This is a genomic window from Paraburkholderia atlantica (genome assembly GCF_009362785.1).
Classification (GTDB): domain Bacteria; phylum Pseudomonadota; class Gammaproteobacteria; order Burkholderiales; family Burkholderiaceae; genus Paraburkholderia; species Paraburkholderia atlantica.
In genome coordinates this window covers 1-113188 of sequence record NZ_WHNQ01000016.1, presented here as the reverse complement: position 1 = coordinate 113188, position 113188 = coordinate 1, and the positions used below count along the sequence as shown (strand labels likewise).

The window sequence follows — 113188 nt, the reverse complement described above, 5'->3', positions numbered from 1 at the left end:
CATCAGCGTCTGACGCCCAGCAACTGCGACGAACTCCTGTTCGATGACGTCATCTGGCTGAGCCAGGCCAAACGAGACCATTTCGACTTCGTCTCGAAGATGCGCGAGCGCGACGTCGATGTGCTGGAAATGCACAACCTGCTAACCGAAACGGTACGTGATCCGGAAGCACTGAAGTGGATTCTGGATCGCAAGATTCGTCAGGATACCGTTGGTGTCGGCCTCGCCGGCGAGGTTCGGTCCTGGATCGAAGGTCTCGAGCCTCGCCAACAGGCTGAATTTCTGATCGGCGGGGTCGTCGCGGAGGACATTCCCGATACCGAAGAGACCCATACCCTCAAGATGTTCCGCGAGTATCTCGGCCATTCCAGTTTCGTACTGCCGCCGCTGCCGAATACGCTGTTCACCCGCGATACCACCTGCTGGATCTACGGCGGCGTCAGCCTGAATCCGATGTACTGGCCGGCCCGCCGCCAGGAAACCTTGCTGGCCGCGGCGATCTACAGATTCCATCCTGACTTCGAAACGCAGCAGTTCGAAGTCTGGTACGGCGACCCCGACCGCGATCATGGCTTCGCCACCCTCGAAGGAGGCGACGTGATGCCCATCGGCAACGGCGTGTTGCTGATCGGCATGGGCGAACGCACTTCGAGGCAGGCTATCGGCGAGTTGGCTCAAAGCCTTTTCGCCAAAGGCGCAGTCGAGCGCATCATCGTTGCTGGTATGCCGAAGTCGCGCGCGGCGATGCATCTCGACACGGTCTTCACGTTCTGCGACCGGGACCTCGTCACGGTATTCCCGGAGGTCGTCAAGGAAATCGTCGCATTCTCACTGCGACCCGACGACTCCACGGCGATGAAACTGAACATCCGGCGCGAGGACAAGCCGTTTGTGGAGGTCGTGGGCGAGGCACTGCGCCTGCCGAAACTGCGTGTCGTGGAAACGGGCGGCAACAGCTTCGCTGCCGAGCGCGAGCAGTGGGACGACGGCAACAACCTCGTCTGCATCGAGCCCGGGGTGGTCGTAGGCTATGACCGGAACACCTACACGAACACGCTGCTACGCAAGGCGGGCGTCGAAGTCATCACGATCACCGCGAGCGAGCTGGGGCGCGGGCGCGGCGGCGGCCATTGCATGACCTGCCCGATCGTGCGCGATCCCATCGAGTATTGATTTGCAACCGCGGCCGCCGCAGGCGCGCCGTCGTCGAACCGAACGAGACGGAGAAAACCATGGCTTTCAATCTGCGCAACCGAAGCCTCCTGAGCCTGATGCATCACACCAATCGCGAGCTTCGTTACCTGCTCGACCTGTCGCGGGATCTGAAGCGTGCGAAGTACACAGGGACTGAACAGCAGCATCTCAAAGGCGTCAACATTGCTCTGATCTTCGAGAAGACGTCGACCCGCACGCGCTGCGCATTCGAAGTCGCGGCATACGATCAGGGCGCCAACGTCACGTATATCGATCCCCATTCCTCACAGATAGGGCACAAGGAAAGCATGAAAGACACGGCGCGCGTGCTGGGACGCATGTACGACGCGATCGAGTACCGGGGCTTTCATCAGGAAATCGTCGAGGAACTGGCGAAATTCGCGGGCGTCCCCGTCTTCAACGGCTTGACCGACGAATACCACCCGACCCAGATGCTCGCCGATGTGTTGACCATGCGCGAGTACAGCGACAAGCCTCTGACCGAAATCCGCTATGCGTATCTCGGCGATGCTCGCAACAACATGGGCAACTCGCTGCTTCTTATCGGCGCAAAGCTCGGCATGGACGTGCGGATCGGCGCACCGAAGTCGCTGTGGCCGAGCGCGGAATACATCGAGACGTGCCAGCGGATTGGCGCCGAAACCGGTGCGCGGATCGTGCTGACCGAAGACCCGAAAGCAGCCGTCGACGGCGTCGACTTCGTGCATACGGACGTGTGGGTCTCGATGGGCGAACCGGTGGAAGCCTGGGTCGAGCGCATTCAACAGCTTCTGCCGTATCAGGTCAACAAGGACTTGATGAATGCCACGCACAACAAGAACGCCAAGTTCATGCACTGCCTGCCCGCGTTTCATAACAGCGAAACGGTGGTCGGTAAGCAGATCGCCGAGAAATATCCGGCGCTTGCGAATGGAATCGAAGTGACCGACGAAGTTTTCGAGTCGCCTTTGTGTATTGCATTCGAGCAGGCGGAAAATCGTATGCACACGATCAAGGCGATCCTCGTCTCGACTCTTGCCGACATCTGAGTAGTGAGGCGTAGGCGGCCGCGGCGCCGGTGCGACCGGGTACAGCCCGGGTCCGACGCCGGCGCCACCTTTCATCTGACGTGCATCGGGAGATAAGCACCATGCGTATCGTCATTGCGTTGGGCGGTAATGCGCTGCTGCGTCGCGGTCAGCCCATGACGGCAGAATGCCAGCGTGAAAACGTCCGGCTCGCCGTTGCCCAGATCGCGCTGATCGTGCCGGGCAATGAAATTGTGATTGCGCACGGCAATGGTCCACAGGTCGGGCTGCTGGCGCTCCAGAGCGCGGCCTACAAAGAAGTCGAGGCCTATCCGCTCGATGTGCTCGGTGCGCAGACGGAAGGCATGATTGGCTATCTGATCGAGCAGGAACTCGGCAACCTGTTGCCTTTCGAAGTCCCGTTCGCAACGATTCTGACCCAGGTCGAGGTCGATCCACACGACCCCGCTTTCGCGCGGCCCAGCAAACCGATCGGTCCGGTGTATTCCAAGGAAGAGGCCGAGCGTCTCGCCAAAGAGCGAGGCTGGAGCATCGCGCCCGACGGCGAGCATTTCCGGCGGGTCGTCGCAAGCCCGCGGCCTGGCCGCATCTTTGAAATCCGTCCTATCCGGTGGCTGCTCGAACACGGCACGATCGTCATCTGCGCGGGCGGCGGTGGCATTCCCACCTCCTACGACGAGAATCGGAAGCTGAGCGGCATCGAAGCGGTCATCGACAAGGATCTGTGCTCGGCTCTGCTTGCGTGGGAACTGGGTGCGGACCTGTTGATCGTGGCGACCGATGTCGATGCGGCGTATGTCAATTGGGGAAAGCCGGACCAGAAAGCCATCGCACAGGCTCATCCGGATGAGTTGGAAAAGCTTGGCTTCGCCAGCGGCTCCATGGGTCCCAAAGTCCAGGCGGCAATCGAATTCGCGCGTGAAACGGGCAAGGATGCCGTCATCGGCTCGCTCGCCGACATCCAGGCCATTGCAGAGCACCGGGGTGGCACCTGCGTGAGCATGTCGGCGCCTGGCATCCGCTACCGCTAGCCGCTTGCCGGTAACGTCTCGCTGTCTGTGTCTCGCTGCGTGTGTCTTTCTTCTCTTCTCTTTCTTCGATCTCGTGACGCACGAGCAGTGCGTTGTCTATACCGATGCGTGGAAGGAGGAGGGTGCCCATGTGTGCTGTCAGGGCCATTCCCTCCTCCACTTGCCTCGCGTCAATCTGGCAACGCGCTAAGGCGGAAGAAGTTGCGTGTCTCCGCGTCGGGCTCGCCAAACCACTTCGTGTACATGGCGGAGAACTCTGCTGATGAAAAGAGCCGGCTCAACGTTCGATCGGCGAGCAGCCGCATATCGTCGTCTCCGCGCGGGACGCCGATTGCGACGGGCAAATAGGTGAAGCGGCGATCCAGCACCGTCAGCTTGCCCGACGCAGGGCTGCTGCTTGCGACTGCGAGCAGCAGCGAGCGTTCGGCGAACAGAACGTTCGACTGCCGGTCGAGAACCTTGCGCAAGCCTGACTCGACATCGGCGACGGGGACCACGGCAGCCGCGATCTGCAACTGGCCGAGCTTGTCGCCGAGCCAGCGTTGTGCGGGCGAATCCGCGACCACGGAGATGGTTTGCCGCGACAGCAGTTGCGCGGGCGCCGCACGCCAGATCGGGTGCGATGGGCTTACCCCTGAGAGGACCTCCTTGAGTCCGGCCGGCGCGTCCGAGCGCAGCATCGCGCCAATACCACCGGGATAGACAGGAATCGAGAACGACATCGCCTGCCTGGCCGTGAGCGTTTCGGCGTTGCCGCACAGCAGGTCGATCCGGTGCTCCTGCATCGCGCGCATCCGCTCCTCGAAGGAAATCGCTACCCAGTTGACGCGCAGCGCGGCGAGCCCGAGATCGGTCTTGATCTCGTCGGCGATCTTCTGGCATAGGGCGATGGTGTAGCCAGTAACCTGGCCATTCGCGTCCTTGTACGAAAACGGCTGCGCGTCGTTGAAATAGCCCACATTGATCGCGCCGGACTGTTTGATTCTGGCCAGCGAACCGGTGGGCGTGGGCTCATCCGCGTGGGCGGGCGGCGGCAGCAGACCCGCGAGCACCATCAACGCGAGCGCCAGCACAGCCGCCGCGGAGGCCGCGGCCGTGCGCCCAGCGGAAGTCACCGCGGCAAACCGGAAGGCCATGAAACCGTAGATCACGTAGCCGATCGCCATGACCAGCATGCCGCCGAGCACGGCGTCCTTGCCGGAAGCGTAGATCGCGTAGACGGAGTAAGCCAGCGCGACGACGGTGACGGCCGCATTGACGCGGTATTTCGCGGGCGGCGTACCGGCGTTTCGCATCATTACGAACAGCGCAGACAGCGAAATGATGTACGGCAGTACATTGGTGACTACCGCCAGATTGACGAGCGCGGCGAATTGCTCACTCAGGTTCGGCGAGATCGTCGACATCGCCATCAGCGATTGCACGATGCCCATGATGACCATGCCCGCGATCGGCGCGCCCATCCGGTTCGCCTTGCCGAAAATGCCCGGGAACATCCTTGTGTCGGCGGCATCCTTGGCTGTCTGCGCCAAGGTGAACTGCCAGCCAAGCAGCGAACCCACGCAGGCCAGCGCCGCCAGCGCCATCACGATCGAACCGATCGTCGGGTTGAACATCCGCGCAAACGCCAGACCAAACGGCCCCGTCGATGCGGCGAGGTCGGCATTGGGCACGATGCCCTGGATCGCCGCGGTGGACAAGATATAGATCACTGCGGCACCCAGCGTACCGAACATGCAGGCGAGCGGGACGTCGCGCTTCGGATTCTCTACGGCCGACGAGTTCTGGACGGCCGATTCCATCCCGAGAAACGCCCACAGCGTAAGCGAAATGCTCGAGCCCATGCCCTCGGCGAGGCTGATTCCCTTGGGGTTCCAGGCAGCGGCAAAGGTTCCGCCGTGAAACCAGAACCAGCCCGCGATCGAGATGAAGCCGACGGGCAGGATCACCCCCCAAACGGTGACGCTGCCGATGCGCCCCGTCACTTTCGGGCCGCCGAAGTTGGCGACGGTAGTGAGCCACAGCAGCGCTATCACGCCGCTACAGGTCGCGATCGGCGATGACGTGAGCACAGGAAAGAACGCCGCGAGATAGCCGAGCGCCGAACTCGCCACCGCCACATTCGCGATCGCAATCGACAGAAAATACAGAAAGAACACCTGGAAGTATCCATCCTTGCCGTAACCATCTTCGGCATAGGCGGCCATGCCGCCCGGGCGCTGATTGAGCAGCCCCGCTTCCGCGAAACCGTAAGCGATCGCCAGCGATCCGACTGCCGTTATCAGCCACGACAGCAGGGAGATCGCCCCCACCTTTGCCATATTGGTCGGTAGCATGATGATGCCCGAGCCCATCATGTTGACCGTCACGATGAACGTCAGTTGGACGACATTCATCTTCCTCGGTTGATCCGCCATGATCTCCTCCCCTACGGTGGACCGTTCACGTCCGCTTACTCGCGGACTACGTACGTGTAAAAGCGAGTACGGCCGTTTTCCCGCTCCTGGAAAACGCCCTGTACTTCATAGTTGAACCCCGGGAAACGATTGAACGATTCCTGGAAAGCCATGAAATAGTCCAGCATCGGTTGCGCGCGTTCATCCCACCGTTCACCGGGCAGCACGACACCGATACCCGGTGGATAGATCAGCGCGTGCGTGGCGGAGATGCGGCCACGCGCCTGATCGAGCGGCACATACTCGACGTCGTTCGCGACCAGAGACTCGTAAGCGGCCTCAGGCGGCATCGCCAGTTCGGGGAAACTCGACGCGCGAAAGCAGAGCCGCTGCAGTTCCTTCACGTTGGCTTCACGGTAAAAGCCGTGCATTTCGTTGCATACCTGGCGCAGCGAGTAGTCGGCATAGCGCGCGCCGTGCGCCGAGCACAAGGACGGCAGCACTTCGGCCAGCGGGGCATCGCGGTCCCAAAGATTCTTGAACCTGACGAGTCTCGCGATCAGCGAATTCAGCTTGCTTTCGTCCTCCGCCGGCGTCATCAGGAACAGCACGCTGTTCAGGTCGCATTTCTCCGGAACGATGCCTTCCTCGCGCAGATAGTTCGCAACCACGGCCGCCGGTACGCCGAAGTCGAGATACTCTCCCGTCGTCCGGTCGATGCCCGGCGTCAGCAGCGTGAGCTTGTTCGGGTCGACCATCGCATAGCCATCGGCATAGCCTGCATAGCCGTGCCATCGCGCTTCGGGGTGGAACGCCCAGCATTGCTGCTCGCGCGTGATCACGTCGGTCGGCAACGACTCCCATGCAGCGTTCTCGACGTCCGTCGTAAAACGCGAATTGCGAATCGTGACGGCATCGGGCACGAAAGGATCGAAGAACCACTGCTCTTCCTTGCTCTTGCCGGTTGCCGCATAGTAATGAACGAACTCACGAATCTTCTTGCGAGCCTCGATCCCCAGTGCGATGCAACCGTCCCACAGCATCTCTCCCGCCTTCCCTTCATGGACCTTCGCATTGACATCGATGGAGGCAAACAGCGGATAGAACGGAGAAGTACTGGCGTGAATCAGGAATGACTCATTGAACCGCCTGTGCTCGATGAAGCGCTTCTGGCCGCGAATATGTTCGTCGCGCTTGTGAATCTGCGACGCTTGTGAAAAGCCAGCGCCTTGCTTGTGCACGGATTGCGTCGAGAACAGTCCCGGCATCTGCGGTGTCAGTTGCTTGATCCGCATCGGGCTGTGATCTTCGAACAGCGGGTGAAATGCGTTGTAGCCGATCCATGCCTCGTCCCACAGCACGTAGTCGCACAGGTGGCCAATTTTGTCCAGCACCTTTTGCACGTTGTAGATCGTGCCGTCATAGGTCGCGAGCTGGATACAGGCGAGACGGAACGGCCGCTCCGCCCTGCTGCGCTCGGGATCCTTCACGAGCGGGTTTGAGCGGATCTGTCTGCGCAGCCAGTCTTCGTCCCATGCTTCCCAGTCCACGGCGCCGATCATCCCGAACGGATTGCGCGCGGTCGGCAGAAACACCGGAATGGCGCCCGCCTGCAGAAGCGCGCCCTGATGCACCGACTTGTGGTTGTTCCGGTCGAACAGCACGAGGTCGCCCCGCCGAAGCACCGCACCGGTGACGATCTTGTTCGAGGTGCTGGTGCCGTTGAGAACGAAATAGGTCTGGTCCGCGCCGAACACTTCGGCTGCGTGGCGCTCGGCATCGGCCGCCGGGCCTTCGTGAATCAGCAGGTCGCCGAGATCCACATCGGCGTTGCACAGGTCGTTACGGAAGATGCTTTCGCCGAAATACTTGAAGAATAGCTGTCCCGCGGGCGACTTCCGATAAAACTGTCCACCCTGGTGTCCCGGGCAGTCGAATGCGATATTGGCTTCGCCATCGTAGGCGACGAGTCCACCGAAGAAAGGCGGCAGAAGGCTCATGCCGTACTTGACGAAGCTGGCCACGACCTGCTTCGCGTAAAAGGCCGGGGTCTGCTGGCCGAGGTAAATATAGCCGTCGACTTCGCCGAGGCCGCCGGCAACGACAAGGTCGGAGACGCGATGCTTGTTGGCCAGCGCCCACAGCGGGGTATGAAAGCCTAGCGAGCGAACGCCAACCGCGAGATTGCGCGCGTCCTCCATTTGCTTCCCATCAACGCCGACGATATACGCGCCAACGTCGGCATCCTCGTTCAGATCGCGAACCGGATTGTCCGTCATTTCGACATGGATGCCCGCGCGGGCGATGTGATCGAGCAGTTCTTTCGTTGCCTCGTTACCCGGATCAACGACCGCGACCACCTTCAGCATCTTATGAAACGGAATCGGTACGGTCGGAGCCTTCACGGAACGCGGGATCATGATCAGTCTCCTCTACGCAATTTGATTAAAGCATCAGAAGGCAAGCTCCGATTGATGCAGATCAATTGCATCCCGGACGTATTGGCGTGCCGCCGGCAGACATCGCCGCGGCATCGTCATCCGACTTTTCAGGTGGACGTGCCCGCAGCGGAGAAACGTCCCAGTGCCGTCGCGCTCGAACTCACGGCGCCCGGCTCGGCTTCATGCAAGAACGCCTCGATCACGTCATCGACGCCGACGTGGCGTCCCAATTCGCCGACCTGCTGCTCCAGTCCCTCCGCGCGCAGAATGTCCCGCGCACTGCCGTGGGCGGCGAGAATCCGCAGGCGCATCCCGCGTTTGGCCAGATCGGCGTGCATCGTCGCCAGCATGCGCGCGCCGGCGATATCCACTGCGGGAGAACTCGACAGGTCGCATATCACGAGTCTGATCGGCGCCGTACTCGAGCGGATCCTGTCCCACACCGATGCGCGCACATGTTCACTGTTGAAGTAAAGCAGCGACGCTTCGACACGGAAGATCAGCACACCCGGCACGGCTTCGTTCTCAGGATGACGCTCGATATCCGAGTACCGGGTCGTGCCCGGGATGCGTCCGAGCATGGCCACGTGCGGATGCGCGGCGCGTCTGATCAGCAGCAACATCGACGCGAGCACCGCGAAAATCACCCCCTTGAGGATGCCCAGCATCAACACAGCGGCAAACGCGACCATCGACACCGGGAACTCGTAACGACTCACGCGCCACACATGCCGCAATTCGCGAATGTCGATAAGGCCCTTGACCGCCACGAGCACGATGGCGGCCAGTACGACGTTGGGCAGGTTGGTGAGCAGGCCAGTCAGGAACATCAGGCACAGGCCGATCGCAATTGATGCGAACACCAGCGCAAGCGGCGTTTTCGCGCCGGCCTTGTCGTTCACCGACGACTGCGACAACCCGCCCGCCACCGGATAACCGCGAAACAGGCCTGCGGCGAGGTTGGCCGCGCCGATACCCAACAGCTCCTGGCGCGCATCGATTTCATAGCCGTTCTTCTGCGCGATGGCCCGCGCCGCCGATACGCTTTCCACATACGAGAGCAGCAAACAGGCGAACGCCAGCGGCACGATTCCGTCCACATCGCGCACCCGCAGCGGAGGAAACTGAAAGTCTGGCAATCCACGCGGCAATGCGCCAACGACCTTGAAGCCCATCTGGCCGAGTGGTGTCAGCGAAAGCAGGACGATCGACAACACTACGACGAACAGTGCGACCGGCCGACCTGGCAAGAACTCCTCGCCCAGGACCAGCAGGGCCAGTGCGCCGACGCCAAAGGCAAGCACGACGAGATGCGTGTCGGGCAGTTGCCCGGCAAGAACCGCGATCCGCTCGAAAAACTGTTCGCCGCCTCCCTTGACGCCGAACAGTTTGGGCAGTTGCGTAAGTGCGATGGTGAGCGCGGCGCCGGCCTTGAAACCCAGCAGGATCGTCTCGCTGATGAAGTTGACGAGCGAGCTTAGCCGCAGAAGCCACGCGATCACGCACATCAGCGCGATCAGTATTGCGGTCAACGCCGCGATCGATGCGAACCGGACGGGGTCGCCTCCGGCCATGTCCGCGACCGTCACCCCAACCAGCATCGAAATGGCCGATGTCGGACCAATGGCCAACTGACGCGACGAGCCGAACAGCGCGTAGAAGAAGCCGCCCACCAGATAGCAATAGATACCGTACTGCGGTGGCAAGCCGGCCAGCGTCGCATAGGCGAGAGATACCGGGATACCATACGCCGCCAGCGTCACGCCCGCGACGACGTCCGAAGAAAGCCACTGCAACTGATAGGCGGGCAGCCACTGCGCCGGTGGAAAAAGCGCGCGCCAGCCTCGGCTGGACGCCCTGTCGTCGACTTCGACGATGGAAACCTGTTCATCCGCCATCGCCCTCTCCTTGTTCGGCAGTGGTGAAACACATCGGCCCCAGGCCCGCGGCGATCTCACATCGAGCGGATCCAACGCCACCGTGCGTAGGTCTTCAAGGTAGTGCCGGGCTTGCCCGTCCGCCCCCCGAAGGAAGCGGCGTCATGGCCGGATTTGTCCCGTCAGGGCTCGCGAGTGATGCCGCGTCTGTATTCACGATGGCCGGCATCAGAATGAAGTCCCGTTCCGGCTCGGGCATTCTTTCGATCGCGTGCAGCGTCACCCTCGTGGTCCAGCACACGTCGGACGGGGTGGACGACTCCGGGTGCGCCGAATACGACTGATACCGGTCGAGATTGACTGGATCGGCATCCAGCTCAATGACGATCTCGCTCGACAGTACGTCGACTGCCGCCGAATATTGTTGCGGGGTTGGCAACCTCACCGGCACGCCAGACGCACTACTCACGAGAACCTGATAAACAAGCCGCAGATAGAGTTCCGCATCCGCGTCCGACATCTGGGCAAGCGTGATCCGATTCATCGCAGCATTGATATCGACGAGGCCAAAGCAGTTGACCGGAACGAATTCGTCGAGCAGGTGGGTGAACAATTGCAGGTAGGTCAGCCGGTCTTCAGGTGTCAAACGCGCGAGCCCGCTCGACATCACCGCTTCACGTTTGCCCTCGTCGACAAACATCTGTTCGAGCGCATGGACGCCACCGGGGATGCGCCGTTCAATGACTGGGTCGTTCTCGACCTTCTGCAGCCATGCAGCAACGATGCGCGCTTTCGCCGAGCCACGCGCACTTCCGTATTGGTCCAGCGCGTCGCTTAGATCCGGGCCGCCCAACCATGATGGAGCGAACACGGTTGGCGCATCGTCTGGCAACGGATTATCAAGATTCTGATGAATGGCCGCGCCCGCGGCCAGCGAAACAAGCAGCGCAAGCGATCCTGAGAACCGCAGCGCGTTCCTCTGCGCGGCTCGGAAGTATCTACGGATCACTTCGATTCTCCAACAAAAGATACGGCGACCCAGCCCGCGCAACTCGCGAGCAAAGTTGTTTCCGCACCGCGTTCAACGACGACGCAGAGCCGCCAACGCCAATCGGCGTGACGCATGCGTCGCTGGGGCGTCTATTCCTGGGTCGTCGCCTGTATGCGGCCCTCGCGAATCGCGCGAACGAAATCGCGATAGTCCTGCCTGTTCTGCGAGCTGTAATCCGTCGCGAACTCGGTGATTGCATCGTCGAAGGTCTGTCCCGAGCCCATGTAGCCGGCGATCATCGCCGCGTCACCGGAACGCGCGTGCGCGCGCGCCAGCGCGTGTGCGCACATGCGCGCGTACTGCCGGAGCATGCCCGGATCGAGCGCTTCGATCAGCACGGAAATTTTCATGTCGCGAAGCTGACGGACATAAAAATCGCGGCCGTTCTGCCCACGAGTCCAGCCGAGAAAGACATCGCTGGCGGACTGCATAATGCGCTGTCCGGCAATCACGCGCTGACCGTGATTAGGGTGTAGGCTCTTGCCAGCATAGGGCTCGAGCACCGACGCTTTGGCTTCCTTCACCTGCAGGAACAACGGATCGTTGTCGCTCGCCATGAACAACCCGACGCCGCACATCGTGCCGACACTGCCGACCCCGACCACCTTGATTGCCATATCGACGAAATGAAACCGCTCGAACACGACGCGCACATGTTCGGCGAGACTCTCGCGGTATGACGCGATCGCTTCCGAATACCCCTTCGCGAGACCGGGAGCCATTTCTTCGGTTGGATGAAAGATCAGCGGCGGCTCATCCTTGATCCGGGGCTGAGCGCCCTCCTCCGAGACCAGCTTCGGATACAGATGATCGGGAACGGTCTTGCGCCGCTCCACTTCGATTCTCTGCTCGATCCGCTTGCGCGCGGCTTCGACGACGGCGGGATCGCCCGATCGATCCTGATACTTTTGCAAATCGATTTTGTCGTACCAGACATCGAGAACCCGCATGAACGCGTAGTCATGCATCCGCTCCCGGTATTCGCGCACGAGATCGACGACGATGCGCGCCGTTTCGCTGTGCGGCAATTCCAGATGCTCCGCCGCAATCACGACGCTTCCCGCGAGCCGTTTCAGATCCCATTCGAATGGGGCCGGCAGCGTCTCGTCCAGGTCGTTGATGTCGAAGATGACGTTACGCTCCGGCGTCGCAAAGCCGCCGAAGTTCATCAGGTGTGCGTCGCCACATGCCTGCACGCGCAGACCGCTGGTGGGCGTCGTCGCCAGATCCGCCGCCATCACGGCGGCTGCACCACGATAGAACGCAAACGGCGATGCCGCCATTCGACCGAAGCGAAGCGGGATCAAGTTCGGCAGGCGGCCCTCATTGGAGATCTCCAGCAGCTCGACTGGATCCCTGCGTTGCTCAGGTGATTTCCAGCCGGCCTGGGACGATCGGGAAATCGAATCGCGTATCGCCCGGCCTTGCGCGGACCTCTGTTCCGGCGTTAGATACCCAGCCGCCGGTGCGCGTTTTCCGTTTGCTGATTTGCGTGACACGGCTTTATCCATGATCTCTCCGGAAAGACGCGATGCGCCCTTATACCGCTGGGACCTCAAGCTCAAGATACGCATATGACCGGCCACGAATTTGATGCAGGTCAACGTTGTGTGGTCACGCGCTTTGTGGACTGATTCGGCGGAGTGATCCCGTGCAGCTGATACGCATTCGATCTCGTTGAATTTCGTCATTTCGCTTCGCTCATAAACGCGCGAAACTGGTCCTCGACCGCGACGATCGCGTTCGCACAGGTCCAATACATCACGCTCGCGTTGCCGTCGATGCGGTACATGCCGCGGCACATCGCTTTCAGCTGAATCAGCGCGTGATCTTCGTCGAGCCGTCCCTTCAGCGCCGCGAGATACACGAAGCCGAACGAATGAGGCAACGCGGTTTCGATCAGCGTATCGTCAGCGCGGACGATGCGGCTCGCGGAATGCGTGGCGACGAACGCGCGCGTGCGTACCCATGCCGACTCGCAATCGACCGTCGGTTCGCAACGCACAGAGGCCTGTTGACGCGCCTCGAACAGCGCGACTTCCTCGCGGCGGAAGGCCGCCTCGCGCGCGGTGCTCGCGCATCCGGCAACGAGCACCAGACATAGGATCGACACCAAGATCCAGCACGCGGCGCGCTTCATGACCGCGCCGGTGTCGGTGTGGCCGCCGAACCAATGCATTTATCGATCTCTCTGAGTTTGCTGCTCATCGGGTTTCCAGTCTTTGTCGCGTCTGAACCCGGCCAACCGCAACTCGTGTGCAGCGAACTCGACATCGACGACCGCGTCGCGTCCCGTGACGATCGCTTCCCGGGTGTCTCCAAACATAGCGGGTCGTCGCGCATGAAGACTGATCCTGATCAAACATGCCATTGACGGCGATCAAGCGATGCCACTACCACGCGTCTACGCTTGCGATGAATACGGCCCCGGCCACATCCACACTACCCGGCGAGGACGACCTTGAGACCCGCCCTGATCGTTTCGATTCTGTTCGCGCTGCTCTGCATGTCAGGATGCGGGGGCGACATGGTGCCGGCTGCCGATCGCGAAGTCGCTGTGGCCTTTGCCGACGTGCTGGATCTCTACAACGAACGACTCGAACTGACGGAGCAAGCCGTCTTGCTCGCGCGCAAGCATCTGTCGCCGGATGCGCCGGCGCTCGCGCAGATAGGTAGGTCGCGCACGGCGGTCGCGGATCTGCATGCGTCGTCAGCCCTGCTCGACTCGCCCGCTTCGTTCGAACGCTTCGATGTCGCGCAACGCGATCTGACCGACGCGTTCTCGCAACTGCTGATCGCATGCGAGGGCATCCGCCGTCTGAAAGCGAGCCCGGCGTTCCGCGCGCTGCAGTCGCGGCTCGCCTCGTCCGCGGGGCGGATCGCCTTCGCGCGCGAGCGCTACGATGAAGCGGCCCGGCGCTACAACGCAGCGCGTCACCGTTTTCCGTTCGCCCTCGCGGACATGCTTCATCCCACCCAGGATAGGCCCGCTTTCGCGGCTCCGGACGGAACGCCTGTGCATCGTCATCCGCGCACCGACTTCGACGCGTTGCGCGGGTCGCTGCGCGTCGAGTCGCAACGCTTTCGACCGCGAGCCTGAACTCCGTGCTACACCAGCCACTCCATCTCGCGGCGCGCCGCCATTCTCGATCTGATCTTCTGCGCGAACGCGTCGCGCTTGACGCCGTCTTTGCATCGATACAGGTCGCTGCCGGTAAACACGCAGGTCGCAAGCGGCACCTTGCCCGCCGCCTCAGACATCTGCTTCAGCGCCTCTTTGCCGCCGAACGCGCCCTCGCAGCAAAACAGCGCGAGCCGGCGAACCTGCGGGCCGTGCAATTCCAGCCACGCCCGAGCTGGCGCGCACGCGCCGCGTGCCCAGACGGGCGCGCCAACGACGACGAGGTCATACGCTGCGACGTCGAGCAACGCCGGCATGACCTCGGCGTGTCGATGACACAGCGCATCCATCAACGATCTGACGAAACCGCGTGCACCGTTACGCGGCTGCGGACCGCCGCGTTCGCGGATCGGTTCGATGTCGGCGTCCAGCCCGGACGCGAGCAGCTCGGCATCACGCCGCGTTGTGCCGGTTCGCGAGTAATAGACGATGAGAATCCTGCAACGCTCGGACATATGCTTTCTCCGACAGCGGACATTGGGCACCTCATCCGCCAATTGAGCGTCATGCGCTGCGAACGTGCCGGCTCGCGATGCGATGACGCTCGATCAAGATTCGACTTGCGGGCGGTGGTGTCAGAGTAATTGAGCTCGGCCGGCAGCGATTGACCCACGTCAACTGGCGTGCGGCATCCGCGTGCTTGATCTGAGTCAACAGTCGCGCCGGGCTGGACCATAGACTAAATATCACCACGGGTTGCGCCCGTTTCCACACGGTCTGTCAGGGAGCCTTGACGATGAGCTACAAAAGCATTCTCGTTCACCTCGACACGAGCGTTCGCGCGCATCCGCGTCTCGAGATCGCATTGCAGCTGGCACACCGGTTTCACGCGCGGCTGATCGGTCTGTTTTCGACCTATGTGCCACCGCGCCACGCGTTCTTCGTCATGGCCGGCACTGCCGAGTACTACGCGGAGCACGAGCGCCAGCGCCACGAAAGGGCTGGCTCGCTCGAGCGGCTCTTTCATGCCGAGCTCGCGCGCGCAAAGGTCGAAGGTCAGTGGATCACCGCAGACGGCTATGCGAACGACATTGTGCCGCCATACGCCCGTCTCGCCGACCTGATCGTACTCGGACAGACTGATCCGGTCGACCCCGAGGCGTTCGTCGCAGAACAGTTCGTCGAGCACGTCGTGCTGTCGACGGGACGGCCGGTATTGCTGGTGCCGTCGAGCGGGCGCGTCACGCCGCCGGGTCGGCACGTGCTGATCGCGTGGGACGGCAGCCGTGAAGCCACCCGCGCGATCCACGACGCGCTGCCTTTCCTCACGCATGCCGCGAAGGTGTCGCTGCTGACGGTCCATTCGCCCAGCGATCAACCGCCGCGCGATCGGATTCCCGGCGCGAACATCGGGCTGACCATTGCGCGTCACGGCGTGAAGATCGACGTGCGAGAGCTGACCATCGAAAACGACACGCCGGTCGGCGATGCTTTGCTGTCGCAGGCGTCGGAGCTCGGCTGCGACCTCATCGTGATGGGCGCGTACGCACACTCCCGCCTGCACGAGGTCGTGCTGGGAGGCACAACGCGCACGATGCTCGAGTCGATGACCGTGCCAGTGCTGTTGTCGCACTGAAGATCGCGCTTCTGGAGACCATTATGTTTCACCGCCTACTGGTCGCGCTCGACGGCAGCGATACCGCCTCTCGAGCCTTCGATGCCGCATTGACCCTCGCCGCCGAGTCCGACGCCGAACTGATGCCGCTGTATGTGATCGATATGCCCATCATGGCGTACGAAACGCCCGGTTTCGATCCGTCCGTGATCGAGGACGCCTTCATCGAAGAAGGCCAGCGGATCGCGACCGACGCGAAGAGCAGGCTGGCAGCGCACGGCGTCAAGGGCACGCCACGCACCGTGGAAGCCTCGATCCGCGGCGAAGACGTCGCGAAGCGCATCGTCGCGGCGGCGCTCGAGTGGAACGCCGATGCCATCGTGATGGGCACGCACGGCCGCCGCGGCTTTCGGCGCGTCATGCTCGGCAGCGTCGCCGAGCGCGTGCTGCGCAGCGCCCGCTGCCCGGTCCTGTTGATTCAGGCCCGTGCGGTCGTTGAACCCGACGATCAGTCCGTCACCGCGTCCGCCGAAAAGGAGCTGACATGAGCTACAAGACCCTGCTCGTTCATATCGACGACAGCCGTCGCTGCGACGCGCGCGTCGCGCTCGCGCTCGATCTTGCGCAGCGTTGGGACGCACACCTGATCGGTTTGTATGTCGTGTGCGAGGACTTCGCGAAACCGCTGTTCGGCAACGACGATGGTTTCGTCGCCCAGCTCGCCGCACTGTCGGCCGATCGCCGTGAGACGGCTCAGCAGGCATTTCTAGCCGCGGCCGAGCGCGCCGGCCGCACAGCGGAATGGCGCACGCCGGATGGCTCGCCGGTCGATGTGACCACACTTCATGCGCGGCACGCCGACCTGCTGGTGCTCGGCCAACCCGACCCGCACGATCCCGCGACTTACGTCGATCGGCATTTCGTCGGCGAGGTCGTGCTGGGCGCGGGGCGACCCGCGCTCGTGATCCCGCACGCGGGTGCGGTGCCGACGCTTGGCGAGAACGTGTTGATCGCGTGGGACGGCAGCCGCGAAGCCTCACGAGCGATCGCCGACGCGATGCCGCTACTTCAACGCGCGCGCTTTGTCAGCGTCGACGTCGTCGGGCCCACGCATGACCGTGAAAGCGGACCCAGCGCGATCGACGTCGCAGCATGGCTCGAAGCGCACGGCGTGCGCGCGTCGTTCTCGACGACGCCGCGCCTTGGCGTCGCGGGCACGGGCGCGACGCTGCTCAACCGGGTCTCGGACCTGCACGCCGATCTGCTGGTGATGGGTGCGTATGGCCATTCGCGTGCGCGTGAACGCGTGTGGGGCGGCGTCACGCGGACGATGCTCGAATCGATGACGGTGCCGGTGTTGATGGCGCATTGAGCGGCGCCTGAGCTAAATGAGCGCTGCGGGACGGCGCAGGTGTGGAGGATAAAGGGCAACCGGGCCAATGCGGGCGCCGTCCCCGCGAACCGCTTACTACGGATTATTCACGGCATGGGGCGATGGCGCGAGGCCACGTCCTTCAGGAGACGCTGAATAACACTGCGCGCCCTGCGATGGCGAGCACGCTTGGACCGACGCCGTGCACAAATGGCGCGTACTGCTTGCTGTGGAAGGCGGATAATAGTCGTGTTCCCAATCGGTAGACAGTCGAAGGCAACGGCGGATATGTTTCCCTTGCAATCGATGCAACAGAAAGAGATCGCCTCATGATCAAAGTGTTGCTAGCCGACGACCACACGCTCGTGCGCGAGGGGCTGCGCCATATCCTCCAGCAGGCAAACGGCTTTGAAGTAGCCGGCGAAGCGTGCGACAGCGCCACGACGATCGCGCTGATCCGCGCGACGCATGCGCACGTGCTCGTGCTCGATCTGTCGATGCCCGGGCGCAATGGCATCGAACTGATCAAGCAGATCAAGGAGGAAAAACCCGATCTGCGGATTCTGGTACTGACGATGCACGCCGAGCAGCAATACGCGGTGCGCGCGTTCAAGGCGGGCGCGTCCGGCTATGTGACCAAGGAAAGCGCGAGCGCGGAACTGGTCGGCGCGGTGACGAAAGCTGCGTCAGGGGGCGTCTATGTGAGTCTCGCGATGGCCGAACGCTTCGCGCAGAATCTGAACGAGCCTGTCGACACGCTGCCGCACCAGCGGTTGTCCGATCGCGAATTTGACGTGTTCCGGCGCCTCGTCGAAGGCCAGAGCATCAGCGAGATCGCCAACGAACTCTGCGTCAGCGTTAAGACGATCAGCACACACAAGACGCGCATCCTCGAAAAAATGCAGATGCCGAACGAGAACGGGCTGGTTCGCTATGCGATCCGCCATAAGCTGTTCGACGACGGAACCGACCTGTAGCAACCTTACTCCTACGTGCTCACAGAGCGACCTCCTGTCATCAGGAATATTCCAACACCGACTACCTCGATTCCTGGTCTCGCTTAAAGCGCCGCTGATACATATTTGCGATAACGTCGCCAATACAGGTTGATGTGGACACCGCCACGTTAGCCACCTCCTCGAACTATTTCTCAGACATCGGAGTTCGAGTTCGCCTCTCCCGACCCGAAGCGCGCATTCGCCTCGCAAGGTCAAATGGCCCAATCCCGCTTCTCAAGAGTCAATGCGCACGTCCATGCCGAGCTTGGCGCCCACGAGCAAGAGCGAGTGCCCATGTTGTTGCGGGCATCGCCGAGATACGCGTAGCTGATCTGCCTGAGCGGCTTGTCGGAATGCTCGCGCATGGTGAGCACGTCGGCGAGCATCTGCGTGGGGTGGTATTCGTCGGTCAGGCCGTTGAACACGGGCACGCCCTCGAATCTAGCCAGCTCTTCGACGATCTCCTGACTGAAGCCGCTATATTCGATCGCGTCGTACATGCGGCCCAGCACGCGCGCCGTGTCCTTCATGCTCTCCTGGCGCCCGATCTGTGAAGAGTGCGGATCGATAGCCTCGCCAAAGTCTAGCGAATGCTACGGGATTGTTCGGGTTCGCTCCTCTATTACAGCGAGACGCCGAGCGAAATCGTCCAGCGCGGCAATTTCAGCGTATCGGAATCAAGCCCACTTCTGGATTTAGCAAGCTACACACGAAAGCATTGGCACGTGCAAACCTATCGAGCGTTAGACATAACGAGGACGTTCGAGAGAAGCCCCCTGCGGAAAAACCGGGTCCGTTCAAAAACAATCAGTTCCTGTCGTAAACGACATCAATTGATGAGCTCCACATAGGCACTGCTGTGGAGAAACTCATTTCGTTTCCGGAAAATTAATCAAATAGCTCTGCTTTGGTTGGATTCCAAAGTGAAAATAACGCCTCGGCGCCGGCCCGAACGTTGCCAAAATCAACGAAGGGCGGCTCGGTCCAAACGCGCACGTGGTCGCCATCGACCCCACCACACATCACTCGTATTTCCCGCTGAAAAACGTTGACGGACACCCGGTGTTGCGCGTAATGGCATCCGGATGAGGTCTTTTGGAGATGCGAAGAGACAGGCGTGGCTGACTCGCAAAGATCCGCGTCGACCGATGATGCCCGCGCATGACCACGAATACCGCGCGACTATTGCGCCCCGGCGCGGGGAGGACAACTTGAAGGTGCGTTTATCTCCGGCGAAGCCAGCGCTGCCCGTCGTCCTCGCATATCGTGGGCAACGCAAGGCCGCTCAAGCCGGCCACGAGGTCGACACGCTGTGGGCACTCGCCAGGCAGATCGCTGAACTCAAGGGCACGACGCTTGCTGGCGAGTTCAATACGGATGAAGCATATCCCGCGCATCGCTACCTGGTTCCGGACGATACGCTGACGCTGGCGGAAGCGCGCAAGCTCGGCGTGCGATCCGAGCGCGATCTGTTCGGCGGCGTCGTGCCGTTTCCGTTCGTCGCGACGAAGCTGATCGCACACGCGGTGCCCGACGACGCAGAGGCTTCGCCCCCTGGCTGGTCGCGCCTCTTCGGCAAGCGCACTGCTTCGCTGGTTCTGCCGGGTTATTCCGCGTTTTCACGCGACACTGCCTGCAGCGCGGCGCGCATGCTCTGGCCGGAGGGCCGTGTGCGGATCAAGCGCCCTTACGGAATCGGCGGAGCGGGACAGGCACTGGTCGCCGATATGGACGAACTGGAAGCGGAACTCGACGCGCTGGGCGACGCGGCGCTGCGAGCTGAAGGCATCGTCGTGGAACGGCATCTGGACAGCATTGAAACGTTGAGCGTCGGTCAGGTGACGCTCGACGATCTGGTAGCGAGTTACTATGGCGTGCAGCATCTGACTGTCAACAACCATGGCCACCACGTCTACGGCGGCACAGACCTGGTCGTCGTGCATGGCGGGTTCGAAATGCTTGCGGGGCTTGATGTGACAAGCGATATCCATGAGGCGATCATCAAGGCGCGCGCATTCGATGCCGCCGTGCAAAACGACTATGCCGGGTTTTTCGCATCGAGACGCAATTATGACGTCGCCTGGGGCATCGATGCGCAAGGGGTGCGGCATTGCGGTGTGCTCGAGCAGTCGTGGCGGGTCGGCGGCGCAACGGGCGCCGAGATTGGCGCGTTGCGCATGTTCAGGGCGGACCCTCAGGTGTATGCGGTGCGCGCCTCGACACGTGAGTTTTACGGAGACGACGTGCAGGTGCCGGAAGGCGCGTGCCTCATCTATCGGGGTGTCGATGCGCAGGCGGGCGCCATCACGAAGTACTACACGGTGGATCGCCATACCTTGAAACGGAGCAGTGGCATATGACGGCTGAGCGTTATGGTGTGCAGATCAAGGTCGAGCACGGCTACCTCGACGGGACCCTGCTCGCACCGAAGACAACGGTGCCGGGCGTTCTTTTCGTGCACGGCTGGGGCGGCAATCAGGAGCAGTATCTCGAACGCGCCCGGCAGGCGTCGGCATTCGGCTGCGTCTGCCTGACCTTCGATCTGACGGGACATGGGCGCACGGCGGACGAACAGCGAAACGTGACCCGGGAAACCAATCTGCAGGACCTGCTTGCCGCATACGACGCGCTCGTTGCGCATCCATTGATCGACCGCGATGCGGTTGCCGTGATTGGCAGCAGCTACGGAGGCTATCTCGCGGCGATCCTGACGGAACTGCGCCCCGTGCGCTGGCTGGGTCTGCGCGTGCCGGCACTTTACCTCGATGAAGGCTGGCATACGCCGAAGCGCGCCCTGCATGTCGAACATGATCTCGTCACGTATCGCAAACGCATCGTGCCATCGTCGGATAACCGCGCGTTGCGCGCGGCTGCCCGCTTTGGCGGCGATGTTCTGCTCGTCGAATCGGAACATGACGAGATCGTGCCGCACCCCGCGATCGCCAGCTATCTGCAGGCCTTTCTGTGCGCGCACTCGCTTACGTACCGGATCATCGAGGGCGCGGATCATGGGCTATCGGACGATTCCAGCCAACGGGCGTATACGACGCTCGTCGTGAACTGGTTATCGGAGATGATCGCGGGCCGGCGCGCAGGCGACTGCGGGGCCGCGCCCGAACAGATGAGAACATAGCCCCAACCCCGTCGATAACCAGAATCAGCTTTGCAACGCGCTTTAACGAGTGCGACAGCGGCGGTCTGAGGCAAGGATTCCGCTCAATCCAGTGCATTCGCGTGGTCGGCTGCATGATCGCGAAGTGACAAATTTGCCGTCGCAACTGTGATACTTTCAATGCGTTCTACGTCTCGTGCGGGCCAGGAAGCCGACGTTCGCAGATCCCACCCGAGTGACCGGACCTGGCCGACTGCCGCCCGATGGGGTCGGCTACAGCCGACCCCATCGGGCGGCAGTAGCGGTCTCGCGAAAGCGGTCGTTCGCCAGGTCGTTCCGGAGTGTGTCGCGAGCAGTCGAACAAACTTGCTCCGGAACGGTCATTCAGAGGTGACGGCGCGGCGTTGGAACGTGGCCGCGCATACGTAGCTGCACTGCTCCTACGCGGCGCGAACGTAGAGCCCCAGCGCTATAAACCACCCGATGGGTGGCAGCGCCAGGAGCCAACGGAAATCCGACTGCAACGCAAAATTCACGGCGCTCATCAATACCAACGTGAGTGCGCCGGTCAGCGCGAGCGCAGCTGTCATCCCCCGGGTACGCAGAGGCATCACCTTCCATCCCAGGTAGGCGATGAGCACTCCCGTACCGGCCATGAAGCCGCCCATGACGGTGAAGACCTTGGCAAGCCATGCCGCCAGTCGGGGCGCCGCCCCATACAGAACCTGCGCATCGACTCCCATGTAGCGCAGGTCCTCTGGCAGCAGTGCCGGACGGACGAAGATGAAGTACAGGCCCAAGCCAATGTGCCACAGACCGCACGAAACGACGAGCCATTCGGCCAGACGGCGACGGACAAGCCTTGACATCAATCCACCTTTACCGCCCGCAAACGCAGCGCGTTCGTAATGACGCTCACCGACGAGAGCGCCATCGCTGCCGCGGCGACGACCGGCGACAGCAGCAAACCGAAGAACGGGTAGAGCACGCCGGCCGCCAGCGGGATGCCGGCTACGTTGTAGGCAAAGGACAGGAACAGGTTCTGGCGGATGTTCCGCATCGTTGCCAGGGAGAGCGTCCTCGCGCGCACAATGCCCATCAGGTCGCCCTTGAGCAGCGTGATACCAGCGCTCTCCATCGCGACATCCGTTCCCGTGCCCATCGCGACGCCGACCGTGGCCTGCGCCAGGGCCGGTGCATCGTTCACCCCGTCGCCGGCCATCGCGACGATTCGGCCCTCGGACTGCAGGCGCTTGACGACGGCCGCCTTGTCTTCGGGGAATACCTCCGCCACCACCTCATCGATGCCGAGCTGACGTCCAACGGCCTCCGCCGTGGTCTTGCCGTCACCCGTCAGCATCACCACGCGGACGCCAGCACTCTGCAGGGCCTTCAGCGCCTGCGGCGTCGTCGCCTTGATGGGGTCGGCAATGGCCACGAATCCAGCCAATTGCCCGCTCACGCCGACGAAGATGACGGTCGCCGCCCGCTGGCGCTGGGCCTCGGCGGATGCAGCGAGGCTTGAAGTCTCGATGCCCTGCTCTGACAGGAATTTGGCGCTGCCCGAGACGACCTCTCGACCGTCCACCACGCCGATGACGCCCTTGCCGACGGGCGAATCGAAGTCAGTCACCAGCGACAGAGGAAGCTTGCGTTCCTGGGCGTCCATCACAATGGCCATTGCCAACGGATGCTCGCTGGCACGCTCGACGCTCGCCAGCTTCTGGAGCACATCGTCCGCGACGAACCCGCCGGCCGGCTCCACGTGAACCACCTTGGGCCGGCCTTCGGTCAAGGTCCCCGTCTTGTCGACCACCAGCGTGTCGATCTTCTCCATCTTCTCCAGCGCTTCGGCGTCGCGAATGAGAACGCCGTGTTGCGCCCCTTTGCCGACGGCAACCATGATGGACATCGGCGTCGCCAGACCGAGCGCACACGGGCACGCGATGATGAGGACCGCCACCGCGGTGATGAGCGCGTAGCTGAACGCTGGGGATGGCCCCCAGACGAGCCACGCTGCAAATGTGAGAAGCGCCACCAGGATGACGACCGGCACGAACCAGCCGGCCACGTGGTCGGCCGTCCGCTGAATGGGCGCCCGGCTGCGCTGCGCCGCAGCCACCATGTACACGATTTGCGACAGCAGCGTGTCGGCGCCGACCTTTTCTGCACGCATGACGAAGCTGCCGGTCTGGTTCAGCGTGCCGGCCGTCACCGTGGACCCGACCGTCTTGGCGATCGGAATCGGCTCGCCCGTCACCATCGATTCGTCGAGATTGGTCTTGCCGTCCGTCAGTTGGCCGTCGACCGGCACCTTCTCGCCGGGCCGCACGCGCAGCAAGTCTCCGACCTGGATGGCTTCGACCTCGACGGTCGCGTCGCTGCCGTCGGCATTCACCTTCACGGCTGTCTTGGGTGCGAGTCCAAGCAGGGCCTTGATGGCCCCGGAAGTCTTCTCGCGCGCCCTGAGTTCCAGAACCTGCCCCACAAGTACCAGCACCGTGATGACGGCGGCGGCTTCGAAGTACACCGCGACGGCGCCGTCTTCGCTCCGCAGCGCCGCAGGAAACTGTCCAGGCGCCAGCGTCGCGACGATGCTGTAGAGCCACGCCGTGCCGGTGCCCAGCGCGATGAGGGTGAACATGTTGAGGCTGCGGTTCCTCACGGAGGCGACCGCGCGAGTGAAGAACGGCCAGCCTGCCCAGAGGACGACCGGTGTTCCGAGCAGCAATTGGACCCAGTTCGACGTTTGCTGCGCAATGAGATGGTGGATATTGAAAAGGTGCCCGCCCATCTCGAGCGCGAAGACTGGCAGCGTCAGTGTTGTGCCAATCCAGAATCGGCGCGTCATATCGCGCAGTTCGGGGCTCTCACCCGTCTCTGCCGTAGCCAGCACCGGCTCCAGCGCCATGCCGCAGATGGGGCAGTTGCCAGGTCCCATCTGCCGCACCTGCGGATGCATCGGGCACGTGTACTCGACCTGGCTTTGGTCGCCCGCAGGCGCCGGCTTCATCGACGCCAGCGCCTGCGCATGGTGCTCGTGATGCGCGTGTCCTGCACCCTGCATCACCGTGCCGTCCGGCATCACGTGGGTAGCATGCGCCGAGTGTTCGAGATGTGCCGTGGAAATCTTTGCTCTTGGGTTGGTGCCAGCCACGGAGGTCGGGCGGGCGTGCTCGTGCCCCGAATGGTTGTGGCGCTCCGAGCTCGATGAGGGCATGAGGGACTCCTATTCCTGTTCGCAGTTTCGCATTCCCCGACGCATGGGAAGGTCAAGTGCACTCAATTTTAGTGGGTGCTGATGACAGAGGCGCAATCCGGAAGCCTAGTCCGACCAGGCAAGCCCAGCAGGCCCAGAACAATGCCCGCTCCCACCAAAGCGGTGGCCCATCTCGACTCTCAAGCCTGTAGTTCAGGCTCATGCCGAAGCCATTGACGATGAGGCCGACAGCCAGAAGCGGCACCGCGTATTCGCCCAGCCATGGAGGCAATATCAACGCCAGGCCGGCACCCAGGACGATGGCGCCAACGCCGGAAGTCAGTTCCGCCGCCTTGGCTACGCCGGTCTCGCGACCACCCCGGCGCATCTCAACCCTGCTTGTCTTTCTCGCCGGCCTGCTGGTGACTGTCGTGCCCGCCGCCATGACTGCCGTCACCGCCATGGTGATGACCGAACAGATGCATCAGCGGGCATGCCAGAAGAATGAGGTACGGAATCGCTTGGCCGACGTGCGTAAGGTGCTCGGTGAGCAGGTAGTAGATGCCGATGGCACCCGGCGCGAGCATGAAGATGCCGAGCGGCGAGCGCCAGCGCGATGGAGGGGGGGGTTCTGGTTCATGGTCTGAGCCGGTTTGCAAATCAGTGACTGTTGACGGGACGGGCACCATTCCGGCCGAACTTGGGAGTGAACCGTGGTGTCACGGCAGCATAGTCGAGCCAGGCTTGCCCGAATGCCTGCTCGGATTCACGTTCCTCCGTGATGGACAGACGCACGTACATCGCGACCAGCACCGGAAAAATCGCCAGCGTGAGCAGTGTCGGCCACTGCAGCAGGAAGCCGAACATGATGGCGACGAAGCCAATGTATTGCGGATGACGAACCCATCGGTAGGGGCCCGCCGTCGCAAGGTGATGACGCCGCTGAGCGTGGTAGAGGACGTGCCAAGACTTCGATAGCAGCGTGAAGCCTGCGAAGATGAATACGAAGCTCAGCAGGTGCAGGACACCGAAGTGCGGGTTGCCCTGACGGCCGGTCAACAGCCACCAGAGGTGTCCAGCCTCGTGACCGAAGAGGTTCACGCCGGGGAACTTCGAACCCAACCAGCCGGACAACAGGTAGATCGTGAGCGGGAATCCGTACATCTCGGCGAACAGCGCCACGATGAAGGCGCTGTAGGCGCCGAAACTGCGCCAGTCGCGGAGGTTCACCGGCTTGAAGAAGCTATAGGCGAACCCAATGAAAATCAGCGAATTGACGACGACGAGACCCCAGAGCCCGTAGTCATTGCCGGCGTTGTTCATCGTTGCTACTCCTCGTCGAGCCGTGATGATGGCCGCCGCCGCGATGCATGAACACATGCATCAACGGGCAGGCAAGGACGAGCATGAACGGCAGCGCGCCCAGCAAGTGCGCCGTGTGCTCGGTCAGCAGGTAGAAGCCGATAACGGCGCAAGCGACCAGCAGCGCCAGTCCAGCGCGTGAACGCCAGAACGATGGCGTCTCGTGATGATCGTGGTCCATGACATCCGCCCTTGTGTCACTTCGCGGGGGAGGACCGGGCCACTTCGCGGTCCATCATCATCTGCATCATCATTTCCATCATGTCCATGCGTTTGCTCATGGCGTCCGGGCCCATGGTGCCCTTGCCGCCGTGCATCTGGCCCATCATGGACATGCCCTCCTGCATAGTCTTCATGTGTTCGGTCATCAGGGCTTGGCGCTCCTCTGGAGTCTTGGCAGCCATCATCTTGTCGTGCATCTCCTGCATCGACTTCAGCATGGCGTCCGTTTGAGCCGTGGACGGCGCACTGGCCGCCTTGGAGCTCTTCGAAGCTGCCTTCGGGCCAGCTTTCGTCGGTGGCGTCGACGGCGCAGAGGCGGAAGCGCCTGCAGGGTGGTGTGCTGCGTGGTCCTGGTCGGCTGGAGCGGTCTGGGCGAGCGCACTGGCGCTGAGAAGGGCGGCAGTGGCGATTGCAAGAAGGGTACGCATGGTCTTTCTGAATTGAAATGAGTAATGGAGTCGAGCCAGTCAACGCGTCAGCCGCAGCAGCCACAGCACCCGCCGCGGCGAGTGGCTGGCCCACTTGTCGGCGCTGCGTCAGCCGCAACCTGCACGGGGGTGTAGCCCGCTTCGGTGATGACGTTCAGCAGTTCATCGGCCGCGACCCCGGCCGGCTCGATTCGAACAAGGTGTTGTGACAGGTCCACGTCCACCTTCGCGCCGGAATCAACCGAGCGAACGGCCTTCGTGATTGTGCTGGCCCAGTGGCCGCAGGTCATGTCTTCGACTCGATAGGTGAGCATTGCGAGTTCCTTTCGCTATGGATGGATGCCTCAACTCTGAACCCTCCCCCCATTGGAAGGTCAACGCATTTGCATGCCGGCTATTGATGCAAATCAACTGCAACGCCAGCTTCATTGGGACCTCCAAGCTATGCAAGGTTCAGCATGACTCTGCGAGGCCGCCAAGGGATTGATTCATATCAAGGTGCGCGCAGACAAGGCGACTAAATTGTTGTCATGGCAGTTGAGGATTGAAGGGAGACTGCGATGAGCACGCTCGGAAGCGCTTCTCGGAATCCGGATTTAACACACCCGGCCTTACGCACTGGCATTGCGCTCGCGGTCACGGTGGCATTGTTCTACGCCCTGTGCACTCTCGTCTGGCTTGCTGCACCCGGACCCTTCGTAGGGTTCATGAACAGCCTGTTCCATGGCATGAACTTCTCGCCGCTCCTGCGGCCAGCATCATTCTCATGGGGCGGCTTCATAGAGGCGCTGCTGGTCATGTCAGTCTGGGCGTTCTTCGCGGGCGCTTTCTTTGGGTGGGTGCGCCAACGCCTTGGCGCTTGAGGGAGCCGCTATCAGTGGAGGTGGCCGCGATTGAACGCGGTCGGGGGGGGCACGGATGGCGTCCTTGGTCCGTAGGCGCTATTTACGCGCGCGATTCGAGATTTGGTTCGTAGCGGCCTTGACCGGCACCACCGAGGCTAAGCCCGCCGTTATGCGCACGACTCAGCAGCCGAGAGGGTGCAATAACTGCGGTGAGACGAGCGTGTTTCCACCCGCCGGAATTCGCCTAAGGCCGAACGGAGTGCTGGAGATTGGTTTTTGCCGGTTCTACTCACGCCGTGAACGTCCGCAATCCAGAGAATTGAGCGCCGTCGGCGAACGACGGCTTGTGGCCGCACACGGACAAAGCCTCGCGATACGGACACGTATTGGCAACTACGAATGCGACTGGCTAGCTCAAGCCCCGAGGACAACATTCCTCCCCCGCACCCCCTCCTTTCTCGGGAGATATATTATTCAACCCCGGACAGACAAAACCAACAACACATAAGCATAAATCGGGCTGAGAGACCCACGTGGCCCCGGAAAACGAGGCGAGTTCCACGAATTGCTCCATCGTCCAAGGATAGACGCCAGCGATGCCGCGCTGTCGGCCTTTCGATTGAAAGAGCCGCATAGCGGTAAATCCCGCGCTATCCAGCGCGAAATCGATCTCCGTGAGGTCCGTCGCTTCAGGGATGCGAAAGCGACCGGTTTTTGGATTCCAGAAGGCAGAAGCGGAAACCATCCCGCGTAGCCTTGGTTAAACGCGTGGTATGCGAGTCGGCCACCGCTGTGCGGGATGCCGACACGGACAAGCAAGCCTCCGTCTACATTGGCGTTGCGCTGGCGAACCGGCATGCCGGGTTCAGCTGCTTCAAGGTACATAAGCTACTCCAGATGGATGCGCGGAGCAGCCCCTTGCGAGGGCGTGCCCCGCAAGGGTGAATGAGATGAGACCGCTACGCGGCCATCGAGAAGAGATCGAGCTGTTGCACTTCCTTTACCGCATTGCTGATCAGGTACTGATCCATTTTCGCCGGCGTGAGGTTCAGACGCTCGGCGAGGCGCGCGAAATACTGCCCGCGCACTTCCATCTCCTGATATCGCTGGGACTTCCCGGTAGGCAGTGTCAGGATCGTTTCGTTGAGCCAGAAACGCGCCGATTCGATCCCTGCATGGGCCTGCACGCGCGCATACCAGTCGTAGTCAAACGAACAGGTTACGAACTCACAGGCTCTTTCGGCATCGACGTCGAGGTGGTCGCTTTGTTCGAAATACACGACGCGTTCGCCAGCAGTCGTTTGCGCATAGGTGGACACGCGACCCGGATGTCGGTACCGATTCCACTGCTCGGCGCCAAAATCCCGAAGACCTTCGGCCGGCGCCTCCGCGTCGAACTGTCCGACGCGGAACCATCCGTGATTCGTGATGGGTACGTTCGGAAACGTGTCGACTTTCGGGATGCGGTATCGGCGCCCCAGTCTGTGGACTTCGTACCAGGCTGATACCGCTGGAAACGCATGCGGTGCGTAGTGGTGCATGGACAGCATGAAGTCGATCGCGACCAGTTGTGAGGGCGTGATCATCTCGAACTGCACGTCGCAGAGATCACGATTTTCTGGTGTGTCAGGAATGAGACCAGCCGCGAGATCGGCGTCGTGCTGCTCGGCGCGCTCAATTTCGAGCGCGTCGAGCGTGAGCAGGTAGCGCAACAGGTTCATGCGCTCCCAATACGACAGCACATCGGGCTGCACACGCACATATCCGGCAGAGCTCAGCGACCGACCCACCAGCTCGCGACGCTTCAGATCCCACTGCGTCGCGAGGAGGTAATTGCGAAAATCATTGAGGCCCGCCATGTACGCATGCTCCGGCTCACGGATCATCGATTCGAGCGACTTGTCCCGATCGCCAACGACACAGCAGAACACGCATCCGAATCGCGAACCGCAGGCCGAACGCTGCCCACTTTCGCCGAGGACGACCCCGCACATGCCGTCGTTGCCGGCGCGGTACAGGTCTGACAGACGTTCGATCGACCGCACTGAAAAGGCGCAGGGAAACGGACGCTTCGCTTCGTCGGCGAACAGCGTCAGCATCAGCATCAGCCAGACATCATCCACCGACCAGTCCCGCAGGGGTGAGATAGCGAGCGCGTTATTCGCGTCACGCGTAGGCGCAATCGCGCTTTCCGCCCGCACCAGCATCGCAACGCCGCGCGAAGCGCTTTCGGCGATGCGATTGCCGAGAACTGTAACGATCTCGCGATCGCCACGGGCCGTCGCATCGCGCTCGAGCGCCGCGCGCAACCGCCCCTGAGGGATGAGCTTCCAGTCAGTCGCGCATGCCCTGATGCGTTTGCCGGCATGCACGCCGTTTTCGACGGTGCGCACCAGTGTGCCGCGGCCGATGGTGGAAACGACAAACTGCATCGCCAGCGACGGCGTGGCAATGTGTGTCGTCACGCCGAGCCCAAGTGCGGCCGCGTGATCGTCGACCTCCTCCAGCATGGTCTCGATATGCCGCGCAAGACTGCTGTTTTCGATCGTTGTATTGGCCGAAGAGATGTAGTGCGCGGGTTGCACGTGGCCTTCTCCCGCGACGCGGCGCACGGCTTCTAGCATGAGAATCGTCGCGCACGTCGAATCCTTGCCGCTGGCCGTGCCGCACAACGGATGGCCGGCACGGATCAGGCCCATGAGGACGCCGATTGCCGCCTCCATCTTTTGAAGAATCTCGTCAAACATGATTGCTCCGGGTTAATGGAGCCCGCCCCCTACGGGAGCGGCTCCCACAGGGGTCAATGAGTTGAAAGGTCAGTGAGGCAGTGCAGACATCTCGTCGATCATCTGACGGTAGGTGATGAGGCCTTCCTGATGCTTCTGCATGAGCGCTGCGCGGCGTACGCCCCGTGCCCATCGGTCGGTCGCTCCGACGCGATCGAGTGCTCCGGGATCGGTCACCCAGTAGCCCATGCGGAGCATTTCTTCGATCGCCTCGTTGAGGGAGTCGAAGCAGAGATGACCGATGAACCCGTCCAGGTCGAACTGCTGAATGCGCCAGGCCTTTGAGCCTGATGCATCCGGAAGCACGAATGCCCAGGACTCGCGATCTTCCATACGGCACTCGATTCCGGCCGGATGACCGTCATACGAGAACATGAGACGTTGGTAGGCGATCTGCAGCGGGCGGGCGATGTCACGCAAGTGACGCCCGAAATCCGCAGGAACCCGGGTGGATGCTGTGCAGACCCGCTCCCAGGAAGCAGAACGGTAACGATTGGCGCTGCGTTGAGTGCTTTTCATGAAGGCTCCAGTAGGACGGGAGCCTTCCCCTGTGGGAGAAGCTCCCAAGGGGAAAAAGAAGCCCGCGAGGCGGGCCGGTCGATGCGCCAGTCGCGCAGAAGATTCACAAAGGGTAAGTCCAGTGCGCGGGCGTGGCCACGGGGAAAGATGCGGAAATAGTGGTCTCTTTCGACCGAAGACGAGCCGCTAATCCGGCGCCGACTGCGCGAGCACCAAAAAAAATGCCGTCGGGCGACCCCGGGAAGGGGACGCTCGACGGGCGGTTTCATGGTAGTACCGGTTAGCTGGTCCGGTATCCGAACCTCTCCAGATCGGGAAGACCGCCAATGGAATGGATGAACGCTTCAGCATCCACACCATTTTTCGTAGCCATGCCCCGGAATTCGTTAATCCTTTTCATTGCGTGCCTGATCGCCTCTTCCCTGTCCTTCAGTTCCAGTGCCAGGATGTGGCCATTCCCACGTGCCAGCTGAACCTAGTGAAGCGCGGCTTCATGTTCACGTAACCGGTTCAGCGCCCATTTCACCTGGTCCCGGACATGATGAGGAACCGCGTTGTTCATGTCCGACGAGTGAGGACCGCATGGATTGCGCAACAGCTCGGCAAACTTCTGCAGCATGGCTTCCTGCATCGGCACCGTGAACCTGCCATTCATCTGCACGGCGGCAACCCAGTCCTCGCCGTCCAGAAGATGATATAAATTCGCGTCGCCGTCCGCTCTAACCCGGATGGTCGGAACAGGCTGCGCACTGACCGGGGTCGACTGGCGATTCGCGATCCATTCGATCAGCGAAAGCTGATCGCGTTTCCAGTCAATCTCATCGTGAGGGTACTCGAAGCGCTCGCAAAGCAGCCGGTGGAAGTTTTTGAACTCATGGTCCGGCGATCGACAATCTCCGCTTTCCAGCACTCTGCGGCTCTCCAGCAGAGCGGTAGCCCCAAAGCGAGTGTCGATCTCATGCCCTTCCTTCCGGATATGCTTCATCCATTCGGCGGCCGACGGCAGTTGAGATACGAGTTCGACGATGCGACCGTCGATGCCTGCGTGCGCATCGACAGAGGTATCGTTGAGAATCGCCGCCTGCAGATCGAACAGGAAGACCAGCGCGTCGACACCGTGGGCCTCAGCGACCGCTCCTAACGTTTCCACTGCGTTCAGCAGCTCGCGCATGAAGCGTGCGAACAGGCCTGCACGATGCATCGCCACGATTGCCGCGGTCGCAACGTCTGCGGCTTTGCCGGGATCATCGGCAGGAATTTCGGCCTCTGTGATCGCCTGTGAATGGACGAGACTGCGCATTACCAAAAGCGCGGAAAGCCCCGTCGTTCACGGCGGGGATGGAAAGCGCGGACGCCGCAGGCGTCCTTGACAACGTCAGCATGCTGATATCCTGTGCATATGCAACGACTTCAAGCCTTCAAATTCGAACTGATGCCGACCGGTGAACAGGTGCGCAAGATGTGCCAGTTCGCGGGCGCGTGCCGGTTCGTCTTCAACAGGGCGCTGGCGTTGCAGGTTGAGCGCTACAAAGGCGGCGAGAAGAAGCTCGGATACTCCGGGCTGTGCAAACAGCTCACCGAATGGCGCAACAGCACAGATACGCCGTGGCTGGCCGACCTGCATTCGCAAGTCGGCCAGCAGGCGCTCAAGGATCTGGAGCGCGCCTATACCAACTTCTTCGATGGTCGCGCCAGTTTTCCGCGCTTCAGGCGCAAGGGAGAACGCGATAGCTTCCGGTTTCCGCAGCGTGTCGAGGTCGATTGTGCGAACGGCTGCGTCAGGCTTCCGAAACTCGGCTGGCTGCGCTATCGCAATAGCCGTGCGGTGCCTGGCGAGGTCCGCAGCGCAACCGTGTCGCTGCACGCCGGCAAGTGGTACGTCTCTATCCTCACGACGCGTGAAGTCGAGGCGTCTGTGCCTCACGGTCCGGCCGTCGGGATTGATGTCGGCATCACGCGCTTCGCCACGCTGAGCGACAGCACGTTCATCGCACCGCTCAACAGTTTCAGAAAGCACGAACAGCGTCTCGCAAAGTACCAGCGCCGCATGGGGCGCAAGGTCAAGGGTTCGGCCAACTGGAAGAAAGCGAAGGCCCGTATCCAGCGCATCCACGCGCGTATCGCCAATGTCCGTTCGGACTTCCTGCACAAGGCCTCGGCCACGATCAGCAAAAACCACGCGATGATCGCCGTCGAAGACCTGAAAGTGCGCAACATGTCGAAGTCCGCATCGGGAACGCTCGAAGCACCGGGACGCAACGTGCGTGCAAAGTCGGGACTCAACAAGGCGATTCTCGATCAGGGTTGGGGAGAGTTTCGTCGGCAACTGGAGTACAAGACGGCGTGGTGCGGCGGATTCTTTGTTGTGGTACACCCGCGCAACACGAGCAGAACCTGCCCGTGCTGCGGCCACGTCTCGGCTGAGAACCGCACGTCTCAGGCGAAGTTTCTGTGCGCCGCGTGCGGATACGAAAATCATGCCGACGTGGTCGGTGCAATCAACATTCTTTCCCGCGGATCGGCTGCATTGCGGGACGAAGGGCAGGACACGGGCGACGCTTCGCCCGGGTGCGCATGCACAGCCCGGATCGCCTGTGGAGAGCCGGTGCAGTCGGGCCGCTCTGTGAAGCAGGAACCCGCCGAAGTGACTATGCATACAGTTTCTCATGCGTAGCGCCGTAGGAATCCTCCCCCTTCCCGCGAAAGCGGCGACCGAAGGTCGAGGGGGAGGAGGATGTCAAATCATCTAGAAAATCACTGCATGAGAAGGTCAATTTCGGCTCCTTGAGGGGATGCCGGGCAGAGCTCCCCAACCGGGAGGTCTGCCCGGTCGGGGTAAAGAAAATTTGATTGCGGCAGTCAGGCGCGACGAAGTTGCCGGTCGAATGGCGACAGACTATTGGCTGGTACGCGCGTCGGATGTCTGTGAAGCGCAGCAAACGACTGCTGTTCCCAGAGCAGGCATACAAGTGCAAGCATTGCCCCGATCACAGTTGCGGCTGCGATCTGCTTCTTCATGGTCACCTCCATGTTTGCGCACGAAGCCCCGACGCTCTTTCGAGGCCGGGGCTTCGCGCGATCAGGAACAGGTTTGCGGATGCGCGGCCGGGAAGACCAGGACGCGACCATCCTTGCAGAGAACAAAGTCGCCCGGCTCGCCTCGCGGCTTGCGGACAACGATCGTCGGTGCTGGCCTGGCCGGCTCAACGTGTGCCACAGGTTGAGCCGTGCACGCGCACAGCGACGAACTGCTCGCTGCGATGAGCAGCAACAACAGGTTTTGCATGGGATTCCTCGTTGTAAAAAAGACGAGGGAACGCCCCTATGGGGACGTTCCCCACAGGGTGAAGAAATGAAAGGAAATGACAGCTCTCAGGCAGCGAGCGCCTCGACGTCAATGACTGCATCCGCTTCCGCAACCAGATCAGGTGTCTGCGAGATGAAAAACTCCCGCTCGTACCCGCCTTGTCGCAGCACTTCCCGCTTCATCCGCATGAACTGCAGCTTGCGCTGCGGATCGAGCGGACCATCGGACTCGTCGCTGAACAGGGTCTGGTAGGGCTGGCCAGCATTGCTTGCCAGATACAGGGCGATGCCGCGCGTCAGGCACTCGTTGATCCAGACCTTCTGGCCGCCGGACATCACCGTGACTGCCTTGGTGCTGTCGTGATCGGCGTCATGCACGAGGATTTCAAACCCCTCGCGCAGTTCACCGCTCGCCAGCGCCCGCTGCGTCTGGATCTCGACCGTGAAGCGCATGCCGTAGCATGCGAGCAACAGGTCGTTCACCATCTTCGTGAGGGCGGGGCCCGCATCGTCGATCGTCAATGCAATCACGCCTTCGTTGCCGAGGCCTCTCGCGAGCAGCTTCCACTGGGCAATCTCATCGGAGATGCGGTTCGCACGCGACTGTGTCGCGTCGAATCCCGCAAGCTCCTTTGCGATCGCCTGTCGCTCGACCTCACGCGTCGTCTGCGAGCGGATCAGTGATTCGATCCGGGCATCGGCCGCGGTGATGGCTTCACGGCACTGCGTTAGCTGCCGGTCGATATCGGCGATGGCACCGGTCACGTCGTCGACGCCGAGGCGTGCGACTTCCGCGTCCAGTTCCTTCGCTTCCTCCGACAGACGGGCCTGCTGCGCCTCGCGGCGTGCACGCAGCGTGGCTTCCTCGGTCTCGAGCGCGGCCAGTTCTTCACTGGCTTTGCCTAGACCCCCGGTTGCGGCATCGAGCAGCGGCTTGCGTGCGGCGAGATCGACAGCTTTCTGAAGGTCACGGCGCGCGGCCGCGATCGCATCATTGACCGCCTTCAGCTCCGCCCGCCTGCCCTCAAGATGCTGCACCTGAGGCGTCAGCAGCGCGACCTCATCGCGTTTGGCACGAAACGTCGCACGCAGATTCGTGAGCGAAATGCGGTGCTCCTGAACCTGTACGTCCGCCTGACGGGCCTGCGCAAGCAAGGGACAGGTGTTGTGCATCTCATGACCGGCACAGGGCACGGTACTGATCACACTCGCCTGCTGTTCCAGCGACTTCAGAAGCGTCATCTTCGACGTGCCTTCCGACTCCAGACCGTTCAGACGGGAAGTTGCCACGGTCAGCGCAAGCTGCTTCTCCTCGAGGGCAGAAATCTCCCTCTGGATCGGCTCGACACGCGCCTCCTCGCTCGCGATACGTGCCTGGGCGGTATCACGTGCCGCGGCGGCACCCAGAATCGCGTCACGTTGCGAAATCACTGCGTTGTGTTCCGCGATGGACGTGCGCAACGAAGCGCGCCGCTGGTTCAGGCGCCGTTCGTCGGCGCTCGCGTCTGTCACAAGGACCTGCATGGCCGACGAAATCTGGCTTCGCCGCGTACCGAGTTCCCGCAGGCGGGCCTGCGCACCGGCATTGGCAGTCTGCCTTGCAGCAAGAACGGCGCGCTGGTCGGTCAGGGTTGCTACCTTTGCATTCAGCGTCTCCCGGCTCTCGCGAGTTGCGGTGACGGACTGTGCATCGGAAGCGATGGCCTGATCGATCTGGGCGACGCGATCGCGCTTCGATCCAAGCGCAACGAGTTGCTGTTGCGTAGTGTCAAGCGCGCGACCGAGCACCTTGGCGACATCGGCGGCTTTCGCCGACAGCGTGCGCAGGTCATCGATATGCAGCAGTTCCGCGAGCAGTGCCTTGATCTCGGTCGCGCCATAGGAGGCGAGCGGACGCCGGTTCTGCGCAGAAAAGACGCTGGTAAAGAACGACTCCAGCGAGCCACACACCGACTCGACACACAGGTCATAGGTCTCCGCCTTGCCGTCAGAGACAGTACCGTCACCTGTCTGCATGGGCTGCCAGTTTCCGTCCGCGTTGCGCCAGGCCAGGTAGTACTCAGCCTTGCCCGTCTTGCCGGGCTTGCGGAATGCGAATGACGAGCGGTACCGCACACCGCCATGCTCCCATTCGAACTCCTTGAGCGCGTGCGCGCCGTAGACGTGGTCCCAGTAAGAGAACGCATCCACCGACACCTTCGCGGCGCGCGACGGCATGATCCGGTACGGATGCAGATTGTCCATAATCGTGGACTTTCCCGCACCGTTCGGGCCGGTCAACGCGATGAGGCCTGCCGGAAGCGATTCGAGATCGAGCGTGACGGTGTCGCGCTTCATGCCGTCACGAACACCAATAAAGCCCGTCAGCGTCAGTTTCAGTGGGCGCATGTCTGAACCTCCTGAAGCGGCGCATCGTACAGATAGTCCGATGGCAACCACGGCGCATCATCGTCGTTGGACAACATCCTTCCCACGATCGGATCAGGCACGTGGGCAGGCGGTTGAGCAGCGTTCGCAGCGGCCTGAGCGGCCACTCGAGCGACCTCTTCCGCCGCCTTCTTTTCCAGCGACCCGTCGATGACTTCGCCAACGGTCCTGCAGACGGCGGCATAGGCCGCGCTGGTACGCCGGATCAGCGCGTCCCAGTTGTCGACACCGGTGAGCGCGAGCAGCTCGCGTGAGCCCCACTGGTTTGCATAGCCCGTGTTGAACGACCACAGCAGGTTCTGCAGCTGCACGTCGGGCACAACAGCCAGATCCGCCGTTGCCGCATTGACGGCGGCAGTCAGGATCAGGAAGCGGTCCGACTGGGCGATCACCGCGCCGCGATGTTCACCAAAGGGAAGATGAAAGATGCTCGCGCGATAGCCCGCGTGGTCGGTGAGGACCTTCTGGATCTCGCGTGGCGAGCGGTTTGCAGTGAAATGCCGGACCCATTGGGAGCCGGCGGGATAAAGACCAAACATGATGACACTCCACAGCAGATGGGCGGAGTGCATCCCTGAGGGGATGAATCCCCGCCAGGGTTAATAGACAAAGATGGATGCAGCAGACTGCGATCGATGCGTCAGGGACGCGGGTGAACCTTGTTCCGGAAGCCCGCGGTCCTCTGGTAGAGAGCGGGCTTCCGGAACACGGCTGTGTTCCGCGTGAGAGTGCCGTACCGGCCACTCTCACCATGGCGGCTAGGCCGCAAACAGATCGTCGTTGAGCCAGTCGAGCGACGCGGGTGTAGCGGTCGCCTTCATATCAGTCCCGACCGGAGCGGCGGTGACTTCGTCCGTCGTCTCCAGCGATGCGGCGGGATGCGTGAGCACCTTGGCGAGCGCCGTCACTTCAGGCGGCGATGCAGGCTGCGATTCGGGCTGCAATCCAGGCCCGGAAGCAAGACTGGCGAGCACACCGGCCGCGACCGCTTCCACGTCGCCGGAGGCGAGCAGTTGCAACCGGTCCTGAAGCGGGCTGGCGTCAACGCTGGCCAGTTCGCACCAGCGTGCGAGCTTCCCCTCGACGGTCGTCTCCAGACTGATACCCTGGGCACGGCTGCGAACCACCGGCAGTACGCGCGACTCGACCTTCAGACCCGCAGCGCCAGAAAACAGCGCCTTGATCGCTTCCCGATCGACTACCTGACGATGCTCCTCGTCGACCTGCCAGCGCACACGCACGAACTTGTCGGCCGCGTCCGCAGCGAGCTCCCGAAGCTTTGCCATGTCCGGCGGCCCGTCGAAGTCCATGCAGATCATCTGTCGTGAAGGCGTTGCGACGAGCGTTGCTGACGCACTGCCCGGTTCAACGTCCCACGATAGATAGCCCTTCTCGCCCTCTTCTCCATAATGGAAGCGGCCAATTGAGCCCGGATACGCGACCAGCCTGCCGTCACGTTCCCACTGCTGCTCCTTGTGAATATGGCCCAGCATGAAGCCATCGCATTCGGCTTCGAACAACGCCGTGAGCGAGAACTCGTGATCGAATCCCGCCATCGTTACGCCGTGCTCTGTCGTGCAGCCGTTGACCGTACCGTGCGAGACACCGACCGTGCGAATCCCCGCTGCGCGAAGCTGCCTGTTCACCCGGCCCGCCGCCGCCAGATATGCGGCGAGCACATCGCCCAGTCCCGTACCGGCCTCGAGCGCGCCAACGCTCGCAGCCAGTTGGCCCTTGTTGACCGTGGGCAGGCAGGTGAACACTACTTCGGGCATGACGCCGCTGAACTGACGCAGTTCGTCTTCCGAGAAGACTGGTCCCTTCGATGCCCAGAAACGCCCATCGACGAGCGCGACCTGAGACACGCGATCCGCAACATGGATCTGATGAACGCCGCCCATGAGGGCGAAGTTATCTAGCGTGCCAGGTGGCTCATGCGAGAACGTGCCCTGCAACAAGAGCACAGGCATCGCGTTGGCAAGCCGGTGAATCTGGGTCGCGAGCGCGTGCAACGACGGCGCATGCGCATCGAGCCGGTGATCGGTCGAGTCGCCGGAAATCACGCCAACCTGAGCGCCGCTGTGGATCGCGTTGGCAACAGCAAAACTGAAGCAACGATCGGACTCGGCCAGATTGTCGGGCGCGTAATGCAGATCAGAAAAATGTGCGAATTTCACTTTCGCCTCCAGAAATGAAAACGGCCGCCCCAGGGCAGCCATTGTTGGAATACGCGCCCGGGAGGACGCAGGAACAGGAAGGGAAAAAGCCAGCCCCGAAGGGCTGATGGAAAGTGTTGACCGGTCAGTCGAAGAATTTCGTCTGCCTGGTCGCCGCGATCTCGCGATCGAGTGCTGCGGGATCAGTCAGTGCCGTCTCCAGACGCTCGTTCATGCTGTCGACATCCTGTGGCCGCTCGACCCATCCGCGTCCATAGGTGGTGTGCGCAAAGAGCCGGAAATCATCCTTCCGGTTTTGCGCGCTTAACCCGAGACGCTTCAGCAGGTCCGACATACGGTCCAGCTTGTCGGCGAGCGTTTCGACAACACCGTCCGCGCTGACGTCGATTTGCGATGAAGGCGGGTTCGATGCATGACCCGGTTCGGCACCGCCTGCAGCCTGTACCGGCTGTTGCTGCCCGGATGCCTGTTGGTCTGCCATCGGGTCGCTGTCGTCGACAGAGCTCTCACCGTGCGTTCCCTCATCCGCAAGGGCGACTGGAAAGCCACCGCCAAGGGGAACAACGTTGCCACCGGCCTCGAGCAGTGCGACAGCCTGGCCAGCCGCTTCGATTGCCGGCACGGCATCATCGGCGCCGTCAAGCAGCGCCCCGATGTCGATGTCGGCGTCGAGCACCGTGAGCAGCTGCTTTGCCCGAACTGCTTCGCCGTTTTCGTTGATGCGCGTGATGTCGAACTCGCGCTTCGTGATCCAGAATCGCGTCCCGGTCAGTTTGCCTCTGGCAAGCTGCACGGTCTGCATGGCCGAATACGCCTTCTGAAGCACGTAGATCGAATTCGTCGGCAGCTCGATGAGGCCCAGCCCCTTGATGTCCGGCACAGCGAAGATGAAACTCGCGGACAGGTTGCAATGTCGCGCCTGATACTGCGGACACTGTTCGGGGTCACAGATGCCATCAGGAATCGCTTCATCCTGTCGCCGGATCACGGTGCGGCCGCCGAAGTGGCGAACCGCGCGTTGCGCCCGCTGATCCCGCTCCATCTTCGCGTATGTCATGCAATAGCGGATGCCATCGCGTTCATACTGCGAGAAGAACTTGCGACCATTGGCGCCGTACACGGCCATCTGGTTGGGCAGGTTCTGCATCCAGTCGTTGAACGCGAACAGCACTGGAAAGCGATAGAGCTTGAGTCCATCGCCACGATCCTCGCCATACAGCCTGAGGATTTCGTCGGCGACGTCCGGATTGGTGAAGTCCGAGCGGCGACACGTGAAATACGGTGTGTTTTTCGGCGCGAGTGCGTTTTTCAGGTTGCACTGCGATTCGAGCACCTTGCCGATCGTGTCGAACGAATCCCCGGCCGCGACCATGCCGTTGTAGATCTCGACGGCACACGCATTCGCTCGGGCTCTGGACGTGAGCACCTTGATGCCGGGCCGGATGTGTCCGATCACTGGCGGGCGCAAGGCCCGTTCTTCAACGACACTGCGCACAGGGCCGTTGAGCATGCTGGGAACTGCATTCATGAGGGTTTTCTCGCAAGGAAAAAGATCGCTGTGGTGCGCAACTCGCTGGCCGACTGCTCCAGTTCGTGCGCCGCCGCCTCGCCGCGGCGTTCAGCAACATGTGAAAGAAAAACGCGGCGCTCGGGATCGCTGAACGTCGCGAACCGTGCTACCTCGCACCGCTTGCGCCATGCTGGCGATGCGGTATCTGCAGATGCGCGTTCCTGGGCGATCGTGTCGCTGATCGCCTGGGCAATGCGCTGGTCGAGACGGTCTGGAAGCATGGAAGACCTCCGTACGGGACAGGAACTGAAGGACGAAAAAAAAGCGCGTTCCTCGGTCAGAGGAGCGCGCTTCGGGATTCGGATGAAATGACCCGAGCGCCACAACCCTTCTGGGGTCGTGGCGCTCAGGGAGCCGGGAGGCTCACAGTCGGGAACGTTAGGTCGTTCCCGCGCAGCATGGTCACGCTGCGCAACAGCCCATTTTCGGAAAATTCATTCCGCCGCAGGATCACGGATCAGTCGACTACGACCGTTCTACCCAGACGGGCTCTGGAGAGAGAACACCCGAATGATCCGGGTCCGAACGATGTCGCGGCGCAAATGAATGCGGCCGGCGACGAGTTTTATGACTGAATGAATGGGGAGCGCGGGCTGGGCGCTCATCAGCAGAAGATTCCACACCAGTTGCCGGCTGGTCGGAGCATGCGCAGGGCACGACTTGGACAGAAGATGGACTCCGGGCTAGCCGGGGTCAGGTCGATGCATCAGGGACGCGAGAAGTAGAGTCAGTATTGCCCAAAACGCTGCCGCAAATCCCCCGAAAGATCACGAAAACGGCATAGCTTTTGCCTGAATTCGTCAGAGGACTCGCGTTGAAAATGGACGGTGAGAGAGACCACACCTGAATATAACCATGGCCGCAGTCCTTGATTTCCCTCCCGAGCCCGAACGGCAGCCGCAGGGCACCGCCGGACGCCCCGCGCTCAGTGTCCCTTCAGCATCCGGTAGCGGGCTGAAGCCCATCGAACGCCTCACGAGCGACGGCCGGATTGAGCGGATCAATCCGGAGACCGATGCGAAAACGGTGCTTCGGTACAGCTCGCAGTTCGCCCGCAACTACATCCGGTCAGACTACAACTTCTGCGCGTCGAAGATTGCTGTCGCGCGCGGGGGCAAGGTCAAGGCGCTGGAGAAGGCGTTGCGCGACACCGCGAACTGGCTCGGCAAGACCGATGAATGGCTGGCCCGCCACGAAGCGCGTCGACTCGAAATGCCGCACGAACTGATCGAACTGACGATCACCCGTCCACTCGCGGGTCTGCTGGTGCGATGCCTGACGCAGTATGACCGGATCTTCGTGCGATCCACCGAGCGCATGATCGAGCGAAAGATCACGGACCAGGATCGCGCGAACATTCTCGCGAACGCGGAGCGCCGGCTCAAACACATCGTTCAGGTGTGCATGCCCGACAACGACCAGTACGACTTCGACGGCCAGCGCCACGAAAGCTGACTGCTTCGACCTCTCACGCCTACTTCAGATCGCGGCCCACTTGACTTCGTGGCCGCATGGGTACGCTCGACTTGTCACCCTGTGAGGAACATATGGATCTACGGCAAATTCAGGCACTGCACGCCCAGTATTCGGGGCAACCCGTCGTCATCGACATAACCCGCCACACTGCCGCGATGCCGGCGCTACCGGCACCCGAAGGCGGCAAATCGCTATGCTCCCAAGGTGCCGCACTGACTGCGGCACTGCGCACGGCAAGACGCCCTGCCCTGATCGCAGTGGCTATTGCCGCGCTTGCTGGTCTGGGGGGGATGAGTGCAGCGCGAGTGTGGCACGCGACGCGCGAGAATATTCATCCGGCACCGATCGCCGCGGCGCCCGCATCAGCGCACCTTCCCACCCACGCGCAATCCGTGGACGATGGCACGATGCCGATCAATGCGGCGCCCGCGAAGCCATTGACCGAGAGTGACTTCGAAGTGCAGAAGGCGACCGGACCGTCCGGCCTCGCGAGCGTCGACGCACGCTCGCTCGCGATGCCGGCCGCGACCGCCAGAACCGATCTTCGAGCGGCCACCCAATCCACCAATCCGGAACAGCGCGCCGCGGCCTCTCCGATCCACGCGCAACGCCCCGGTGCCGCTGCACAGACAGCCCAGCAGGCAATCACACAGCAGGTTCAGGCACCAGCGCAATCGAAGAACACTGCGCCGACAGGCACCACTGCGGCCCCGACCACGACGGCGGCCGCTGTCCCCGCGGAACAGCCGCATGGACCGGTCAGGCCAGCCTTGGGAGCCTTGCATCACCTCACCCGTCATCAGCCGACGGCGAACGACGAGCCCGCTGCGCCGTCGACCACAACGCCCGCGCCGTCGAAAGCGCCCGCCGCGAAATCCGGCGACGTTCAACTGTTCTAGGAGCCCCCGATGAAAACACAAGGTCCCAACGTCACCCTGCTTTGCGCAGGCCTGTCGGTTCACGGCAGCGTGATTCTCGATCACGGTCTGAGCCTTTTCGGCATCGTCGATGGTGACGTGGTCTCCAATACCGGCCTGTTGCATGTTGGTCAGGGCGGCATGGTCAAGGGGCAGGTACAGGGTGAGCACGTCCGGATCGACGGCACGGTTGAGGGGGACGTGCACGCACGCGGCATCCTCGAAATCAACGGCCGCGTGATAGGCAACGTCTACTACTACGGGACGATCCGTCTCGGCCCGCGTGCGTCTCTCGAAGGGCAGGTCAAGCGCAAGAGAGATCTGACGATAGAGAACGCGGCAAGCAACGTTCAGCAGTTGGCGCGCGCCGCATCAAATGCCTGAGGCGAGCGCGTATATCTATTTTCAACCAGGAGAATCAAGGATGCACAGTCTCAGCAAGGTCTTCGGCCCTTTCCTCATTGCCGGCGCATTCATGGCCAGTGCACAAGCCGAAACAGCACCCGTTCGTGAACAGCTGGACGCAGCGCTCTACAAGGACGGCGTTCCGATCGTGACTGGCTCGTCGATCATTGGCGACGATGGCAAAGCGCCGTTCATTATTTCGAACGGAGAGAACATCGGCTATGGTCATTGCACGAAGGCGGGCAACACGATCACTCTCCGAAGCGAGAGCACGTTTGTCGGGCGCGGCCTGTTTATCGCACCGGCCATGGTCGACGGGAACAAGGCAACGGTTTCCGTGACCGTTCATGACACGGAATTTATGGGCAAGTCGGAAGACGGTCCAGCCGACTGTCGTTCCCAGGTCGTGAACAAGAAGGGCCTGGTAGTCGAAAAACGCAACGTGGTGGTCGCAGATGGCCAGACTATCGACGTGCCGCTCGGCGACGCACATTATCGCCTCGCGCTAAAGCTACACCACGCGGACCTGTAATAACCGGGCCACGATAGAACAAAGGGCGCTCCCGTCAGGGAAGCGCCCTATTTTTTGCATGTGCGCCGGACCACGTCCGCGTCCACGTCATAGCGGTGCAGGAGCCCTATGGAAAAGCGCACGATAGCCCGGCAGGTTGGTGAGAGACCGCTCCCGATCAACCGCCAGGCCGCGTGCCTCAAACCAGGTCGCGAGCCAGTCGATGGCTCTTTCGAGTGCGTGCTCGTTCGCCTCAGAGGCGAAGCGAAGTGCGTGGTGACCCAGCAACGCGGCATACTGCGCCGAATTGGCCAGAAAGAAAAACGGCGACGCGACACGGGCACGCTGCCACGCCAACGCGAACAGCTCCGCGATCTCGCTGGCCTCCAGTAACGGGACCTGATCCTCCCCGATGTCCGTCACCATCGCCAGATTCACCGGCGACACGAACTGCCGGTCGGGTCGCGCGCCAACCTCTGCGAACACCGGCCTGTTCTCCGCGTGCCAGGATTCCAGCGCGTCCGTTCCGACCCAGACTCGTGAGCGCAGGTTCTCGTTCAGCCATGTACGGCATTGCGGCTGGCTCACGAGCGAAAAGCCTGCGACGGCGAGCGGCGCCCAGTCATCGCGTCCGACGGCGAGGTAGGAGAAGTTGCCGTCGCTGTACGAATAGCAGAGGGCATCGAGACTTGCCCTGTCGAACTCAAAGGCCGATGCCCGGTGTCGATGCGGCGCAACCGCTGGCACGACGACGACGACCTGCGAGGCGGCGTCAACAGGCATGAGGGATGAGACAGGCACATAGCCAAGCCTGCGGAGCAGTCGATCGAGCATGGAAACTCCAGATATTGATCAGCGTGCTTCCGATTCGATGACGAATCGCGACACGGGATTTTTCTTGATCGTGGCGATGACAAGACTGTCACGCGCCCGCGTCATCGCGACGTAGAACAGGCGCCGCTCCTCCGATTCGGTGCTTTTCTCGTCCGGTACGACACCCTCTTCGGCGCGCGTGATCCAGACGTGGTCCCACTCCAGCCCTTTCGAACTGTGCATCGTGGTTAGCACGAGCGCGCCGTCTGCGGGCTTGTTGTTGTCCCGTTTGAGATATTCGATCCGCTCGGCGAACGTGCTGTTCAGTCGCGACAGCACGTCGTATGTGCCCTGGATTGCGCGAATCGCCGGATCGGCCTTCGCATAGGTCATCATCAGTTCCAGCACGCCATCGAGCGCAAGCGAATAGAACTGGCGCTCACACATCAGTTGCCATTCGCCCAGGCGCTTCATGAACGCGCGGTACGCGGTGGCCGTCTCTTCGGGCAGACCTAGCGCGACCAGATCCTTTTTCTGTCGTTGTACAAGCGCCGAGCCCATGTCGCGGTGCAGTGAGCCCAGGTGCGCAGAATTCATCCCCATGTAGCCCAGGACCGCATCAAGCCCGTTCTGCTTGCGGCCTTCGACGATTTCGAGCAGATTGCACATGAGCGCGCCCTGCGGCCGGTTCAGTACCGAGCTGCCGGAGGCGCGGAAATAGGGAACGCCGTGCGACCGGCAAACCGCCTCGATCGGATCAAGGATACGGTTCGTGCGTGCAAGAATGGCGCACGACTTGCCGGACGCGAGCAGCGGTTGCAGGAATTCGACCGCGGCAACGGCGTCTGCATATTCGTCGTCGGACCGCTTCGTCGCGACCGAGCCGCCGGCGCCGCGTTCGGCCCGCAGCACCTTTGGAATGCGATCGGCATTATTGCGGATCACCCGGTCGGCGGCCGAGAGGATTTCGCTGCGGCACCGGTAGTTGCTGCCCAGCACCACCCGTTGCGCATTGAACGACGCGGCGAAGCTCTCCATCCCGCGAAAGCCGAGCGCGGCACGGAAGCCATAGATGCTCTGGTCATCGTCACCCACGACCGTCACCTGTGCCCCCGATTTCGCATGAAGCTCGACCCACCGGTACTGCAACGGATCAGTGTCCTGAAACTCGTCAACGAGCAGATCCGTGAAGCGGTACGGTTTGATATCGCCCGCCTCCATGCCTGCAACCGCGAGGCGCAGCATGTCCTGGAAGTCGATCTTGCCGTTGCGCTCTAGCGCTGCCTGATAGGCCTCATAGAGTTGCGCATCGGCGGTGCCGGCCTCGACACGACCAAAATTGGTCTTGATCCGCTCGATCACGGGCACGACTTCTTCAGGCTTCCATTCGAGGCCGAGTTCGGCGATGACGCGGGTAATCAGGCCCATGCGATCGCCATCGGATGCGATGTCCCGCCGTTTTCCGCCGGGCTGGCCCAACTGCCGGAACGCCAGCGAGTGGAAGGTGCCGGCGATGAGCCGATTCTTTGCCTGGACGCCCGAGAGCGCCAGGATGCGATCGCGCAGTTCCACCGCAGCGTCCTTGCTGAACGTGACGGCACCGACGATCGCGCCAGGCTGCGACAGGAGGAGCGCCGCCTTGGCGGCAATCGTCTTGGTCTTGCCCGCGCCCGGACATGCGATCGCGACGCAGTGCCGGCGGTGCTCGGCAACCTCGCGCTGCTGGGGATTCAGGCCGTCAAGCATGATTGCGTCGCGCCTAGCGGCCGCGCACCGTCGTCATCAGGCGCAGGTGGGTCATGTACCCACGCACGCCAATCGGATGGAACTTGCGCAGAAAACGCGCCGATTCCTCGTCGACGTCCGACTGGTCGCGAATGCCGTTCCAGACGAGAAAATCGAAGTTGTCCATCACCTTGTCGAACTTCATCAGCAGCGACAACAGACGCATCGAGAAACGCGAATACGCCTCGACCTCGATGGCGAGCGACGGCTTGGTCACGGTCGGGGCGAACACGATATCGCCCTGGTCGCGCAGTTTCCGCTCGGACTTCTCGCGGAAGTCCTTCGCCACGCCAAGCTGTTCATCGACATACGCCTCGAGCTCGGCAACCTGCTTCTCGAGCCACGAAGTGACCGTGTCCTGATCCTCAGCGCCGAACGTCGAGCGGCCGAAGCGCTGCATGTTGATGCTCATGCGGTTCAGGTACGGCCACCACTGTTCGAACAGCGGCTTCAGGCGGGTGTGATTCAGCCGCACTGTCGCGGCCACTACTGCCGCGCCGGAAAGCTGGCGCGCCATCAGCTCACGGCCGATTTCCCGACGGCGTCGCACGATCGCTGCGCGCTCGGCCGGAGACAGCTCGCGGAACAGCTTGCGCGTACGGGCAACCTGCTCACGCTTTTCCTCGGCTTCGGACTCGCTGATCATCCCTTCCTTCTGAAGGGTGTTTGCCGCGTCTTCCATCTGTTGCAGCTCGAGTTCAATCTCGCCGCCGTCCGCGCCATCCGTCGTCGCACTCTGATTCGCCGCCGAATCACTTGCGGCATCAGCACCGGTAGCCGGGTTTTCCGCTGCTACAGGAATGTCGGTCGCCGACGGCTGGCTCAGGGCTTCAGGATTCGTCTCTTCGGAGATGGTGCTCATGTAGGGGTGTCCTTTGGAAAGGTGCACGCGCACGCGCGCGGCATGTCCCTATTGTTGCGAGCCTCATCCCGCCCGGGCCGTCAAAACATGCGTGATTTGAAGCATCTTTCCGACCAGTTGATGATCGTACCCGGGCAGAGTGCCACTCACCGTTCATGCTCGCAGCCGCGAGCCCAGTCAATCCCGCTGGTCTCGGGAACCGGCTGCGAGCGCCTGAAGCGCCAGCGATTTCAACGTCAATCCACCGTCGGGTAAACTATGGCGTGTTTTGACCTGGGGAATTTGAGGACGGGGAAAGAGCGAGATGATGAAAAGAACAGTCGTTAGTTTGTGCCTGCTTTTCAGTGCCGGCGCCGCCCATGCTGAGAACTGGGTTCAGCAGATCGACAGGCCTCATCGCGTCTACATTGATTTCGATTCAATACGTCATGAGGACGGGCTCACAAGCTTCCTGGAGAAGGAAACCTTTCCTAACCGGGTCAACACCCGGCTCCCGCCTACATATCAGCAACAGGTCTTCTTCAGTCAGGCGGTGTCTCAACAGATCGTGAATTGCGAGCGTCTGACAGTCATTCGCACGGAAACGACGTTGCTCGATGAATCGGGCGAGGTGGTAGCCAGACAGCGGTTTGACGGGGCTAGCTGGGGTCGGGTCAAGGAACCGTGGCTGTATGGGGCACTGAAAAATCTCTGCCCCTCCAGATGAAACGGACAATCAGGGTGCCGTCAGCCGGCTGACGGCCTTAACCCGGAATGATGCGGTCTTCCATATAGCTTTCGGGCTAGCCGATCACTGGTAGGACGACGCCGCGTGCCACAACAGCGCACCGAGGACCGCGGCGATAGCGATCCAGCACGGCGCGAGCACCGGAATCGGGGCGACGAGGACCGCAAAGGCAACACCGAACACCAGCAGGATGCCGTGTCCGGCCAGGTGAAACGACAGCGGACTGGCGAAGCCCGCCGCTGATGCCTTGATCTTGCGACGCATCGCACCGTCGAAGAACGCCGCAAGACAGAAGACCAGCGTGCCGAAAATCCAGAGCTTCATGACGGTCGCCCGATACACGACCCGGTACAGCTCGCGCCAGAAGTTGTGGACCCAGGTGTGGGCGAACTCGGACACTCCCCCATCGCCCATATCACCGCCTCCCGTCGCGTCGATGGTTGCGCGGACCAGACCCGTTTGCACGAACCACGCCTTGAACCGTTGGTTGGTCTTCTCGACCACTTCGTCGGCCCTGTCCACACCGAGAATTGCTGCGACCGACTCCGCTTCCTCGGCCGGCACCGAGAAAAGCGACGGCTCAGGAATGGCCGGCATGATGAACACGGCAAGCAACGGCACGAAGAAGAACCACCACTTGACGTGGGAGACGAACCGGCTACTGGCCATGGATGTGCATCCCCCACCCGATCAGGAATGAGCCGATCCGCACCAGAAGATAGACCGGAAAGCCAACGAGCCCCGCGAGGCCAAGATAGAAATGCACAGGCCGCCGCGCCACAAAGAGCGCCAGTGCGAACGCGGTCGCGTTCGGACCGCGCGAGAACTCGGCCGGTCGCCCGCCTTCGATCTCGTCGATCGCGCTGGCCGTCGACATCGCACGGCGCACGACGCCCGGTTCAACCCTCGATAGCTTCGCTATCAGAAAAGGCGTGAGCGACATCGTAGTCCTCGAAATAGAGTCGGAAGTTTTCGCCCGTCAGCGCGCGCGCGGCCAGCTGGAAGGCGGCCGAGCGCTGCGTGACCGATTCGGGGCAGCGCTCGTCGAACATGCCTGTTTCAAGCTTGCCGTAGCGTGCCTCGAACGTGGTCACCGGCTCGAACATCGGCGGCCAGACGTGATAGCGCTCGCCGTCAATCGCCACGTAACGGCGCGCGTACAGCAGGTGAGCGCGGGAGAATAGCCCCTGCATGAATGCGATGTGCGGGTTGCCCGTCTTGCGGGTACGCTTGTAGGCGGCGATCCCGCAGTCCAGCATCTCCTTGACGAGCGGCTCACTCTCGCCCATGAACTTTTCCCCGATGAAATCGGCCACGCGGGCGCAGGCGAGTTCAAGCTCCGGCGCCACCGTGAAGACGGGAATCAGGCGGGAGGACAGCTTGTGTTCGCGGATGATTTTTTTGAATACGGCAGACATGCGTAGGTTTTCAGCCTTGAAGGATGGGAATACGGCCCTGATAGACGGCGGCACCCGAAATGCGCATGAAGTACTGCAGGTTGGGCAGGCCGTGAATCAGACGGGTTGGGATCAGCGGAACCTTCTCCAGTTGAAGCGAACGTGAAACGGACCCGGTAAATTCACCGATATGCGCTTCGCTGCCCGTGCTCGTACTGCCTGTGAGCGTCAGGTTGCGAATCGCGGTCTCGCCGACCTTGTCGGAAAACCACTGCGCGGTATCGCTGTCTTCCAATCTTAGGATGATCTGGTTGTTCAGATTGCCCAAAACCTGCAGCATTTTGGCGGCGTTTCCGAGCCGCGCTTCCAGGTCCGCTCGCGCCTGGAATGCGACGAACGCCTTGAAGCCAGCGCCGCGCCCCTTGTTGAGAATCTGGATCACCTGCTCGTTGATCGCTTCTGCAATCTCGTCGATGATCAGCACCACTTCGGGCGGCGAATCGTAGAAGTTATAGATGGACCCGCACACCGCGGCCACGTCCGACAGGATCATCGACGCGATCGCTTTCTGCACGATGTTGTTCGACAACGAATCGAGGCCCATGTACAGGACGGCCTTCTGCTTGATGACCTTGTCGATATCCCAGATTTCGCGCTCGTCGTCGAAGTCATCCGCCTTGGGCGCGAGCATCAGGCCCGTCTCGCCCGTGGCGAGCATCTGCAGCAGCGGCAGCGCCGAGGCGATGATGCGCATGTAGTGCTCGCGGTCGTGCACGTGCGTGGCTATCAGCCCGTCGATCGCTTCGTTGCCTCGCTCCTGCGACGCGAACTGGGCGTTGTAAAGCCCGATCATCCCGTCGACGAGCGTGGCGGCATTGTTGCGCTGACCCTGCCGGGTCGTTTCGGTGGCGACCTGTTGCTCCCAGTCGAGCAGATTCTGTTCAACGAAGAAGCGCTTTAACGCCTTTTCGAGCAGCGACGTGATGCCCGACTGCGCATACTTGAGGATCGAGCGCAGGGTCGGCTTGTCGCCGATGTAGAGCTCGCCCTTCACGGCACGGTCGATGAACAGGAAAGCGAAGTCCCGGAACGGCCCCTCCTCCATCAGCTGGGCGATCCGGCTCGGGATTTCCGACGGCTGCGACCAGTTTTCGATCGGGTTCAGCCGGATCGACTCGGACGGCTTCGCCTGGTTGAAGTACAGGAACTTCCGGCCTGCGCGCTGGCATTCCTTCTCGACGCGCCGCTTCCACTCGGCGTCGTTCTTCGGGTCGACGATGATGAGCACGTCGCCGAGGTGAATGACCTGGGTGGAGATAACCTCATAGGTGCGGGTCTTGCCGGCGCCCGTCGTGCCGCCAACCAGGGTGTGACCGCCCATCGCCTTGTAGTGAAACGGCACCAGCGCCTTTTTCGGCTCCATGCCGTGAATCCATGAGGAGCCCTGCGGCATGCGATCGCGGATGCTGTCTTTCGGCGCGAACATGCCCTCGATGGCTTCTTCGATCCGGCGGCCGGTTTTCGTCCTGTTGAGCCAGCGCGGCAGACCGGGAATATCGGTCGTCGGCATGCGCAGGATGTCATGTGCGATCTGGCAATGCTTCTGCGTCCACTCGTAGCCGATGCCGAGATACATCGAGTTCGCTTCGGTGCGCATCCGCTTCTGGATCTGAAGGAGCTTTGGCACCTCGAGCGTCGTCAGCCATTTGGTCGAGATAGCCATGCGGAAAGTCAGTGCGCGCCAGATCTGCATGGAACGCAGCGCCAGAAACGCAATTGCGACCAGTGCGAACGCCCAGCCATAGGGCATGCCCGAGATGGGCAACAGCACGATCGCCGCCAGCCAGAACACCGCTGCGCGAACTTCGTAGATTGGCCTGAAATGGTTGATGTAGCTGGTCACGCTGGGCTCGCGAGTATGAGTTGTCCCGCGCGCGGCGCGAGGGTGACTTCGGTTGGCGCATCGGCGACCATCAGGCTGCGCTTGCGCATGTGTTCAACAAGGGTGCTGGCGGCGATGCCGTAGCTGCCGATCAGCCGCTTGGGCACGACCAGCCCCTTTTCGGTCCATTGCACGGCCGCCTTGCCACTGGCGACGTCTTCACTGAGTGCCTGAAAAAATTCGCGCACGGACCCGGGCACGCCCTTGAGGACTTCATCGAACGCCGGCGCGTTCGACGCCTTCGGTTGACTCGCCGTCGTTGATAGTGGGCGCATGGCGGTCGGATCGACCGCGGCGGACACTGGTGCCCGCGACGGCACAACTGGCGTATCCGCAGGCGTGGCGGACAGAATTTCGCCCGTCGACGGTTCGACGGTCATGCCTGCCGGTGTCACAACAGCCGCCGCCTGCGCTTCCGTCGGACCGGGGGAAGCCGACGTTGGGGGCGGATTGTGTGGTGCTGCCGCGCTCGCACCTGGTACCGGTGCTCCCGGCGATGACACTGGCTCCAGCTCGGCCGCGACGTGGACGGCCGATGGCACAGCAAACTGCACCGGTGCGAACACACCACGCTGCGCCTTGCGGTCAAACTCGTCGGCCGTGCTCACGCCCTGGCGGACCACCTTGTGCAGCAGCGATTCGGCCTCGATCGGCCGCATGTTCGGATTGATCGCGCCAAAGAGTTCGGCGAGCACCTCGGCGTCGAGACCGGCGAGCAGCCCGGAGCCCACCAGCAGCTGGGCCAGCATGCCGGTGCGCATCCGTTCGACCGGCAGCGGGGTGTCGCGCCGGGTGAGGCGATATGACGATCCGGCCAGCCACGGGCCGAACTGACCGTGAACCGGTGGATTCCACAGCGCACGGTCGCTGTCCCGCTCGATGGCGAAATGGCGGTACGGTTCGTCAAGCCGCGAGCACACGGCGGCCAGAAACACCGCATGGTTGTACTGCGGCTCGATGCGGCGGCGCTTTTCCGAAGGCAGATTGGTGCCGAACTTCTGGCCGCCAGCGAGCCGCATGGCGTAGAACGCGGTCTCGATCGTGGCGCGAAAGGCGCCGCCCGGTTCGCGGTACAGATCCGGGCTCAGTGGCAACGACGAGAACCACGACGCGCAGGCGCGCAGCACGGCGAGCCACTTGCGCTCCAGCTCGCTCTGGCTGGCTTCGTTCGCACACTGCGCAATCAGGTCCACGCGACGCTGATACTCGCCGATCAGCGCGTCCTCGGTCATAGGCGTATGCGCGGTCATAGCAGCGGCTTCGCCAGTTTGGCCAGCGCCCCGCCGGTTGCTCCGGTGCCGCCCCCGAACATTCCGGCGATTTTTGGAATCTCGAACGACACCAGGAACACGAAAAACGCAAGGTCGAAGACGTAGCCGGCAGAGAGTGACGTGGTCAACCCCGCCGTGGTCGCAAGCTGGACCGCATTGACCAGACTGCCCGTGACGAGTTTCATCATGATGGCGGCCACGACCATATACATGCCCGCGGTGATCATGAAGTCGAGCCACGACTTGAAGTAGCTGCGCGTGAACGATGAGAATCCGAGCGCAAAGGCGATCTGGCCCATCACCGCGCCGCACGCGAACTGCAACTGCCCCACGTTGATGTAGAACACGAAGACGACGGCCGTGATCGACAGGACGAGCCACGCAAGAAGGAGCGGAATGACGCCGATCAGCACCGAGATGTACTCGGTCCATGCGGCACCCTTGAAAGCCTTGATGACCGAGTCGAAAAGCTGGCTGGCGGCATTGCCGATGATGCTGACCGAACTGCCCATGTTCGTGCCACCGGCAATCTCTGACGACAGTGTCACGAACCACTTGTAGAAGGATGGCACCCAGGTCGCGTACCCGATGTAGAACGATGCAAAAATGCCGAGCATCCCGAGTTCCTCGAACAGCGCGACCCACGCCATGACGGGGTCTTTCGTCGCGGCGAAGCGGATCGCGGCCAGCACGATCGTGATGACGGCAAGGCCACTGGCGAACTTGTCCGATTCCTGGCTGATGCTCTGGCTTGCATCAGCGGCGGCACTGACCACCGCCGCAAACATCGCGTTGAGCTTCGCCATCGCATTCGCATTGGCCTGCCCAAGTTCTCCCGGCTTGACCAGCGAGGCAGCCGTGGCGCCCGAGCTCGACGGACTGGGTGTATTGGACGCTGGCACCACGGTGCCGTCCGGCAGGGTCGTAGGTTCGTCTGCAAGCGCAAACCCTGGACACGCGAACACACACAGCGGCACCAGCACCGTCAGAAAAAGCCGGTTCAGATAGCGAAGCATGTTCAGCCCTGCCCGCATCAGAAGCCATAGGACGCGCGTTCTGCGTCCTGTTGATCCAGGAAGCTTTTCGCGGCCGCCGAGCGGTTCCGGTCATCCTCGTTGGCAACCGACTGTTTCTGCGCATCCTGCTGCTGCTTGCCAGCCGTCATCTGCAGCAGATCACTCATCTGGCTCGACACAATGTCCAGGTAATGCGTCGTCATCTCAGCGGTTGCCTGTTGCGTCGGCGTGAGCGACATCTGCGACTGCAGTTCCTGGCGGCGTTTGGCCAGCGTCTGGGCGTGCACCATGACATCATTGCCTGTCTGGAACAGACGCGTGGCCTCGTTATCACGCTGGTTGTAGAGCGTTGCCATGTCGGAGAACCACTGCGAATTCGACTTGCCCGAGCGGGAAATCAGTGTCTGGACGTGGTTGATCCACTGACTGCCCTCGTTGAGATCACCGTACATGTCAGTCAGGGTGCTTTTAAGCTGCGTGTACTTGCTGATGTCGCCCGTGATCTGGTCATATTGCGCCTTCATGGCAGACGGGTCGAGGTTCGTCGCCTGCAGCAGCTGGTTTGCCATCATCTGGTACTGGTAGACGATGTTGCTGTCCTGATAGATCTCGGTCTTGACGGCCTTCGCCGCAGTGATGATGTTCTGCGCGAGGTTAGCCGCGTCAATGACCGCGAACTGGGCGTACGCAGCGTGCGACATACCGAGCATCAGGCCTGCGGCAAGCGTCAGGCGGCCAAGGATCATTTTCATCGTGGGTTTCCTAGTCGAGAGTCAGCATTTCGCGCACGTAGGCCTCGCGCCAGTCCGGTGCGCCGGACGTGTAGTGCCTGTCGAGCACCGCCTGCGCGCGGCCGTCCGAGCGCAGCACCGCGAGCGTTTCCTTCGGGAAGCTCGCCTGCAGCATGCGGGTCTGGTCCGGCGTCACCCACAGGTAATCGCGGTTCGGCACGGCGTTGGCCAGCATGTCGATCTGGTGTTCCGTCAGCCCGAACAGGTCGCGATACAGATGCAGGTTGTTCTTCGCATCCTTGTTGGGCAGATAGAAAATGTTCGGAATGTTTTCCTTGAGAATTTCGAAGTTCGGAATCCGCGCCACCTGGGAGAGCGACTGCGTCGCGAGCAGTAGCGTCGCATTCAGCTTGCGGATCGTGACCGCCCAGATTTCCAGCCGCTGATAGAAGCGCGGATACTGGAAGAAGAAGCCCGCCTCCTCCACCTCGATGACCGTATAGCGCTTGCCATCGAGCCACTGCGCGATACGGTAGAACGCGTAATCCATGAACAGCGCCGCGGCCACCGGATAGTTCTGGAACAGGTCGCCCATTTCGATCGAGATGTCGTCGGACAGCGAGAAGGCATCGTCGACGTGGTCGAAAAACCGGCCATTCTTTTCGCCCTGGGTCCAGACGGCGAGCCGCTCGCGCAGCTCGATCGGCAGAAGCACGTTCAGGTTGGACAGTGTCCAGAGGTCGCGCGGGTAGCCTGTTCCCATGACTGTGACCTTCTCGAAGATCGTGCGCTGCTGTTGCGGCGAGCATCGGAAGTCATCGTCCTCGATCGCAATCTGCAGCCACTCGGCGATGTACGGGAAGTGCTTTGGATCGTGCAGCAGCGAAAGCGGATTGACCGAGGTCCCGGCCTCAAAGCGCCCCGTTGCGTCGACGAACCGTCCGCCCGCGAGCAGGGTCGGGATGCGGGTCGAGCGGTCCTTGTCGAACCGGATTCGCCGCGCCTTGTGGCGCCCGGTCTGGGACACCAGGAAATTCAGGAAGATCGACTTGCCCGCGCCGATCGGGCCAATCACGAGCGCGTGCGACTTGCCGCCCGGATGGTGCAGACTCACACGCTGCAGCGTCTTGTGACGCGTCGGCAGCATCGTGAGCGGCCCGGTCTTCTCGCCGGACTGCTGCGTGAGCCACGCATTGACCGTGTCGCCTTCCGAGACGCTGCGCACCGGGGCGATGTCGGACACGGCCGGCGTTTCGACAAACTGCAATCGCCTCTGCTGGTCCCACCGGCCCGGCAGGGTCGTCTGCCATGCGGCAAACAGATTGTCGCGCTCGAGGATCACGCCGAAGCCTGCGTTGCCGATGCGGCCGATCACTTCGCGCGTGGCGTCGTCGCATTCCTCGATGGTATCGCCATAGACGATCACCGAGACGTTCGCAAAGCCATACTGCTGCCCGTCCGCGACGAGCTTCGCCAGCGCCTTTTCCGCTTCATCAGCGAGACGCTCTCGGCCTTCGTCGTTTTTCTGCTCCTCTTTCGAGAAATAGGCCTTGAGGATCGACCAGGGGTTGAACGCTGCGACCTTGTAAAACTTGCGAATCTTCTCGATGTACGCGCTTGCCTTCGTTGTGTCCAGAAAGCGGAACATCACGCACACGTCCAGTTCGGCGTCGACTTCCGCGAGCACGTCGAGCGCCGCCTCCTGAAAGCCCATCCACTCCTTGACCGCGATGATCTTCGCGTACCGTTTGCCGTGCGCCGATTCGAACATCAGCGTGTCGGCACCGATCGTGACTTCGCTTTCCGTCAGGTGCGTATCGAGCATCGTGACGGGATACCGCACGCGCCGAGGCGGCACCGACGGATTGGCCGCCTGATGAAGGAACGCGAGCGCGTGCTGCAACTGCAGGCGCTTCATCCTCAGTCGCGTGACACCACCGTTGAACGCATCGATCACGCCTTCGAACCGCTTGATGTCAGACGTCAGCCGCTCGATATCAAAGGCGAAGGCACTGCGCGCAAGCACCGAGTCCTTGATCGTCTCGAAGATCGCGAGCGGCATCGATTTGCCGCCCACCGTCATGTGATACGCGACCTTCTCGAAGATCTTGTTGACGCCGGTCTCGGGCGTGAAGGCGAGTGCGAGCGAATGCGTGTTGCGGAAGTACCGGCCGCTCGCGACATGAGCGCGGTTGATTTCGTCGACACGCGCGTCCATCGAGGAACCGAATGTCCCACCGATGTCCCCCTTGACGCGCCGGTGCGAGAGCTTCCACCACGCCGTGATCCGGTGGTCGAAATTCTTGCAGGCATGATCCAGGTTGTCGCGCGCGGCCGAAATATCGGAGGCGTTCGGGCTGTCGGCGTCCACGCCTTCGAACGTATAGACGGTCAGGAGCGACCCGTCCTTGTCGAGGATCAGTTCGGGCGTGACCATCGTCGCCCACGGGGCGATCTCCTGGATCGAGCGGCGCTTCAGGCTCTTCTTCAGCATGGCAGGTCCTGATCAAATCCATAGGGACGTTTGAACCGGGCCGAAAACTTCGCGGTCGGCAGGGGCTCATACACGTCCGCGTAGCGGTTGTAGACGAGCATGACCTGCTTCCACCACGGATCTTTCGAGCTTTTCCAGCGCAGCAGCCAGTGAACAGCGATGCCAACGACGAGGAAGGTTGGCGTCATGCTGGTGTAGCAGAGCAGCATGGTCATCGTGCCGTTGGCGATCGCGAGACCACGATCTGCCCCACCCATCTGGCGCGGCAGCGAAAGCGAACGGCTCACGCGTGTGGGCTTACGCATGTGAGCTCAGGTACAGGTGTAGTTGATGTGCAGATGGTTCTTCACGATCGGGATCGCACACGCCGCGAGCCCGAGGCCGACGAAGACCGTCGAAATGATCTTGCCGATCGTACTTTCCGAGTTACCGATTGCGACCGCACCGACGATGATCAGCACGATGCCGATGCCGTAAAGCCACGGGCCACTGATGTAGGACGAGATCAGACAGATGACGTCCGTCGCGGAGCCGAGGTCAGTCAGGTCGACGGCCGAGGCGAACGGCGCGAATGCGGCGAGCGAAGCAGCAACGACGGTCGAACGCAGCTCACGGCGGGTGAGGAAGCGCGTCCAGATAAAGCGGCTCAACGCTCCCGTGCGCTCGCGCGCGGTAGCGAGAAACTCAGACAGATACTTCTTCATTTAATGTCACTCCGATGGGTTAGAAAACGCGGTTGAGAACGTAGTCGCCGTCCCTGAAACCCTTGATTTCGAGGATTTCAGAAACGTGACGCAGCTCGCCGGTGCGGCGAAGATGAATGACGTAGTGGAAGCAGTCGGCCACCGCCTTGCGCATATCTGCCAGTTCCCACCGGCTGCCCGGCGGCACGCCGAGCATCGCGAGACTTTCGAGTCGGCTCAGACCGCCACGCGCGTCGTTGGCGTGGATCGAGCCCATGCCACCGTCGTGGCCGGTGCTCAGCGCCTGGATGAAGTCATAGGCCTCGCCGCTTCGCACTTCGCCGACGATGATCCGGTCGGGCCGGAAGCGCAGACACAGGGCGACGAGCAGCTGGGTCGTGACACCCTTGTCGGGGTTTGAGAGCAGCCGCACGCGATTGGGCGCGGTCAGCTTCAGTTCCATCGTGTCCTCGACCGTGATGACGCGTTCGTCTTCAGGAATCTCGGCATTGAGCGCGTTGAGCAGCGTGGTTTTGCCGGACGAGGTGCCGCCGGCGACGAGGACGTTGCGGCGTGCCCGAACCATCGCGCTCAGGGCTTCGCGCAAGGCATCATCCTGGATGCCCGGAGGGAAGAGATCGAGTTCCTTTTCCTTGCGGGCGTTCGTGAGCGAGAACGCGCCCATGTTCACGTAGTCGCGCAGCGACAGGTGCTTGTCGCGGTGCTTGCGGATCGAAAGCGCATTGCCGTCGATCGCGGTTGGCCGCATCACTGATGCGATACGCAGATTCTTGTGGCCTGCGTTGATGATCCCCTGTGCGGTGCCGGCGACCGCCGACTTGTCGACCGATGCCGCCAGCGCGCTGATCGCGCCGTCAAGCACCGCCTCGTTGAGCGTGAGGTCAAGCCGATGCATCTTGCCGCGGCGCTCGATCCAGATGTTGTTGAAATCGTTAATCATGATTTCAGCAACGTCGGGCGCCTCAAAGCACTCGCGCAACGGACGCAGCGACTCGAAAAACATGCGGACCGCGCTCTCCTCGAGCGGGCGCAGTTTGAGCAGGGGATTGTCGGTAGCCTCGGACATGCCTGCTATTGTTCCGTCCGGCCGGAACCTGAAGCAGACTGAAAGAACGATCAAATCCGCGAGCTTTCGGGGAAAGTGTCGTGCTCGATGTCGCAGACGATGGATGCCTTGAACCACGCGGCGCTGCATCGCGCGTTGCTCGTTCCCGTCAGCCGGCTAACGGGTTTAACCCGGAAAGCTCAAGAAAAACGTATAGCTTTCGGATTAACCGCAGCGGGAAATTGTGGTACATGTCTGCGGCGCAATTGCGTTTCCAATCATCAATCATCGATGGCAAGAACAATTCCGTTTTACACAAGCCCGCAGGCCGTTCGCGCCCGCCGCTCGAAAACTCTGCTGTTGCCGATGCCGCGCGCCCAGGCGGACGAACTTTCCTTACAGGTGCACATAGCCCTCGACGCGATGCGACGAGTCCAGGGCAATCTGAACGCTGCCCAGACGCTGTGCCAGGCCATGATCGTTGTGGGGCTGCTCGCGGAAGCCGGATACAGCTCGGCGACGGTCGACCAGATGCAGGACGCAGAAGAGGTGATCGGGTCGGCATTCGACCGCGGCCGGGACACCGGCGTGTGGATGCTCGACGATGACGGATTTGCGCAGTTCGCAACGATCGTGAGCACCTATGACCATCAGCTTCGGCGCGCGCCAGTCGCCGCAATCGCTGACGCGAGCGACAGGCTGGATCGTTTTCGCGCGGGCGAGACATTCGAGCAGACGGCCCGCAGGCGCGCCTAGCGACCTGGGCATCAACCGGGATAAACCGCGACAATCAGAATTCGGGCAACAGGACATGAAGGGAAAAATCGCTGACGGCGAGGCGCGCGACAGGCTGATCATCTGGCTTCGCCGGCGCATGGAAGAGTTCGGTATCACGCTTGAAGCACTGGCAGAGTCGATCCAGCATGACGTCGATCACCCGCCTCTTTATCGCGACGCGCGCGGCAACGAATGGAACGGGCTGGGCGACATGCCCGACTGGCTACGCGCTGCCAGCAACGCCGGTGTGAGCCCGGAATTCTTCCGCATCGAGCCGAAGCCGGCGCCCAAGCCCATGGTCGCCGCCTCGGAGACCGATCCGCGGCAGCTGGACCTTTTTTCGATGAAACCAACCGCCTGATAGCACGGGCAATCCGCGCGTGCGTGCTTCGCGGAAACGGCCCGTTTCGGACCCTGAGCGGTCACGCACCCAGCATCGCCGGCAATGACCGCTCCAAGATCCCACGGTCGCTCGCTTGATACCGAAAACACTGTCTGCTTTTCGTCGGGAAGCGGTTCAATCGCGCCGCGATTAGCTGTGGCGATTTCGAGCAGTCGCTAGTAAATGACTTGAACATTCCTCGCAAAGGTTATACAAAAGGATAAAGATCTAGCGTTAGCGGGCAGGCACGTTGGGGCTCCTCCATCTGTATGTCGAAAGCCGGCTCTCAGGCAACGCCGCGGATGAGCAATCGTTTAAGGAGGATACCTCGTCAGCTGCCGTCATTGTCGCGATCACGATCTACGCCGCATGAAGCAGCAGCAACGGCTCTATCTTGACAGCACCGCGTGCGACCGGTTAATGCGTAGCTTTACCGCAGCCTCCCCTCAGCTATGAGAGTCCGCCTCGCCTGATAATTCAAGCAGGCGTGAATTTCCATTTTCGATGGGCATTAAATCCCGGTGGTTGTCGTACTCCGTCACCCTCAGCTTTTCCCGAACAATTATCTGGACATTTAGAAAGCACTTATCGGGCAGGAATTAAGAGCATCGCATATGGGAGAGTCATTTCCTCCTGTTCCTGCTGAATGGCTCTTTTTAATGTTTGTTTGCAAACATTCATTACGTGCAGTGCTCTTTTATCCACCAGGATAGAGTCCGGGAGGTGAAAAGATGAAACGCTGTCTCATGCATCCGGCAAGTGGGCTGCTTGTCTGCTCGACAATGCTCTTCGCCAGCATCAGTTTTGCCCAGACTCTTGTCATCAACGGCAATACGACTCAGACTGCCGCCGTCGGATCGACGGTGATTGGCACACTCGTTCCCGGATCCAGTAGCGGGACGGTGAATGGGGTCCCCGGGGGAACGTTCATTGTGCCGGCCGGGGCCGACGTCGCACTGAACCATATAGAAATGGCCCAGCAAGCCGGCAGTAGCGGACTGATATCCGTGACTGGTGGAACGATTACCGCCGTCAATCCGCAATCCCAAAACTACATTGGCTTTAATGGATCCGGTGTGCTGACGATCAGCAACGGCGGTTCCGTGACCGGGTTCACGCAGACCTACCTGGGAACCAATCCCGGCAGCAGCGGTGCGCTCACGGTCGATGGTCAAGGGTCGAGATATGCGGCTACGGGTTTTATTTACGTCGGGAACTCCGGTTCCGCGCAGTTGAATGCGACGAACGGCGGCGCAGTCTCGAGCCAGGATACGGTGCAGATCGGGGCCACCTCAAGTGCGCAAGCGGTTGTCAGCGGCGCAGGTAGTAGTCTGTCCGCGACTGGCTTTCTCGGCGTGGGTGTCTTGCCCGGCGCCGACGGTGTCCTGACTATTACCGACGGCGGCATGGCGACGAGCGCCAGAGGAACTTATCTCGCCTTCAACGCGGCCTTTGAGACGTCGCCTGCTTCGACTGGGTCGGTCGTGGTGTCGAACGGGGGGTTACTCACGTCACCGTTTCTCGTTGTCGGTACGCGCGGTCCAGGCGATTTGCAGATCCAATCGAACGGCACCGTGACGATCGGCGGGAAGACGATCGTCGGCTCCATTGCGGGCACGAGTTCGGTCGAGATCCGCGGGCCAGGTGCCACGCTTAACGTGGTCAACGATGACCTGGTCGTGGGGGCGCAGGGAAATGGCACGATGACGATCGCCAACCAGGGCGCCGTTAACGTGACAGGCAGTGGCGCCACGTTCATCGCTGGTCAGTGCACCGGACTCTCCTCATCTTTCTGTAGCACGACGCCAACCGGAGGTGCCGGCACCGTCACCGTCACCGATGCCGGTTCGGTACTGAATTCTGGCGCGTCGCTCGGTGTCGGTCACTTTGGCGCCGGTGCCCTGACCATTGAGAGTGGCGCGTCGGTGCACGCGAATGCCGTGTCTGTTGCACAGAATGCTGGCTCTACGGGGACGCTCAACATTGGTGCGCCCGCCGGCACGGCGCCGGCCCCGCCCGGCACGCTAGATGCCAGGACGCTGACTTTCGGCAGCGGCACGGGCGATCTCGTGTTTAATCACACGGACTCCAGCGGCAACTACCAGTTCCCCGCGGCCATCGCAGGCTCGGGCGCTGTCAACGTCTATAGCGGCAAAACCGTCATGACCGGCGTCAGCACCTATGCCGGTCCGACCACCGTGCAAGGCGGTACGCTAGCGGCTGGCGCTCCCAATGTCTTCAGCCCAAATTCTGACTATGCGGTGCAGTCTGCCGGCACACTCGATCTGCGCGGGTTGGACCAGCGTGTGGCGAGCGTCGTCAATGCCGGGCTGGTCCGCATCGCCAGCGATCCAGGAGCCGTGTTGACAACGACCAGTTATGCCGGCCACAACGGCACCATCGCCATCGACACTTACCTCGGCGGCGACAATTCACCTTCAGACCAGCTTGTCATCGACGGGGGTTCGGCAACCGGCAAGACCATCATCGCCGTCACCAACGCCGGCGGCCCTGGCGCGCTGACGCACGGCAACGGCATCCCGGTGGTGGTCGCGACCAACGGCGGCACCACGGACCCAGGCAGCTTCGCGCTGGCCGGCGAAGTCCGCGGCGGCGCCTACGACTACCGTCTGGATCGGGGCGCTCCCAGCCGCGCGTCGTTTGCGAACGACTGGTTCCTGCGCTCGGAATTCGTCGTCGGAACGGGCGAGGTGCCGCCCGGCCCGGGCGAGGAACCTCCGCCCGAGGTAACCTTTCCCAACGACCCGCCGCCTTCCGTGCTGCCCCCTGGCGAGTACCCGATCATCGGGCCGGAACTTGCCACCTACTCGGTGGTGCAGCCGCTCACGAGACAACTGGGCCTCACCATGCTCGGTACGATGCACGAGCGTATCGGCGATACGCTGACACAGGCCGCGGGCGGTACCGACGCCGAAGGGGTGGCCCGTTCGGCGTGGGCGCGGCTGTTCGGCCAGCAGATCGACAATCGCTACGAGACCTTCACCGATGCGCGCGCCAACGGCCATGTGCTCGGCGTGCAGGCGGGCCTCGATCTCTGGCGCGGCAGTTTGATGTCTGGCCATCACGACGCCGCGGGCGTGTACTTCGCCTACGGCAACAGTAATGCCGACGTGGACGGCCTCGTCACGAATGCGGCTGCGACTGGCTATGTGCTGAACCACACCGGCTCGGTTAATCTCAATGGGTATTCCGGCGGCGCGTACTGGACACACTACGGCCCGGGAGGCTGGTATATCGACGCGATACTGCAAGGCACCTATTACGACGGCGATGCGACGACACAGTACGCCCGGTTGCCGATCTCGGGGTCGGGGTTCGCCACTTCGCTGGAGGCAGGCTATCCGATTCCCTTGCCGCTTGGACCGGGCTTCGTGCTAGAACCGGAGGCACAGCTCATCTGGCAGCACGTCGGGCTGAACGAAGCCAATGACGGACTGGGTCCTGTCGATCCAGGCTCGACGTCAGGCGTGAGCGGGCGGCTCGGGGTGCGGGGTCAGTGGAGCATTGAGCGCGCCAACGGCGAGCTGTGGCAGCCGTACCTTCGCACAAATATCTGGCGGGACTGGGGCGCAAAGGCAGCGACGACATACGCCGGAGCCCAGCAGGTACCGCTGAGGCAGCAATTCACGCGTATGGACGTCGCCGCTGGCGTGACGGCGAAGCTCGACATGCGTATGAGCTTGTACGGGCAGTTCGGCTACCAGTTCTCGATCAATGATGCCGTGAGCGGGAGCCGAAAAGGTGTCTGGGGAGACATCGGCTTTCGCTACACTTGGTGAGCGACGGGGGAGCAGAAATAAGCTCAGTGCGTGACACCACGACAATGGTGGTCGGGTGAACCAAGGACTGCCAATGTTCGAATTCAAGCGCACCGGTCCAGATTTTACGCGGTTAGTCTATCTCGCCCGGTAACGAAACGTTCGTAAGCGTGTCGCGCCGGTCGTCTTGACATGAGGATGGCGCCATAGCAAGCGGATTTCAGAGGGGCGTTAGGCATCTCCTCGATGCGACCGGGACAGTCTCTTGTGCTGCGATCGGCGCAGCAGTCGCACTTCCATATCAACGACTCTGCGGTGGTCGATCATTGTGTCGAGGACGTCCCGCATGATGTGGAGCAACTGCTCTGCCTCGGGCCTATTTATCCCTTTTGTACGTTGACATTGCAGTTGGGAAGCTAGTATCGCGATGCGTCGCCGCGCTTCATGCACATGGCGATTGGCGCTTGCAAGGACAAGCTCTTCATCTGACAGAGCACTCATAGTTGCTCCCCGCGTCTACGAGCGCAGGGAAGCGTCGGGCGCGATACAAGTCATATGAGGGGCAGCCTTCTGTCCCCCAAGAGGTCGCGCGGCAGGACAGGAGCTAGGCGGGCTGGAGATCGGCGGTGATGCCGGCGCAGTTGTATTGTAGGCGACTGCCGGCCTATGCCGGAGAGTCATTCTTCAGGAGAAGCCATTCTGGCAAGCACCACGGCAACAATTCTTCGATACGGTTGATTGGATGCTCGGCGATGCGTGCGAGGACGTGCCGCAGATACGCCTCAGGATCGACGCCGTTTAATTTTGCGGTGCCAACGAAACTGTAGATTGCGGCGGCACGTTCACCACCGGAGTCTGCTCCACAGAACAGATAGTTGCGTCGACCGATGGCCACTCCGCGAAGCGCCCGTTCGACTGGAAGGTTGTCGATTTCGAGCTGGCCATCATCGCAATAGCGTGTGAGTGCTTCCCACCGGTTCAACGCATAGAGAATCGCACGACTCGTGTCCGATTTGCGCGAGAGCGTTTCCAGCATCGTTGCGAGCCACGCGTGGAATTGATCGAGTAGCGGCCGCGCATGCTCCTGGCGGTGCGCACTGCGCTCGTCGGGCGGCTTGCCCCTGATCGTCTCCTCAATCCTGTATAGCGCGCCGATACGCTCGAGCGCTTCGGTATTCAACGCATTGGGGAGCGCTGCGTGCAATTCTTAGAACTGCCGTCGAGCGTGCGCCCAGCAAGCCGCCTCCGTGACGCGCCGCGTTTCGTAAATGGCCTGGTAGCCACCGTATGCGTCGGCTTGCAGTGTGCCGTTGAACGACCCGAGGTGCTGCTGCGGATGGATGCCCTTGCGATCCGGCGTATAGGCGAACCACACCGCTGGCGGCGTCATGTCGGCCGATGCACGATCATCGCGCACGTACACCCACAGGCGCCCAGTCTTCGTCTTGCCGCTGCCCGGTGCAAGCACTGGAACCGGCGTGTCGTCGGCGTGCAGTTTCGTCGCTGACATCACATGACGACGTAGTGTTTCAACGAGTGGCTGCAGCAGCGTCGCCCCGTGACCGACCCACTTCGCCAGCAGCCAGCGATCAATCTCGACGCCTTCTCGCGCGTACATGACCGATTGCCGGTAAAGCGGCACGTGGTCTGCGAACTTCGAGACCAGAACGTGTGCCGGCAGCCCAAGGCCGGCGAGACCGCGTTCGATGGGGCGACTCGGCGCAGGCGCCTGAGAGATGTGGTCGCAACACACGCACGCAAACTTCGGGCGCACATGACGGATGACCCGGAAGCTTGCCGGCACACACTCAAGCTGTTCGGCGACGTCTTCGCCCAGCGGCTTCATCTTGCCATCGCACTGCGAGCACTTCCCGGGAGATTCGGGCAAGTGCGCACGGATCTCGCGCGGCAGATGTCAGGCAGTGGTTTGCGCGGTGTCTGCTCCACAGCCTTGCGCGGTGTCTTCGGGATTTCGACCGGTGCCGCGCCCTCGTCGGCCTCAAGGTCTTCGAGGCGGAGTTTGAGTTGCTCGATCTGATGGTCCAGCTTCTCGGACTTGCGACCGAACTGCATACGACGCAGCTTGGCAATGAGCAGCTTAAGGTGTTCGACTTCAGCTTCGCGCGAAGCCAACGCAGCTTGTTGCGAGTCGACCGTTTCCTGCAGTTTGAGCACCTGCGCGTCGCGCTCGCGCAGCGCCACCTCCTGGCTGAGCAGCATCGCCTTCAGCGTTTCGACATCGTCGGGAAGTGGGCTCGCGCGCGTCATGCAGGCAGTTTGCGCGCGGGCAGCGACGTTTACAACGCCGAGGTCGGTCGTGCCGTTCTCGTCGGTTGCCGCCAGTCGATGCCTTCCAGCAGCATCGACAGTTACGCCGGGCTCAGGCAGATAACGCCACCGTCGGCTTGAGGCCATACGAAACGCCCCTTCCCGAGTCGCTTCATCAGCAGGCACATGCCGTCGCCACTCCACCACAGCACCTTGAGCAGATCGCCAAGCCGCACGACATTCAACATACCGATCGCAAATCGTGGTGATCGCATACCGCTGGCACCCCGCCTACGGCCAGGAATACAGGCTGGTCCGCCGCACTGGGCGCCGCGGGAATCAGATGGTTCACCTCGACGTCCCGCAACAGATCTCCCGCGAACTGCCAGCCTGGATGCTCGATGCGTCGATATGCTCGGCAATGTCGCTTGGCGAACCGCAAGTGAGCGCCGAAGCGCTGGCCTTCTTGTGCCGCGTCCTGTCTGATCGGAAGCGCCACTCCGCCGAAGGAGGATCATCGAAGCCTCTGTCAACGGAGGGCCATTCCGATGAGACGACTGCAAAGAGAACCCGGCGTACAGCTTCCGCTGGAACTGCACCTAGATCCCACCTTCGACGCAGCCATAGTGGGGAATCGACGGGAGGAAGTGATCGACGCGCTCGCGGCACTTCTGCTGGAAGCGCTGGGCAAGCCGGCGAACATAACCGACCCAGGAGATCGCGATGAACCAGAAGATCTCCGCTGAACATCTTTGCCGAGGCGCGGTGGTCTACGTCCGTCAATCAACCATGAGCCAGGTGGTGGAGCACACGGAGAGCCAGAATCGTCAGTACGCGCTCGCTGAATCTGCACGAACCATGGGCTTTGCTTCAGTGACGACGATCGACGATGACCTTGGACGTTCGGGCTCCGGCAGTATCGAACGTCCCGGGTTCCAGAAGCTGGTCGCGTCAGTGTGTGCAGGATCCGTCGGCGCCGTGTTCTGTCTCGAGGCTTCACGACTTGCGCGCAACGGCCGCGATTGGCACCATCTCATTGATCTTTGCGCGCTGGTCGGCACGGTCGTCGTTGATCACGACGGTATTTATGACCCCAGGCTGGTCAACGATCGGCTCCTGCTTGGACTCAAAGGCACGATGTCGGAGTACGAACTCAGTCTGCTGCGGCAGCGTGGCATTGCCGCGCGTGATTCGAAGGCCCAGCGTGGCGAATTGCGCTTTGCGCTACCTCCGGGCTACTGCTGGAACGAGCTTGGGCAGATCGAGATGGATCCAGACGAACGGGTTGCCGAGTCCATCCGGGTGCTCTTCCGTAAGTTTCGCGAACTCGGCAGTGCCCGTCAGGTGCTGCTATGGGCCATACAATCCGACGTGAAGCTGCCGGTGACACGGCACGGCCCCGCGGGCATCCGGATCGAATGGAGCAGGCCTGCATATCACACGGTCGTCCAGATCCTGGAGCATCCGGTTTATGCTGGGGCGTATGTGTTTGGAAGGACGACCCAGCGCACCGCGGTCGTCGACGGACGGGCTCGTAAGACTGAAGGCCACTCCAACCAATGAAGGACTGGAGCGTCCTGTTGCGCGACCATCACCCAGGGTACATAACGTGGGATCAGTTCGAGGAGCATCAGAGGATGATTGCCGAGAACACACACATGAAGAAGCGGGCTTCCCGTCGATCTGCTCGTGGTGGGCGGGCATTGCTTACTGGCCTGGCGCGATGTGGCCGGTGCGGCCGAATGATGCGAGTCAACTACGGCATGAGAGCCGGCCACGCGCATCGCTATTACTGCCGTGGCGACGAAGCACATGTCGGAGCATTCCGCTGTATCGGAATCGGCGGAATACGTATCGACAAAGCAGTGGCGGCCGCAATTCTCGAAGCGGTTTCGGAGCATGCGGTGGAAGCGGCCGTTCGCGCTGCACAGCAAACATCGCGCGCAGGCAATGATGCGCGTCGCGCGTTAGCCTGCGAGCTCGAGGAAGCGCGCTACGATGCCTCTCTTGCCGCACGCCGGTATGAGGTTGTCGATCCGACGAAACGATTGGTTGCACGCGAGCTTGAAGCGCGCTGGAATGCAGCCCTCGAACGTGTCGCTCACCTCGAAGAGCGCGCTGCGCTTCTGGACCGCGAGGTTGCAAGCCGGCCCGCGATCGACCAGACGCAGTTGATGACGCTCGCACGCGATCTCCCGGCGGCGTGGAATGCGCCGGGCACCGATATGCGAACAAAGCAGCGGCTGACCCGTATTCTCATTCAGGAAGTCGTGATTGATCTGGACGACAATACGAATGAAGCAGTCGCAACGGTTCACTGGACCGGCGGTCGGCACACGGAGCTGCGCGTCGCACGCGTGAATGTTGGTCGATATCCATCTGGCCAACACTTCAGTGCTGTTGAGGTTATGCGCAAGCTTGGCGGGCAGTGGCCGGACAGGGAGCTTGCGGTGACCATGAACCGCATGCGATGCAAATCGCCAGACGGCAAGACCTGGACCACGGTTCGTGTTACCGAACTGCGTGAACGGCTGGGCATTGCGCCATTCGATCCGGTGGCATCGCATGCGGAGACGATCAGCGTGGAAGAGGCCTCACGGCGACTGGGAATCTACGGCAGCTCGATTCACCGCCTGATCCGTGAAGGAATACTGCCTGCGACTCAACTCATGCCCTCGGCGCCCTGGCAGGTCCCTGTTGCTGAGCTTGAGTCCGAAGCCGTCAGGGAGGGTGTACGGGCTATCAAGGAAAGGCGACCGCCTCACTTCAAGGCCCGACAGGAAGCAGAGAAGTCACTCAAGTTGCCGGGCTTCTAACCAAAGGATGCACTATGTCACGAGACTCCCGCGTTTGCCGCGAAACAGGTCTAGACGGTACTGGAGCAACGCTTACAAACGTTCAGGCCTGGACAGAGGATGTACGCTGTCCCCTTCTGATCTCCCGTTCTTGCTGTCACGTGCGCCGCGATACACATCCGGTCATCATAGAATCTTTGTCGCGCATGAGGACGCACTACAAAGACAGAGGACGGGCTAGCTGGCTAGACGGCGTGAAGTCGTCAGGACCTGCGAGCCCGAGCGCTCCGGTGAGCGGAGGCTATCGGCAAGGCCTGCCGCGCACCTCAGCAGTCAGGAAGCTTTGCGTTCGGACCAATCGCGCACGGCCATCCTCGCTAGCGAGCCAATGAGCGATGCTGCGACTGAGCAGCTGGATGTGTGAAGTGCAGCTACTGTCTCTGGAGCCGACATTCGCGTGTCCATCCGCGGGCGCAAGAGAACGACTGGAGTTGGCCGAGAGCAGCGCGACCGCGGGGAGAGTCCGCGGGCAAAAAAATAGCCCGGCAAAATTGCCGGGCTTGGGTTCAGAACACGTGGCAGACATCGCCTGTCAGCAGATCACTTCCATCATTTCCCCAAACGGTGCCTTCTTCGCGCGCCGGAGCGGCACGGTCGATGCCCACAGGACGGGATAGGACGGTTCATCGATCGGAAATGCTCCATCCATGTCGGTGAGATAGACCAGAAACGTGGGTTGAATGCCTTCGTCGGCCAGCCGTTTGAACGGATCGACAAACGAAGTGCCTCCCCCGCCACGCACCGGTAGCAGTTCGACCGCGTCGCCGCGCTCGAAGATCTGCACCTGCTTTACACGCGTATCGCAATCCATCACGATCAGCCGCCGCGGCCGCACAGTCTCATTCACAACAAGGATTTCCGCGTCGAACTGTGCCTGCGTCTCGTCAAACACCGAACCGCTGGAATCGCGCACGAACACCGCATCGCCAACCGCCGGTTCGTTGAGCGACGGCAGATACAGCCCCATGTGCAGGTACCGGCGATTGGGCATCGCGAAAGTGTAGTCAGTCGGCGACGATTCCTGCGCAAAGCGTTGCAGGATCGCGCGCCAGTCAACCACAGGTTCCACCGCCACCTGGACCACGCCTTCCAGAGCGCCGCCCATCCCGCCCCGCATCTTCGCCGCTTTCGCGGCCTGCAGGACGGCGACCTTCCAGTCAGCTTCCTTCTGCGCCTTGTCGTCCCCTCTGTATTGACGGACCTCGCCACAGGAGGGAGCAGCCTCGGGAGAAGTGCCGGACTCGGGTGTTGCGCACGGTGTGGTCGCGCCGTTCGCGGATTGCGGCGGGCTGTTGCCACCGGGTGTGCCGCCTGGCTGTTGGGCCGACTGTGGAGTCGACTGCTGGCCAGGCTGCGCATCCGGTTTGCCACCATCCTTCTTACCGTTGCCCTGCTGCTTTTCCTTCTGCCGCTTCTCCTGCGCGAGGATGCCGTAAATCTCCTCGGCCGACTTGCCCTTGAAGCGGGCATCGACGAGCACGCCCTTCGGCAACTGCATGCCTGCGTCGTACACGATCGGATTGATCGCATAGTCACATGCGTCGTTCCAGAGTTTCGGATCGCGATCGCCCTGGCGCCAGCAGTGGCCATTGGCCACATGCAGAACCTCATGCGCCAGCACGCCGCGCGTTTCCAGATCGTTCAGACCGCCGAGGTACGCCGGGTTGTATCCCAGCGATTCCCCGTCAGTCCAGAACGTCCTGCACGACGGATCTTCGACCACCTTCAGACGCAAAGCGAGTGCGCCGAAAAACGGCTGGTCGAGGACCAGCGCCGTGCGTTGCTTCGAGATGCGCGGGTCCATGGCCACCTCAGGCGACGAGTCGCAGAAGCGGCGTCGGCTCCGGCTGGACAACCTGCTCCAGCGGTGCGAACGTCGAAAGCTGATTCGCTACCGGCTCCGGTGCCCCGCCCATGAACGCTGCCATCAGCCCCTCGATTTCAGAGGCCTTGGCCGCGACCTGCGAACGCAGCACGCTCGACTCCTTCAGATCCGCACCCCTGTGAACCGCGAGATGCGTCTTCGCCTGTTCGAGGATGTGGTTGAGCTTCGGATCGTTCGTGAAGTTCAGCTTCGGCAGCAGTTCGCACAGTTCGCGCACCTGGTTGGTGACGCCCAGGCGAACATCGGTGGCACCGTACAGCTTGTCGGCCAGCTTCGAGACGGCCTCATACAGACGCCCGACCAGATCGTTGTTCGCCGTCGTGATCGAGGCAAGCACGTGCTGGTCGATTTCCGAACGAAGATCCGTCAGCACGTCGGCCGGCAGATCGACGCCGAACTGGCTCGCGTCAGGAAACGGCAACACCGCGAGCTTGACGCCGAACTTCTCGGACATGCGGGCAAGCGTGGGATAGTCCGACTCGTTGAACAGCCCGTTCAGTTCCACCCGTGCCTGTTCCTTCAGATTCAGGTAGTCGGTCAGGAAGACGGAAACGGCGAGATCGAACTCATCCTTCATCTTGCGCATCTGGTCGGCGAAGTCCATGTAGATCGCCGTCGGCAGCAGACGCACGCCCAGCTGTTCGTACTTCAGCGAGTGGTCGTAGTGATAGCGGCGAATGCGATTGCCGATCGAAACCACCTCCTTGTAGCTCGGCGCATGCTCGGGCAGCAGGCGCTTGTTGAAGCGGCCGATGTCCTTGGCCTGATGGTTCTTCTCGACTTCTTCGGTCGCTTTCACGTCGAAGCAGCGCGCCTGCCAGGCGGATACCGTGACGGCCGACAGCATGACGCGGGATTTCAGTTCAGTGATGTTCATGGAAAACTCCAGAATAGAAAGGGATTGGATTGAGCAGAAAGAAAAAAGCCACGGCGCGCGAGGCGGGCCGTGGCAGAACGAACAACGGATGAAGCAACAGGCAGCGGCTTACTCGCCGCGGATGATTTTTCCGATTTCGCCACCCTGCGCGCGGATGAACGCATGGGTGCTCGCCAGTTCAGGCTTGCGACGCACGGCATCACGCGCGAGAAGCGCACCGAATTCACGGTGGCCTACGTCGATCAGCCGCTGGTTGTAGGTCAGCACCCGCTCGAAGTTGCCTTCGGTCGAGTGCGCCGCCAGCGCCGAACTGACCGCATACAGCGCGGCCGGGGTCTCAGGGATCGGCGCCGTGTCCGGCGACAGGATGATGGCGTCCGGCGAGGGCAGCTCGCGGTAGATGGCAAGAAAGCTCATCAGTTCGCTCGCTGCAGCCTCGCCCACCGAACCCGCGTAGGAGACGAGCTCGAGCGACTTCGGCACGACCGGCATCGTCTTCGCGACGAATCCCCATGTTCGGGGGCTCGGTGCGTTTTCGATATCGCGCGCGGTCTTCTTCACGGACAGCAGGTCCGGCCGGAATCGCAGAAACGCGATCAGTTCGGCAGGAACACCGCTGCGAGCCGCCCAGTCCGTCCAGTCGGCGATCGAAGGCTCAAGCTCCACCACCGTCGCGAAACGCGAGATGACGGGATCGAGAATGCCCGAGACACCCGCGTTGTCGTTGCGCCGGTTGGTGGCCGCAACGAACGTGACACAGTCGGGCAGCGCGTGCTCGCCGATGCGGCGTGCCAGCAGCAGTTGCATCTTTGCCGCCTGCACTGCCGGCGATGCCTGGCCCAGATCGTCAAGGAACCAGAGCAGCGGCGTTGTCGCTCTCAATGCGCGCTCGAGATCCCCGAACGGCAGGAAGCGGGCGACGTTCCCGTCAGGGAATGGCAGACCCTTCGAGTCCGTCGGGTCTTCAACGACGGGATGGCTGATGAGCAGGTCATGCCCGGTTTCCTGAGCCGCCTGAGCGACGATGTCGCTCTTGCCAATGCCTGGAGCCCCAGTGATAAGCACCGGAAGGCGGGCCGGAATGTAGGTGATGAGCAGTTCGCGAAGTTGCGAGGCAGAGACTTTCATGGGGTACCTGAAAAGGAAAAGCCCCACGAAACAACGCCCCGGGGGGACGTGGTCCCTGAGGGGCGAGCTGGATGTGCCGCGGATGCGGCGCGTCGATGCGTCCTGGAGACGCGAAAAAGTTGCGCCTTACGCCTGCGCGCCAGCCAGAGCGGCCAGTTGAGCTTCGGTAAGGGTTTCGCGCGGCACGGCGGTCGCGCGGTTGAAGATCATGCTGCCGTAGAGATTGGCGAGACAGCGTGCTTCAGCGCACAGCACCGTCACCTCCTCGTCGGAGGTAGCCGGATTGCGGTTGCGCCACACGTTGATCGCGTTTTCGATCTGGGCGATTGAAACGTCCCGGTTGCCTGAAACAGCGTTCGGATGTTTCATGGGGTGTCCTCGAAGGAAGTGCCCCTGAACAACGCCCCAAGGGACGTGATCCCCAAGGGCAGCATTGTTGCCGGATCTCCGGCGGGTCGATGCGTCGTGGACGCGGGTAACAGAGCCCAGTATGCGCGGCCGCTGCGCGACGGTTTGCCCGAATGATGAGCAGATTGACCCCGCTTAGACTTCTCGCGTGACGCCAGGGCGAAAAAAAAGCCGGCGCATAAGCGCCGGCTGTGGTTCAGGAAAATTGCCGTCAGACTAACGCTGTCTGAGCGGCCCGTGCTGCATCGATCCGGGCGATCATCGCCGCTTCCCGCTCGCGGTGCCGCCGGGACTTCTCTTCGCCCACGCCGTTGTGCTGCTCGAGCACGTAGGCGAAACAGACAGGGTTGGCCGGACCGCGCCACACCTTCCAGGCCTCCATGATCCGCGCGCGCACCTCGGGCGTGCATGCGAAGAACTCGCGACGCAGGCGACGCCATTGCTGGGCGTACAGATCGCGCATGCGTTGCTCGCTCTGGTACAGCAACCGTTCGCGACGTTCCCGCTCTTCATCGACCGAAAGCGCCTGGGGCACCTCGATCTGATCGCTGAAAAGTGGGTAGGCACGCTCGATCTTCTCACGAGCCCGATCCTGACGGCTCAGATGCAACGCTTCCATCCGCGGCGTCCAGCGAAGACCCTCTACCCTGGGAGTACGATCGAATCGCATGGTACCCTCCCTCAGGCAGCAAGCCGCTCGAGCATCGCGCGGGCGTAATCCAGCGTGCCATCCTTAGCCTGCAGACGACGCGCCTCGTTAAGCTCGGTGTTGACGAGCGCGTACTGCCTGCTCGCCCCCTTGCGCCAGTCCCGAATCTCCCGGAACCCCGATGCGATCGCGTCCTCGACATGCTGGGCGCCATCGATCACGACGCCGTCGGCGCGCTGATATCGGGCATTCTGCGCCGCCTCCTTCGCACGCCGCGCATCCTGCTCCTTGCGCTCCGCCTGCCTGCGCGCCAGCTCGTTCGCTTCCCATCCGGCCTGCGCAGTCCCGTCGAGGCCGCACAATTGGAAGATCGCACGGCGCCGGGCTTTCGCCTTCAGGCCTCGTAGCTTCACGCCATGGAACTCGAGCACGACCTGCTTGCTGCTCAGGTTGTGATCGTCTGGCGTGTCGAGGATGTTCAGCAGACTTGCCACATCGCTCGACTCCAGTGCAACGGCTACACGGTTCGGCCATTCGAACGTTTCGCGCCCGTGTGCGAGCAACGCCATCGAACGTTCCAGCGCGTGCCGACGGGCACTGAGCCGCCCCTGCGTGCGCTGCATGTCCGCATGGTCCAGCTTCTTCTCCCGGCGCCAGTCGGCGATCAGGTCACGAAGCCGCGCGGCCAGCGCATTGACCGGCTGTCCGACCGATACCGGCTTGTCGAACATCTCCGGCAATGGGTCAACCTGCAGGAGGCCCGCCGCGAACAGGGCGTCATCGACCTCGATGAAGTCCGGTGCATTGGATACGCCGGCGGCAGCGGCCACCAGAGCGTCGACCGTTTCTGCCGTGACCGGCTGCTTCGCCGCTCGCATCACGGACACCAGTTGATGCAGTTTCGCCGCCGGTAGCCGCCCGCGCAGCGTCGGAACGTCGAGCAACGTCGACGCCCACTCGAGGTCATAGCGGAATGCCCTTTCCATCGCACGGTATTCCGAGAGCACCGCTTCGGGAATTTGCTCGTTGCGCAGAAGCGCATAGGCGAGGTGCACCTCATGTCGTCCGTTCGTGCTGCCTCCCGGCACACAAGGACCGCCGCTGGCAAATCCGAAGCGTTCAATGGCCACGTCATTGAATAGCGACATCAGATTGAAGAACTGGCGCGCTTCACGCGCGGCCGATTTTTGCGCAGCGATCTGGTCGGTCGAGAGAAACCGCGTTGGGTTACGCGCAAGATCGAAAAGTGCGAACAGCAGTTCCCAGTGCGAAGCGCGGATCTGCCAGGGCTTCGGCTCAGGGCCATAGGCCGATAGCCACAGCGAACGGACTTCGTCGAACAGTGCCGCGACGATTTCTGCCACCGTGCCGTCACGACGGATGCCGAGCGTGCCGTTGTATCGCGTCACGCGTACTGCGGCCGCACCGCCCTCCAGGTTGATCAAAGTGGTCTCAGTTGCCTGGACCGCCTCGTTGGCGAACAGCGCGAACACCCCGGAGAGCGTCGGGGTCGTGAAGACCTGGCCGGGAATCGAGAGTTGGTACATGTTGGCTCCGCAAAAAAAGGAACGGGGCCAACACCCCATCAGGGGAGGTGGCCCCGTCCGGGATTGCAAAAAAAGTGAAGAAAATCGAATCAGTCGAGGTCGAGCATCCGCGAGACAACCGCGGCGATCGCCCACGCCTGCGTGCGCGAAAGCGTCTTGATGCGCAGGACCGGCTGGCTCTTCCAGTGCCCAGCTTCGCCGAGAGCGACGAACTGGACAAAATCAATCTGGATGATCCAGCCTTCGGAGCTTCCGCGGGCAACCGATAGCGCCAGCCGTCGGCGCGCGGTCCCGCTGTCCGGCCAGTCTCGTGAAGCCGACAGGCCGTAGCAGTCTTCGTTCGGATCGTTGATGAAGTTGGCCGCCACGATCCATTCCGGTTCTATCTCGGATTGGCGCAGGGTCCGGGCAATGTGATTCACAACCTGGCTAATGGTTTTTCCAGCAGGATCAAACGCCGTGCTGGCATGCACGACCGGTGGTTCGAGAAGTTCGGACATGGGAATCGGATCGGAAAATAAAAAAGCCACACCTGTGAAGGTGCGGCCTTTGATGAAATGCAGCTCGCCCTGGCGAGCCGTTGACAGTAGCGTCTAGCGGGGAATGCGGGGATACCGACGTTCGCGCTGTGCCCTATGGGCATTGCGGTCCATCAGCGCGCCGAGACCGTAAAGCGCCAACGCAGCGCCGACAATCAGATAGCTGATGTCCATGCTCATTCTCCTTTCATGGAATGCATGCCACGAACAAACGTTATCATCAAACCCAGGATGATACTGGCCTCGAGCTTGATACTCTCGAGCGTCCATTCCTGAGTCGAATGCCACACCCCGACCGCGCCGAGAAAGGCTGCGGCTGCGATCGTGTGGCAGAAGCGGCCAAACTGCTGCTGCTGATCCTTCGTCGGATCGGTGAACGGTTGCAACAGGCGGACGACGACTCCTTCCGCCCCGCTGCGCCGAAGCGTCTCACTGATGCCAAAACTGCCATCGGTTCTGGCATCCAGACGTACGGTAGCGCCGTCGATGAGGGCCGATACAGCGGGCGGCGCTTCCGTGACACAGACTTCGCGGAGTATGCCCAGCAGGCGCTCCGACGGGTAGACCTGCTCCATCTCGCGCAGGTAGCTCGCCCGATCGGAAATTGTCATTCCCGACGGATACTCGACCTGGATCTCGACGATTTCCATCGCGCCTCCTAACGTCGTTCGCTGTCGAGGCCTGCGGCAAGCCGCAAGCCGCCGAGCAACGCATCGTAGCCCTCACGGGACGACAGTTGCTCGAGCGAAACCGCGTTGTCACCACCGCCCGACAGATCGGAGCGGCCGCGACGCGTGCGAAACGAAACGGCGACCTTACGCCCCGTCGGGGAGTCTGCAACCTCCAGCATGAGGGCCGGGGTTCGCAGGGTGACGCGGCAACCGCGATTGCGGCGAGCCGGTTCGGTGACAATTTCGTGCTCGCCGGAACGCAAACGCAGATCGCGGGCGACACGACGCAGCATCTGCGTCGCGTGGTGTGTGATGGCGGCGTCCGTTGCCGCGCCGGCGCTACGCCGGTCGGCATGGAACACCTTTGGAATCTTGAGCATTTCAGCCTCAGAAAAAGAAAAAGCGAGGTGCCCTTTAGGGAACACCTCGCGATGAAGGAATGCGCCGGCGCTGGTGCCGGCATCTGAAGAGCTGGTCAGTGAGTGACGCGAAGACCCGAATTGGTCGAAACGAGAAGCACGTGCTCGCCCGCGACAAAGCGCTGGTCGTCGGGTTGAGCGACGACAACAGTGGCGCCTGAATTCTTGCGGACAATGATCTCGAGCCCTGACCGCTGCGACATGGCCTGTGAAACCTTCTGTGCGACAAAGCCCGATGCAGCGCCCGACAAGGCCCCCGCGATGTAGCGTCCTGTGCCGTTGCCGATGGTCTGGCTACCGAGGAACGCGCCGACGCCTGCGCTGATCAGCGAAGTAAGCCCAGAGTTATCCGAGCCCGCTTCAATCGTGATGGCGCGAGTGCGAATTACCATCGCTTCTTCAACCGTGCCTGAGCGCTGGACGTCGTAACGCTGATACGTATTCGGCGAGCCGAAATCGGTACTGGCGCAGGCGGACAGCATGGATGCGAGAACGAGACTGATGATGATCTTGAACATGGTTGCCTCAAAGAATTGAAGGGCAACCGTCCCATCAGGGAGGTTGCCCTGACGGGAAGAATTCAACCGCGGTAACACAAGCGGTTTGATGAAGGATTAACTGGTGCGAACGTGGTTCGAATATCCGGTGACGCCGACAGCCTTCTCCGGGTTCCAGATCGCCACTGTCTGACTACCGACCAACCACGACACGTTCTCGTCGCTTCCTGCGATGCGTCCTTTTGCAGGAACAGCATCGGGGAACTCACGAACGAGGTTCAGGGAAAACATGTCGTAGGTGTAGGCGGTTGTCGCCTGACGGAAACCCTGGCCGTACACGAGACTCAGGAGTTCCCGAGACTTGCCATATGCCTCGGCCTGAGAGACCAACGCCTTTGGGGATGTCGCGACGTGATCATGCGAAACAGGGACTTGCAGCAGCATGGTGCGGCTCCTAAGAAAAAGGGAGCCGACTCCCTGTTGGGAATGGCTCCCAGCAGGGTCAAAGACAGGCGGAAACCCGTCGTGGATGACCGACATTCGTCGGTCCGAGGTGGACGCACTCCGGCAAGCCAGAGTGTTCTTTCGATGCGCAAGAGCGCGGGTGATACGGCCAGTCTAGGCCAGTCCGAAGCGCGGCCAGCCTGGAAACATCGAGAAAACCGCCCCGCTTTTAAAGTTCTCCCTGCTTCACGCGAGCGGCAGCGCAAAAAAAAGCGCTGATCCCGAAGGACCAGCGCTGATGTCAGACTTCGCGCGCGGCCCGCGGGCCGCGCAATTCAGAACAACGTTGGGTTAGCCAAAATACCAGACGCGCGCCTGTCGATACGCGCCCGCCTTGAAGACGCCGATCATGTCGGGTTCCATGCCGCCTCCGTCGGCGGTCGGGCGCACGCAGATGCGTTGAACGTCGTTTAACAGCGTGACGACGGCTTCGCCGACGCACGACCTGGCCTCGATAGCGCCAATGGTCGCCATATGGCTACCGTCGACCTTGAAGGCGTCCCAGAACGCAAGGTCGATCGCCTGTGCGACAGTCGTCTCACGATAGTTCGAGAGATAGCCTTCAACGGCAGATGACAGGGCATCTTCGAAGGTCACTTCGTTGTCGACGATGAGGACGTACGCGCGAGCCTCGGAAATCAGGTTCGCCGCGTGTTCGCCTTCAAGATCGAACAGGCCCTCGTCGGTTATGCCGTCAAGCGCGCGTGCGTCGATCGAAAGAGATTCGTCGCCATCGACTTCAATGATCACGCCTTGCATGCGTTGTGCGGCGGCTTTGATACGTGCGGCCGTTTCGTTCATTGTTGCTCCTCGTGAAATAGCCGCGCGGAGCAACCCGCACGGGTTGTCGGTCCGCGCGGGAAGGTTTCTAAGGAATGCTGCTCGCGAGAGCGGGTTCAGACGGCATCAGGCGAAACTGGGCTCGCCGTCCTCCAGTGCAGGCCACGACAGCCAGACCAGCGCGAGCCCGAGACCGAGCACGTCCGCCAGCATCTGCATCAACTGGTCCGCATCGTGGCTGGCCAGGTATTGGCGTCCATCGTGCATCAGCGTCGAAGCGACGAAGTACACGACGGCAAACGTACCGGCGACCAGCACGCGGTTACGCGAGGGATACTGGATTTCGTCGAGACGGAACCACACCTGATACGGCTCGGCGAAGCCTTCGTAGCGGTGAAACGCCGCCAGAAAGAGTGCAAGCAGAGTGATGACGAGCGCATTTGCATGCGCATACGGAGCGCTGGCAGTGCGAGCGAGCGCGGTTTTAGAGAAAAAGTTTTTCGGCATTGTGTGTGCCCGTAAAAGTGTTTGAGGAATGAAGCTCAGGGATGCAACGACATGCGCTGCTCTCAGGTATAGCGATTTGCAACCTCCATAAAAAAGCCGCTTCCCGAAGGAAGCGGCTGTTCAGTCTGCTGCGGCGGATTTCCGGCTCTTTCGAGCCTTCTTTTCCTTGGGTTTGGGTGCCTCGTATCCGAAGCGTGCCCACGCAGCAGGGTCAATCGGGATTGGGTTCGTACGCCCGGTTGCCAGGTTCACGAACACGCCCGAATATTTCAGCGAGCCGGTACGGAACAGCGTCCAGAGCAGATTGAACGCCTGAACCGCAATGGCCGAGTTGATGACCAGCGACTGCTTGCGCAGCGCGTCGGCCATCGAGCAGGACGGCGTGTCGTCGTCAGCATCTTTCGACGGGTCGACCAAGTCCGGGAACAGGTCGCCCACATGCGGCAACCGGTCCGGACTGGCTTTCCTCTGACACCTGGGCATGGTCTGTCCAAGCACCACCTGCCCGCGATCCGTGTCATTGCCGCAGTCGAGGTAATACGCGTGCGTTTCCCCGACTGTGTCGAGAATTGCCTTGCGGGCAGCACGCGTATCAACACAACCAATCACCAGATCGACATTGAACAGTGCCGTGCGACCATTCAGGCGTTGCGTGACCGCCCGCCAGTTGGTGCCCATCAGCATGTTGAGCCGGTTCACGATCAGCGAGGCCTTGTAACTGCCCACGTCGTTCGGATAGAACCCCTGCCGTCCAACGTTAGTCGGGCTCACCGTATCGTCGTCGTACACCGTGCACTCGATCCCGCCGGGGTGTCCCAGTTCGATCATGGCGTGGTGCAACCGCGCGAGGGCTGGCAGAACAGCACTGCCCGTCCCGCCCGCTCCAACGACGATGACTCTCCAGGGGCGCTGCGCCATGTGCGCCGGACTTTGATGTCTGATCGCATCCGTCATGCCGCCTCCCGCACGCGCACCGCCTGATACCACGACGCCGGCGCGCGCTCCGTCTCCTCAAAGATCCCCTTCGCGCACAGGCGCACGGCGATGCTCGGGGTCGAACGGTCACAGTTGCCGATGACAAGCGCCATCTTCACGTCATGCCGGTCATCGTCGTTGTCGGTCGACGAAAAGTACGCGGGATGCCTGCCATGCGAATGGCAGTCCATCACCAGCACTTCGTCGCCGGCGAGAGCCGGAGGCTGATACTTCAGCGAACCGCCGGTATGGGTCACGATGCCCACCGGCGCGAGCCGGAAGGCCTGCGTCGACGGACTCCACACAATCCACGCCCCGGTTTCCATGGGATGCGCCTTACGGGCCATCTCGGCAAACGCACCCACCAGGTCAGCCGGAATGGTTTCGCACAGCAGCCGCGTGGACGGCGTGACCCGTCCATACGGTATGGCCGTGCGGACGTTGAATTCCGCGACCTGGCGCACCAGCGATAGCCACGGACGCCGGACTTCAAGGAACACACCATTCTCCGCAATCAGCAACCGCTCACCCGCCGTCAGCATCTCTGCGATGGTTTCGTTGCGCGGGACCATGACGGTCGGAAACGACCGTTGCAGCGTCATATCGAGAATATTCATGTTGTTTTAGCCTTTGGGACCCTGCGCGATCAGATCGCCGAGAGTCCGTTTCATGGGCACGAGACATTGCAGGGGGAACTGCTCGCCGTACTTGCCGGCCAGCATTTCCTTCCAGAATGCAAATTCGCCTCGTGGGTGATTGACACGTTTGCCACCCGCATTGGGGTGCGTGAACGCCGATTCGAAGAACCCGCTTTCCCAGCCGCTTATCGATGCGATGTCGATGCGATCGGGAACACGTGCGGAGCCAATGCAGATGGAACCGTGGTCCCAGGTGTTGAAATACGGCGGTTCGTACAATGCGGTGTCAGGTGTTGGCCGTGCGGCGCCGTCAACGGCGTACACGTATAACCCGCTATTGCGCGCCTGAAAGACCAGGCCCGGATGAGGCACCACCGCGGTGATGTTGCCAAGCTCGGGGCAGTCGAAGAAGACCCGCTGCATCGTCGGCCGGCACCACCAGGTCACAGCGGTGCGGTCGATCGCGAGGACACTCTCCGGCAGAAACTCGGCCTTCGCCGCACAGCGTTCGGCAAGTGAATCGAGCGCCGTGAACAGCGCGCCGCGGTCCACCGGTCGTCCCGCACCGATCACGGGGCGCTTGCCCTTGATCGTGACGGGATGCGCCGTGGCATAGACCGGGCTGTCCGTGCTCGCGACACCCGAATACAACAGGATCGCTCCCGTCACAGACAGCGGGACCGAATGCCCCGTCGACAGAAAAACGTCTTTCATTAACTTGTCCCCTGCGGATCGCGCGTGATCAGTGAAACCACGCGGTCAACCTGACGAAGAATGGAAAAGCCCAACGACAGGTCCGCGTACTGCTTGCGGATGTCATCAGGGGTGGTGGCAAGCGCGATGAAACCGTGGAAGCACGATCCGTCGCCGCCGTTGCTGAAATACTCGTAATGCGTATCGAGCACATCGCCGACATACGGTCCGTCGCACGCCGCGATGGACGTGGCGGCATAGATCGCCTCAGGTCTGAACGCCCAGTCAAACAGGTTCCGGCGACCAGCCTTCGTGAGCAGAACCGTCAGATGCTCCAGTTCCGCGCACAGCTCGCGTATCCAGCCACGCTGGGTATAGCCCAGACGCCGCAGTGACTCGATGCCGAGTGCAGGAAATGAGCGCCACCGGTGAGCCCGCAGGTCGTACCGGCCGATCTCCATGCTGTCCGGACAAAGCTCGTCGCGAACAACGGACGGCAGGTACTGCTCGTACTCCTGTGGGTCGTCGCCAAAGCGGTCTTTCAGCATCTCGATCGCCTCGTCATCGGTACACCACGGATCGCCATCCCAATGCCATTGCGAAAACATCCCAAGGAAGTCATCGGGAGTTCGCATCCACAGCGTGCGAAAGGCTGCGCGGTTGATCAGGATCAGCGCGGTGGCGAGCAGCCGCGGATGCGCCTGGATCAATGGCGCCGCCCGGTCTTCGATCATGTAGACGTAGTCCTCGACGGTGTCGATGCCCAGATACAGCGGCGAGCTCACCTCGAACTCCGACGCGTTGTCCTGATACATGATCTGGTCCTGGACAGACGCCACATCGAGCAGTACCGGCCTGAATGTCAGCCGCTTGAGCGTGCCGCACTGGCGTCTGATCCAGGCGAACAGCGCCTGCGCCATCGCGTGGCCGGCGCCTTCGTAACTGCCCACATCGGACGCCCGGAGCGCGCCGGACTCGAAATGAGTCGCGACGAGCCGTGCTACTCCTGCGTCATGCGGCCACTTCATCGACGGCCGCGCAACAACGTCGCACGACACATCCGGAAGCGTCAGAAAATCATGGGCAGTTCGACGTCGGGCAACGGCACGCCGCTGCGGTTGCCAGCTGACGCCGTCAAGAGCGACGTGCGCATCAGCCGGCCGAGGATCGAAGAACATTGCTCGATCTCCTTGTCATGAAAAAAAACCGCCCTTTCGAGCGGTTCATTGGACGATGGCATTGCCTCATCGGCGATGCATTGCATGAGCGCTTGCTTACGCATCGCTACCCTTGGCACCTGCTGCACGCATGAACGTGTAGCGGGCGGTTTCCCCGTTGTAGACCGGACCCTCGATTGCGGCCGTGGTCAGCTCCGGATACTGGGCGGAATACAGATCGCGCACCTCTTCGGCAGAAAAGGTCGGACCGGGATCGACGAAGTTCACGCCGTTGTAGACGAACTCGCGAACCAGACGGGCGACGGAAATGGACATGGCGAACCTCAGCTGAGCAGGGAAAGAAGATCGGTGCCGGAGGACTTCCCGGCATCCACTGGCGTTGCAGAAGCCGGCGCGGCCGACGCAGACGCTGACTGTTCGTCATCATCGTTGTCGGCTTCATCGTCCTCATCGCCCTCACTGCTGGCGTTCGACTGACCGGCTTTCGCCGGTGCCGTCTTACCGCCCTTTGCGAGAGACTTCTGCGCTTTGGACGCCTGGCTCTTTTCCGCTTCCTGCAGGATCGCGGTGGTTGCCGCGACCTGTTCGGACAGCGACGCATGAGCCGTCGAGTACGAACCGATCGCCGCAGCAAAGCCCTCGTCGAGCTCGGCCGCCGTACCAGTAAGCACCAGCGGCTGGCGCAGCGCAGCGTCCTTGCCCTCGCCTTGCGGCACCACCACTACCGCCATGCGGTCGTTGTCCATCTTCAGCGTAAGTTGTAGCTTGCCGCTGGCTCGCACCAGCGCTTCAAGTTGTTGAAACATTGAATACCTCGAAAGAGGAGAGACGCCGCGCGATGGCGGCGTATACATATAGAGGGGAGACGGGACGCAGAACGCGCCCCGCGATTTCAGAACTTCAGCACCTTCGGCAGCTTGCCCTCGTAGTCGAAACCTTCGACCTTGAGGAGCGCCTCGATGACTTCCGGCTTCGATTTCGCGAAGACCTTCTTGAAGTTGTCGCCCAGCGCGGCGCGGATGCCGATCTCGTCGGCCAGCACCATCATCTCGGACTTCGTGATCAGCTCCAGAAACTCCTTGTCGAGTTTCCAGTGCTTTTTCAGATCCAGCTTGTGCGACTTGCACAGTTGCGTCAGATACGTCACATCCAGACCTTCGATTGCGGCGAACAGCATTGCAATCATCAGGTCCGCCTGTGAGCTTTCCTTCGCTGCCTGCACGGCGTCGATCGCCTTGGGCAGGTTGGACACGGGTGCCTCGCTGCCAACAATCCGCTCGAAGAACTTGCGGAACGCAGCATCGTCGACCTGACGTGCATGACCGCTCAGCACGACTGCAATCAGATACTGGCGGGCCAGTTCATGATTCATGCCGATATCAGCACGCAAGGCCTTGCGCCACAGCTTCACGCGATAGGCCTTCACCTTCTCGGACTCGGCAATGACCGTCACCGAGGGGTTCGTGGACGCCGGAGCAGTGGCTGACTTGCTGCCCGCACTTGCGCTTTTGGCTGCTGGTGCGGACTTTGCACTGTCGGGCTTTGCCGGCTGCGATGCAGCCTTCTCCGCCTGGATGCGAGCCGCCACCTTCTTCATGTTGCAGATGGTGTCGAAGCACTGGCCGCGATAGACCTTACCAAACGAATCAGGAAGGCCACTCACTGCTGCGCCGTAATTTGCGCAACCGTGACAGGCTTTCGCCTGTTCGAGACCAACGCCGTTCGCGCCTTCCACAGCCAGTTGCACGCGCGTGTTGTTGTCCCCGGCACGCACGATACGCACGGTCTGGAACTCGTCACGCAGGCCTGCCGCTGTCACTTCAAGCTGCTTCTCCGTCTTCTCGTTGAAGCAGGTCCGGTTGGTACAGTTTCCCGTGCCGATCGCTTCGCCAAACATCTGCGCCTGCGTCGACGAATTGTGCGGGCAGCCCGCACAGTCCGTCCTGTCGAAGATGGCAGGAGCCAACGCGCACGACGCCGATTCCACCAGCTTGCGCACATCAGCGGCCGACCGCCTCTCAGCGACAACGACAGGCAGGACCTTGTCCTGATTCTCTTTCGAGAGCGCCGCCAGCAGTTCGGCGTGAGCGATATTGATTTTCCGCTCGCTCAGCGCGTCGAGCACCGCCTTCGAACAGTTCAGCAGCGCAAGGCGGCTGTCCAGTGTCGAGCGTGACCAGCCAAGGATTTTGGCAGTCACGTCGCGGTCGCCGCCGTGCAGCCCGAGCAGCTCGGCGGCATCGACGGCTTCTTCGGCAGGAGAGAGATTGTCGCGCTGGATGTTTTCGGTGAGCGCAATACGGCGCGCTTCGACTTCATCGACGTCCTTTACAACGATGGGCATCGGGAAGTCTTCACCGTGAGCGTCCATGGCGCCGCGATAGCGACGACCACCTGCGATCACCTCGAAGTCGAAGTCGTCTTCGACAACAGGGCGAACGATGATCGGCGTGTCGACGCCATGCGCGCGAATCGACTCGGTCAGTTCCGCCATCGCCTTCGGATCAAAATACGTCCGGGGATTGCGGCCGAGCTTGATGCGCTTCAGGGGTGCAGTAAGTTGTTGCATTGCAGGTTCTCCAGAGAGGGGAACCTGCTCCCTATCGGGAGTGGTTCCCGATGGGGTCAAGATGGATGCCGGGCGAGCCGGCGGGGTCGATGCGTCAGCGACGCGGTAGGTTCATCAAAGATACCGTCACGATCCGCCGGCGTTTCAGCGGAAAGCTTCACAATTCCATATCGCTAAGAACCAAGGCCCACCGTTCTCGGGTGGGCCTTGGTTTCAAAAGAGCGTCAACTGGTCGATCGTGTCGAACACCGATGGCTCGCGCGTACCGCTCGCAAGCGACTGCTCGAACAGTTCCGCCAGAGACGTTGCCTCACGAACAGGAGAAATGTCTGCGGCGTTGCCGTTTGCCCGTTCCAGTACAGCGACATCGGGTTCATCCATTCCGGTTGCGACCGCATCGCCACCCGCATCGTGGCGGGCAGCTACTGCGATCTCTTCGACTGGCTCGTCGTGCTCGAGCGCGACAGCATCCCGAAGCAGTTCTGCCTCGACCCTCCGTCGCAGCCTGAAGGTCCAGCCGCCCAGCACGTGCGCAGGCGTGTACCACGTGCCCCATACTTCCATCGACAGCGCGTTGCCATGTACCACGGTGGCGGGGATGTGCAGCAGCGAGAGTTGCACATAGGCCATGTGGACGCAACACGGATCAATGTCGATACAGGTCGCGTGCATCACCTGCTGATAGTTGTGGCCGGCAGCATGCAACGATTCCGCCGCAGCGATCACCATGCCACCAGCGCCACATGCGGGCTCCTGAAGCCGGATGAAGCCGCGCCGTTGAACTTCGGCACCGCAATCGCCCATCAGCATCATCGACATCATCCGGGAGACGGTGTAAGGCGTGAATAATGCGAAGTCGAGGATTATGCGAAGCTAGGCCCATCACGAAGAAGTGCCCCTCGTGACGGGCCTTTCCGAGTAAATCAAGCTTCACATAATCAAAGACTTTGCAGGAAGGCCAGCAGTGCCTTCGGTGGGCGATAGACAGCTGGCCTTGCCTCAGGCTGCTTCAGCCGAGCCAAGGTACGCTGCTTCATCGCCAAGTCCGCTTCCACATACATGTGCGTCGTAGATGGGCTCTCATGTCCGAGCCAGAGCGCAATCTCGCAGGCATCAGTACCGGCCTGTAGCAGGCTCATCGCGGTCGTGTGACGCACGACGTGCGGGGAGACCTTCATCGACCTCAGTTCAGGGTATCGGACTGACGCTGCCTCTACAGCAAGCTGCAGGCGCTGCGCGACATTGGCCCTCGTCATGTGGCGGCCATCACGCGTGGGCAGCAATGGCGAGTCTTCAACCAACTGCGGATTCAGATACAACCACTCGCGTACCCCCTTTGCAGCGCTCTTCCACAAGGGCAACGACCGCTGTTTGCGGCCCTTGCCCCGTAGCTTGATGCTGCTACACGGACCGAGCACGACGTCGCCAACGCGCACGCCGATGATCTCAGAGACGCGGGCACCAGTGTTGAACAGGATGGTGAGCATCAGTCGGTCGCGCTGGCCGATCCAGGTGTCCGTCGCCACATTGATCACCCCCGTCATCTGCTCGCGCGTCAGGAACCCGACCAGCTTGCGGTCATATCGTTTCATCGGAACGGCAAGTGCACTTTGGATCGCGCCGAGACTCGCCGGCTCGCGCCTGGCAGCAAACTTCAAGAACGCCCGTATCGCTGCGAGCCGGACGTTTCGACTTCGTACCGAGTTGTGCCGCTGAACTTCGAGATGATCCAAGAACTCGCTCAGAAGCTTGGCGTTCAGATCGACGATGGCCAACTCATGAGCCGCCAGACCAAGCCTGGCTTCAGCAAATCGCAAGAGGAGCACGAACGTATCGCGATAGGAGGCAACGGTGCGCGGGCTCAGGGCTCGCTGCTGCACCATGTAGTCTGTGAAGAACTCTTGCACGAGTCCCGGAGAGGATGTAGCAGTCTGACGGCTCATCGTGCACCCCCGATCGTACCCTTCTCAACGAAGTCCTCTAGCCGGTCTCCGACGGCGCTCATCAACTCCGGAATCCCTGTGAGATACCAGTAGGTATGGGAGATCCTAGCGTGACCTAAGTACGTGCACATCCAGAACATCGCGTGCTCGATCGACTGGCCCGTCTCGCGCCAGCGTTGTACGCGTCGTACAACGAACGTATGACGGAGATCGTGCACGCGAGGAAGCGGGTGGTCCCCGCGTGCTACCCAGCCGAGTTGTTGTTGCAGCCGTCGAAAGACGTACTCCACGGCCTCCCTTCGGAGATAGCCGCCGTTGCGCGAAGCGAAGAATGGAGAGTCTATCTCCGTGCTGTGACATCGATCACGAGCGTTGCGGTATGACTGCAGCTCGCTGACCGTGCTCTGATGAAGGGGCAGGCAGCGAGACTTGTGGAACTTCCCGTTGCGCACGGTGATCGATCCCACTTGGAGGTCGACGTCACCGAGGGTGAGAAGCCTCGCCTCGGAAAGCCGGAGCCCTGCCGCTGCGAGCAGACCAAAGATCGCGCGGTAGGTCTGGGGTCGCAGAGCCCAGCTGGGTGACAGCCGCCCTGCTGCGTCCAGCAAATCGACAAGCTCGGCGTCAGTGAAGATATGGGGAGTCAGCCGCCGATGACCGCGTCCCAGTACTCTCAGTGTCGGGACCTCCGTGTCTGGTTCGAACTGCCTGTAGTACGCGGCGAACGGACGCACCACCTCCAGTCGACGGGCGGCTGTCACCGAGCTGGTTCGTCTCACATGCTCTTGCGCCCATGCCAGCATCAGGGCTGCGGTAAGCGGACCGCGGTGGGCTCGCGCATCTGCGAAGCGCGCGAATCGCTGGAGCGCGTATGCCTCCACCCTCAGCGTGAAGCCCAGCCGTCGGCGTTCTTCGACGTAGTGGCGCACGGCGTCTTGCATCGATGTTGCGGCGTTCATGATGCGCTCCCGGGCCACGGCATGGCGACGAGGGCTAGATGGTCGAAGTCGACCTTTGCGTACACACGCGAGGCATCCAACTCGCGATGGCGCAGCACATCGGCGACCTCCTTCAATGTGCTGCCGCTATTGAGCATCCGCCGAGCCAGCGTATGACGCAAAACATGCACGCCGGTGTACGGCAGGCCGGCGCGACGATATGCCTCTCGAACGGCCTTTCTAACAACAGCTGTGCTCACTGGCTTGTCCACCGGCGCGATATGTCGAACGAAGATACGCCGACTCGTCGTGAGCGGACGCTCTAAACGCATGTAGTCGGCGATGGCGGCGCCAGTCGCATGAGGCAACGGCAGGACATCGGACCGCTGGGTCTTGCCCCTTTGGATGGAGACAGTGCCAGCTCGCCAATCTATGTTGTCGAGATTCAGGGCAATCACCTCGCATCCTCGAAGGCCCAGGTCGACCAAGCAGCGCACGATCGCGTAGCACCGTAGGCGTGAGGGCAGATCAGATGGAAAGGCCCGGAGCAATCGCTCGATCTCGTCGGGAGCAAGAGTCTTGGGCAGTGCAGAATTGCGCCAATGCGCGGGCTTGGCGACGACGGGCAGCAGATGGGTGACGGGATCACCTTCACTTGCTCGGAACAGGAGATAGCTCCGTATGGTGGAAGCCGTCACTCCTGCACTAGCGGTAGAAATGCGAGAGAACTCCCTCGTCAGGAACGCGCGCAGCTCCGCGGCCGTCGGACTGATCGCGCTCGTTGGCATGCACAGCAGACTTCGGACTATTGCGACTCGCCGCAGCCTCGTACTTGCTGCGAGACCTTTTGCCCGCGACATGTAGTCGTCAAAGCGACGTAGCACGACTTCGTCCCTTTCGTCACACGGGCCCTCGTCCCCAACTCCGCTTGCGCGCACGACTTCCGTCAAGTGCCCGAGCGCGGCACTGAGGTGACGTCGGCTTCTGAGAACCGGGGCAGCACAGGTACAACGGGGAAGATGACGATCAAGAAAGCAGATGATGTGGCGATCCAAGCTGGCTAGATCGAATGCTCGCCCCTTTAGCCAGAGAGAAAAGTGCGCAAGGGAAAACAAACTCGACCGGATCGTGGCTGGCGCGTACTTCAGCGCCGACAACCGATCATAGTAAATCTGTGCGAGCGGCGCCAATTTCCCGTCACGCAGTCGCGACGCCGCAGGTTCGGGAAGAGCTTCGAAGACATTCATGGCGAACTCCTTACGGGGGTTGAACCCAAAGAAGACGCCGTTTCTTATGCAATGTCCATCCAGTGCTTCGTTGCCCCGTGATGCCCTCTGGACCGAGCGCCCTGTGGGGGCTTCGCATAATCTTCGACTTCGCATAATTCACCTTATGCACAGGTTCGCATAACGTGAAGAACTGGCCTGCCCTGTCGTTTCCGAGCCCCAGCATCATGTAGGTCTCGCCGAGAACGTCCGTCAGGCCACCGCCAATCAATTGAGCGCCTGACGTTGGCTTGCCGATCATCGCCACACGCAGCTCGAACGACTCAACGAGAAGGCCAAGCATTTGCGGGAATTTCGCGACTTCCTCCTTTTTGTACTTGCCGACGATATCAAGGTAGCGCTTCTCGCGGGCATCGAACTGCGCACGATCCACACTGTTGCTGATCGCCAGCGCACTCAACTCGACGAAGTCGGAAAACACCGTATGAAGATGATGCCCGTATGAGAACGACTGGATCAGTTTCACCAGCTCTTTCTGGCACGAATCCGCGGTCAGATCGTGCTTACGTTGTGCGGCGTTTTTGCTCATTGCTCATGCCCAAGGTCCGAAAAATAGACGAGGCATGCCCCGAGGGGCGTGCCCCACGGGGTTAATGGATGTCCTAGATGCCGTAGTGGTTGCGTACCCGACGCCGACGCTCGGCGAATGCCAGTCCGCCAGTCACCGATTCGGGTGCTGCCACCACCAGAAGGCGCAGGGCCGCTGCGCGGCAATGGGTCGAATACCGCTTCTTCGACTTCACGATCCGCAGCAGGCGATCGTGTGTTTCGTACGATAGGCAATGCATCTGCATGCCGATGCGAAGCAGCCGATTGAGGTTCATGATGCTCCCGGTCGTTTCGATTGACGGGAGCACGCCCGCAACGGGTGTGAAACCCGTCGGGGTGAATGAAGAGAGCCCGCGTGCTGCGGGCATTCTGTCGATGCGTCAGTGACGCGGTAGGTGAGTCGATCGTATCGCCAACGGCACGGCACTGCGACCGGAATGACGGCGAAATCGATGCGGCTTTCGGAGAAGACTCACGTGTCCATCGCGGCAAGATATCCACCGTTTCGCTTAATAAACCTGTGGATATCTGTGCGCGCGTGCCACCTGGCAAGGCGGGCAGACCCGTGATCAATTGGAAGGCACGCACCCCATCACGTCGCGCTGCCGTCAGCCGGCTAACGGCCCTAACCCGGAAAGCTCGACTAAACCATATAGCTTTCGCCGGAAATTGATCTGCTGGAAAGCTCGCGCAAACGCTTGAGCTTTTGCGCCACCCCGGTTCCTACCCGCGCCCGACAATGAGAAATGCCCGCGCGCGGGCGCCCCGGAACCACGCCTTATGTCCGAGCCGACCGACAACACGCACCAACCCTCGTCGCTGAGGCGCCGGCGCGTAATCTATCAGACCGGCCCCCAACGCTACGGCGAAGGGCTCATCACGGCACACGACAAAGACTCAGGCACCGTGATCGTGATGGACATGGAGGACGGATCGTTCTGGCGCAGGTCCGAGTCGCAAGTCGAAATCATCGTCTGAGGAGCAGCATTGATCGCCCGATTCAACGGCAACACCACAGGGAGTGTCGCCTTCACCACCGCCGTCGCCGCCTGCCTGTTCGCCTTTCTCCTGCCGGTCTTTCATGCGGACGGCGTCCTGAAGCCGGTGTGCCTGGCAGTGGTTGGTGCCCTGATCGTCGAGATGAACCGGCGAAGCATCATTGGCGGACTGGTTAAGCGTGCCAGCCGCAAGACGGGCACGTCAGCCCGCCAGGCCGTCTTCATTAACGGCGTTCGGGTTGGCGAAATCCGCGAAGCCGACGCTATTGCCATCAAACTCGAAGCGCTGCGCGATCCGCGCAACTATGTCGCCCAGTTCGCCAACATCATCGCGTTCATGTGCCGCGGCGCGGCAGCGTCTCTCGTCCTCACGCCGCTGCTGTTGTTCTGGCTGGCGCTTTTCTGCGCGTGGACAGCACCGGAAACTTTCCAGACTGCCATCTCGGCAATGGTCCACCTGCAACCGGGCGATCTGGCGAATTTTGCGACCACGCTCATCCTCCTAGCCCAGATCGCCTTTGTGATTGCCGTTGGACTGTCGTTCGCCTTCGGCCTCGACCTTGGGCTCGAGAACGTCTTCCGCCGTGCGGCGCACCGTGAGATCCGCCTCGCCATCGATTGCGCGACTGACGGCGAAATGACGCTGCGCGCGCCGGGCGCCTCGCTCTCACTCGCGTGACGTGAGAACCGCATCCCGCGCGAATATCAGCCCGAAGGTAGCAATACCCGTTTCCTACCAACCCGCTTTCATGGCCGCCCCTGTGCGGCCATTTTCTATGGTGGACCGAAACCATGTCAGACGTAGCTTTTGATGGCGGCAGATTCCCGCTTGCCGATGTGCAGGAGAACCCGGCCCGTTATGTGAAGCGCCTGGAACGCGCCAAGATTGCGCCCGGACATGCCGTGTGTCTGTGTGCGAGGCACGACACCCCACTGCAACTCGTTATCCGGCGGTACGGTTCGCTGCTACATCTCGCAGGGTGGCCGGACGATGGACATCGGCACGCGCGAGGATGCGCCTTCCACAAGGACCCGAGCGCCGCGAAGCCCGCAGGTGGCGGCGACAGCAAGGCAGCGATCATCGCAACGCCCGCCGGCTTGAATGTCAAGCTGGACGCATCGCTCACCCTGCGCGAGACGAACTCAGGTTCCCGCGCATCACCGGCACAAACGTCAAACCGCCCAGGCCGACGCTCCGCTACCCTGCTCGCCTTCCTGCAGACCCTCTGGTGTGAAGCCCGCCTCAATGAGTGGACAGGACTGAGCACGACACGCCACTGGGGCGTGTGCAACGCATGTCCCCACAGGACGACATGCTGCCCGATTTCGTGTTGCGCGACGCCGGCGCGCAGACGCACGTCGAGGTCTACGGCATGAACGGCGTCCCAGCCTACGAGACGCGCAAGGAGGAAAAGCGGGTGCTTCAGCTCGCGCGCGGCATTCCGGCCGTCGAATGGGAGGTCGATCGCGAGCCGCTCGCGCACGTGCAGATCCCGCCGCCTGGCGATGCGCGGGCGACTTGACTCCACGATAGGCCCGGTAACCTGGAAATACATTGCCGCGGCGGCACACCGACCCCGGCGCGCGCATCAACAACACACACAGAAACAGGAATCCGACCATGCAATTGACAAGGGCAAGCCACCGCGACAACCGTAAATCGGACGGCTACATGAAGCTGAAATCAATTTTCGCGACTGCAGTGCTCTTATCGTCGGCGAGTTGTTTTGCTGCCGATCTGCCCGATCCCAGGCTCACTCCGGGCGCGATCAATCCGGACGTGACGCAGGCAAACATCGGCAGCACCATCTGTGTGAGAGGCTGGCCAAAAACCGTGCGACCGCCCGCCTTCTATACAAACAGGCTCAAGAAGCTCCAGATCCGGCAATACGGATACACGGATACCAACCCACGCGACTTCGAGGAGGACCACCTCATTCCGCTCAGCGTCGGCGGCAATCCGACCGATCCTCGCAATCTGTGGCCGCAGCCGCGCAAGTCCGAATGGAACGCGGATCGCAAGGACGAGTTGGAATTCGCGCTTTACAAGGGCGTGTGCAACGGCGAAGTCAGCCTTCACGATGCACGCCGCGCATTTGCGACGGATTGGATAGTGGCATATCGCCAGTACGGCGCACTGCTTCAGCGGTATCGGTACGGCTACACAGACTGACGGAGGCAGACGCACCGCGACCACACACGGCGCCGGGTGGCAGTTCGGCCCGCCGCAACCCAACGAACAGGAGTCACCGTGCAACAGATATCCCAGATCCTCCAGGACATCCTCAACCTGACACGCTATGCGACATCACCCTTCGTTCTTAACGGTCGACCCGATTCTGTGCGCCAATGGCTTCTCGCGCTGCAGGAGCATTTGAACGCCGTCAGACTCCGGATCGACAACGCACTCGCGTCCCTCGATGAATCGAAAGTAGGTGAGCTCGGCGATTGGACTGACGAGGAACGCATCCTGAGCAACGAATGGGTGCTTCGTCACTATCCCAACGAGTCTGAAAACATCAGGACGGCGTTGCGTAAAGCGTGGCGCGCCGGACAACGACTACCCTACAAGTCACAGATGGCCTCTCCTGCGACAAACCAGAAAGCTTGACTTTCCGGTCGAATCGGCACGATGGAATTGCGTGCCCGGTTCCCGATCGGGCTATCTAACGGAGTCCTCCATGCTCGGCAAAAGCTTTTTTCTTGAACGCGCTACCTCGCGCTCGCTCGACTGGCTGGGCCGCTACCCCGCCTTGGGCTGCGCCTGTCACGATCCGCAGTCACTTTCCTCGGGTCGCCAGATAGTCGTCGCAGCGACAACGTCCAATGGCGTGCGCTGCGTGTTTTTCAGTGCAGTCGGGTCGGTCCTCGATTTCAGTGCGACATGGGCCGAACTCGAGCGCGCGAAAACCTGGTGGTACTTCGTGCAGCGCTGGTATTTCTGGGTCGTGCCAGACGCGAAGACGATCGACGCGATCAATTCGACGGGCGATCAGATCGGCCATCTGATCGTCCCGATCTGCGCGCCGTCCGATCTCGCCGACGCGGCGTTTCTTCCGTGGCTGGACGCGATCGAAAAGCGCGCCCGCCAGTGCGGCACGCTGGCGGTACAGTCTCACGATGTCGAAACTGTCTGAGCGGGAGCCGGCATGAGCGAGAACAGCAAGATCGAATGGACCGACCACACCTTCAATTCGTGGGAGTGCTGCCAGAAGGTCGGCCCCGGTTGCGATCACTGTTATGCGGAAACGCGCAACGCGCGCTTCGCCGGCGGCACGCCCATCAACTGGGGCCCGGGCGCGCCACGTCGCCGCACCTCCGCCGCGAACTGGCGCAAGCCGCTGCTGTGGAATGCGCAGCATGATGAGTTCTTTGCGACGCACGGTCGCCGCCAACGCGTGTTCTGCGCATCGCTCGCCGACGTTTTCGACAACGAGGTCGATCCGCTATGGCGCCGCGATCTGTTCGAGCTGATCGAGCGCACGCCGAACCTGAACTGGCTGTTGCTCACGAAGCGCATTGGCAATGTGTCCGACATGGTCGCTCGCGCGCGATCGCGCGATTGGCTCGCGGGCCGCGACAACGTCTGGCTCGGCGCAACGGTCGTCAATCAGGCCGAGGCCGATCGCGACATCCCGAAGCTGCTTGCGGTGCCAGCGCGGGTGCGCTTCCTCTCCATGGAGCCGCTGCTGGGCCCGGTGAGCTTCGAAGGCATGTTCGCGGGCAGTGACTGGCGCGACCACACCAACGCCCTCGAGGCGCTCGACTGGATGATTGTCGGCGGCGAAAGCGGACACGGCGCCCGGCCAATGCATCCCGATTGGGCACGCTCGCTGCGCGACCAATGCGCTTCCGCAGAGGTGCCGTTCTTCTTCAAGCAATGGGGCGAATGGGCGCCCGGCTCAAACCCCTCCAGACAGCCGATGGACCGCGTCGGCAAGAAAGCCGCCGGTCGCGAACTGGACGGCCGCGTTCATGACGATTTTCCTGAAACTATTCTTCATACATAAAGCGGCGCTTTTCCGGTTGTAAATCGGCTTTTCTCGCGTCCAATGTCCAACGATAATGCCTGCCAATATCTCCCAATAAATGCACGGCGAAGACCCGGACAATGTACGAACAGCTCTATCCCTGCGACCACTGCGGCGGCCGCGGCACCCTTGGGTTTTCCCAACGGGTCGTCGCGGAAACCGGTTCGTCTCCTTTTGACTACGGCAAATATGGCCGTCACGCCGGCCCGCCTGTCATCGGCGACGTCATGCCCCGCCCCGCATTTGCTCCCCAAACCGAAAAACTGGTCTGCATCTACTGCTCGGACTGCGGCATGTCAACGCCGTGGCTGCCCGTAGGCAAGGACGAGAAATCTGCAATGACCCGATGTGCTCATATCTGGAACCGCCGGCTGAGTCGCCCGAAAATCACCGAGGGCGACCTGCGTGACCTGATCGAGAAAGAGCTCGGGGCGTGTGATTCACAGATGGTCATCGACATGCTCGCGCGCAACGATGAAGACTGGGAAACGCGCGGCCCGCTATTCGCCATGCTCGCCCAGAGGCTCGTCGACGCTACAGTGTCAACGATCGACAGCTGGCCGATCGATCCAGTCCTGAAAGACGCCGCACGCTATCGCAAGCTCGTGCAACTGGCCAAGTGGGTCGATATCGACGGCGAACGCTACGTACAGTTTCCGAAGATCCCGTCGCCCAGCGAGCATGACCAGTGTCTGTTTGAAGATCGCATCGCACTGGCTGTCGACGCAATGCCCGACCGTGATCGTTGGTGAGTAAGAGAGAGTCATCAGACTGTCGTGACCGGCCATCCGCCGCGTCGGTGGTTGCCCTCTGTACGCGCTCGTGGTCGAGGTCACCCGATCAGCCTCCCCATGTCCGATCACCTGGACTGATTGTCTTGACCTTTCCGGTATTCGAGTCATACCAGACCTCCTCTCCGCAGAACACGTCACCCGCGTCGTATCCGTAAAGTGACTGATTCGGATCGCCCCTGTCGTACAGGGTCATGCCCGAATCCACAGCATAGAGCTGAAACTTCTGGTCCGGTTTCAACTTGAGATAGGAGATCAACTGCTCGGAGGTATTGAAGTACCGATAATGCCCGTCCTCGAACAGCAGCTTCGCCAGCTGTACCTCTTGAATTCCACCTGAGTCGACAAGAATCATGATCGCACTCCTGTTGGCGGGGAACTGCCCCCAAGCAGTATAGGAGTCAGGAGTGCCGGCGTTTCCATGCTGGCGTATGACAACTGCTGAACGGCGGAAATGTAAAAAAAAGAAGCCGGCTGTGAAAGCCGGCTTGAACGGTCTGACGGCCGCCGCCAGAACCTGAGAGAGATTCCATTCTGCGGCACGCCGACTGAGCGGAATCAGGGATATGGCGTCTCAATTTACGGTTCCTTCCCCCCTGCCGCCCCGAGTATCCGATAGAGCGCCTGACGCGAGATACCAAGGGCCGTCGCGGCATGGCTCTTGTTGCCTTCGGCAATCCTGAGCGCCTCGCGAACCTCATCGACCGTCGGCAACTTCCTCTGTAGCCGCTCCTGTTTCGCAAACGTCGACAGGTAAGCATTCGCCTTGGTCACACGGCTGTGGCCTGCCGCCTGAACGACGCGGCGCATCGCCTCCTGGTGCACCTGCGGATCTGGACGCTCACCGGCCCGCTTGATCGGCGCCGGCGTTCCTGCTGTCCGCTCATAGAGCGATTGCAGGTAGCCGTGGCGCAAGCCGTGACTCGTGATACCCAGACCCGCCTTCGTCACGCCGTGCTTTTCCAGCACGTAGTAATACCAGTCACGCCATTGCTTCAGCGTCCGGTCAGCCGGCACCGTCGAGCCCGTCACGCCGTTGCTCAGGCTCGCCGCTTCTTCAAGAATCGCTATCTTCGCCTCGATCGGCACCTCGCGCGGCAAACCGCCCTTCGTGCCGCGTACGACGGCGAGCGTCTGGGGATCGCGCACGGCCTCAACCGGCCGCAACATGAAACTCTCCTGGACGCGCACACCGAACGCCGCCTGCAATTTCAGTTGCACCGCCGTATAGGGACACGTCAGCGCGATCTCTTCGATCTTGGCTGCAGCGTCAATGCCGTGCGCCTCCCATGACTTGTCCTCTGTCGCGACACAGCTACGCACAAGACCATGCTCACGGCGGTCAACATAGTCGGCCAGCGTTCGCACCAGTTTCGGCTTGCCCATCCATTGTGCGATCGCCCGCAGGTACGTCAGCTTGTTCTCGATCGTCCCCCCGCTCTGGCCATCCGCGACCCAGTGTTTGACAAGACATTCGACGTGCTTGTGCTTGAGAGACCATGGCGTCTGTAACGCATAGCCGTGTTTCCGCAACTCCTTGAACGACTTGCACAGTGCCGTCGCCCGACGTTCCTGCGTCTTGATCGACAGCGCCTTGTGACTGATCCGGGTGGTGCTGTGGATCTGCGTGACGTGCGTATCGAATAGAGCGAGCAGCGCATCCCTGAACTCGGGAGCGAATCTGTATTTGTTCACCACTGCGCGCACGTTGAGAATGGCGGCCATCGTTGACGCTCCGCGCGGCGAGCTCGCCGCAGTATCGTTGCCCGGTGCCCGCTGGTTCGCAGCATCCCTACCTGATGCCGTGACCCGAATCAGCGGGCTTGTCTTTTCTTCGCCGCCCATGCGGCTTCGCCGTTTCCCCGGCGCGAGGGTCCTGCCTTCCGTTCCTTTAGCGATTCCATCCGATCAGCCAGATGCATGGGAAGAGCATGCGGTCCGACTGTCCAACCTGCTGCCTGCCGGCGTGCATCGCGCTTCGCGCAAAACACCACCGACGTATTCGCGAGGCATCCCTGCCGTCGCGCTGCGCGGGTAAATCCCGCCTCGATGCAGCTTCGTGGCTACCCTGCCAGCGTGGCGCTTTGCGCGTCGGGTTCGTTCGCCGCTTCGCGGTGACGCCCCCTCGCTATGGGCCGGGCAAAACCTGATACGCGTTTGTGTACGGCCGCGCGCGCCGTGTCCTCTTCCGTCAGGGAATCGCGGTGTTCCGGTCTTTTCCGGTCCGCAGGAGTTCCCCCGCCCCCAAGCACGTTCATCTCCGCCGCGGTGTATCGGGCTTCGTGAACGCACCCAGCCATCGCTGAAAGGGCGTGTGCAAACGCAGATGAGCATGCGAAAAGTGTCCGGTGTCCGGTCTCTCCACATGTCCTCATTGCGTCACATCGCGGCAAACCGCCGCCAATCGTATGGATATCGCAGTGTCCGGGGGTCCTCATGGTGGACCATCGTGGACTTGATTTACTTCATAAGAAGGCCGCTTCATTGTGCGGCCCGGTCATTTGCCTGTTTCTGGCCCGTTGCGGGCCTGGGGATATGGACGTGCGAGTGCCTTGCACTCTGGTTCGATGCGTCATGGACGCGGTAGGTGACCCAAGGATAGAGGCGAATTGAACACACGCACCGCCCGAAAGCTGGGCAGAACCGGTTGGCTTTGCTGACTTGACTTCGCTGGACGCTCGATAGACTCGAAATCAGGCAGAACTGACAGAAAAGTGTCAGTTGCACCAGCAAGCCCCGGCGAGATTCGCAAACTGACACTTAAGTGTCAGTTATCTGATAGTTCGCCGGTTCACGCGATATGTGGCGGAACAAACTGATACTTATCTGTCAGTTTTCTGTCACTTCATCGCGATCCCTCAAATCGAATGGAGTCATCTTGAAAACTTCCGTCTTCGCAGTCGACGTCGGCTACGGCAACACCAAGTATGCACATCGCGCAGCCAGCGGCAGCATCGCCACCGGTATGTTTCCGTCGCTCGCCCCGCTTGCGGCGAGCCGTGCACTCTCCGGCTATGGCGACAGCGTGCTCGCGTCACGCAAAGTCGTGACCATCGTCGTCGACCAGATCGAGTATGAGGTCGGTCCCGATGTATCCCTGACTGCCGCTTACGGCAATACCGGCCGCGCCCTCTCGAATGACTTCGTCCTCTCCGACAACTACGCGGCCCTGCTCGCCGGCGCGGTTCATTTCGCCGGCGTGACACATATCGAACGTCTGGTGCTCGGCCTACCCGTGCACAACATGAAGAAGTATTCGAGCGCCTTGCGTGACCGCTTCACAGGCGCCTTCGATTTCGGTGCAGGACGCGTTACCGTAGACAAGGTGGTAGTCATCCCCCAGCCGCTTGGCTCTCTCGTCGCTGCGTCGGCCAACCGCCAGAGCGAGTTCGGTCGGGACAGTGCGCATCTTGTCATCGACGTTGGCTATTTCACGACCGACTGGGTTTATGCGAATGGCTTCACGATGGACGACAAGCGCAGCGACGGCATCCCGGGCGGTGCATCGCAGATCTATCAACGGATCGCGGCACTCATATCGCGCGACCAGGACGAACAGGTCGAGGATATCGAACGCATTGACAAGGCGTTGCGCGAGCGCAAGCCATTCTTTTTCTATGGCAACGACATCGACCTTGACCCATACCTTGAACAGTCACAACCGGTCATCGCCGGTGTGGTGAAGGAAATGCAGAACAACGTCGGGCAACTCACGAATGTGCGATCGATCATCCTGTCGGGGGGCGGCGGAGCCCTGTATGCGCCCGCCATCCGGAAGGCATTCCCGCGCGTCACGCTGGAAGTCATCGAGTCGCCCTGCATGGCGAACGCAAAGGGCTTTCTGATCGTCGGCGAAGCTGGCCTCACGCGCGAGCGTGCCACTGCGAAAGCATGAGCGAGAAGTTCGACATGAAGCTGGTCATCGACGCGGTGACCACGCCGCTTCTCCATGCGCGACTGAGCCAGGCATCGTCATACAGGGAGCGGGCCGCTCTGCTGCGTTCGCTTGCCGAGTCCGCCCTCCGCGGGCAAGGATCGGCAGGCATGAACGCAGCGGCTTCCTTTGCAGGCGACTCTCCGTTCTCGTCGAGAACGCAACCGGCAGCCGCCCAGTTGCGTCAACCGGAAGAGGCCCCGCGCGTTGTGCCAGAAGCTACTGCCAGCGTCGAACGGAGTCCCGTTGTTTCCAACGACGGCGACCCGGCCAGGAGTTACGACGTCAACGAAATAGCCGATGCGTTCGGCTCATTCGTCTGAGCGTGGCGACTTGACTTCTCTTTGGTGATGCGAAGATGGGTTATCGCATCGGTGTGTTCATGGCGCGCCGCGCCTTGCACCGGTGCAACATCAACTGGAGGTTGTATGCTGGAACTGATCGAAATCGTCCGCGGCGGCCTGCCGCTCGGTGAGCTGCGCACGTGGGTGTTTTTTGCGACGGCCGCGGCCACCGGCATCGCAGGCTGGTACAGCTACGATGTGCTCGCCTGGTACGCGAACAGGAACAAGGAAAGTTAAAAATGGAACTCATCGACCGGATGGTCCCGTTCTACAGGAAGTTTATGGCGCTGCCGTTCTTCGCCCGCCGCGCGATCATCTTCGTCGCTTCGGTCGTGATATGGATCTTCGGCGCGAAGCTCGCCAGCATGCACGTCAACGAACAATTGACTGTGCCCATCTTGCTGGCGGGTTGTGCGGGTGCCCTGTGGTCCAGCGAAATCTGGCGGCTGTGGAAGGTCTTCGCCGTCGTTGTGGTGATATGCCTGGCGGTGCTCAAATCCTGAAATTGGCGAAACGCGCAGACGAAAAAAAACGGCTCCCCCAATATCCTTGGGGGAGCCGTTTCTCTATACCGATCAGTGCGGCCGGGGAGCCGCGGTAACAAGTAGACGGCGGGCGCAAAAGTCCCACGCTTCATCGAAACTCTGGTCACGGCTGGCGTACTGGGTATTGCCCGTTGCCTTTCGGTCAATCACATCGTACGCCACTGCTTCGGACTTGACGACCGGCTGACGGCCGCCTTCGGCACCGTTCGTAGCAACGATCGCGAACCCACCCACGAGAACCTGGAACGAGCGCATTTTCTTCTCCAGAAAAATAGCCCGACGAGATATTCCCCGGCGGGGAATATCCCCACCGGGCAAGATAAAAGACGTGCGGCGAAAGCCGCGCTTACTGCAATGCTTCAGGCGAGCGCTGCGAGTTGAGCAGCCTTCACACCGCCGCGACAGTTCTCCATCGACGGCACAGCATTCGCGCACCGTGCAACCCACTCGTCAGCGAAGTCGGTTCCGCGTACACGCGGCCGGTGAACGATGGCCGTGAACCCTTCGGCTGTCAGACGCTTCGCGAGCTCGACGCCACCTGCAACACCGACAGACTTGCCGGTCTTTGGATCGACAGCGTCGAAGTCGACAAAAATGTGCACGACGCGAATACCCAGACCTTCCGGCACAACGAACTGACGCAGTAGACCGATGTTCAGGCAGTACCACGTCGGCACGTCGAACAGCATGTGCGCAGCACAGGCCGTCTCGAGCCCCTCGGCGACACCGATTTCGCCATTGACTGGCTCCATCAGACGCACTGCTCCGCCCGCAAGCGGATTGAGCGTCATGTCGTTGAGTTTCGGGTCAAGGATTTCGCCCTCGGCCGACACGATCAGCGCCTTTGCGGGCGTCGATCGTTCCAGAAACGTCCGGTGCAGCGTACCCAGACGTCCATCGGGCACTTCGAACCGCGCGAGAATGCCTGGCCAGCTGCCGATCACCTTCTTCTCGTGCCGGTACTTGAGCATGCCGAGCCGCAGCGCCGGCGACGGTGCGACACACAGGCCGGGCACGCGGGCGCCCAGGTAGCGCATCACAAGGTCGCCCGCCGACAGTGGTTTTGCAGCATCCCACATCGAGCTCAGACGCCTCGCGGTGAACTCCGGACTTGCCTTACGCTTCGGCTTTGGCGGTTCAGCAGTGCCAGCCAAACGGATCGCCCGCGGCGCAGAACCACCGTCGATCTCGCGCATCAGCCGGTACAGCCCCATCCGGTTAACACGTGTGATCAGCTGAAGGCCGTCGCCCGCCATCACATCGCCGTTGTTGCAATGGCGGCATACCCAGTCGCCTCGCCCACGCCTGTTGTCGTAGGTGAAGCGATCGTCGCCGCCGCAAACGGGACACGCACATGCCTTGCCGGTCAATCGGTCAGCAGGCACGCCATAGCTCACGAGAAGCGAAATCCATTGCTCCGGGGAGCGCGTGAACTCCTTCAGCTTGCGCTGTAGCCACGTGTACTGCTCGGGCGTGAGTTCCCTTCCATTCAAACTCATAGTCACTCTCCTGTGCGGAAGTGGGTTAGGTCGGTGCCTGAGACAGGCGTAAGAACGCGCGCTCAAAAAAGCGGTCCGCGCATTGGCGGGCGGCTTTTTTCAGCAGACGTGCTGGCTGGATTGCAATAGAAGACAGGCGCGAACGGCCGTTGCAGAAGATCCGTCGCACGACACGCCCGAAGGCGTGTCGTTGCGAAGGTGAGGTGTTACGGGAGAAGAACTGGAGGAACGGTGAGCCTTTCCGGGATCAGATGATCGACCACGCTGAACGCGTGTGAAAACCAAAAAAGGGTATGTCGTCGTCGATTTCATCGAAGCCACCGCCACGCGGAGCACCACCACCGCCATGAGACGGCTGCGGAGGTTGCGCGCGGGTGCCAATATTGTCCGGCGCACGCGATTCACTGGAACGCGAGGCCGGCGCGGGCCGGCTGGCACGCGAGCCACCACGCTGTTCGAAGTCACCGCCGCTGTCGCCACTACTGCGGCCGCCGAGCATCTGCATCTGTTCCGCGACGATTTCGGTCGAGTAACGATCGGTGCCGTCCTGCGCCTGCCACTTGCGCGTGCGGATGCGCCCTTCGAGGTACACGGACGAGCCCTTCTTCAGATACTCGGACACGATTTCGGCAAGGCGCCCGAAGAACGAGACGCGGTGCCACTCGGTCGCTTCCTTCATCTCGCCTGAGGCCTTGTCCTTGTAGCGATCGGTCGTCGCAAGACGGATGTTTGCCACAGCGTCGCCGCTTGGAAGATAGCGAACTTCAGGGTCTGCGCCGAGGTTGCCGACGAGAATTACCTTATTGACTGATGCCATTCTTGATTCCTCTATTTAGTAATTGACCATAGCCACTTGTCCCACATGACCTGTTTGCCTTCGACCATGACCGGACTGCCATCGCTACGGAATGCCGGGACCTTGATCTTGCGCAGGCGCCGCACCGAAACAACATCACCGACGACGCAGTGACATTCCGCGATTGCGTCCTTCAGGCCTTCACCCTGAAGCGTGCGCTCGCCGGTCGTCGTGTCGATGTGCATGGCGAATGACTTGTAAAAGCGCCCGGGCCTGTTGCGATCCGGGAACCGCTCTTCTCCCCAGGACAGGATGCGACCCGTCACCGCGGCGTCATTCGACTCCCCTCGCGTTCGGGCGCGCGTGGCGCTGCCGCGTGCGGGCCGGTCCTCATCGCCACTCACGTGCGAAGCAGCAAGCCCAGCTTCAGGGGTCGGCGCTTCATTCGTGTCAAGTGGTTCCGACTTCGGGATGTTGAGCGATGTGCCGCCCCCCGATGTGCTGCCCCCACGAATCGCGGTCACGATCGCATCCTTGAGCGTGCAACGATGGGAAGCCACCTGTGACCAGTGGGGAGCGAGATCGGGCACGATCTTCAGGCCGAACTCGGTTTCCTCGGTGTGGTCATCGAAGGCGGGGATGAACTCAACAATGTGATCGCCCTCGTCGACGAACAGGTGCGGCGTGTCACCGATCGTCACCACCGTTTCGTTTGCCGCTCCCTGCCCTATCTCGTGCGGCACACCGACGCTACCGGTCGTGTGAGGCGCGGGCGTCTGGACGGGTGCGGCCGGTGCGCTGGCCTGGGGTAATGGTGAGGTGGGTTGTGCGGCGGATTTGCCGGGGAAGAGGTCCGCGAGTACGCGGGTGAGGAGTGATCCAGCGTTTGCCATGCTGCCTCCTACAACAACGTGCCGAAGCACATGCGTTGCAGCTCACGCAGATCGCGCGCCAGCAGGGGCGTGCTCATGATGACGTCCTGCATCGTCTCGGGATCAATGCCGTTGACCTTGCAGACGTAGACATAAGGCAGCGCGCCATTCCAGTAACCCATGATCCAGCCCAGCGTCGCGCGGTAGTCGTCGACGTCGATCTTGCGGTTACGCAGACGCTCGGAGAGCAGTTCCGCGCAGTCCATCAGCGACTCAGGCATGCGGTCGCCGCGACGGCTGTCACTCGCAAAGGAGATCAGGACGTCGATCATCCTGTCGCGAACCGTAGCGCTCCAGAACTGTGGATCGGGAAGAGGGTCAGGCCGGGGGGTAGTGACGAGAACCGGCGAGGAATCGCCGAACATGTCCAGCTGCCAGGCAGCCACATGCGTTTCCATGGATTGCTCCGGTGTCTGGCCGGCAATCCAATGACCCTAACCGGGAATGGATTCCCGGCATGGGTTGAGGTGCCGTCACCGAGGGCATAAGCCCTGGTGACGGTAGATGGTGACAGTACCCCGGTTATTGGGTACCGGTTTTGAACGGAACAACGACAGCCGATTTTGCATATTGCTTCATCGGTGCCGGTTGAGCAGCCGGGTCGTTCGCAGCCGCAGTTGCGTGTGCAACGGCAGCGGTGCGAGCTTTCGCGGCGTCAGCAGCTCTGGCAGCAGCAGCGAGTTTTTCAGTCTCGATGCGTGCGGCTTGCGCTTCGGCTTCGGCAGTTTCAATTTCCTTGGCCTTCTTCATCATCGCCTTGTACACCCAGCGAGCAGCGAGCAGCATGAGCAGGCCGGAGACCACAAACGAAATGGTCGCGAGATAGGCGACCAGACAAAGGGCGACCAGCTTGCCCGGTGTCTTCAGGGCACCGTTGAACAGAACTTTCAGCATTTTTCTCTCCAGAAAAATTCACGCACAAGGGAATGTCCGGACAACGTCCGGTGGTTTCGATGCTCGGGACGAGCAAGGAAACTCGGCGCGAGGCGCTTTCGTAGGAACCCGGAAAGGGCCCATACGGGAACACCAGCGCTGAAGCAAAGATGAAGGGAATGCAGTGCAGACGCGCGACTACCGTCACGCATGTCGATGCGTCGGGGACGACGCGGAGATGAGCCTAGATTACCGCGCGCGAACCTCGCAGCAGATGTGAATGCTCGCGAAAGTCGTGCAGCTTAAAAGGCAGGCGGGTCTCGCACCTGGCGGCTGCTCGCGCCATTGCGTCAGCCGGCTGACGGCCTTAACCCAGAAAGCTCGACTAAACCATATAGCTTTTCGGGATTGCATGAAGCCGGAAAGAAAGCTTCCAGGTTTCTGCGTCGATTCCGCGACGACTTGACTTCGAAAATTACGCGGCAGACTGGAACTCATCTCCACTCAACGAGGTTCCCACGATGCTGACGACCATCCTTGTCGTGTCCGGTTGCGTATTCGCCTGGCGCGCACTCACCCGCCAACGCAAGCCAGACTCCACCACCGCACCCGCGACGCGCAACCAGAAAAGCGGCGACGAAGGCGAGGCGCTCGTGCAGGCGGAACTTCGCTCCGCGCTGCAATGGCTGTGCGGCGAGAACTTCTATCTCCACCCGGGCGCCCTGCTGCTGAACCACGCGCCGGGGACCGAGTTTCCGACGGCAGAACTGGATCATCTCGCGATCACGCCCTTCGGCATCTTCGTCATCGAAACCAAGAACTGGGCGGGCAGCATCCTGCCAGGCCCTGACGCGCAAACCGTTGTGCGCATCGGCGCCGACGGCCAACGCGAAACACGCCGCTCGCCGCTTCGCCAGAACCGGTCCAAGGTTGGTTTCCTGCGGGGTGTGTTGCCCGGCACCTGGCCGGTTGAAGGTCTGGGTGTGTTCGCGAGTGCCCGCTGCGAGATTTCGGCCGCCCTCCCCGCCAATCTCATTCGTCGCACCGACCTGCATCAATGGCTGCGAGCCCGCCAGGCACGCCACGACGCGAGGGGCGATCTCCCGGTGAACGTGCACCACGCCTGGCGCGCAATTCAGGCGTTGGCTGTCACCGGTGACGCGGCAATTCATGTGCATCGCATACACGTCATGCAATCCGCATGAACCGAGGGAAAACCCTAAATAAATGACACCGAATTTCTAAAGGTTGCCGAATGCTTGCCGATTCAACGTTTGCTTCGAGCAATAAGTGCCGATTCACCGGAAAGCTGCATGTAATCGTGCGCCTTTCAGCCGAAACGGGCGAAAAACGAAGCGTATTCTGGCCAAGGGATGAGTGCTACGCGCATCAGAAAGGTCAGAGTGCAGCGTCACGCCACACGGAAACAGAACAGAAAAGAAAAGAAATGAAAAACGTTAAAGACTCTTCAGAAGACCGCTCCGCGGCCGGCTTACACATGATGATCGCGAAGGCGATTGCCGACATCGTGCATCTTGTCCAGCAGGACCGGACGCAGAACCTCGGCGACACGCCTCTGGTACGGCAGCACGCCACCAACTGGGCATTGAGCTTCGTCGAGCGCGAATTGAAGCTCTCCCGCTTCAGCGCCAGGCTCCACCTCCGGTGCCACCAGCAATTCGGGACCAATCCGGAAGCCATCCGGCACCTTCGCCTGGCCGATATGTGCCTGCTTTTCCGAGCGAGCGATGAACTCGTCTCCTTCATCGTGGAAGCCAGAAAAGCTGACCCGCGCCTTCCGCCCCGGGAAGTCAAAAGGCTGATCGACGCCTATCGCAGGCCGGGCAACTACCACGCGGCCTCGCACGCATAGCGTCACCGACAGACTTTCCATCGGCTTCGCTTTGCGCAACACCTGCGAACCGGCTTCCCCCCAAACGAGTAAGGACACACACCATCATGAGCAACAGCAAGGACCCGAAGAAAGCCAACAACGACGAGTTCGACCCGACCCGTCTCGACGCAGGCGGTGCAGACGGATCTGATGCGCTGGAAGAGTCGTTGCCCCCCACCTTCGTGCACATCCCCAACCAGAGCGAAATCAGTCAGGCCGCGCGGCAGTTCTTTGCCGGCCAGCTGGATAACTCACTTGTCGCCGCGATCGTGGCCGAAAGCGAAGAAGTCGCGCACTCGACCCGCAAGATCCTGCAGGAGCATATGCGGATCGGCGGCAATTTCGCCCATATCATGATTTCCGTGCAGAACGATTTTGTCAGCCGCCTCGGAGATACGCCCAAGTCCCGAAGCGCGGCTACGGAACTCGTCTACCGCTTCCTTGAGCAGGTTTTCCGGCGCTCACGTTCGTGGGTGAAGCTCTATATCAAGGTTTACGAAAAGTTCAGCTCGAACGTCGGCGCAGTGCAGATCCTTTCCCTCAGCGACATGCAGTTGCTGACCAGCAACGACATCGGGGACGACATCATCGATATGGTCGTCGATGCCAAGAAGGAGAACCCTGAGTTAAGCAAGCGGGAAATCAAGAAGCTCATCAGCGATTTTCGTGAGCAGCTTGCGGAAAAGGACACACGCCTTGACGTCGTGACCAATCAGCTATCGGATGTCGCGGGAGAGCTTGACGACACGAAATCTGATCGTGATCGCCTGACTGAGGAAGCCAAACGCCTGCAACAGCAGATCGAGCGGGAGAAGAAAAACGCGAATGGCACGCTCGTTGAGCTCGCCGAAGCGCAGCGGATGCTGAGTGTGCTGCAGAACCAGCTTGCCAATACCGAGCGCGAACTGACCACCCGGACGAACGAACTGCGCGCAGCATCGGAAAAGGTGCAGACCAAGGAAGTCCCCGTGCCGACGCTGCCTGAACACATCAAGAATCTCCAGGAAGCGACGCAGAGCGCGATGGACGATTTCAAGAAAGCCAGCGAGAAGGCCGAGGCAATGCGGGCGGAGGTTGCCGCGCTCGAGCAACGACGGAACGCGGAGGCCGCAAGGATCGAAGCGCAGGAGGTGCTGGAGAAGAAGATCAAGGGGCTGCTCCAGAAATTCGGCGATTTCATGCAGGACTACCACAGCGCACAGCTTCTGGTTACCGCAGAGGGCGCACATAAGGCCTTCGCCGGTCTGTTCACGGCGCTGGCCGATCTCGTCGGCAAGTTTCACGGGGAGTTGCAAGCTGCTGCACGCGCCGCCTGATTGCCGGCCGCTGGATATAAGAGAGAAAAAAATAAATGATGGAAAACAAAGATAACTACCGCGCGGTCGAGCGGCTCTACGTCCCGGACTGGCTCAATGAAGTGATTCAGGTGACGAACTTCAACCTGGTCGACCACCTGAAGCTGATGTTGCGGCACGACAGCGGCTTCAGCGAGGTGCTGAACATATCCCGCGAGGAGATCGACCAGCTCAAGCTGAATCAGGCCTCATTGCGCAACCTGCTGCGCACGCCTTTCCTGATGGTCGAGCCCACGCTGCAAACCGTCGAAGACTGGCGCTGTTTTGTCGACCAGACGCCGACCACCGTGGCCGTCGACATCCTGCGTCGCAAAACTCCGCCGCTCGATCACCTGTCCCTGTATGCCGTCAACCATCAGAACGTCGCCTTTCTGAATCTGGTCACGCAGGTGCTGAACATGAGCGTGCTGTGTGCGCCCCTGCTCGGAATCACGACGGAACTGGCGAACTATCTACGGTCCGTGCCGCAGTACAAGCTCAATCTCGCATTGGGTGGCATGCAAGGACTGCCGCTGTTCCGCTGGCGCTTTAACAGTCCCACCTTCTGGTACGAGTTTGCCGCAAGCAGCCTGACCGATGAAATGATTGCGCATCTGATCATGCGCACATCGCCGGCGCGCGCGGGCGAGCTGCCGATCCGGGCCGACTGGAGTGGGCTGCGGCTGGGACGGGCGACCAATGAAATTTTCGCGGCCGCCATGATGGCGCATGGCTTGCGCGCCTCGACAGCCTCCACGCTCTTCCAGTTGAACCAGCACCAGATGCGAACGCTTTATCAGAAGATCCATGGCAGAAGCTCGCCGTGCGGCAACGTCGCCACGTCCCTGCCGTGGTTCGTCGAGAGCCCGTTTCACCGCCTGCACGCGACAACCTATATGTGGCTGTACCGGTCGGCGATCGCGATGGACGCCAACGCACCCGAGGCGCTCATTGCGACGAACGATATCTATGCGCGCCTGTTCGAAAGCCGGCTCATCTCTGCCGATCGCGGCTGGAACCTGACCCGTTCGATGGCTGCCGACACCCGACTGACCGTTGCTCCCTGCCGTTCCTGTACCACGCACTATGTGGTCTCGAACAACGACACGAAGATCGAGGTACATAACCGCTTTGCATGTCCTGCGTGCCTGCAGCAGCTCAATGCGAAAAAGCCGCGGAGGAAAAACGCGTGACGCCTGACATCGCGCAACAATCGGAATTGCCCGCCGGGCTGGTCGTCTTCAGCGCAGACGGCAAGGCTCAGTTCGGCTGGCAGAACCCCGAGACCGGTGCATTCCATGCGGAGGCAGACGGTAACGTGATTGTGGACGCGGTCGGCGTCGTCGCATGGCTTGCGGGACGGGTGCACTGACTGAACAAAAGCCAGCGCATTCCCCCTGCTAGTACGGCCGATTCGCTAGCGAACCTCCAGGCGTGAGCCGACCGGACAGGAGGGGGTCTAGCGGGCGAACTTGACTTCCCGTTTTTCCCGTTACGATAGAACCATGGAACGTCGAAAAGTCACCTTCAAGCTGTATCCAGATGTGCGTGAGGCCGAGCGACTCACGGCATGGGTACGCCTGCATTGCGAGCTGTATAACGCGGCGCTGGAGGAGCGTATCGACGCGTACCGCAAACACGGTATATCCCTCAGCTATTTCGACCAGCAGAACACACTGCCCGAAATCAAGGCGGTACGCGCCGAGTTCGTCGAGCTGGGTTCGCACGCGCTGCAACAGACCTTGCGTAAGCTCGATCTCGCGTTTCAGGCATTCTTTCGGCGCGTCAAGGCGGGCCAGGCGCCGGGCTTCCCGCGCTTCAAGTCGCACAGGCGATTCACCGGCTTCTGCTACCCCGATCCGGCGGGCTGGAAGGTCATGCAACTGGGCGGGCGTGGCGCAACGTTGCGCATCGGCAGTGGCAAGAGTGCCCTGTCGCTCCGCGCGCGCGGCAAGCATCGCTTCGGCGAGGGCGTGAAGCCGAACGACCTGACGATCACGCGGCGCAACGGGCAGTGGTTCGCATCGATCACGCTGCGCGTTTCCGCCGAAGCCTGCGCGCGTCAGCGCACCGGCGACGATCATCGCGGCGTCGATTTCGGTGTCACGGACTGGGCAACGTTCGATAACGGCGAGACGATCGCCAATCCCCGTTTCGTTCAGAACGAACTGCCGAAGCTCGCGCAACTGCAGCGCGAGCGCGCTTGCAAGAAGAAAGGCTCGGCGCGATACAAGCGCCTGAGCGTGCAGATCAGCACGCTGCATGAGCGCATCGCAAACCTGCGGCGCGACTTCCTGCACAAAGAAACGACGCGCATGGCGATGACCTGTGCGGTGATCGCGACCGAAGAGCTTCGCACGCAGAATATGACCCGCTCGGCCAGAGGCACGAAAGACGCGCCTGGCCGGAGGGTCAAACAGAAAGCAGGCCTTAACCGGGAAATCCTCTCGGCGGGCCTGAGCATGGCGCATCAGATGCTCTCCTACAAAGTTATCGACACTGGTTCGACGCTGCATCTGTCCAATACGCGCCAACTCAAACCGTCGCAGCGCTGCGCGGCGTGCTGGGGAATTGTTCCCAAGACGCTCGCGCAACGCACGCACGTATGCTCCTGCGGGCATACAGCGCCCCGCGACAGGAACGCAGCGTCGGTCGTGCTGATCGATGCGCTCACGCCTGGGACAGGCGTGGCGGCGAGACGGAAACCTCTGCCACGGAAACGCGGCAAGTCGAAGTCTGTGACCCGCGAAACCCCCGCTACAACGCCGTCAGGCGCTTAGCGGTGGGAGAGTTCATGAAGACGATGGAAGACTTCGACTATCTCGCGCCCGAGAGCAACGCCGCGTGGCTCGACGGCCGCGGTGACGGGCGGTTCGAGCAGTATGAGCAGTTCTATCGCGACGAGCGGGCCCGACTGGCCGAAGGGTTCGACCTGAAAACGGTCAACGAGGGATACCAGGAATGGGCCGGTCGCCAACCTTCGCGCCTTCTCTCGATGCTGAGCGCACCGTGGTTTGGCCGGGTTGCCGTCGTCTTTTTCTGCCTCTATATGGCTTCGCGCCTCATCCCGGTCGTGGCAAAACTCCAGCCTGTTGCGACCGGCGGCCTGCTCATCGCGGCCTTCGCGGGCCTTCGCGTGTTTCACTGGCGGCGTCGCCGACGGCGCACCTGAGCGTTCACCGCCTCTCCGGCGGGCATCTCGGGACCACATACTGGGCGACTTGCTCAATTCTTACGAGGAATGTCCGTTATCAATAGAATGCGCAATCCGGCCACGGTGCGATCGTCCGACGATTTCGGGAGAGCGACCGGACGCGACTTGACTTTGCGCTTAGCTCGATAACATGGAATCAAAGTCGTGCAAGGGGCATGGCCAACAACAAATCCAAGGATTCAATAATGAACAAGAACATTTCCACTCTGACAGCCATTTCTTTCGCGGCGGCGCTTACTCTCGCTGCATGCGGCGGCGGCGGCGGTGACAGCGGCGGTAGCAGCAACGGCGACAGCAGCAACAACAACGGAAGCAGCAGCACCCCGCCAGCTTCTACGGCGACCAGCGCAAACGTAACCACGCCGCAGTACGCTGCTGATAGCGCGCAACTCGCTATTTTCAACACGATCAACCAGCAACGGCAGCGGTGCGGCTTCCCTGCGTTGACGGAAAACACGCAGCTCGATAGCGCCTCGCAAGCGCACGCCGACTACATCGGCAATAACGGCGGCACTATCACCGATTCTGAAGTCTCGACCAATGCGGGCTACACGGGTGTCACGTATGCGGATCGCGCCACGAAGGTGGGCTATCCGGCAAGCACGGTGTCCATTGGAGGTGAAAGCGCTGGATACTGGACGGGCGCCACGCTGAGCGAAGCGGCCTACGGAACAAACATCGCAAACGCATGGGCTAGCGGTGTTTATCACATAGGGGCTTTCGTGTGGCCGGTTACTCAAATCGGCATTGGCTGGAACGAGACTACCTACAGCAACTTCCCCGAAGCGCATGGTGTTATCACGACCGCAAATCTGCAAAAGATGAGCGGCAGTGTTCCGCTGATGTTCCCCTGCGATGGCGCAACGGGCGTTCCGTATAAGGATGTCGGTGAATCGCCCACCCCGCCAAACTCGAACGGTACGGTGGGACCCGCGTTGGCTGTGGCATCAAATCCTGGCGATACCGTTGTACTGACGTCCGGAACCCTGACCGATACCTTGGGTAATGTCGTCAGCCTGCAAGTTCTCAATGCTTCGACCGACCCGAACAAGCTGATTCAAACGTTTGAAGCCCGCGCCTACTCGGCAACGCCGCTGACTGCAAACACGAAGTATTCCGTGTCGCTCTCGGGGACCATCAACGGCACGCCTTTCAGCCGAACCGGCTCGTTCACGACAGGAAGCTAACCGGCATATCTTTGCTGACGTGTCTCAACAAGAAAGGGGTGCAGTCTTTGCGGACTGCACCCCTTTTTTAATTGGGCAACGGTGGACTTTCTTTAACCTCCGTCATATTGCCAGGGGAACCAATAGACAACGTCGATGAGTGTCGCAGTTCCCGCCTGAAAGTCGCATTCGCCAACGTTCCCACTGCCATTCGCGTCGTACGCCCAGATCGTATCAAAAGCACCAGTATAGTTTTTGACGAAGGTGGTGCCCTGACTTGGCTGATACCCGCCATAGCGCACAGGCTGCGGTAATCCGTCTAACAACGCTGTCGAAAACGTTGAATAGACGCCAAATTCATTAAGCGCGCTTGAGCAGACCCCTGAAAGTTGGGGAAGCGTTGGTTGGGGGGGCACCGGAGCCCGAGGGACGCAAACCGGGGGAACCCACGCTGATCCGGTCCAATACGCCGCTGATGTCTGAGCGTAGTCGCTCGGGCACGTCAGCGGTGCCTGGTAGTTGCATTGCGGCGCCGAGTACTGTGAGCCGATCCACTGCGCCGCCGCTACGGTCGTCCATCCGGCGTCTGTCGGACACGTCGGCGGCGCCTGCCAGGCTGTCGTGATCATTCCGACGCAGCTCGAGTCCTGGTTGCCTGGCGAGCACCTTGCCGGCCCTGCGATCGACGTGCCGGACGCAAAAGCCAGGCACAGCAAGAGTCCGATCCTTCTTAAAAGCTTCATTCCTTTTCCTTAGTAGTAGCAATACGTCGAGGCGACCGCAGTTCCTGCAACGGGCGTATCGTTGCCGTCCGTGATGTACACCGTCCACGGGCCCGCACCGTAGACCGGAAATTTGACGGCTGCCGTCGGATCGACCTGGAAGCTCTTGCCTGACACGAAGATGCCGGGTGTACCGCCTGCAGGACAACTCGGCATTGGAATCTCCACTCCCGAACCCGTCTCGATCGGGTAATAGCCGTACCAAAGCTTCGGTCCTCCAACCGGCATCCATTGCAGAACGCCCGACAGCTTCTGGCACGACAGAATCAGTCCCGACCCGTCGCTTGCCCCGGCCATGGCATTCACCGCCGGGCAAGCGGTTCGTGGCCAGCCAACGCTGCCCATTCCGACAGTGGTGCCCGCGGTGACTGTCGTACCAGCGGTGACGGTCGTGCCCGCAGCTACCGCGCCGCTTGCGGCTACAGCGCCCGTGGCTCCAACATTCGCCGCGCTTACCGTCCCCTCTGCATCCAGGTCGTGAACGTTGTGGAGGCTCACGTGATTGACGTTCTGGTCTCCCGTCCAGGTCAGCGCGCCGTCGCGACGGATATAGACCGAGTTACCGTCCGAGGTTGGCCCATTGGTCGCAAGGATCGCGGCCGGGACATTGCCCAGCGGAT

At 61.5% G+C, this 113188-nt stretch carries 117 protein-coding genes and 3 pseudogenes (1 of these 120 cut by a window edge); 44 read left to right on the top strand and 76 right to left on the bottom strand.

Going from position 1 to position 113188, the window contains the following annotated elements:
- The 3 genes from arcA to arcC form a co-directional block, all read left to right on the top strand.
- Nucleotides 1-1173: the 3' portion of an arginine deiminase gene (arcA, locus tag GCT19_RS22565; protein ID WP_026228196.1), read on the top strand. The gene continues 84 nt to the left of window position 1, outside the view; only the last 1173 of its 1257 coding nucleotides appear in the window; its start codon lies off the left edge, out of view; the stop codon is at nt 1171-1173.
- Between the two features lie 59 nt (nt 1174-1232).
- Nucleotides 1233-2243, top strand: a complete 1011-nt coding sequence (locus GCT19_RS22560) for an ornithine carbamoyltransferase (RefSeq protein ID WP_026228195.1) — start codon at nt 1233-1235, stop codon at nt 2241-2243.
- Between the two features lie 101 nt (nt 2244-2344).
- Complete coding sequence (arcC, locus tag GCT19_RS22555; RefSeq protein ID WP_018432981.1) at nt 2345-3274, top strand: carbamate kinase; 930 nt, start codon at nt 2345-2347, stop codon at nt 3272-3274.
- Between the two features lie 170 nt (nt 3275-3444).
- Here arcC and potE read toward each other — a convergent pair whose 3' ends face one another.
- The 6 genes from potE to GCT19_RS22525 all read right to left on the bottom strand — a co-directional run bounded on the left by potE (nt 3445) and on the right by GCT19_RS22525 (nt 13218).
- Entirely contained in the window at nt 3445-5691 is a 2247-nt protein-coding gene (gene potE, locus GCT19_RS22550; RefSeq protein ID WP_026228194.1) for a putrescine-ornithine antiporter, read from the bottom strand.
- Between the two features lie 35 nt (nt 5692-5726).
- Nucleotides 5727-8090, bottom strand: a complete 2364-nt coding sequence (speC, locus tag GCT19_RS22545) for an ornithine decarboxylase (RefSeq protein ID WP_152853167.1) — start codon at nt 8088-8090, stop codon at nt 5727-5729.
- A 128-nt stretch (nt 8091-8218) separates the two neighbouring features.
- Entirely contained in the window at nt 8219-10009 is a 1791-nt protein-coding gene (locus GCT19_RS22540; protein WP_018432978.1) for a SulP family inorganic anion transporter, read from the bottom strand.
- Between the two features lie 94 nt (nt 10010-10103).
- A complete protein-coding gene (locus GCT19_RS22535; RefSeq protein WP_018432977.1) occupies nt 10104-10997 on the bottom strand; it encodes a hypothetical protein in 894 nt (297 codons plus the stop codon).
- 131 nt (nt 10998-11128) lie between these two features.
- Nucleotides 11129-12550, bottom strand: a complete 1422-nt coding sequence (locus GCT19_RS22530) for a DUF2252 domain-containing protein (protein ID WP_026228193.1) — start codon at nt 12548-12550, stop codon at nt 11129-11131.
- 176 nt (nt 12551-12726) lie between these two features.
- Entirely contained in the window at nt 12727-13218 is a 492-nt protein-coding gene (locus GCT19_RS22525; RefSeq protein WP_018432975.1) for a hypothetical protein, read from the bottom strand.
- 282 nt (nt 13219-13500) lie between these two features.
- Here GCT19_RS22525 and GCT19_RS22520 point away from each other — a divergent pair, with 282 nt between their 5' ends.
- Nucleotides 13501-14139, top strand: a complete 639-nt coding sequence (locus tag GCT19_RS22520; RefSeq protein ID WP_035490405.1) for a LemA family protein — start codon at nt 13501-13503, stop codon at nt 14137-14139.
- Nucleotides 14140-14147: 8 nt separating this feature from the next.
- On the opposite strand, the gene GCT19_RS22515 is transcribed toward GCT19_RS22520, so the two are convergent.
- The gene (locus tag GCT19_RS22515) at nt 14148-14675 is read right to left on the bottom strand and encodes a flavodoxin family protein (RefSeq protein ID WP_018432972.1); all 528 of its coding nucleotides are present in this window, start codon (nt 14673-14675) and stop codon (nt 14148-14150) included.
- 281 nt (nt 14676-14956) lie between these two features.
- On the opposite strand from GCT19_RS22515, the gene GCT19_RS22510 reads away from it, so the two are divergent.
- The 4 genes from GCT19_RS22510 (at nt 14957) to GCT19_RS22495 (ending at nt 18124) form a co-directional block, all read left to right on the top strand.
- Nucleotides 14957-15796: a universal stress protein gene (locus tag GCT19_RS22510; RefSeq protein ID WP_018432971.1), complete on the top strand. Its 840-nt coding sequence runs from the start codon at nt 14957-14959 to the stop codon at nt 15794-15796.
- Nucleotides 15797-15819: 23 nt separating this feature from the next.
- On the top strand, nt 15820-16323 hold the full coding sequence (locus GCT19_RS22505) for a universal stress protein (protein ID WP_018432970.1): 504 nt from the start codon (nt 15820-15822) through the stop codon (nt 16321-16323).
- Nucleotides 16320-17147 carry a universal stress protein gene (locus GCT19_RS22500; protein ID WP_018432969.1) on the top strand — a complete coding sequence of 276 codons (828 nt, stop codon included), beginning with the start codon at nt 16320-16322 and terminating at the stop codon, nt 17145-17147. Before GCT19_RS22505 ends, GCT19_RS22500 begins: the two co-directional genes overlap by 4 nt.
- Nucleotides 17148-17476: 329 nt before the next feature.
- Nucleotides 17477-18124, top strand: a complete 648-nt coding sequence (locus GCT19_RS22495) for a response regulator (RefSeq protein WP_018432968.1) — start codon at nt 17477-17479, stop codon at nt 18122-18124.
- 264 nt (nt 18125-18388) lie between these two features.
- On the opposite strand, the pseudogene GCT19_RS22490 reads toward GCT19_RS22495, so the two are convergent.
- Nucleotides 18389-18714 (bottom strand): annotated as a pseudogene (locus GCT19_RS22490) (ornithine carbamoyltransferase); the annotation flags it as partial.
- A gap of 579 nt (nt 18715-19293) precedes the next feature.
- On the opposite strand from GCT19_RS22490, the gene GCT19_RS22485 reads away from it, so the two are divergent.
- Both GCT19_RS22485 and GCT19_RS22480 read left to right on the top strand, forming a co-directional pair.
- Complete coding sequence (locus tag GCT19_RS22485) at nt 19294-20505, top strand: DUF3182 family protein (protein ID WP_018432967.1); 1212 nt, start codon at nt 19294-19296, stop codon at nt 20503-20505.
- Nucleotides 20502-21278 carry an alpha/beta hydrolase family protein gene (locus tag GCT19_RS22480; RefSeq protein ID WP_018432966.1) on the top strand — a complete coding sequence of 259 codons (777 nt, stop codon included), beginning with the start codon at nt 20502-20504 and terminating at the stop codon, nt 21276-21278. The genes GCT19_RS22485 and GCT19_RS22480 overlap by 4 nt, the downstream gene beginning before the upstream one ends.
- 419 nt (nt 21279-21697) lie before the next feature.
- Here GCT19_RS22480 and GCT19_RS22475 read toward each other — a convergent pair whose 3' ends face one another.
- The 7 genes from GCT19_RS22475 to GCT19_RS22445 all read right to left on the bottom strand — a co-directional run bounded on the left by GCT19_RS22475 (nt 21698) and on the right by GCT19_RS22445 (nt 26782).
- Complete coding sequence (locus tag GCT19_RS22475) at nt 21698-22126, bottom strand: hypothetical protein (protein ID WP_018432965.1); 429 nt, start codon at nt 22124-22126, stop codon at nt 21698-21700.
- Nucleotides 22126-24342 (bottom strand): copper-transporting P-type ATPase, encoded by a 2217-nt coding sequence (locus GCT19_RS22470; RefSeq protein ID WP_152853179.1) that lies wholly within the window; start codon nt 24340-24342, stop codon nt 22126-22128. Before GCT19_RS22470 ends, GCT19_RS22475 begins: the two co-directional genes overlap by 1 nt.
- 503 nt (nt 24343-24845) lie before the next feature.
- Nucleotides 24846-25043 carry a DUF2933 domain-containing protein gene (locus tag GCT19_RS22465; RefSeq protein WP_018432963.1) on the bottom strand — a complete coding sequence of 66 codons (198 nt, stop codon included), beginning with the start codon at nt 25041-25043 and terminating at the stop codon, nt 24846-24848.
- Between the two features lie 73 nt (nt 25044-25116).
- Nucleotides 25117-25779, bottom strand: coding sequence for a methyltransferase family protein (locus GCT19_RS22460; RefSeq protein WP_018432962.1), 663 nt, complete (start codon nt 25777-25779; stop codon nt 25117-25119).
- Nucleotides 25760-25999, bottom strand: a complete 240-nt coding sequence (locus tag GCT19_RS22455; protein ID WP_018432961.1) for a DUF2933 domain-containing protein — start codon at nt 25997-25999, stop codon at nt 25760-25762. The genes GCT19_RS22460 and GCT19_RS22455 overlap by 20 nt, the downstream gene beginning before the upstream one ends.
- A gap of 16 nt (nt 26000-26015) precedes the next feature.
- Nucleotides 26016-26468, bottom strand: a complete 453-nt coding sequence (locus GCT19_RS22450) for a hypothetical protein (RefSeq protein WP_018432960.1) — start codon at nt 26466-26468, stop codon at nt 26016-26018.
- 47 nt (nt 26469-26515) lie between these two features.
- On the bottom strand, nt 26516-26782 hold the full coding sequence (locus GCT19_RS22445; protein ID WP_152853165.1) for a heavy-metal-associated domain-containing protein: 267 nt from the start codon (nt 26780-26782) through the stop codon (nt 26516-26518).
- 246 nt (nt 26783-27028) lie between these two features.
- Between GCT19_RS22445 and GCT19_RS22440 the strand changes: the two genes are divergently transcribed.
- Entirely contained in the window at nt 27029-27331 is a 303-nt protein-coding gene (locus GCT19_RS22440) for a DUF5676 family membrane protein (protein ID WP_018432958.1), read from the top strand.
- A gap of 941 nt (nt 27332-28272) precedes the next feature.
- On the opposite strand, the gene GCT19_RS22430 is transcribed toward GCT19_RS22440, so the two are convergent.
- From GCT19_RS22430 to GCT19_RS22420, 3 genes are all read right to left on the bottom strand, one after another.
- On the bottom strand, nt 28273-30060 hold the full coding sequence (locus GCT19_RS22430) for an adenine nucleotide alpha hydrolase family protein (protein ID WP_152853164.1): 1788 nt from the start codon (nt 30058-30060) through the stop codon (nt 28273-28275).
- Nucleotides 30061-30129: 69 nt separating this feature from the next.
- Nucleotides 30130-30618, bottom strand: coding sequence for a hypothetical protein (locus GCT19_RS22425; protein WP_152853163.1), 489 nt, complete (start codon nt 30616-30618; stop codon nt 30130-30132).
- Nucleotides 30619-31093: 475 nt separating this feature from the next.
- Nucleotides 31094-31918, bottom strand: a complete 825-nt coding sequence (locus GCT19_RS22420) for a hypothetical protein (protein WP_018432955.1) — start codon at nt 31916-31918, stop codon at nt 31094-31096.
- 99 nt (nt 31919-32017) lie between these two features.
- Between GCT19_RS22420 and GCT19_RS22415 the strand changes: the two genes are divergently transcribed.
- Nucleotides 32018-33292 (top strand): RNA-guided endonuclease InsQ/TnpB family protein, encoded by a 1275-nt coding sequence (locus tag GCT19_RS22415; RefSeq protein ID WP_152853162.1) that lies wholly within the window; start codon nt 32018-32020, stop codon nt 33290-33292.
- Between the two features lie 185 nt (nt 33293-33477).
- Here GCT19_RS22415 and GCT19_RS42855 read toward each other — a convergent pair whose 3' ends face one another.
- From GCT19_RS42855 to GCT19_RS22385, 7 genes are all read right to left on the bottom strand, one after another.
- Complete coding sequence (locus GCT19_RS42855; protein ID WP_157646285.1) at nt 33478-33636, bottom strand: hypothetical protein; 159 nt, start codon at nt 33634-33636, stop codon at nt 33478-33480.
- 61 nt (nt 33637-33697) lie between these two features.
- Nucleotides 33698-33904: a hypothetical protein gene (locus GCT19_RS22410; RefSeq protein ID WP_084598303.1), complete on the bottom strand. Its 207-nt coding sequence runs from the start codon at nt 33902-33904 to the stop codon at nt 33698-33700.
- Nucleotides 33905-33990: 86 nt separating this feature from the next.
- A complete protein-coding gene (locus GCT19_RS22405; RefSeq protein WP_152853161.1) occupies nt 33991-36312 on the bottom strand; it encodes an SMC family ATPase in 2322 nt (773 codons plus the stop codon).
- Nucleotides 36300-36890, bottom strand: coding sequence for a hypothetical protein (locus GCT19_RS22400; protein WP_018432952.1), 591 nt, complete (start codon nt 36888-36890; stop codon nt 36300-36302). The genes GCT19_RS22405 and GCT19_RS22400 overlap by 13 nt, the downstream gene beginning before the upstream one ends.
- A 219-nt stretch (nt 36891-37109) precedes the next feature.
- Nucleotides 37110-38528 carry a metallophosphoesterase family protein gene (locus GCT19_RS22395; RefSeq protein WP_018432951.1) on the bottom strand — a complete coding sequence of 473 codons (1419 nt, stop codon included), beginning with the start codon at nt 38526-38528 and terminating at the stop codon, nt 37110-37112.
- A gap of 124 nt (nt 38529-38652) precedes the next feature.
- Nucleotides 38653-40056, bottom strand: a complete 1404-nt coding sequence (locus GCT19_RS22390; RefSeq protein WP_026228188.1) for a recombination directionality factor — start codon at nt 40054-40056, stop codon at nt 38653-38655.
- On the bottom strand, nt 40053-40319 hold the full coding sequence (locus tag GCT19_RS22385; RefSeq protein ID WP_018432949.1) for a DUF7696 family protein: 267 nt from the start codon (nt 40317-40319) through the stop codon (nt 40053-40055). The genes GCT19_RS22390 and GCT19_RS22385 overlap by 4 nt, the downstream gene beginning before the upstream one ends.
- Before the next feature lie 634 nt (nt 40320-40953).
- On the opposite strand from GCT19_RS22385, the gene GCT19_RS22380 reads away from it, so the two are divergent.
- Genes GCT19_RS22380 through GCT19_RS22365 form a run of 4 tightly spaced genes read left to right on the top strand, consistent with a single transcriptional unit; the run spans nt 40954 to nt 43428 of the window.
- Nucleotides 40954-41553, top strand: coding sequence for a hypothetical protein (locus tag GCT19_RS22380; protein WP_018432948.1), 600 nt, complete (start codon nt 40954-40956; stop codon nt 41551-41553).
- Nucleotides 41554-41609: 56 nt separating this feature from the next.
- Nucleotides 41610-42473: a hypothetical protein gene (locus GCT19_RS22375; RefSeq protein ID WP_227717621.1), complete on the top strand. Its 864-nt coding sequence runs from the start codon at nt 41610-41612 to the stop codon at nt 42471-42473.
- Nucleotides 42474-42482: 9 nt separating this feature from the next.
- Entirely contained in the window at nt 42483-42875 is a 393-nt protein-coding gene (locus GCT19_RS22370; RefSeq protein ID WP_018432946.1) for a bactofilin family protein, read from the top strand.
- 40 nt (nt 42876-42915) lie between these two features.
- A complete protein-coding gene (locus GCT19_RS22365; RefSeq protein ID WP_018432945.1) occupies nt 42916-43428 on the top strand; it encodes a hypothetical protein in 513 nt (170 codons plus the stop codon).
- Between the two features lie 87 nt (nt 43429-43515).
- On the opposite strand, the gene GCT19_RS22360 is transcribed toward GCT19_RS22365, so the two are convergent.
- The 3 genes from GCT19_RS22360 to GCT19_RS22350 are packed head-to-tail and all read right to left on the bottom strand — an operon-like array spanning nt 43516 to nt 46867.
- Complete coding sequence (locus GCT19_RS22360) at nt 43516-44241, bottom strand: hypothetical protein (RefSeq protein ID WP_018432944.1); 726 nt, start codon at nt 44239-44241, stop codon at nt 43516-43518.
- Between the two features lie 18 nt (nt 44242-44259).
- On the bottom strand, nt 44260-45966 hold the full coding sequence (locus GCT19_RS22355) for an ATP-dependent helicase (protein ID WP_018432943.1): 1707 nt from the start codon (nt 45964-45966) through the stop codon (nt 44260-44262).
- Nucleotides 45967-45979: 13 nt separating this feature from the next.
- Nucleotides 45980-46867, bottom strand: coding sequence for an ATPase (locus GCT19_RS22350; protein WP_152853159.1), 888 nt, complete (start codon nt 46865-46867; stop codon nt 45980-45982).
- 304 nt (nt 46868-47171) lie between these two features.
- Between GCT19_RS22350 and GCT19_RS22345 the strand changes: the two genes are divergently transcribed.
- A complete protein-coding gene (locus GCT19_RS22345) occupies nt 47172-47573 on the top strand; it encodes a hypothetical protein (RefSeq protein ID WP_018432941.1) in 402 nt (133 codons plus the stop codon).
- Between the two features lie 84 nt (nt 47574-47657).
- Here the strand turns inward: GCT19_RS22345 and GCT19_RS22340 are convergent, their stop codons facing one another.
- Genes GCT19_RS22340 through GCT19_RS22290 form a run of 11 tightly spaced genes read right to left on the bottom strand, consistent with a single transcriptional unit; the run spans nt 47658 to nt 58215 of the window.
- A complete protein-coding gene (locus GCT19_RS22340; RefSeq protein ID WP_018432940.1) occupies nt 47658-48263 on the bottom strand; it encodes a DUF4400 domain-containing protein in 606 nt (201 codons plus the stop codon).
- The gene (locus GCT19_RS22335; RefSeq protein WP_026228187.1) at nt 48253-48537 is read right to left on the bottom strand and encodes a hypothetical protein; all 285 of its coding nucleotides are present in this window, start codon (nt 48535-48537) and stop codon (nt 48253-48255) included. Before GCT19_RS22335 ends, GCT19_RS22340 begins: the two co-directional genes overlap by 11 nt.
- Complete coding sequence (locus tag GCT19_RS22330) at nt 48494-49012, bottom strand: hypothetical protein (protein WP_018432938.1); 519 nt, start codon at nt 49010-49012, stop codon at nt 48494-48496. The genes GCT19_RS22335 and GCT19_RS22330 overlap by 44 nt, the downstream gene beginning before the upstream one ends.
- Nucleotides 49013-49022: 10 nt before the next feature.
- Nucleotides 49023-50894, bottom strand: a complete 1872-nt coding sequence (traD, locus tag GCT19_RS22325) for a conjugative transfer system coupling protein TraD (RefSeq protein WP_018432937.1) — start codon at nt 50892-50894, stop codon at nt 49023-49025.
- Nucleotides 50891-52183: a TraI domain-containing protein gene (locus tag GCT19_RS22320; RefSeq protein ID WP_018432936.1), complete on the bottom strand. Its 1293-nt coding sequence runs from the start codon at nt 52181-52183 to the stop codon at nt 50891-50893. Before GCT19_RS22320 ends, traD begins: the two co-directional genes overlap by 4 nt.
- Nucleotides 52180-53220, bottom strand: a complete 1041-nt coding sequence (locus GCT19_RS22315; RefSeq protein WP_227717620.1) for a type IV secretion system protein — start codon at nt 53218-53220, stop codon at nt 52180-52182. The genes GCT19_RS22320 and GCT19_RS22315 overlap by 4 nt, the downstream gene beginning before the upstream one ends.
- A 17-nt stretch (nt 53221-53237) precedes the next feature.
- On the bottom strand, nt 53238-53972 hold the full coding sequence (locus tag GCT19_RS22310) for a type VI secretion protein (RefSeq protein WP_018432934.1): 735 nt from the start codon (nt 53970-53972) through the stop codon (nt 53238-53240).
- A 10-nt stretch (nt 53973-53982) separates the two neighbouring features.
- Complete coding sequence (locus tag GCT19_RS22305; protein WP_018432933.1) at nt 53983-56445, bottom strand: VirB4 family type IV secretion system protein; 2463 nt, start codon at nt 56443-56445, stop codon at nt 53983-53985.
- Nucleotides 56439-56702: a conjugal transfer protein gene (locus GCT19_RS22300; RefSeq protein WP_035490446.1), complete on the bottom strand. Its 264-nt coding sequence runs from the start codon at nt 56700-56702 to the stop codon at nt 56439-56441. Before GCT19_RS22300 ends, GCT19_RS22305 begins: the two co-directional genes overlap by 7 nt.
- A 54-nt stretch (nt 56703-56756) precedes the next feature.
- Nucleotides 56757-57149: a hypothetical protein gene (locus GCT19_RS22295; RefSeq protein WP_018432931.1), complete on the bottom strand. Its 393-nt coding sequence runs from the start codon at nt 57147-57149 to the stop codon at nt 56757-56759.
- Between the two features lie 19 nt (nt 57150-57168).
- Complete coding sequence (locus GCT19_RS22290; RefSeq protein WP_018432930.1) at nt 57169-58215, bottom strand: CpaF family protein; 1047 nt, start codon at nt 58213-58215, stop codon at nt 57169-57171.
- 270 nt (nt 58216-58485) lie between these two features.
- Here GCT19_RS22290 and GCT19_RS22285 point away from each other — a divergent pair, with 270 nt between their 5' ends.
- The 3 genes from GCT19_RS22285 to GCT19_RS22275 all read left to right on the top strand — a co-directional run bounded on the left by GCT19_RS22285 (nt 58486) and on the right by GCT19_RS22275 (nt 63153).
- Nucleotides 58486-58950 (top strand): hypothetical protein, encoded by a 465-nt coding sequence (locus tag GCT19_RS22285; protein ID WP_026228185.1) that lies wholly within the window; start codon nt 58486-58488, stop codon nt 58948-58950.
- 55 nt (nt 58951-59005) lie between these two features.
- Entirely contained in the window at nt 59006-59332 is a 327-nt protein-coding gene (locus GCT19_RS22280) for an H-NS family nucleoid-associated regulatory protein (RefSeq protein WP_018432928.1), read from the top strand.
- Nucleotides 59333-60084: 752 nt separating this feature from the next.
- Nucleotides 60085-63153, top strand: coding sequence for an autotransporter family protein (locus tag GCT19_RS22275; RefSeq protein WP_227749310.1), 3069 nt, complete (start codon nt 60085-60087; stop codon nt 63151-63153).
- Nucleotides 63154-63796: 643 nt separating this feature from the next.
- Here the strand turns inward: GCT19_RS22275 and tnpC are convergent.
- Together tnpC and GCT19_RS44810 are read right to left on the bottom strand one after the other, a co-directional pair.
- Nucleotides 63797-65400: pseudogene (gene tnpC / locus GCT19_RS22270) on the bottom strand (IS66 family transposase).
- 101 nt (nt 65401-65501) lie between these two features.
- Nucleotides 65502-65576, bottom strand: a complete 75-nt coding sequence (locus tag GCT19_RS44810; RefSeq protein ID WP_407082894.1) for a hypothetical protein — start codon at nt 65574-65576, stop codon at nt 65502-65504.
- A gap of 372 nt (nt 65577-65948) precedes the next feature.
- Here GCT19_RS44810 and GCT19_RS22260 point away from each other — a divergent pair, with 372 nt between their 5' ends.
- Genes GCT19_RS22260 through GCT19_RS43445 form a run of 3 tightly spaced genes read left to right on the top strand, consistent with a single transcriptional unit; the run spans nt 65949 to nt 68216 of the window.
- Nucleotides 65949-66146 carry a hypothetical protein gene (locus GCT19_RS22260; RefSeq protein ID WP_129964158.1) on the top strand — a complete coding sequence of 66 codons (198 nt, stop codon included), beginning with the start codon at nt 65949-65951 and terminating at the stop codon, nt 66144-66146.
- Entirely contained in the window at nt 66124-66963 is an 840-nt protein-coding gene (locus GCT19_RS43450; protein WP_217709343.1) for a recombinase family protein, read from the top strand. Before GCT19_RS22260 ends, GCT19_RS43450 begins: the two co-directional genes overlap by 23 nt.
- Entirely contained in the window at nt 66960-68216 is a 1257-nt protein-coding gene (locus tag GCT19_RS43445) for a zinc ribbon domain-containing protein (RefSeq protein WP_320407309.1), read from the top strand. Before GCT19_RS43450 ends, GCT19_RS43445 begins: the two co-directional genes overlap by 4 nt.
- A gap of 571 nt (nt 68217-68787) precedes the next feature.
- On the opposite strand, the gene GCT19_RS22250 is transcribed toward GCT19_RS43445, so the two are convergent.
- From GCT19_RS22250 to GCT19_RS22125, 26 genes are all read right to left on the bottom strand, one after another.
- Nucleotides 68788-70059: a vWA domain-containing protein gene (locus tag GCT19_RS22250; RefSeq protein WP_018432920.1), complete on the bottom strand. Its 1272-nt coding sequence runs from the start codon at nt 70057-70059 to the stop codon at nt 68788-68790.
- A gap of 7 nt (nt 70060-70066) precedes the next feature.
- Nucleotides 70067-71017 carry a hypothetical protein gene (locus GCT19_RS22245; RefSeq protein WP_152853158.1) on the bottom strand — a complete coding sequence of 317 codons (951 nt, stop codon included), beginning with the start codon at nt 71015-71017 and terminating at the stop codon, nt 70067-70069.
- A 108-nt stretch (nt 71018-71125) separates the two neighbouring features.
- Nucleotides 71126-72145: an ATP-binding protein gene (locus GCT19_RS22240; RefSeq protein WP_018432918.1), complete on the bottom strand. Its 1020-nt coding sequence runs from the start codon at nt 72143-72145 to the stop codon at nt 71126-71128.
- 126 nt (nt 72146-72271) lie between these two features.
- Nucleotides 72272-72514: a DUF3717 domain-containing protein gene (locus GCT19_RS22235; RefSeq protein ID WP_018432917.1), complete on the bottom strand. Its 243-nt coding sequence runs from the start codon at nt 72512-72514 to the stop codon at nt 72272-72274.
- A 250-nt stretch (nt 72515-72764) separates the two neighbouring features.
- Entirely contained in the window at nt 72765-73172 is a 408-nt protein-coding gene (locus GCT19_RS22230) for a hypothetical protein (RefSeq protein ID WP_018432916.1), read from the bottom strand.
- 62 nt (nt 73173-73234) lie between these two features.
- Nucleotides 73235-74749, bottom strand: a complete 1515-nt coding sequence (locus tag GCT19_RS22225) for a hypothetical protein (protein WP_152853157.1) — start codon at nt 74747-74749, stop codon at nt 73235-73237.
- A gap of 89 nt (nt 74750-74838) precedes the next feature.
- On the bottom strand, nt 74839-75249 hold the full coding sequence (locus tag GCT19_RS22220; RefSeq protein ID WP_018432914.1) for a hypothetical protein: 411 nt from the start codon (nt 75247-75249) through the stop codon (nt 74839-74841).
- 215 nt (nt 75250-75464) lie between these two features.
- On the bottom strand, nt 75465-75938 hold the full coding sequence (locus GCT19_RS22215; protein WP_152853156.1) for a hypothetical protein: 474 nt from the start codon (nt 75936-75938) through the stop codon (nt 75465-75467).
- A gap of 8 nt (nt 75939-75946) precedes the next feature.
- Nucleotides 75947-76339, bottom strand: a complete 393-nt coding sequence (locus tag GCT19_RS22210; protein WP_018432911.1) for a hypothetical protein — start codon at nt 76337-76339, stop codon at nt 75947-75949.
- A gap of 95 nt (nt 76340-76434) precedes the next feature.
- Nucleotides 76435-76896, bottom strand: coding sequence for an outer membrane lipoprotein (locus GCT19_RS22205; protein ID WP_018432910.1), 462 nt, complete (start codon nt 76894-76896; stop codon nt 76435-76437).
- Between the two features lie 96 nt (nt 76897-76992).
- A complete protein-coding gene (locus GCT19_RS22200; protein ID WP_035490444.1) occupies nt 76993-77319 on the bottom strand; it encodes a hypothetical protein in 327 nt (108 codons plus the stop codon).
- Nucleotides 77320-77670: 351 nt separating this feature from the next.
- Nucleotides 77671-78180, bottom strand: a complete 510-nt coding sequence (locus GCT19_RS22195) for a hypothetical protein (RefSeq protein ID WP_018432908.1) — start codon at nt 78178-78180, stop codon at nt 77671-77673.
- A 105-nt stretch (nt 78181-78285) separates the two neighbouring features.
- Nucleotides 78286-78666: a hypothetical protein gene (locus tag GCT19_RS22190; protein ID WP_018432907.1), complete on the bottom strand. Its 381-nt coding sequence runs from the start codon at nt 78664-78666 to the stop codon at nt 78286-78288.
- 120 nt (nt 78667-78786) lie between these two features.
- The gene (locus tag GCT19_RS22185; RefSeq protein WP_026228183.1) at nt 78787-79620 is read right to left on the bottom strand and encodes a PRTRC system ThiF family protein; all 834 of its coding nucleotides are present in this window, start codon (nt 79618-79620) and stop codon (nt 78787-78789) included.
- Nucleotides 79617-80258: a PRTRC system protein A gene (locus tag GCT19_RS22180; protein WP_018432905.1), complete on the bottom strand. Its 642-nt coding sequence runs from the start codon at nt 80256-80258 to the stop codon at nt 79617-79619. Before GCT19_RS22180 ends, GCT19_RS22185 begins: the two co-directional genes overlap by 4 nt.
- A gap of 6 nt (nt 80259-80264) precedes the next feature.
- Entirely contained in the window at nt 80265-80993 is a 729-nt protein-coding gene (locus GCT19_RS22175) for a PRTRC system protein B (protein WP_152853155.1), read from the bottom strand.
- Nucleotides 80993-82150 carry a PRTRC system protein F gene (locus tag GCT19_RS22170; protein ID WP_026228182.1) on the bottom strand — a complete coding sequence of 386 codons (1158 nt, stop codon included), beginning with the start codon at nt 82148-82150 and terminating at the stop codon, nt 80993-80995. The genes GCT19_RS22175 and GCT19_RS22170 overlap by 1 nt, the downstream gene beginning before the upstream one ends.
- A gap of 96 nt (nt 82151-82246) precedes the next feature.
- Nucleotides 82247-82465, bottom strand: a complete 219-nt coding sequence (locus GCT19_RS22165; protein WP_018432901.1) for a PRTRC system protein C — start codon at nt 82463-82465, stop codon at nt 82247-82249.
- 8 nt (nt 82466-82473) lie between these two features.
- Nucleotides 82474-82956, bottom strand: coding sequence for a PRTRC system protein E (locus tag GCT19_RS22160; RefSeq protein ID WP_018432900.1), 483 nt, complete (start codon nt 82954-82956; stop codon nt 82474-82476).
- 86 nt (nt 82957-83042) lie between these two features.
- On the bottom strand, nt 83043-84719 hold the full coding sequence (locus GCT19_RS22155; RefSeq protein WP_018432899.1) for a PRTRC system ParB family protein: 1677 nt from the start codon (nt 84717-84719) through the stop codon (nt 83043-83045).
- Between the two features lie 213 nt (nt 84720-84932).
- The gene (locus GCT19_RS22150) at nt 84933-85532 is read right to left on the bottom strand and encodes a DNA methyltransferase family protein (RefSeq protein ID WP_254898676.1); all 600 of its coding nucleotides are present in this window, start codon (nt 85530-85532) and stop codon (nt 84933-84935) included.
- Nucleotides 85533-85657: 125 nt separating this feature from the next.
- A complete protein-coding gene (locus tag GCT19_RS22145) occupies nt 85658-86662 on the bottom strand; it encodes a tyrosine-type recombinase/integrase (RefSeq protein WP_152853154.1) in 1005 nt (334 codons plus the stop codon).
- Entirely contained in the window at nt 86659-87621 is a 963-nt protein-coding gene (locus GCT19_RS22140) for a tyrosine-type recombinase/integrase (protein ID WP_152853153.1), read from the bottom strand. The genes GCT19_RS22145 and GCT19_RS22140 overlap by 4 nt, the downstream gene beginning before the upstream one ends.
- A complete protein-coding gene (locus tag GCT19_RS22135; protein WP_018432891.1) occupies nt 87618-88847 on the bottom strand; it encodes a site-specific integrase in 1230 nt (409 codons plus the stop codon). Before GCT19_RS22135 ends, GCT19_RS22140 begins: the two co-directional genes overlap by 4 nt.
- Nucleotides 88848-88857: 10 nt before the next feature.
- Nucleotides 88858-89415: a hypothetical protein gene (locus tag GCT19_RS22130; protein ID WP_018432890.1), complete on the bottom strand. Its 558-nt coding sequence runs from the start codon at nt 89413-89415 to the stop codon at nt 88858-88860.
- A 73-nt stretch (nt 89416-89488) separates the two neighbouring features.
- Nucleotides 89489-89710 (bottom strand): hypothetical protein, encoded by a 222-nt coding sequence (locus tag GCT19_RS22125; protein WP_018432889.1) that lies wholly within the window; start codon nt 89708-89710, stop codon nt 89489-89491.
- 505 nt (nt 89711-90215) lie between these two features.
- On the opposite strand from GCT19_RS22125, the gene GCT19_RS22120 reads away from it, so the two are divergent.
- The 9 genes from GCT19_RS22120 to GCT19_RS22085 all read left to right on the top strand — a co-directional run bounded on the left by GCT19_RS22120 (nt 90216) and on the right by GCT19_RS22085 (nt 95216).
- On the top strand, nt 90216-90413 hold the full coding sequence (locus GCT19_RS22120) for a hypothetical protein (RefSeq protein ID WP_013094767.1): 198 nt from the start codon (nt 90216-90218) through the stop codon (nt 90411-90413).
- A gap of 9 nt (nt 90414-90422) precedes the next feature.
- Nucleotides 90423-91112: a hypothetical protein gene (locus tag GCT19_RS22115; RefSeq protein WP_018432887.1), complete on the top strand. Its 690-nt coding sequence runs from the start codon at nt 90423-90425 to the stop codon at nt 91110-91112.
- 113 nt (nt 91113-91225) lie between these two features.
- Complete coding sequence (locus GCT19_RS22110; protein ID WP_227717619.1) at nt 91226-91810, top strand: DUF1173 family protein; 585 nt, start codon at nt 91226-91228, stop codon at nt 91808-91810.
- Nucleotides 91729-91956, top strand: a complete 228-nt coding sequence (locus GCT19_RS43440) for a hypothetical protein (RefSeq protein ID WP_227749315.1) — start codon at nt 91729-91731, stop codon at nt 91954-91956. The genes GCT19_RS22110 and GCT19_RS43440 overlap by 82 nt, the downstream gene beginning before the upstream one ends.
- Before the next feature lie 98 nt (nt 91957-92054).
- The gene (locus GCT19_RS22105) at nt 92055-92606 is read left to right on the top strand and encodes a hypothetical protein (RefSeq protein ID WP_152853152.1); all 552 of its coding nucleotides are present in this window, start codon (nt 92055-92057) and stop codon (nt 92604-92606) included.
- A 78-nt stretch (nt 92607-92684) separates the two neighbouring features.
- Entirely contained in the window at nt 92685-93044 is a 360-nt protein-coding gene (locus GCT19_RS22100) for a hypothetical protein (RefSeq protein WP_018432884.1), read from the top strand.
- A gap of 70 nt (nt 93045-93114) precedes the next feature.
- Complete coding sequence (locus tag GCT19_RS22095) at nt 93115-93570, top strand: hypothetical protein (protein WP_018432883.1); 456 nt, start codon at nt 93115-93117, stop codon at nt 93568-93570.
- A gap of 12 nt (nt 93571-93582) precedes the next feature.
- Nucleotides 93583-94443, top strand: a complete 861-nt coding sequence (locus GCT19_RS22090; RefSeq protein WP_018432882.1) for a phage Gp37/Gp68 family protein — start codon at nt 93583-93585, stop codon at nt 94441-94443.
- Between the two features lie 101 nt (nt 94444-94544).
- On the top strand, nt 94545-95216 hold the full coding sequence (locus GCT19_RS22085) for a Lar family restriction alleviation protein (RefSeq protein ID WP_018432881.1): 672 nt from the start codon (nt 94545-94547) through the stop codon (nt 95214-95216).
- Nucleotides 95217-95304: 88 nt separating this feature from the next.
- Here the strand turns inward: GCT19_RS22085 and GCT19_RS22080 are convergent, their stop codons facing one another.
- Complete coding sequence (locus GCT19_RS22080; protein WP_018432880.1) at nt 95305-95610, bottom strand: hypothetical protein; 306 nt, start codon at nt 95608-95610, stop codon at nt 95305-95307.
- 224 nt (nt 95611-95834) lie between these two features.
- Nucleotides 95835-96980, bottom strand: coding sequence for a phage integrase N-terminal domain-containing protein (locus GCT19_RS22075; protein ID WP_018432879.1), 1146 nt, complete (start codon nt 96978-96980; stop codon nt 95835-95837).
- Between the two features lie 1153 nt (nt 96981-98133).
- Here GCT19_RS22075 and GCT19_RS22070 point away from each other — a divergent pair.
- The 4 genes from GCT19_RS22070 (at nt 98134) to GCT19_RS22060 (ending at nt 100036) form a co-directional block, all read left to right on the top strand.
- Nucleotides 98134-99150 carry a PRTRC system protein D gene (locus tag GCT19_RS22070; RefSeq protein WP_018432878.1) on the top strand — a complete coding sequence of 339 codons (1017 nt, stop codon included), beginning with the start codon at nt 98134-98136 and terminating at the stop codon, nt 99148-99150.
- Nucleotides 99147-99512, top strand: coding sequence for a hypothetical protein (locus GCT19_RS22065; RefSeq protein WP_018432877.1), 366 nt, complete (start codon nt 99147-99149; stop codon nt 99510-99512). Before GCT19_RS22070 ends, GCT19_RS22065 begins: the two co-directional genes overlap by 4 nt.
- Nucleotides 99513-99617: 105 nt before the next feature.
- Nucleotides 99618-99770, top strand: a complete 153-nt coding sequence (locus tag GCT19_RS42850) for a hypothetical protein (protein ID WP_018432876.1) — start codon at nt 99618-99620, stop codon at nt 99768-99770.
- Nucleotides 99771-99772: 2 nt separating this feature from the next.
- A complete protein-coding gene (locus GCT19_RS22060; protein WP_018432875.1) occupies nt 99773-100036 on the top strand; it encodes a hypothetical protein in 264 nt (87 codons plus the stop codon).
- Nucleotides 100037-100108: 72 nt separating this feature from the next.
- Here GCT19_RS22060 and GCT19_RS22055 read toward each other — a convergent pair whose 3' ends face one another.
- The 6 genes from GCT19_RS22055 to GCT19_RS22030 form a co-directional block, all read right to left on the bottom strand.
- Nucleotides 100109-100333 (bottom strand): hypothetical protein, encoded by a 225-nt coding sequence (locus GCT19_RS22055; protein ID WP_018432874.1) that lies wholly within the window; start codon nt 100331-100333, stop codon nt 100109-100111.
- A 104-nt stretch (nt 100334-100437) separates the two neighbouring features.
- Entirely contained in the window at nt 100438-101577 is a 1140-nt protein-coding gene (locus GCT19_RS22050) for a primase-helicase zinc-binding domain-containing protein (RefSeq protein WP_018432873.1), read from the bottom strand.
- A gap of 247 nt (nt 101578-101824) precedes the next feature.
- On the bottom strand, nt 101825-102394 hold the full coding sequence (locus GCT19_RS22045; RefSeq protein ID WP_018432872.1) for a single-stranded DNA-binding protein: 570 nt from the start codon (nt 102392-102394) through the stop codon (nt 101825-101827).
- Nucleotides 102395-102405: 11 nt separating this feature from the next.
- Nucleotides 102406-103266: a hypothetical protein gene (locus tag GCT19_RS22040; protein WP_018432871.1), complete on the bottom strand. Its 861-nt coding sequence runs from the start codon at nt 103264-103266 to the stop codon at nt 102406-102408.
- A gap of 8 nt (nt 103267-103274) precedes the next feature.
- Entirely contained in the window at nt 103275-103703 is a 429-nt protein-coding gene (locus tag GCT19_RS22035; protein WP_026228181.1) for a hypothetical protein, read from the bottom strand.
- A 124-nt stretch (nt 103704-103827) separates the two neighbouring features.
- Nucleotides 103828-104199, bottom strand: a complete 372-nt coding sequence (locus GCT19_RS22030) for a hypothetical protein (protein ID WP_018432869.1) — start codon at nt 104197-104199, stop codon at nt 103828-103830.
- A 500-nt stretch (nt 104200-104699) separates the two neighbouring features.
- Between GCT19_RS22030 and GCT19_RS22020 the strand changes: the two genes are divergently transcribed.
- The 8 genes from GCT19_RS22020 to GCT19_RS21985 all read left to right on the top strand — a co-directional run bounded on the left by GCT19_RS22020 (nt 104700) and on the right by GCT19_RS21985 (nt 111807).
- Nucleotides 104700-105383, top strand: a complete 684-nt coding sequence (locus GCT19_RS22020; protein ID WP_018432868.1) for a nuclease-related domain-containing protein — start codon at nt 104700-104702, stop codon at nt 105381-105383.
- A gap of 50 nt (nt 105384-105433) precedes the next feature.
- The gene (locus GCT19_RS22015; RefSeq protein WP_152853150.1) at nt 105434-106051 is read left to right on the top strand and encodes a hypothetical protein; all 618 of its coding nucleotides are present in this window, start codon (nt 105434-105436) and stop codon (nt 106049-106051) included.
- A gap of 86 nt (nt 106052-106137) precedes the next feature.
- Nucleotides 106138-107388: a coiled-coil domain-containing protein gene (locus GCT19_RS22010; protein WP_018432866.1), complete on the top strand. Its 1251-nt coding sequence runs from the start codon at nt 106138-106140 to the stop codon at nt 107386-107388.
- Between the two features lie 35 nt (nt 107389-107423).
- The gene (locus GCT19_RS22005; protein ID WP_321576855.1) at nt 107424-108599 is read left to right on the top strand and encodes a FlhC family transcriptional regulator; all 1176 of its coding nucleotides are present in this window, start codon (nt 107424-107426) and stop codon (nt 108597-108599) included.
- A complete protein-coding gene (locus GCT19_RS22000) occupies nt 108596-108778 on the top strand; it encodes a hypothetical protein (RefSeq protein ID WP_018432864.1) in 183 nt (60 codons plus the stop codon). Before GCT19_RS22005 ends, GCT19_RS22000 begins: the two co-directional genes overlap by 4 nt.
- 133 nt (nt 108779-108911) lie before the next feature.
- Nucleotides 108912-110186, top strand: coding sequence for an RNA-guided endonuclease InsQ/TnpB family protein (locus GCT19_RS21995; protein ID WP_018432863.1), 1275 nt, complete (start codon nt 108912-108914; stop codon nt 110184-110186).
- A 14-nt stretch (nt 110187-110200) separates the two neighbouring features.
- A complete protein-coding gene (locus tag GCT19_RS21990) occupies nt 110201-110578 on the top strand; it encodes a hypothetical protein (RefSeq protein ID WP_018432862.1) in 378 nt (125 codons plus the stop codon).
- Nucleotides 110579-110775: 197 nt separating this feature from the next.
- Nucleotides 110776-111807, top strand: a complete 1032-nt coding sequence (locus GCT19_RS21985) for a CAP domain-containing protein (RefSeq protein WP_227717618.1) — start codon at nt 110776-110778, stop codon at nt 111805-111807.
- Between the two features lie 731 nt (nt 111808-112538).
- Here GCT19_RS21985 and GCT19_RS21980 read toward each other — a convergent pair.
- Nucleotides 112539-113188 (bottom strand): annotated as a pseudogene (locus GCT19_RS21980) (hypothetical protein); the annotation flags it as partial.

Coding starts and splice junctions, on each gene's coding strand:
- GCT19_RS22400 (WP_018432952.1), bottom strand. CDS start 36,890: ATGTTTGGTCTTTATCCCGCCGGCTCCCAATGGGTCCGGCATTTCACT.
- GCT19_RS22295 (WP_018432931.1), bottom strand. CDS start 57,149: ATGAAGAAGTATCTGTCTGAGTTTCTCGCTACCGCGCGCGAGCGCACG.
- GCT19_RS22365 (WP_018432945.1), top strand. CDS start 42,916: ATGCACAGTCTCAGCAAGGTCTTCGGCCCTTTCCTCATTGCCGGCGCA.
- GCT19_RS22260 (WP_129964158.1), top strand. CDS start 65,949: ATGAGACGACTGCAAAGAGAACCCGGCGTACAGCTTCCGCTGGAACTG.
- GCT19_RS22175 (WP_152853155.1), bottom strand. CDS start 80,993: ATGAAAGACGTTTTTCTGTCGACGGGGCATTCGGTCCCGCTGTCTGTG.
- GCT19_RS22050 (WP_018432873.1), bottom strand. CDS start 101,577: ATGAGTTTGAATGGAAGGGAACTCACGCCCGAGCAGTACACGTGGCTA.
- GCT19_RS22055 (WP_018432874.1), bottom strand. CDS start 100,333: ATGCGCTCGTTCCAGGTTCTCGTGGGTGGGTTCGCGATCGTTGCTACG.
- speC (WP_152853167.1), bottom strand. CDS start 8,090: ATGATCCCGCGTTCCGTGAAGGCTCCGACCGTACCGATTCCGTTTCAT.
- GCT19_RS22155 (WP_018432899.1), bottom strand. CDS start 84,719: ATGCAACAACTTACTGCACCCCTGAAGCGCATCAAGCTCGGCCGCAAT.
- GCT19_RS22280 (WP_018432928.1), top strand. CDS start 59,006: ATGAAGGGAAAAATCGCTGACGGCGAGGCGCGCGACAGGCTGATCATC.
- GCT19_RS22185 (WP_026228183.1), bottom strand. CDS start 79,620: ATGACGGATGCGATCAGACATCAAAGTCCGGCGCACATGGCGCAGCGC.
- GCT19_RS22065 (WP_018432877.1), top strand. CDS start 99,147: ATGAGCGAGAAGTTCGACATGAAGCTGGTCATCGACGCGGTGACCACG.
- potE (WP_026228194.1), bottom strand. CDS start 5,691: ATGGCGGATCAACCGAGGAAGATGAATGTCGTCCAACTGACGTTCATC.
- GCT19_RS22200 (WP_035490444.1), bottom strand. CDS start 77,319: ATGCTGCTGCAAGTCCCTGTTTCGCATGATCACGTCGCGACATCCCCA.
- GCT19_RS22445 (WP_152853165.1), bottom strand. CDS start 26,782: ATGCTCACCTATCGAGTCGAAGACATGACCTGCGGCCACTGGGCCAGC.
- GCT19_RS22030 (WP_018432869.1), bottom strand. CDS start 104,199: ATGCTGAAAGTTCTGTTCAACGGTGCCCTGAAGACACCGGGCAAGCTG.
- GCT19_RS22045 (WP_018432872.1), bottom strand. CDS start 102,394: ATGGCATCAGTCAATAAGGTAATTCTCGTCGGCAACCTCGGCGCAGAC.
- GCT19_RS22130 (WP_018432890.1), bottom strand. CDS start 89,415: ATGAGCAAAAACGCCGCACAACGTAAGCACGATCTGACCGCGGATTCG.
- GCT19_RS22180 (WP_018432905.1), bottom strand. CDS start 80,258: ATGAATATTCTCGATATGACGCTGCAACGGTCGTTTCCGACCGTCATG.
- GCT19_RS22450 (WP_018432960.1), bottom strand. CDS start 26,468: ATGCGTACCCTTCTTGCAATCGCCACTGCCGCCCTTCTCAGCGCCAGT.
- GCT19_RS22525 (WP_018432975.1), bottom strand. CDS start 13,218: ATGCATTGGTTCGGCGGCCACACCGACACCGGCGCGGTCATGAAGCGC.
- GCT19_RS22355 (WP_018432943.1), bottom strand. CDS start 45,966: ATGCTTGACGGCCTGAATCCCCAGCAGCGCGAGGTTGCCGAGCACCGC.
- GCT19_RS22275 (WP_227749310.1), top strand. CDS start 60,085: ATGAAACGCTGTCTCATGCATCCGGCAAGTGGGCTGCTTGTCTGCTCG.
- GCT19_RS42850 (WP_018432876.1), top strand. CDS start 99,618: ATGCTGGAACTGATCGAAATCGTCCGCGGCGGCCTGCCGCTCGGTGAG.
- GCT19_RS22015 (WP_152853150.1), top strand. CDS start 105,434: ATGCTTGCCGATTCAACGTTTGCTTCGAGCAATAAGTGCCGATTCACC.
- GCT19_RS22370 (WP_018432946.1), top strand. CDS start 42,483: ATGAAAACACAAGGTCCCAACGTCACCCTGCTTTGCGCAGGCCTGTCG.
- GCT19_RS22040 (WP_018432871.1), bottom strand. CDS start 103,266: ATGGCAAACGCTGGATCACTCCTCACCCGCGTACTCGCGGACCTCTTC.
- GCT19_RS22240 (WP_018432918.1), bottom strand. CDS start 72,145: ATGAAAGTCTCTGCCTCGCAACTTCGCGAACTGCTCATCACCTACATT.
- GCT19_RS22020 (WP_018432868.1), top strand. CDS start 104,700: ATGCTGACGACCATCCTTGTCGTGTCCGGTTGCGTATTCGCCTGGCGC.
- GCT19_RS22150 (WP_254898676.1), bottom strand. CDS start 85,532: ATGATGCTGATGGGCGATTGCGGTGCCGAAGTTCAACGGCGCGGCTTC.
- GCT19_RS21990 (WP_018432862.1), top strand. CDS start 110,201: ATGAAGACGATGGAAGACTTCGACTATCTCGCGCCCGAGAGCAACGCC.
- GCT19_RS22410 (WP_084598303.1), bottom strand. CDS start 33,904: ATGCAAAACCTGTTGTTGCTGCTCATCGCAGCGAGCAGTTCGTCGCTG.
- GCT19_RS22110 (WP_227717619.1), top strand. CDS start 91,226: ATGTCAGACGTAGCTTTTGATGGCGGCAGATTCCCGCTTGCCGATGTG.
- GCT19_RS22245 (WP_152853158.1), bottom strand. CDS start 71,017: ATGAACATCACTGAACTGAAATCCCGCGTCATGCTGTCGGCCGTCACG.
- GCT19_RS22165 (WP_018432901.1), bottom strand. CDS start 82,465: ATGTCCATTTCCGTCGCCCGTCTGGTTCGCGAGTTCGTCTACAACGGC.
- GCT19_RS22385 (WP_018432949.1), bottom strand. CDS start 40,319: ATGCTTCCAGACCGTCTCGACCAGCGCATTGCCCAGGCGATCAGCGAC.
- GCT19_RS22335 (WP_026228187.1), bottom strand. CDS start 48,537: ATGTCGCTCACGCCTTTTCTGATAGCGAAGCTATCGAGGGTTGAACCG.
- GCT19_RS22315 (WP_227717620.1), bottom strand. CDS start 53,220: ATGCTTCGCTATCTGAACCGGCTTTTTCTGACGGTGCTGGTGCCGCTG.
- GCT19_RS22455 (WP_018432961.1), bottom strand. CDS start 25,999: ATGGACCACGATCATCACGAGACGCCATCGTTCTGGCGTTCACGCGCT.
- GCT19_RS22320 (WP_018432936.1), bottom strand. CDS start 52,183: ATGACCGCGCATACGCCTATGACCGAGGACGCGCTGATCGGCGAGTAT.
- GCT19_RS22145 (WP_152853154.1), bottom strand. CDS start 86,662: ATGAGCCGTCAGACTGCTACATCCTCTCCGGGACTCGTGCAAGAGTTC.
- GCT19_RS22310 (WP_018432934.1), bottom strand. CDS start 53,972: ATGAAAATGATCCTTGGCCGCCTGACGCTTGCCGCAGGCCTGATGCTC.
- GCT19_RS22140 (WP_152853153.1), bottom strand. CDS start 87,621: ATGAACGCCGCAACATCGATGCAAGACGCCGTGCGCCACTACGTCGAA.
- GCT19_RS22500 (WP_018432969.1), top strand. CDS start 16,320: ATGAGCTACAAGACCCTGCTCGTTCATATCGACGACAGCCGTCGCTGC.
- GCT19_RS22285 (WP_026228185.1), top strand. CDS start 58,486: ATGGCAAGAACAATTCCGTTTTACACAAGCCCGCAGGCCGTTCGCGCC.
- GCT19_RS43445 (WP_320407309.1), top strand. CDS start 66,960: ATGAAGGACTGGAGCGTCCTGTTGCGCGACCATCACCCAGGGTACATA.
- GCT19_RS42855 (WP_157646285.1), bottom strand. CDS start 33,636: ATGAAGAAGCAGATCGCAGCCGCAACTGTGATCGGGGCAATGCTTGCA.
- GCT19_RS22430 (WP_152853164.1), bottom strand. CDS start 30,060: ATGTTTGACGAGATTCTTCAAAAGATGGAGGCGGCAATCGGCGTCCTC.
- GCT19_RS22475 (WP_018432965.1), bottom strand. CDS start 22,126: ATGTCAAGGCTTGTCCGTCGCCGTCTGGCCGAATGGCTCGTCGTTTCG.
- GCT19_RS22125 (WP_018432889.1), bottom strand. CDS start 89,710: ATGAACCTCAATCGGCTGCTTCGCATCGGCATGCAGATGCATTGCCTA.
- GCT19_RS43440 (WP_227749315.1), top strand. CDS start 91,729: ATGTCCCCACAGGACGACATGCTGCCCGATTTCGTGTTGCGCGACGCC.
- GCT19_RS22300 (WP_035490446.1), bottom strand. CDS start 56,702: ATGGGTGGGGCAGATCGTGGTCTCGCGATCGCCAACGGCACGATGACC.
- GCT19_RS22035 (WP_026228181.1), bottom strand. CDS start 103,703: ATGGAAACGCATGTGGCTGCCTGGCAGCTGGACATGTTCGGCGATTCC.
- GCT19_RS22505 (WP_018432970.1), top strand. CDS start 15,820: ATGTTTCACCGCCTACTGGTCGCGCTCGACGGCAGCGATACCGCCTCT.
- GCT19_RS22360 (WP_018432944.1), bottom strand. CDS start 44,241: ATGCTCGATCGACTGCTCCGCAGGCTTGGCTATGTGCCTGTCTCATCC.
- GCT19_RS22160 (WP_018432900.1), bottom strand. CDS start 82,956: ATGTTTCAACAACTTGAAGCGCTGGTGCGAGCCAGCGGCAAGCTACAA.
- GCT19_RS22375 (WP_227717621.1), top strand. CDS start 41,610: ATGGGTACGCTCGACTTGTCACCCTGTGAGGAACATATGGATCTACGG.
- GCT19_RS22440 (WP_018432958.1), top strand. CDS start 27,029: ATGAGCACGCTCGGAAGCGCTTCTCGGAATCCGGATTTAACACACCCG.
- GCT19_RS22225 (WP_152853157.1), bottom strand. CDS start 74,749: ATGTACCAACTCTCGATTCCCGGCCAGGTCTTCACGACCCCGACGCTC.
- GCT19_RS22515 (WP_018432972.1), bottom strand. CDS start 14,675: ATGTCCGAGCGTTGCAGGATTCTCATCGTCTATTACTCGCGAACCGGC.
- GCT19_RS22420 (WP_018432955.1), bottom strand. CDS start 31,918: ATGCGCAGTCTCGTCCATTCACAGGCGATCACAGAGGCCGAAATTCCT.
- GCT19_RS22390 (WP_026228188.1), bottom strand. CDS start 40,056: ATGAATGCAGTTCCCAGCATGCTCAACGGCCCTGTGCGCAGTGTCGTT.
- GCT19_RS22085 (WP_018432881.1), top strand. CDS start 94,545: ATGTACGAACAGCTCTATCCCTGCGACCACTGCGGCGGCCGCGGCACC.
- GCT19_RS22105 (WP_152853152.1), top strand. CDS start 92,055: ATGCAATTGACAAGGGCAAGCCACCGCGACAACCGTAAATCGGACGGC.
- GCT19_RS22080 (WP_018432880.1), bottom strand. CDS start 95,610: ATGATTCTTGTCGACTCAGGTGGAATTCAAGAGGTACAGCTGGCGAAG.
- GCT19_RS21995 (WP_018432863.1), top strand. CDS start 108,912: ATGGAACGTCGAAAAGTCACCTTCAAGCTGTATCCAGATGTGCGTGAG.
- GCT19_RS22215 (WP_152853156.1), bottom strand. CDS start 75,938: ATGGAAATCGTCGAGATCCAGGTCGAGTATCCGTCGGGAATGACAATT.
- GCT19_RS22230 (WP_018432916.1), bottom strand. CDS start 73,172: ATGGAAGCGTTGCATCTGAGCCGTCAGGATCGGGCTCGTGAGAAGATC.
- GCT19_RS22250 (WP_018432920.1), bottom strand. CDS start 70,059: ATGGACCCGCGCATCTCGAAGCAACGCACGGCGCTGGTCCTCGACCAG.
- GCT19_RS22235 (WP_018432917.1), bottom strand. CDS start 72,514: ATGAAACATCCGAACGCTGTTTCAGGCAACCGGGACGTTTCAATCGCC.
- GCT19_RS43450 (WP_217709343.1), top strand. CDS start 66,124: ATGAACCAGAAGATCTCCGCTGAACATCTTTGCCGAGGCGCGGTGGTC.
- GCT19_RS22350 (WP_152853159.1), bottom strand. CDS start 46,867: ATGAGCACCATCTCCGAAGAGACGAATCCTGAAGCCCTGAGCCAGCCG.
- GCT19_RS22405 (WP_152853161.1), bottom strand. CDS start 36,312: ATGCGCCCACTGAAACTGACGCTGACGGGCTTTATTGGTGTTCGTGAC.
- GCT19_RS22135 (WP_018432891.1), bottom strand. CDS start 88,847: ATGAATGTCTTCGAAGCTCTTCCCGAACCTGCGGCGTCGCGACTGCGT.
- arcC (WP_018432981.1), top strand. CDS start 2,345: ATGCGTATCGTCATTGCGTTGGGCGGTAATGCGCTGCTGCGTCGCGGT.
- GCT19_RS22330 (WP_018432938.1), bottom strand. CDS start 49,012: ATGTCTGCCGTATTCAAAAAAATCATCCGCGAACACAAGCTGTCCTCC.
- GCT19_RS22540 (WP_018432978.1), bottom strand. CDS start 10,009: ATGGCGGATGAACAGGTTTCCATCGTCGAAGTCGACGACAGGGCGTCC.
- GCT19_RS22095 (WP_018432883.1), top strand. CDS start 93,115: ATGCTCGGCAAAAGCTTTTTTCTTGAACGCGCTACCTCGCGCTCGCTC.
- GCT19_RS22485 (WP_018432967.1), top strand. CDS start 19,294: ATGATGCCCGCGCATGACCACGAATACCGCGCGACTATTGCGCCCCGG.
- GCT19_RS22340 (WP_018432940.1), bottom strand. CDS start 48,263: ATGGCCAGTAGCCGGTTCGTCTCCCACGTCAAGTGGTGGTTCTTCTTC.
- GCT19_RS22290 (WP_018432930.1), bottom strand. CDS start 58,215: ATGTCCGAGGCTACCGACAATCCCCTGCTCAAACTGCGCCCGCTCGAG.
- GCT19_RS22415 (WP_152853162.1), top strand. CDS start 32,018: ATGCAACGACTTCAAGCCTTCAAATTCGAACTGATGCCGACCGGTGAA.
- GCT19_RS22210 (WP_018432911.1), bottom strand. CDS start 76,339: ATGCTCAAGATTCCAAAGGTGTTCCATGCCGACCGGCGTAGCGCCGGC.
- GCT19_RS22305 (WP_018432933.1), bottom strand. CDS start 56,445: ATGCTGAAGAAGAGCCTGAAGCGCCGCTCGATCCAGGAGATCGCCCCG.
- GCT19_RS22380 (WP_018432948.1), top strand. CDS start 40,954: ATGGCCGCAGTCCTTGATTTCCCTCCCGAGCCCGAACGGCAGCCGCAG.
- GCT19_RS22425 (WP_152853163.1), bottom strand. CDS start 30,618: ATGAAAAGCACTCAACGCAGCGCCAATCGTTACCGTTCTGCTTCCTGG.
- GCT19_RS22205 (WP_018432910.1), bottom strand. CDS start 76,896: ATGTTCAAGATCATCATCAGTCTCGTTCTCGCATCCATGCTGTCCGCC.
- GCT19_RS22465 (WP_018432963.1), bottom strand. CDS start 25,043: ATGCTCGCGCCGGGTGCCATCGGCATCTACTACCTGCTCACCGAGCAC.
- GCT19_RS22075 (WP_018432879.1), bottom strand. CDS start 96,980: ATGGCCGCCATTCTCAACGTGCGCGCAGTGGTGAACAAATACAGATTC.
- GCT19_RS22480 (WP_018432966.1), top strand. CDS start 20,502: ATGACGGCTGAGCGTTATGGTGTGCAGATCAAGGTCGAGCACGGCTAC.
- GCT19_RS22010 (WP_018432866.1), top strand. CDS start 106,138: ATGAGCAACAGCAAGGACCCGAAGAAAGCCAACAACGACGAGTTCGAC.
- GCT19_RS21985 (WP_227717618.1), top strand. CDS start 110,776: ATGGCCAACAACAAATCCAAGGATTCAATAATGAACAAGAACATTTCC.
- GCT19_RS22345 (WP_018432941.1), top strand. CDS start 47,172: ATGATGAAAAGAACAGTCGTTAGTTTGTGCCTGCTTTTCAGTGCCGGC.
- GCT19_RS22190 (WP_018432907.1), bottom strand. CDS start 78,666: ATGCCGAAAAACTTTTTCTCTAAAACCGCGCTCGCTCGCACTGCCAGC.
- GCT19_RS22510 (WP_018432971.1), top strand. CDS start 14,957: ATGAGCTACAAAAGCATTCTCGTTCACCTCGACACGAGCGTTCGCGCG.
- GCT19_RS22495 (WP_018432968.1), top strand. CDS start 17,477: ATGATCAAAGTGTTGCTAGCCGACGACCACACGCTCGTGCGCGAGGGG.
- GCT19_RS22170 (WP_026228182.1), bottom strand. CDS start 82,150: ATGTTCTTCGATCCTCGGCCGGCTGATGCGCACGTCGCTCTTGACGGC.
- GCT19_RS22120 (WP_013094767.1), top strand. CDS start 90,216: ATGTCCGAGCCGACCGACAACACGCACCAACCCTCGTCGCTGAGGCGC.
- GCT19_RS22530 (WP_026228193.1), bottom strand. CDS start 12,550: ATGGATAAAGCCGTGTCACGCAAATCAGCAAACGGAAAACGCGCACCG.
- GCT19_RS22090 (WP_018432882.1), top strand. CDS start 93,583: ATGAGCGAGAACAGCAAGATCGAATGGACCGACCACACCTTCAATTCG.
- GCT19_RS22195 (WP_018432908.1), bottom strand. CDS start 78,180: ATGAACGAAACGGCCGCACGTATCAAAGCCGCCGCACAACGCATGCAA.
- GCT19_RS22470 (WP_152853179.1), bottom strand. CDS start 24,342: ATGCCGGACGGCACGGTGATGCAGGGTGCAGGACACGCGCATCACGAG.
- GCT19_RS22060 (WP_018432875.1), top strand. CDS start 99,773: ATGGAACTCATCGACCGGATGGTCCCGTTCTACAGGAAGTTTATGGCG.
- GCT19_RS22460 (WP_018432962.1), bottom strand. CDS start 25,779: ATGAACAACGCCGGCAATGACTACGGGCTCTGGGGTCTCGTCGTCGTC.
- GCT19_RS22560 (WP_026228195.1), top strand. CDS start 1,233: ATGGCTTTCAATCTGCGCAACCGAAGCCTCCTGAGCCTGATGCATCAC.
- GCT19_RS22220 (WP_018432914.1), bottom strand. CDS start 75,249: ATGTCCGAACTTCTCGAACCACCGGTCGTGCATGCCAGCACGGCGTTT.
- GCT19_RS22005 (WP_321576855.1), top strand. CDS start 107,424: ATGATGGAAAACAAAGATAACTACCGCGCGGTCGAGCGGCTCTACGTC.